This is a genomic window from Pseudomonas sp. 3B-A001-10F (assembly GCF_056313565.1).
On sequence record NZ_JBQYFW010000003.1, the window covers coordinates 1 to 115343 of the forward strand.

103 protein-coding genes and 1 pseudogene (1 of these 104 running past the window's edge) are annotated in these 115343 nt (G+C 58.7%); 58 read left to right on the forward strand and 46 right to left on the reverse strand.

Going from position 1 to position 115343, the window contains the following annotated elements:
* A partial coding sequence (gene acnA / locus AC0ZWN_RS04110) for an aconitate hydratase AcnA (RefSeq protein ID WP_476334129.1) occupies positions 1-2729 on the reverse strand: 2729 nt, incomplete at its 3' end.
* A gap of 222 nt (positions 2730-2951) precedes the next feature.
* Here acnA and rlmM point away from each other — a divergent pair.
* Together rlmM and tusA are read left to right on the forward strand one after the other, a co-directional pair.
* Positions 2952-4025, forward strand: coding sequence for a 23S rRNA (cytidine(2498)-2'-O)-methyltransferase RlmM (gene rlmM / locus AC0ZWN_RS04115; RefSeq protein WP_093433641.1), 1074 nt, complete (start codon positions 2952-2954; stop codon positions 4023-4025).
* A 181-nt stretch (positions 4026-4206) separates the two neighbouring features.
* A complete protein-coding gene (gene tusA / locus AC0ZWN_RS04120; protein WP_095050458.1) occupies positions 4207-4455 on the forward strand; it encodes a sulfurtransferase TusA in 249 nt (82 codons plus the stop codon).
* Between the two features lie 48 nt (positions 4456-4503).
* Here the strand turns inward: tusA and AC0ZWN_RS04125 are convergent, their stop codons facing one another.
* Positions 4504-5913: an MATE family efflux transporter gene (locus AC0ZWN_RS04125; RefSeq protein ID WP_476334130.1), complete on the reverse strand. Its 1410-nt coding sequence runs from the start codon at positions 5911-5913 to the stop codon at positions 4504-4506.
* A 159-nt stretch (positions 5914-6072) separates the two neighbouring features.
* Between AC0ZWN_RS04125 and pdxB the strand changes: the two genes are divergently transcribed.
* The gene (pdxB, locus tag AC0ZWN_RS04130) at positions 6073-7215 is read left to right on the forward strand and encodes a 4-phosphoerythronate dehydrogenase PdxB (RefSeq protein ID WP_476334131.1); all 1143 of its coding nucleotides are present in this window, start codon (positions 6073-6075) and stop codon (positions 7213-7215) included.
* A 169-nt stretch (positions 7216-7384) separates the two neighbouring features.
* Here pdxB and AC0ZWN_RS04135 read toward each other — a convergent pair whose 3' ends face one another.
* Positions 7385-7564, reverse strand: coding sequence for a PA1571 family protein (locus AC0ZWN_RS04135; protein WP_093433652.1), 180 nt, complete (start codon positions 7562-7564; stop codon positions 7385-7387).
* Between the two features lie 256 nt (positions 7565-7820).
* Here AC0ZWN_RS04135 and AC0ZWN_RS04140 point away from each other — a divergent pair, with 256 nt between their 5' ends.
* Positions 7821-9626, forward strand: a complete 1806-nt coding sequence (locus AC0ZWN_RS04140) for an ABC transporter transmembrane domain-containing protein (RefSeq protein WP_095124317.1) — start codon at positions 7821-7823, stop codon at positions 9624-9626.
* A gap of 82 nt (positions 9627-9708) precedes the next feature.
* On the opposite strand, the gene AC0ZWN_RS04145 is transcribed toward AC0ZWN_RS04140, so the two are convergent.
* On the reverse strand, positions 9709-11637 hold the full coding sequence (locus AC0ZWN_RS04145; RefSeq protein WP_093433658.1) for a transglycosylase SLT domain-containing protein: 1929 nt from the start codon (positions 11635-11637) through the stop codon (positions 9709-9711).
* Positions 11638-11851: 214 nt separating this feature from the next.
* On the opposite strand from AC0ZWN_RS04145, the gene AC0ZWN_RS04150 reads away from it, so the two are divergent.
* Positions 11852-13774, forward strand: a complete 1923-nt coding sequence (locus tag AC0ZWN_RS04150) for an ATP-binding cassette domain-containing protein (RefSeq protein WP_476334132.1) — start codon at positions 11852-11854, stop codon at positions 13772-13774.
* A 147-nt stretch (positions 13775-13921) separates the two neighbouring features.
* Here the strand turns inward: AC0ZWN_RS04150 and AC0ZWN_RS04155 are convergent, their stop codons facing one another.
* On the reverse strand, positions 13922-14359 hold the full coding sequence (locus AC0ZWN_RS04155) for a universal stress protein (protein ID WP_095050463.1): 438 nt from the start codon (positions 14357-14359) through the stop codon (positions 13922-13924).
* Between the two features lie 103 nt (positions 14360-14462).
* Between AC0ZWN_RS04155 and AC0ZWN_RS04160 the strand changes: the two genes are divergently transcribed.
* The 7 genes from AC0ZWN_RS04160 (at position 14463) to AC0ZWN_RS04190 (ending at position 22862) form a co-directional block, all read left to right on the forward strand.
* Positions 14463-14900 (forward strand): hypothetical protein, encoded by a 438-nt coding sequence (locus AC0ZWN_RS04160; protein WP_476334134.1) that lies wholly within the window; start codon positions 14463-14465, stop codon positions 14898-14900.
* 518 nt (positions 14901-15418) lie between these two features.
* Positions 15419-17566 (forward strand): fatty acid oxidation complex subunit alpha FadB, encoded by a 2148-nt coding sequence (gene fadB, locus AC0ZWN_RS04165; protein WP_122607489.1) that lies wholly within the window; start codon positions 15419-15421, stop codon positions 17564-17566.
* 29 nt (positions 17567-17595) lie between these two features.
* Complete coding sequence (gene fadA / locus AC0ZWN_RS04170) at positions 17596-18771, forward strand: acetyl-CoA C-acyltransferase FadA (RefSeq protein ID WP_007910465.1); 1176 nt, start codon at positions 17596-17598, stop codon at positions 18769-18771.
* Positions 18772-18870: 99 nt separating this feature from the next.
* Entirely contained in the window at positions 18871-19107 is a 237-nt protein-coding gene (locus tag AC0ZWN_RS04175) for a DUF1653 domain-containing protein (RefSeq protein ID WP_476334135.1), read from the forward strand.
* A gap of 114 nt (positions 19108-19221) precedes the next feature.
* A complete protein-coding gene (topA, locus tag AC0ZWN_RS04180) occupies positions 19222-21852 on the forward strand; it encodes a type I DNA topoisomerase (RefSeq protein ID WP_414926290.1) in 2631 nt (876 codons plus the stop codon).
* 145 nt (positions 21853-21997) lie between these two features.
* Entirely contained in the window at positions 21998-22522 is a 525-nt protein-coding gene (locus AC0ZWN_RS04185; RefSeq protein WP_007910470.1) for a DUF6586 family protein, read from the forward strand.
* Between the two features lie 106 nt (positions 22523-22628).
* Complete coding sequence (locus AC0ZWN_RS04190; RefSeq protein ID WP_007910471.1) at positions 22629-22862, forward strand: hypothetical protein; 234 nt, start codon at positions 22629-22631, stop codon at positions 22860-22862.
* A gap of 92 nt (positions 22863-22954) precedes the next feature.
* Here the strand turns inward: AC0ZWN_RS04190 and sulA are convergent, their stop codons facing one another.
* Positions 22955-23428 (reverse strand): SOS-induced cell division inhibitor SulA, encoded by a 474-nt coding sequence (gene sulA / locus AC0ZWN_RS04195; RefSeq protein ID WP_095050467.1) that lies wholly within the window; start codon positions 23426-23428, stop codon positions 22955-22957.
* A 10-nt stretch (positions 23429-23438) separates the two neighbouring features.
* Complete coding sequence (lexA, locus tag AC0ZWN_RS04200) at positions 23439-24047, reverse strand: transcriptional repressor LexA (protein WP_003226590.1); 609 nt, start codon at positions 24045-24047, stop codon at positions 23439-23441.
* A gap of 229 nt (positions 24048-24276) precedes the next feature.
* Here lexA and AC0ZWN_RS04205 point away from each other — a divergent pair, with 229 nt between their 5' ends.
* The 4 genes from AC0ZWN_RS04205 to AC0ZWN_RS04220 all read left to right on the forward strand — a co-directional run bounded on the left by AC0ZWN_RS04205 (position 24277) and on the right by AC0ZWN_RS04220 (position 30204).
* The gene (locus AC0ZWN_RS04205; protein WP_476334137.1) at positions 24277-24984 is read left to right on the forward strand and encodes a TetR/AcrR family transcriptional regulator; all 708 of its coding nucleotides are present in this window, start codon (positions 24277-24279) and stop codon (positions 24982-24984) included.
* Between the two features lie 158 nt (positions 24985-25142).
* Positions 25143-26153 carry a beta-N-acetylhexosaminidase gene (gene nagZ / locus AC0ZWN_RS04210; protein WP_476334138.1) on the forward strand — a complete coding sequence of 337 codons (1011 nt, stop codon included), beginning with the start codon at positions 25143-25145 and terminating at the stop codon, positions 26151-26153.
* 10 nt (positions 26154-26163) lie between these two features.
* Complete coding sequence (locus tag AC0ZWN_RS04215; protein WP_476334140.1) at positions 26164-26901, forward strand: S-methyl-5'-thioinosine phosphorylase; 738 nt, start codon at positions 26164-26166, stop codon at positions 26899-26901.
* A 9-nt stretch (positions 26902-26910) separates the two neighbouring features.
* Positions 26911-30204 (forward strand): DEAD/DEAH box helicase, encoded by a 3294-nt coding sequence (locus AC0ZWN_RS04220; protein ID WP_476334141.1) that lies wholly within the window; start codon positions 26911-26913, stop codon positions 30202-30204.
* A 79-nt stretch (positions 30205-30283) separates the two neighbouring features.
* Here the strand turns inward: AC0ZWN_RS04220 and AC0ZWN_RS04225 are convergent, their stop codons facing one another.
* Genes AC0ZWN_RS04225 through mfd form a run of 3 tightly spaced genes read right to left on the reverse strand, consistent with a single transcriptional unit; the run spans position 30284 to position 37012 of the window.
* Entirely contained in the window at positions 30284-32974 is a 2691-nt protein-coding gene (locus AC0ZWN_RS04225; RefSeq protein ID WP_476334142.1) for an SNF2-related protein, read from the reverse strand.
* 11 nt (positions 32975-32985) lie between these two features.
* Positions 32986-33552: a CsiV family protein gene (locus tag AC0ZWN_RS04230; protein WP_093433687.1), complete on the reverse strand. Its 567-nt coding sequence runs from the start codon at positions 33550-33552 to the stop codon at positions 32986-32988.
* A gap of 10 nt (positions 33553-33562) precedes the next feature.
* Positions 33563-37012 (reverse strand): transcription-repair coupling factor, encoded by a 3450-nt coding sequence (mfd, locus tag AC0ZWN_RS04235; RefSeq protein WP_476334144.1) that lies wholly within the window; start codon positions 37010-37012, stop codon positions 33563-33565.
* Positions 37013-37366: 354 nt separating this feature from the next.
* Here mfd and AC0ZWN_RS04240 point away from each other — a divergent pair, with 354 nt between their 5' ends.
* Positions 37367-38830, forward strand: coding sequence for a glyceraldehyde-3-phosphate dehydrogenase (locus tag AC0ZWN_RS04240; protein WP_093433692.1), 1464 nt, complete (start codon positions 37367-37369; stop codon positions 38828-38830).
* A 170-nt stretch (positions 38831-39000) separates the two neighbouring features.
* Here AC0ZWN_RS04240 and tcuC read toward each other — a convergent pair whose 3' ends face one another.
* Positions 39001-40302, reverse strand: a complete 1302-nt coding sequence (gene tcuC, locus AC0ZWN_RS04245; RefSeq protein ID WP_476334146.1) for a tricarballylate/proton symporter TcuC — start codon at positions 40300-40302, stop codon at positions 39001-39003.
* A gap of 90 nt (positions 40303-40392) precedes the next feature.
* Between tcuC and AC0ZWN_RS04250 the strand changes: the two genes are divergently transcribed.
* Both AC0ZWN_RS04250 and sthA read left to right on the forward strand, forming a co-directional pair.
* A complete protein-coding gene (locus tag AC0ZWN_RS04250; protein WP_476334147.1) occupies positions 40393-41409 on the forward strand; it encodes an FAD:protein FMN transferase in 1017 nt (338 codons plus the stop codon).
* Between the two features lie 197 nt (positions 41410-41606).
* Entirely contained in the window at positions 41607-43001 is a 1395-nt protein-coding gene (gene sthA / locus AC0ZWN_RS04255; RefSeq protein WP_064117858.1) for a Si-specific NAD(P)(+) transhydrogenase, read from the forward strand.
* A 42-nt stretch (positions 43002-43043) separates the two neighbouring features.
* On the opposite strand, the gene AC0ZWN_RS04260 is transcribed toward sthA, so the two are convergent.
* Both AC0ZWN_RS04260 and AC0ZWN_RS04265 read right to left on the reverse strand, forming a co-directional pair.
* On the reverse strand, positions 43044-43766 hold the full coding sequence (locus AC0ZWN_RS04260) for a glycerophosphodiester phosphodiesterase (protein ID WP_007910500.1): 723 nt from the start codon (positions 43764-43766) through the stop codon (positions 43044-43046).
* 14 nt (positions 43767-43780) lie between these two features.
* Positions 43781-44362: a PilZ domain-containing protein gene (locus AC0ZWN_RS04265; protein WP_007910502.1), complete on the reverse strand. Its 582-nt coding sequence runs from the start codon at positions 44360-44362 to the stop codon at positions 43781-43783.
* 94 nt (positions 44363-44456) lie between these two features.
* On the opposite strand from AC0ZWN_RS04265, the gene AC0ZWN_RS04270 reads away from it, so the two are divergent.
* The 3 genes from AC0ZWN_RS04270 to AC0ZWN_RS04280 all read left to right on the forward strand — a co-directional run bounded on the left by AC0ZWN_RS04270 (position 44457) and on the right by AC0ZWN_RS04280 (position 47706).
* On the forward strand, positions 44457-45707 hold the full coding sequence (locus AC0ZWN_RS04270) for a lipoprotein-releasing ABC transporter permease subunit (RefSeq protein ID WP_034156426.1): 1251 nt from the start codon (positions 44457-44459) through the stop codon (positions 45705-45707).
* Entirely contained in the window at positions 45700-46398 is a 699-nt protein-coding gene (lolD, locus tag AC0ZWN_RS04275) for a lipoprotein-releasing ABC transporter ATP-binding protein LolD (protein WP_007910506.1), read from the forward strand. Before AC0ZWN_RS04270 ends, lolD begins: the two co-directional genes overlap by 8 nt.
* A gap of 63 nt (positions 46399-46461) precedes the next feature.
* The gene (locus AC0ZWN_RS04280; protein ID WP_093433700.1) at positions 46462-47706 is read left to right on the forward strand and encodes a lipoprotein-releasing ABC transporter permease subunit; all 1245 of its coding nucleotides are present in this window, start codon (positions 46462-46464) and stop codon (positions 47704-47706) included.
* A 119-nt stretch (positions 47707-47825) separates the two neighbouring features.
* Here AC0ZWN_RS04280 and AC0ZWN_RS04285 read toward each other — a convergent pair whose 3' ends face one another.
* Both AC0ZWN_RS04285 and AC0ZWN_RS04290 read right to left on the reverse strand, forming a co-directional pair.
* Entirely contained in the window at positions 47826-49172 is a 1347-nt protein-coding gene (locus AC0ZWN_RS04285) for a heavy metal sensor histidine kinase (RefSeq protein ID WP_476334149.1), read from the reverse strand.
* Positions 49172-49852 (reverse strand): heavy metal response regulator transcription factor, encoded by a 681-nt coding sequence (locus AC0ZWN_RS04290; protein ID WP_476334150.1) that lies wholly within the window; start codon positions 49850-49852, stop codon positions 49172-49174. The genes AC0ZWN_RS04285 and AC0ZWN_RS04290 overlap by 1 nt, the downstream gene beginning before the upstream one ends.
* A gap of 154 nt (positions 49853-50006) precedes the next feature.
* On the opposite strand from AC0ZWN_RS04290, the gene copI reads away from it, so the two are divergent.
* Together copI and queF are read left to right on the forward strand one after the other, a co-directional pair.
* Positions 50007-50540 carry a copper-resistant cuproprotein CopI gene (gene copI / locus AC0ZWN_RS04295; RefSeq protein WP_186624457.1) on the forward strand — a complete coding sequence of 178 codons (534 nt, stop codon included), beginning with the start codon at positions 50007-50009 and terminating at the stop codon, positions 50538-50540.
* A gap of 61 nt (positions 50541-50601) precedes the next feature.
* Positions 50602-51432: an NADPH-dependent 7-cyano-7-deazaguanine reductase QueF gene (queF, locus tag AC0ZWN_RS04300; RefSeq protein WP_476334151.1), complete on the forward strand. Its 831-nt coding sequence runs from the start codon at positions 50602-50604 to the stop codon at positions 51430-51432.
* Positions 51433-51621: 189 nt separating this feature from the next.
* On the opposite strand, the gene AC0ZWN_RS04305 is transcribed toward queF, so the two are convergent.
* Together AC0ZWN_RS04305 and AC0ZWN_RS04310 are read right to left on the reverse strand one after the other, a co-directional pair.
* Entirely contained in the window at positions 51622-51885 is a 264-nt protein-coding gene (locus AC0ZWN_RS04305; RefSeq protein ID WP_460100939.1) for a DUF4404 family protein, read from the reverse strand.
* 108 nt (positions 51886-51993) lie between these two features.
* A complete protein-coding gene (locus tag AC0ZWN_RS04310) occupies positions 51994-52614 on the reverse strand; it encodes a phosphatase (protein WP_095050479.1) in 621 nt (206 codons plus the stop codon).
* A 198-nt stretch (positions 52615-52812) separates the two neighbouring features.
* Between AC0ZWN_RS04310 and AC0ZWN_RS04315 the strand changes: the two genes are divergently transcribed.
* On the forward strand, positions 52813-53502 hold the full coding sequence (locus AC0ZWN_RS04315) for an MlaA family lipoprotein (RefSeq protein ID WP_038362262.1): 690 nt from the start codon (positions 52813-52815) through the stop codon (positions 53500-53502).
* A 52-nt stretch (positions 53503-53554) separates the two neighbouring features.
* Here the strand turns inward: AC0ZWN_RS04315 and AC0ZWN_RS04320 are convergent, their stop codons facing one another.
* Positions 53555-53854 (reverse strand): PilZ domain-containing protein, encoded by a 300-nt coding sequence (locus tag AC0ZWN_RS04320; protein WP_186624453.1) that lies wholly within the window; start codon positions 53852-53854, stop codon positions 53555-53557.
* Between the two features lie 275 nt (positions 53855-54129).
* Here AC0ZWN_RS04320 and rssB point away from each other — a divergent pair, with 275 nt between their 5' ends.
* Complete coding sequence (gene rssB, locus AC0ZWN_RS04325) at positions 54130-55311, forward strand: two-component system response regulator RssB (protein ID WP_095050481.1); 1182 nt, start codon at positions 54130-54132, stop codon at positions 55309-55311.
* Entirely contained in the window at positions 55311-55793 is a 483-nt protein-coding gene (rssC, locus tag AC0ZWN_RS04330) for an anti-sigma factor antagonist RssC (RefSeq protein ID WP_003226553.1), read from the forward strand. Before rssB ends, rssC begins: the two co-directional genes overlap by 1 nt.
* Positions 55794-55991: 198 nt before the next feature.
* On the opposite strand, the gene tal is transcribed toward rssC, so the two are convergent.
* Both tal and AC0ZWN_RS04340 read right to left on the reverse strand, forming a co-directional pair.
* The gene (gene tal, locus AC0ZWN_RS04335) at positions 55992-56918 is read right to left on the reverse strand and encodes a transaldolase (protein ID WP_034156416.1); all 927 of its coding nucleotides are present in this window, start codon (positions 56916-56918) and stop codon (positions 55992-55994) included.
* 202 nt (positions 56919-57120) lie between these two features.
* A complete protein-coding gene (locus AC0ZWN_RS04340; RefSeq protein WP_476334152.1) occupies positions 57121-58074 on the reverse strand; it encodes a cellulase family glycosylhydrolase in 954 nt (317 codons plus the stop codon).
* Positions 58075-58367: 293 nt separating this feature from the next.
* Here AC0ZWN_RS04340 and AC0ZWN_RS04345 point away from each other — a divergent pair, with 293 nt between their 5' ends.
* The 8 genes from AC0ZWN_RS04345 to AC0ZWN_RS04380 all read left to right on the forward strand — a co-directional run bounded on the left by AC0ZWN_RS04345 (position 58368) and on the right by AC0ZWN_RS04380 (position 67926).
* Positions 58368-58808 (forward strand): low molecular weight protein-tyrosine-phosphatase, encoded by a 441-nt coding sequence (locus AC0ZWN_RS04345; RefSeq protein WP_476334153.1) that lies wholly within the window; start codon positions 58368-58370, stop codon positions 58806-58808.
* Positions 58809-58847: 39 nt separating this feature from the next.
* Positions 58848-61076: a polysaccharide biosynthesis tyrosine autokinase gene (locus AC0ZWN_RS04350; RefSeq protein WP_095124332.1), complete on the forward strand. Its 2229-nt coding sequence runs from the start codon at positions 58848-58850 to the stop codon at positions 61074-61076.
* Between the two features lie 40 nt (positions 61077-61116).
* Positions 61117-62199: a glycosyltransferase gene (locus tag AC0ZWN_RS04355; RefSeq protein WP_095050484.1), complete on the forward strand. Its 1083-nt coding sequence runs from the start codon at positions 61117-61119 to the stop codon at positions 62197-62199.
* Between the two features lie 15 nt (positions 62200-62214).
* Entirely contained in the window at positions 62215-63327 is a 1113-nt protein-coding gene (locus AC0ZWN_RS04360) for a polysaccharide pyruvyl transferase family protein (protein ID WP_095124334.1), read from the forward strand.
* Positions 63324-64556: an MATE family efflux transporter gene (locus tag AC0ZWN_RS04365; RefSeq protein WP_095050486.1), complete on the forward strand. Its 1233-nt coding sequence runs from the start codon at positions 63324-63326 to the stop codon at positions 64554-64556. The genes AC0ZWN_RS04360 and AC0ZWN_RS04365 overlap by 4 nt, the downstream gene beginning before the upstream one ends.
* Positions 64547-65650, forward strand: coding sequence for a hypothetical protein (locus tag AC0ZWN_RS04370; RefSeq protein ID WP_095050487.1), 1104 nt, complete (start codon positions 64547-64549; stop codon positions 65648-65650). Before AC0ZWN_RS04365 ends, AC0ZWN_RS04370 begins: the two co-directional genes overlap by 10 nt.
* Before the next feature lie 12 nt (positions 65651-65662).
* Complete coding sequence (locus AC0ZWN_RS04375; RefSeq protein WP_476334154.1) at positions 65663-66709, forward strand: acyltransferase family protein; 1047 nt, start codon at positions 65663-65665, stop codon at positions 66707-66709.
* 86 nt (positions 66710-66795) lie between these two features.
* Entirely contained in the window at positions 66796-67926 is a 1131-nt protein-coding gene (locus tag AC0ZWN_RS04380; protein WP_476334155.1) for an SGNH/GDSL hydrolase family protein, read from the forward strand.
* Between the two features lie 142 nt (positions 67927-68068).
* On the opposite strand, the gene AC0ZWN_RS04385 is transcribed toward AC0ZWN_RS04380, so the two are convergent.
* Together AC0ZWN_RS04385 and galU are read right to left on the reverse strand one after the other, a co-directional pair.
* Complete coding sequence (locus AC0ZWN_RS04385; RefSeq protein WP_093433750.1) at positions 68069-68473, reverse strand: phosphohexomutase domain-containing protein; 405 nt, start codon at positions 68471-68473, stop codon at positions 68069-68071.
* Positions 68474-68502: 29 nt separating this feature from the next.
* Entirely contained in the window at positions 68503-69336 is an 834-nt protein-coding gene (gene galU / locus AC0ZWN_RS04390) for a UTP--glucose-1-phosphate uridylyltransferase GalU (protein ID WP_093433753.1), read from the reverse strand.
* Positions 69337-69725: 389 nt separating this feature from the next.
* Between galU and galE the strand changes: the two genes are divergently transcribed.
* The 6 genes from galE to AC0ZWN_RS04420 all read left to right on the forward strand — a co-directional run bounded on the left by galE (position 69726) and on the right by AC0ZWN_RS04420 (position 75925).
* Positions 69726-70742, forward strand: coding sequence for a UDP-glucose 4-epimerase GalE (galE, locus tag AC0ZWN_RS04395; RefSeq protein ID WP_476334156.1), 1017 nt, complete (start codon positions 69726-69728; stop codon positions 70740-70742).
* Positions 70743-70972: 230 nt separating this feature from the next.
* Positions 70973-71209, forward strand: a complete 237-nt coding sequence (locus AC0ZWN_RS04400) for a hypothetical protein (protein ID WP_007910552.1) — start codon at positions 70973-70975, stop codon at positions 71207-71209.
* 90 nt (positions 71210-71299) lie between these two features.
* The gene (locus AC0ZWN_RS04405) at positions 71300-72415 is read left to right on the forward strand and encodes a polysaccharide biosynthesis/export family protein (protein ID WP_476334157.1); all 1116 of its coding nucleotides are present in this window, start codon (positions 71300-71302) and stop codon (positions 72413-72415) included.
* A gap of 11 nt (positions 72416-72426) precedes the next feature.
* Positions 72427-73092: a YjbF family lipoprotein gene (locus AC0ZWN_RS04410; RefSeq protein ID WP_034156404.1), complete on the forward strand. Its 666-nt coding sequence runs from the start codon at positions 72427-72429 to the stop codon at positions 73090-73092.
* Positions 73092-73850 carry a capsule biosynthesis GfcC family protein gene (locus AC0ZWN_RS04415; protein WP_476334326.1) on the forward strand — a complete coding sequence of 253 codons (759 nt, stop codon included), beginning with the start codon at positions 73092-73094 and terminating at the stop codon, positions 73848-73850. The genes AC0ZWN_RS04410 and AC0ZWN_RS04415 overlap by 1 nt, the downstream gene beginning before the upstream one ends.
* Entirely contained in the window at positions 73847-75925 is a 2079-nt protein-coding gene (locus AC0ZWN_RS04420; RefSeq protein ID WP_476334158.1) for a YjbH domain-containing protein, read from the forward strand. The genes AC0ZWN_RS04415 and AC0ZWN_RS04420 overlap by 4 nt, the downstream gene beginning before the upstream one ends.
* A gap of 886 nt (positions 75926-76811) precedes the next feature.
* On the opposite strand, the gene AC0ZWN_RS04425 is transcribed toward AC0ZWN_RS04420, so the two are convergent.
* The 3 genes from AC0ZWN_RS04425 to AC0ZWN_RS04435 form a co-directional block, all read right to left on the reverse strand.
* Positions 76812-78206: an undecaprenyl-phosphate glucose phosphotransferase gene (locus AC0ZWN_RS04425; protein WP_186624445.1), complete on the reverse strand. Its 1395-nt coding sequence runs from the start codon at positions 78204-78206 to the stop codon at positions 76812-76814.
* A gap of 389 nt (positions 78207-78595) precedes the next feature.
* Complete coding sequence (locus tag AC0ZWN_RS04430) at positions 78596-79228, reverse strand: winged helix-turn-helix domain-containing protein (RefSeq protein WP_093433774.1); 633 nt, start codon at positions 79226-79228, stop codon at positions 78596-78598.
* 279 nt (positions 79229-79507) lie between these two features.
* Entirely contained in the window at positions 79508-80248 is a 741-nt protein-coding gene (locus AC0ZWN_RS04435; RefSeq protein ID WP_476334160.1) for a winged helix-turn-helix domain-containing protein, read from the reverse strand.
* Positions 80249-80753: 505 nt separating this feature from the next.
* Between AC0ZWN_RS04435 and AC0ZWN_RS04440 the strand changes: the two genes are divergently transcribed.
* Entirely contained in the window at positions 80754-81587 is an 834-nt protein-coding gene (locus AC0ZWN_RS04440; RefSeq protein WP_476334161.1) for an undecaprenyl-diphosphate phosphatase, read from the forward strand.
* Here the strand turns inward: AC0ZWN_RS04440 and AC0ZWN_RS04445 are convergent, their stop codons facing one another.
* From AC0ZWN_RS04445 to AC0ZWN_RS04470, 6 genes are all read right to left on the reverse strand, one after another.
* Positions 81588-82007, reverse strand: coding sequence for a DUF2388 domain-containing protein (locus AC0ZWN_RS04445; protein ID WP_476334163.1), 420 nt, complete (start codon positions 82005-82007; stop codon positions 81588-81590).
* Between the two features lie 27 nt (positions 82008-82034).
* Positions 82035-83021 carry a tRNA dihydrouridine(20/20a) synthase DusA gene (gene dusA, locus AC0ZWN_RS04450; RefSeq protein ID WP_476334164.1) on the reverse strand — a complete coding sequence of 329 codons (987 nt, stop codon included), beginning with the start codon at positions 83019-83021 and terminating at the stop codon, positions 82035-82037.
* Positions 83022-83180: 159 nt separating this feature from the next.
* Positions 83181-83816 carry a hypothetical protein gene (locus AC0ZWN_RS04455; RefSeq protein WP_476334166.1) on the reverse strand — a complete coding sequence of 212 codons (636 nt, stop codon included), beginning with the start codon at positions 83814-83816 and terminating at the stop codon, positions 83181-83183.
* 68 nt (positions 83817-83884) lie between these two features.
* Positions 83885-84247, reverse strand: coding sequence for a DUF7079 family protein (locus tag AC0ZWN_RS04460; protein ID WP_476334167.1), 363 nt, complete (start codon positions 84245-84247; stop codon positions 83885-83887).
* Complete coding sequence (locus AC0ZWN_RS04465; protein ID WP_064120710.1) at positions 84232-85014, reverse strand: hypothetical protein; 783 nt, start codon at positions 85012-85014, stop codon at positions 84232-84234. The genes AC0ZWN_RS04460 and AC0ZWN_RS04465 overlap by 16 nt, the downstream gene beginning before the upstream one ends.
* Before the next feature lie 10 nt (positions 85015-85024).
* The gene (locus AC0ZWN_RS04470) at positions 85025-85570 is read right to left on the reverse strand and encodes a PAAR domain-containing protein (RefSeq protein ID WP_476334168.1); all 546 of its coding nucleotides are present in this window, start codon (positions 85568-85570) and stop codon (positions 85025-85027) included.
* 462 nt (positions 85571-86032) lie between these two features.
* Between AC0ZWN_RS04470 and AC0ZWN_RS04475 the strand changes: the two genes are divergently transcribed.
* From AC0ZWN_RS04475 to lepB, 3 genes are all read left to right on the forward strand, one after another.
* Positions 86033-86395: a DUF6124 family protein gene (locus AC0ZWN_RS04475; protein WP_414915707.1), complete on the forward strand. Its 363-nt coding sequence runs from the start codon at positions 86033-86035 to the stop codon at positions 86393-86395.
* A 201-nt stretch (positions 86396-86596) separates the two neighbouring features.
* The gene (locus AC0ZWN_RS04480) at positions 86597-86950 is read left to right on the forward strand and encodes a hypothetical protein (protein WP_476334169.1); all 354 of its coding nucleotides are present in this window, start codon (positions 86597-86599) and stop codon (positions 86948-86950) included.
* An 81-nt stretch (positions 86951-87031) separates the two neighbouring features.
* The gene (lepB, locus tag AC0ZWN_RS04485; RefSeq protein ID WP_093433792.1) at positions 87032-87829 is read left to right on the forward strand and encodes a signal peptidase I; all 798 of its coding nucleotides are present in this window, start codon (positions 87032-87034) and stop codon (positions 87827-87829) included.
* Positions 87830-87873: 44 nt separating this feature from the next.
* Here lepB and AC0ZWN_RS04490 read toward each other — a convergent pair whose 3' ends face one another.
* The 3 genes from AC0ZWN_RS04490 to AC0ZWN_RS04500 form a co-directional block, all read right to left on the reverse strand.
* Positions 87874-89289, reverse strand: coding sequence for an amino acid permease (locus AC0ZWN_RS04490; RefSeq protein ID WP_105705089.1), 1416 nt, complete (start codon positions 89287-89289; stop codon positions 87874-87876).
* A gap of 127 nt (positions 89290-89416) precedes the next feature.
* Entirely contained in the window at positions 89417-90469 is a 1053-nt protein-coding gene (locus tag AC0ZWN_RS04495; protein WP_476334170.1) for an ornithine cyclodeaminase, read from the reverse strand.
* Positions 90470-90519: 50 nt separating this feature from the next.
* Positions 90520-91554: a histone deacetylase family protein gene (locus AC0ZWN_RS04500; RefSeq protein WP_186624053.1), complete on the reverse strand. Its 1035-nt coding sequence runs from the start codon at positions 91552-91554 to the stop codon at positions 90520-90522.
* 119 nt (positions 91555-91673) lie between these two features.
* Here AC0ZWN_RS04500 and AC0ZWN_RS04505 point away from each other — a divergent pair, with 119 nt between their 5' ends.
* From AC0ZWN_RS04505 to AC0ZWN_RS04525, 5 genes and pseudogenes are all read left to right on the forward strand, one after another.
* Complete coding sequence (locus tag AC0ZWN_RS04505) at positions 91674-92174, forward strand: Lrp/AsnC family transcriptional regulator (RefSeq protein WP_476334172.1); 501 nt, start codon at positions 91674-91676, stop codon at positions 92172-92174.
* 413 nt (positions 92175-92587) lie between these two features.
* Positions 92588-93664, forward strand: a pseudogene (locus AC0ZWN_RS04510) (methyl-accepting chemotaxis protein); the annotation flags it as partial.
* Positions 93665-93742: 78 nt separating this feature from the next.
* Positions 93743-94522 carry a methyl-accepting chemotaxis protein gene (locus AC0ZWN_RS04515; RefSeq protein ID WP_371857719.1) on the forward strand — a complete coding sequence of 260 codons (780 nt, stop codon included), beginning with the start codon at positions 93743-93745 and terminating at the stop codon, positions 94520-94522.
* Positions 94523-94663: 141 nt separating this feature from the next.
* Positions 94664-95443, forward strand: a complete 780-nt coding sequence (rimA, locus tag AC0ZWN_RS04520) for a S6 modification regulatory phosphodiesterase RimA (protein ID WP_095124390.1) — start codon at positions 94664-94666, stop codon at positions 95441-95443.
* A gap of 176 nt (positions 95444-95619) precedes the next feature.
* Positions 95620-95832 (forward strand): hypothetical protein, encoded by a 213-nt coding sequence (locus AC0ZWN_RS04525; RefSeq protein WP_016984584.1) that lies wholly within the window; start codon positions 95620-95622, stop codon positions 95830-95832.
* Positions 95833-95835: 3 nt separating this feature from the next.
* On the opposite strand, the gene AC0ZWN_RS04530 is transcribed toward AC0ZWN_RS04525, so the two are convergent.
* The 7 genes from AC0ZWN_RS04530 to AC0ZWN_RS04560 form a co-directional block, all read right to left on the reverse strand.
* Positions 95836-96627 (reverse strand): transporter substrate-binding domain-containing protein, encoded by a 792-nt coding sequence (locus AC0ZWN_RS04530; RefSeq protein ID WP_476334174.1) that lies wholly within the window; start codon positions 96625-96627, stop codon positions 95836-95838.
* A gap of 59 nt (positions 96628-96686) precedes the next feature.
* The gene (gene copD, locus AC0ZWN_RS04535; protein WP_476334175.1) at positions 96687-97556 is read right to left on the reverse strand and encodes a copper homeostasis membrane protein CopD; all 870 of its coding nucleotides are present in this window, start codon (positions 97554-97556) and stop codon (positions 96687-96689) included.
* 3 nt (positions 97557-97559) lie between these two features.
* On the reverse strand, positions 97560-97934 hold the full coding sequence (copC, locus tag AC0ZWN_RS04540; protein WP_476334176.1) for a copper homeostasis periplasmic binding protein CopC: 375 nt from the start codon (positions 97932-97934) through the stop codon (positions 97560-97562).
* Between the two features lie 31 nt (positions 97935-97965).
* Positions 97966-98835: a copper resistance protein B gene (locus tag AC0ZWN_RS04545; RefSeq protein ID WP_476334178.1), complete on the reverse strand. Its 870-nt coding sequence runs from the start codon at positions 98833-98835 to the stop codon at positions 97966-97968.
* An 11-nt stretch (positions 98836-98846) separates the two neighbouring features.
* Positions 98847-100544, reverse strand: a complete 1698-nt coding sequence (locus tag AC0ZWN_RS04550) for a copper resistance system multicopper oxidase (protein ID WP_476334180.1) — start codon at positions 100542-100544, stop codon at positions 98847-98849.
* A gap of 73 nt (positions 100545-100617) precedes the next feature.
* Complete coding sequence (locus tag AC0ZWN_RS04555; protein ID WP_476334182.1) at positions 100618-101583, reverse strand: phospholipase D family protein; 966 nt, start codon at positions 101581-101583, stop codon at positions 100618-100620.
* A gap of 48 nt (positions 101584-101631) precedes the next feature.
* Entirely contained in the window at positions 101632-102102 is a 471-nt protein-coding gene (locus tag AC0ZWN_RS04560) for a hypothetical protein (RefSeq protein WP_476334183.1), read from the reverse strand.
* 165 nt (positions 102103-102267) lie between these two features.
* Here AC0ZWN_RS04560 and AC0ZWN_RS04565 point away from each other — a divergent pair, with 165 nt between their 5' ends.
* A complete protein-coding gene (locus tag AC0ZWN_RS04565) occupies positions 102268-102933 on the forward strand; it encodes a ribonuclease T2 (RefSeq protein ID WP_476334185.1) in 666 nt (221 codons plus the stop codon).
* Between the two features lie 86 nt (positions 102934-103019).
* On the opposite strand, the gene AC0ZWN_RS04570 is transcribed toward AC0ZWN_RS04565, so the two are convergent.
* Positions 103020-103877, reverse strand: coding sequence for a LysR substrate-binding domain-containing protein (locus AC0ZWN_RS04570; protein ID WP_476334186.1), 858 nt, complete (start codon positions 103875-103877; stop codon positions 103020-103022).
* A gap of 109 nt (positions 103878-103986) precedes the next feature.
* On the opposite strand from AC0ZWN_RS04570, the gene AC0ZWN_RS04575 reads away from it, so the two are divergent.
* The 3 genes from AC0ZWN_RS04575 to AC0ZWN_RS04585 all read left to right on the forward strand — a co-directional run bounded on the left by AC0ZWN_RS04575 (position 103987) and on the right by AC0ZWN_RS04585 (position 107225).
* Positions 103987-104691, forward strand: a complete 705-nt coding sequence (locus AC0ZWN_RS04575; RefSeq protein ID WP_476334187.1) for a haloacid dehalogenase type II — start codon at positions 103987-103989, stop codon at positions 104689-104691.
* Between the two features lie 12 nt (positions 104692-104703).
* Entirely contained in the window at positions 104704-105477 is a 774-nt protein-coding gene (locus AC0ZWN_RS04580) for an aldolase (protein WP_476334188.1), read from the forward strand.
* A 176-nt stretch (positions 105478-105653) separates the two neighbouring features.
* On the forward strand, positions 105654-107225 hold the full coding sequence (locus tag AC0ZWN_RS04585) for a GGDEF domain-containing protein (protein WP_476334189.1): 1572 nt from the start codon (positions 105654-105656) through the stop codon (positions 107223-107225).
* A gap of 186 nt (positions 107226-107411) precedes the next feature.
* Here AC0ZWN_RS04585 and AC0ZWN_RS04590 read toward each other — a convergent pair whose 3' ends face one another.
* Positions 107412-107711 (reverse strand): hypothetical protein, encoded by a 300-nt coding sequence (locus AC0ZWN_RS04590; RefSeq protein WP_093433811.1) that lies wholly within the window; start codon positions 107709-107711, stop codon positions 107412-107414.
* 186 nt (positions 107712-107897) lie between these two features.
* On the opposite strand from AC0ZWN_RS04590, the gene AC0ZWN_RS04595 reads away from it, so the two are divergent.
* Positions 107898-108338: a carboxymuconolactone decarboxylase family protein gene (locus AC0ZWN_RS04595; protein WP_093433813.1), complete on the forward strand. Its 441-nt coding sequence runs from the start codon at positions 107898-107900 to the stop codon at positions 108336-108338.
* A gap of 75 nt (positions 108339-108413) precedes the next feature.
* Here the strand turns inward: AC0ZWN_RS04595 and AC0ZWN_RS04600 are convergent, their stop codons facing one another.
* The 3 genes from AC0ZWN_RS04600 to AC0ZWN_RS04610 form a co-directional block, all read right to left on the reverse strand.
* Positions 108414-110006 carry a DHA2 family efflux MFS transporter permease subunit gene (locus tag AC0ZWN_RS04600; RefSeq protein ID WP_476334190.1) on the reverse strand — a complete coding sequence of 531 codons (1593 nt, stop codon included), beginning with the start codon at positions 110004-110006 and terminating at the stop codon, positions 108414-108416.
* The gene (locus AC0ZWN_RS04605) at positions 110003-111112 is read right to left on the reverse strand and encodes an HlyD family secretion protein (RefSeq protein WP_476334191.1); all 1110 of its coding nucleotides are present in this window, start codon (positions 111110-111112) and stop codon (positions 110003-110005) included. Before AC0ZWN_RS04605 ends, AC0ZWN_RS04600 begins: the two co-directional genes overlap by 4 nt.
* Before the next feature lie 96 nt (positions 111113-111208).
* The gene (locus AC0ZWN_RS04610; protein WP_476334192.1) at positions 111209-111973 is read right to left on the reverse strand and encodes an AraC family transcriptional regulator; all 765 of its coding nucleotides are present in this window, start codon (positions 111971-111973) and stop codon (positions 111209-111211) included.
* Positions 111974-112071: 98 nt separating this feature from the next.
* Here AC0ZWN_RS04610 and AC0ZWN_RS04615 point away from each other — a divergent pair, with 98 nt between their 5' ends.
* From AC0ZWN_RS04615 to AC0ZWN_RS04625, 3 genes are all read left to right on the forward strand, one after another.
* A complete protein-coding gene (locus AC0ZWN_RS04615; protein ID WP_476334193.1) occupies positions 112072-113205 on the forward strand; it encodes an MFS transporter in 1134 nt (377 codons plus the stop codon).
* Positions 113206-113313: 108 nt separating this feature from the next.
* On the forward strand, positions 113314-115041 hold the full coding sequence (locus AC0ZWN_RS04620; RefSeq protein WP_476334194.1) for a ShlB/FhaC/HecB family hemolysin secretion/activation protein: 1728 nt from the start codon (positions 113314-113316) through the stop codon (positions 115039-115041).
* 98 nt (positions 115042-115139) lie between these two features.
* Positions 115140-115343 carry the 5' end (the start) of a hemagglutinin repeat-containing protein gene (locus tag AC0ZWN_RS04625; protein ID WP_476334196.1) on the forward strand. It continues 4266 nt past the right edge of the window, so the window shows 204 of its 4470 coding nt (coding positions 1-204); its start codon is at positions 115140-115142; its stop codon lies beyond the right edge, outside the window.

The following is a 115343-nucleotide window of genomic DNA, read 5'->3' on the forward strand; positions in this document are numbered from 1 at the left end:
AATTGGCGCAGGACGTAATGCAGAATCCCGCCCGACTTGAAGTACTCCACCTCATTCAACGTATCGATCCGGCACAACACCTCGATCTTCTCCTGGCGCCCGTCCTCACGGGTGATCAGCAGCGGCAGATTCATTCGCGGTGTCAGCTCGACGTCGGTCAGACCCTGGATTTCAAAGGTTTCCTTGCCGGTCAGGTTGAGGCTCTTGCGGTTCTGATCAAGCTTGAACTGCAGCGGCAGCACACCCATGCCCACTAGATTGGAACGGTGAATTCGCTCGAAGCTTTCCGCGATCACCGCTTTGACCCCCAGCAGATTGGTGCCCTTGGCTGCCCAGTCACGGCTGGACCCGGTGCCATATTCTTGCCCGGCAACCACCACCAGCGGCGTGCCCGAAGCCTGATACTTCATCGCCGCGTCGTAGATCGCCAGTTTTTCGCCGGTCGGAATGTAGATCGTGTTGCCACCTTCTTCACCGCCGAGCATTTCGTTGCGAATACGGATGTTGGCGAAGGTGCCGCGCATCATCACTTCATGGTTGCCGCGCCGTGAACCGTAAGAATTGAAGTCCCGCGGCTCCACGCCTTTTTCGCGCAAATAACGCCCGGCCGGGCTGTCTGCCTTGATGTTGCCGGCGGGGGAGATATGGTCGGTGGTCACCGAATCACCCAGCAGGGCCAGCACCCGTGCACCTTTGACATCCTTGATTTCAGGCAACGGGCCGGAAATGTCGTCGAAAAATGGCGGATGCTGGATGTAAGTCGAATCGTCCTGCCACACATACGTCGCCGCTTGCGGCACTTCGATGGCTTGCCACTGTTCATCACCGGCGAACACTTCGGCGTATTCCTTATGGAACATTGCCGTACTGACCTGATTGACCGCGTCGGCGATCTCTTTGCTGGTCGGCCAGATATCGCGCAGGTACACCGGATTGCCTTGCTGATCTTCGCCCAGCGGTTCGCTGCTGATGTCGCTGCGCACGCTGCCGGCCAGGGCATAGGCGACCACCAGCGGCGGTGAGGCCAGCCAGTTGGTTTTCACCAATGGATGCACGCGGCCTTCGAAGTTGCGGTTGCCGGAGAGCACCGAAGCGACGGTGAGGTCAGCTTTCTGGATGGCTTTCTCGATCGGCTCCGGCAGTGGCCCGGAGTTGCCGATGCAAGTGGTGCAGCCATAGCCGACCAGGGAAAAGCCGAGCTGATCGAGGTATTGCGTCAACCCCGCAGCCTTGTAGTAGTCGGTGACCACTTTCGAACCCGGTGCCAGCGAACTCTTCACCCAAGGTTTGCGGGTCAGACCTTTTTCCACCGCTTTTTTCGCCAGCAGGCCGGCGGCCATCATCACGCTCGGGTTCGAGGTGTTGGTGCAGGACGTGATCGCGGCGATGACCACGGCGCCGTTTTTCAGGCGATAAGTGTGGCCTTCATATTCATATTCGGTTTCGCCGACCAGATCGGCATTGCCCACCGCGACACCGCCACCGCCTTCACTTTCCAGACGTCCTTCTTCTTTACTGGTGGGTTTGAATTGCAGATCCATGAAGTCGCTGAACGCTTGTGCGACATTCGGCAGCGAAACGCGATCCTGCGGGCGTTTTGGCCCTGCGAGGCTTGCTTCGACGCTGCCCATGTCCAACGCCAGGCTGTCGGTGAACACCGGCTCTTGACCGGGCAGACGCCACAGGCCTTGAGCCTTGGTGTACGCCTCGACCAGTTTCACCACTTCCGGTGGCCGCCCGGACAGGCGCAGGTATTCCAGCGTTACGTCGTCAACGGGGAAGAAACCGCACGTCGCGCCATATTCCGGGGCCATGTTGGCGATGGTCGCGCGGTCGGCCAGCGGCAGGTCGGCGAGGCCGTCACCGTAGAACTCGACGAACTTGCCGACCACACCTTTCTTGCGCAGCATTTGCGTGACGGTCAGCACCAGGTCGGTGGCCGTGATGCCTTCCTTGAGCTTGCCGGTCAGTTTGAAACCGATCACTTCCGGAATCAGCATCGACACCGGTTGCCCGAGCATCGCCGCTTCGGCTTCGATCCCGCCGACGCCCCAGCCGAGTACGCCGAGACCATTGATCATGGTGGTGTGCGAGTCGGTGCCGACCAACGTGTCGGGGAACGCGTAGGTGCGGCCGTCCTCATCCTTGGTCCACACGGTGCGGCCGAGGTATTCGAGGTTGACCTGGTGACAGATACCGGTACCCGGCGGCACCACGCTGAAATTGTCGAAAGCGCTCTGGCCCCAACGCAGGAAGGCGTAACGTTCGCCATTGCGCTGCATTTCGATGTCAACGTTCTGCTCGAACGCGCTGGCGGTGGCGAACTTGTCGACCATCACCGAGTGGTCGATCACCAGATCCACCGGCGACAACGGATTGATTCGCTGCGGATCGCCACCGGCCTTGGCCATCGCCGCACGCATGGCGGCAAGGTCGACCACGGCGGGCACGCCGGTAAAGTCCTGCATCAACACCCGGGCAGGGCGGTATTGAATCTCGCGGTCGGAGCGGCGCTCCTTGAGCCAGGCGGCAATCGCCTTGAGGTCGGCGCCGGTGACCGTTTTTTCATCTTCCCAGCGCAGCAGGTTTTCCAGCAGGACTTTCAGCGACATGGGCAGCTTGTCGAGGTCGCCCAGGCTTTTGGCGGCATCCGGCAAACTGAAATAGTGGTAGGTCTTGTCATCGATTTGCAGGGTTTTGAGCGTTTTCAGACTATCGAGGGACGGCATTACGATCACTCCTTTGAATCCGCACGGCTACGGATTGAGGGGACGAATAGAGCTTTAAACCTAGCCCTGTTTTAGGTAGCTGGCTAATAACTGGACTCTATGAGCGGAACCAAGGTTCCGACATCGGCTATCATGCGCCGGTTTTCGTGACAGGCTTTGCTTCAACGCAAGGCCTGAGCATCGCGCGGCGGCCGAATGATCGCCCGCTGCCCAGGAGTAAGAATGAACACCCTATTCATGCATTGCCGGCCAGGCTTCGAAGGCGAAGTCTGTTCGGAGATTTCCGACCTCGCCGCGCAACTCAACGTGGCCGGCTACGCCAAGGCCAAAGCGGCTACCGCCTGCGCCGAGTTTGTCTGCACCGAAGAAGACGGCGCCGAGCGCCTGATGCGCGGTCAGCGTTTCGCTGAATTGATCTTCCCGCGCCAGTGGGCGCGCGGGGTTTTCATCGATTTGCCGGAAACCGACCGCATCAGCGTGATCCTCGCGCACATGGCCGGATTCCCGGTGTGCGGCAGCCTGTGGCTGGAAGTCGTCGACACCAACGACGGCAAGGAACTGTCGAATTTCTGCAAGAAATTCGAAGGCCCGCTGCGCAAGGCCCTGACCGGCGCCGGCAAACTGGTGGATGACGCCAGCAAACCGCGTCTGCTGCTGACCTTCAAGAGCGGTCGTGAAGTGTTTCTCGGCATGGCCGATGCCGGCAATTCGGCGATGTGGCCGATGGGCATTCCGCGGCTGAAGTTCCCGCGTGAAGCACCGAGCCGTTCGACGCTGAAGCTGGAGGAGGCATGGCACCACTTTATCCCGCGTGATCAGTGGGAGGATCGTCTGCACAGCGACATGACCGGCGTTGACCTCGGCGCCGCGCCGGGCGGCTGGACCTGGCAACTGGTCAATCGCGGCATGCTGGTGACCGCGATCGACAACGGCCCGATGGCTGAAAGTCTGATGGATACCGGACTGGTTCAGCATTTGATGGCAGACGGTTTCACCTTCAAGCCCAAGCAACCGGTGGACTGGATGGTCTGCGACATCGTCGAGAAACCGGCGCGCAATGCCGCCATGCTGGAAGAGTGGATCGGCGAAGGGCATTGCCGCGAGGCGGTGGTCAACCTGAAGTTGCCGATGAAGCAGCGTTACGCCGAAGTGAAGCGCTTGCTCGAACGCATTGCCGATGGTTTCAAGGCACGCGGGATCAAGGTCGATATCGGCTGCAAACAGCTGTATCACGACCGCGAAGAAGTGACCTGCCATTTGCGCCGTCACGACACCAAGAAAGCCAAATCCCGCTGACACAACACATAACCCTGTAGGAGTGAGCCTGCTCGCGAAAGCGCTGGGTCATTCAGCATTGATGTTGGCTGACACTACGCCATCGCGAGCAGGCTCACTCCTACAGGGGTGTGGCGTAACGCCACAGATGACCGAATACCCGGCAATGCGCGACAATGCCGGCCAGTTTCAGGAGTGAATCATGAGTGAAATGATCGATACCCCGGTCGATGGCACCCTCGACGCCACCGGTCTCAATTGCCCGGAGCCGGTGATGATGCTGCACCAGCACATCCGTGACCTGGTGCCCGGCGGCCTGCTCAAAGTGATCGCCACCGACCCGTCGACCAAGCGCGATATTCCCAAGTTCTGCGTGTTTCTCGACCATGAACTGGTGAGCCAGCACGAAGACGCCGGTACATATCTGTACTGGATCCGCAAAAAGTCCTGATCAAAGGCAAAAAAAAGACCTGCATCTGCAGGTCTTTTTTATGGGCGATCAACCCGCCGAGCGACTGATCCGAATACGCTTGCGCGCACTGCGCGTCAGGCGAATCGACAGCATCAACGCCGCACAGCTCAAGCCCACGATCAAACCCTGCCACAAACCACTCGGGCCGCGTGGCTCGCCGAGCCAGTCGGTCAGACCAAGGGCGTAACCCACCGGCAAACCAATGCCCCAGTAGGCGAACAGGGTCAGGATCATGGTCACGCGCGTGTCCTGATAGCCACGCAGCGCGCCGGCGGCGGTGACCTGGATCGCGTCGGAAAACTGGAACAGCGCCGAATACACAATCAGCATCGCCGCGATGTGAATCACCGTCGGGTCAGCGGTGTAGATTGCCGCAATCGGCTCGCGCAGCAACAGCATCATGCTCGCCGACAGGCAGGCGTAGGCCAGCGCGGTGCCCATGCCGACGCCAGCGGCAAAGCGTGCTTCACGTGGTTCTTCGCGGCCCAATGCCTGACCGACGCGCACGGTCACCGCCATGCCCAACGAGTAGGGAATCATGAACACCAGCGAACTGACGTTGAGGGCAATCTGGTGCCCGGCCACCACGGTGGCGCCAAGACTGCCGATCAGCAGGGCGATCACGGCAAAAATGCTCGACTCGGCAAACACGGCGATACCGATTGGCAGACCAATCGCCAGCAGACGCTTGATCACTGTCCATTGTGGCCAGTCGAAACGGCTGAAGATTTCGCTCGAACGATAGGCCGGTGCCCAGCGCTCATAACCGGCCAGCCCCAGCGCCATCACCCACATCACGATGGCCGTGGCCCAACCGCAACCGACGCCGCCCATCGCCGGCACACCGAAATGGCCATAGATGAAGATGTAGTTCAGCGGAATGTTCAGCGCCAGACCGCACAGGCCCAACACCATTGCCGGGCGGGTACGGCCGATGCCGTCACTGGTGCAGCGCAGTACGTGATAGAAAGCCACCGCCGGCAGACCACTGGCGATGCCGTGCAGGTATTGCATGCACGGGCCGATCAACTCGGGATCGACCTTCATCAGGTGCAGCACCGGCTCGGCGGCTACCAGCATGGCGGTGGCGATCAGTCCGACCACCAGCGCCAGCCACAACGCCTGACGGACGATAGGGCCGATTTCGCTGTGGGTACCGGCGCCGAAGCGCTGAGCGACTTTCGGCGTGGTTGCCAGCAGGGTGCCGGTCATCAGCAGGAACACCGGCACCCAGATCGAGTTGCCCAGCGCCACCGCTGCCAGATCCTTTGGCCCGACGCGGCCAGCCATCACCGCGTCGACGAAGCCCATGGCCGTAGTCGCCAGTTGCGCGATGATGATCGGCAATGCCAGGGCGAGCAGGTTCTTGAACTCCTGGCGAATCCGCGCGGGGCGAGTGAGGGAGACGGCGACAGGTTGATCAGTTACAGAATTCACGGGAAAAACGTCCACAGCTGTTGATGCGCAAGGCGCCGCATTCTACGCCGCTGACGCCTTGGTCAGGAAAAATCCTCTGTTGCGGATTTGTAAGCGCAAAGCCCGCTGGCCCGGCGACCGATCTGCACCTAAACTGCCGATCCGCCTAAGGAGCCCGCCATGCTGATTGTTGCCGACGAAAATATCCCGCTGCTCGATGCCTTTTTTGCCGGTTTCGGCGAGATCCGCCGGGTGCCGGGCCGTTCCATCGACCGTGCGACGGTCGCGCAGGCCGACGTGTTACTCGTGCGCTCGGTGACCAACGTCAACCGCACGTTGCTTGAGGGCAGCAAGGTGCGCTTTGTCGGTACCTGCACGATCGGCACCGATCATCTGGATCTCGACTACTTCAATGAGGCCGGCATCACCTGGTCGAGTGCACCCGGCTGCAATGCCCGAGGCGTGGTCGATTATGTGCTGGGCAGTCTGATGACCCTCGCCGAAATCGAAGGTGTCGATCTCACTCAGCGGACTTATGGTGTCGTCGGCGCCGGTGAGGTGGGAGGGCGCCTGATCAAGGTTCTGAAAGAGTTGGGCTGGAATGTCAAAGTCTGCGATCCGCCGCGTCAGGCTGCCGGGGGCGGCGATTACGTGAGCCTTGAGCAAATCATTGAGCAGTGTGACGTAATCAGTCTGCACACACCGCTGACACGCAGCGGCGTTGGTGCGACCTGGCATCTGTTCGATCAGCAGCGTCTGCAGCAGCTCAAGCCCGGTGCATGGCTGATCAACGCGGCGCGTGGTCCGGTGGTGGATAACGCCGCGCTGCGCGAAGTGCTGCTGGAGCGTGAAGACCTGCAAGCCGTTCTCGATGTCTGGGAGGCCGAGCCTGAGGTTGATGTTGCATTGGCCGAACTTTGCGTACTGGCCACTCCGCACATTGCCGGTTACAGCCTTGATGGCAAACAGCGCGGAACGGCGCAGATCTATCAGGCTTACTGCCAATTCATCGGCCAGCCAGCAAGCATTCAACTCAGTGAGCTGCTACCGGCGCCGTGGTTGTCGCAAGTGACCTTGCATGGCGACAGCGATCCGGCTTGGGCGCTGGCGATGTTGTGCCGAGGCGTGTACGACCCGCGCCGTGATGATGCGGATTTTCGCCGCAGCCTCGTAGGTAATGTCGGCGAGCAGCGGGCGGCGTTCGACGTGCTACGCAAGCAGTATCCGGTGCGGCGCGAGATTGAAGGGCTGAAGGTGCGGATTGAAGGGGATTCGCCGGTGTTGGCGAAGATAGTCGCGGCGCTGGGGGCGGTGACGGTCTAGAAACCGGGTCGGCCGTTTCGCAAGCAGGCTCGCTCCCACATGGATCTCGCTCTCACTGACGATCTCCTATGGGAGCGAGCCTGCTCGCGAAGGTCGCGCCAAAAGTCCCCGGATCTGCAGGCAGAAAAAACCCGGCCAAAGGGGCCGGGTCAGGAAGACGGTGGCTATATCACTTTTGTTTGGCAGGCTTGACCAATCGCTTGTCCAGTTCGCGGCACGCGTCCTGGATCATGTCTTCGGTGATCGGTACTTCACGCCCATCCTTATCGATAATCGAGCAACCCAGAGGTTGGCCGGGCTTGGTGCGGATCACTTCAATCTTGTCATCGCTGCTGTGTTGCAAGGACATGGCCTGTCTCCTCATCAGGTTGTATACCCAGATTAAAACCGCCACGTGACCAGGCTGTGACAGCGCCTTTCGATCCGTCATGAGCGGCCATTCCAGTCCAACAGAAATGACCGTTCGTCTCAACCTTGACGTTAGACCGATAGCAACTATGGCCTAGTCTTTGGGGGCATATTTAACCTGACTCATTGTGATTTACAGAGTTCCACCCCAAAGAAGGTTTACGCTAGCCCTTTCATCAACACGGATGTACACCTGAATGACCCCGAAGCTTTCTTCACGACACCGTCGCGCGCTGCGTCTGACCAGTCGATTTCTGGCCCCTTACCGCTGGCAGGTCATCGCTGCGCTGCTGGCGTTGATCGTTACGGCCGCCGTCACGTTGTCGATGGGGCAGGGGATCAAACTGTTGGTCGACCGTGGCTTCATGACCCAGTCGCCGCATCAGCTCAACCAGAGCATCGGCATCTTCATGTTGATGGTGCTAGGTCTGGCGGTCGGTACGTTTGCCCGGTTCTACTGGGTGTCGTGGATCGGCGAGCGCTGCGTGGCCGACATCCGCCGGGAGGTGTTCAACCATCTGGTCTATCTCCATCCGGGCTTTTACGAGAACAACCGCAGTTCCGAGATCCAGTCGCGGCTGACGGCCGACACGACGCTGTTGCAATCGGTGATCGGCTCGTCGTTGTCGATGTTCCTGCGCAACCTGTTGATGGTTATCGGTGGCGTCATCCTGCTGTTCGTGACCAATGCGAAACTCACCAGCATTGTGGTGATTGCCTTGCCGTTCGTGGTTGCGCCAATCCTGATTTTCGGCCGGCGCGTGCGCAATCTGTCGCGGCTGAGCCAGGACCGGGTCGCCGATATCGGCAGCTATGTATCGGAAACCCTCGGCCAGATCAAAACCGTACAGGCCTACAACCACCAGGTTCAGGATGAGCGGCGTTTCGCGACGACGGTCGAGGACGCATTCGACACCGCGCGCAAACGCATCTTTCAGCGTTCGTGGATGATCACCATGGTGATCGTGCTGGTGCTCGGCGCCGTGGCAGTGATGTTGTGGGTCGGAGGCATGGACGTGATCGCCGGGCGCATCACCGGGGGCGAACTGGCGGCGTTTGTCTTTTACAGCCTGATCGTCGGCAGTGCGATTGGCACGTTGAGTGAGGTGATCGGCGAACTGCAGCGCGCGGCGGGGGCCGCCGAACGTATCGCTGAACTGCTGGGTTCGGAAAACATCATCCAGCCGCCCGTCACTGGGCTGGTGACCTTGCCGGAGCGCGTGCGGGGTGAATTGCAATTGCAAGACGTGCGTTTTTCCTACCCTTCGCGTCCGGAAAGCTACGCCGTCAACGGTTTGAATCTGACCATTCGCGCTGGCGAGACGCTGGCGCTGGTGGGGCCGTCCGGCGCTGGCAAGTCCACCGTGTACGACTTGCTGTTGCGTTTTTATGATCCGCTGGAAGGGCAGATCCTGATTGATGGCGTGCCGTTGACCAGCCTCGATCCGCTGGACCTGCGCCGTCACTTCGCCCTGGTATCACAATCGCCGGCGCTGTTTTTCGGCAGTGTTGAAGAGAATATTCGTTACGGCAATCCCGGGGCGACGCTGGAGCAGGTCAAGGACGCTGCGAAAATTGCTCATGCCCACGACTTCATCGAGAAAATGCCCAACGGTTACCAGACCCATCTCGGCGATGGAGGCCTCGGTCTTTCCGGTGGCCAGCGTCAGCGTCTGGCCATTGCCCGGGCGTTGCTGGTCGACGCACCGATCCTGCTGCTGGACGAAGCCACCAGCGCCCTTGATGCGCAGAGCGAACACCTGATTCAGGAAGCCCTGCCGAGCCTGATGCAAAACCGCACCACGCTGGTGATCGCGCATCGACTGGCCACGGTGAAAAACGCTGACCGGATTGCGGTAATGGATCAGGGCAAGCTTGTGGCCATTGGCACCCATCAGGAACTGATTGCCAGCAATCCGCTGTATGCGCGGTTGGCAGCGTTGCAGTTCAATGATGGCAAGAGCGCGTCAACGAATCCTGTCACCGATCCTGCCATTCACTAAATAGCCGCTCAGGTTGTGCCCATAAAAAATGCCCGTATCTCGCGATACGGGCATTTTTCGTTAGTTGGCGTCAGTCAGGTGATCACTGATCGTCGAAGTAGCGCTCATGCCAGTCCACCAGCGGCTGCGGCGAGTTGAGCTTCTGGCCGTAGATCACCGAGTACGACAGCACGTTCTGCACATACTGACGGGTTTCGTCGAACGGAATGCTTTCGACCCACACGTCGAAGCTCAGGTGATCGGCGCCGCGCAGCCATTGGCGCACGCGACCAGGACCTGCGTTGTAGGCGGCGGAGGCGAGGACGCGGTTGCCGTTGAACTGGCTGTGCACCTGGCTCAGATACGCGGCGCCGAGCTGGATGTTCTTGTCCGGGTCCAGCACTTGCTGCGGCGAGGCCAGCGGAATGCTGAATTTGCGCGCGGTTTCCTTGGCGGTGCCGGGCATCAATTGCATCAGGCCACTGGCCCCGACACCGGAGCGTGCGTCGTCCATGAACGCGCTTTCCTGGCGGGTAATGGCAAACACCCAGCTCGAATGCAGGCCACGTACCTTGGCTTCACGCACGAGCGTTTCGCGGTGGGCCATCGGGAAGCGGATATCCAGATCGTCCCAGTACTGCGCCTGACTGATGGTGCGGATCGCCGGGAAATACCATTTCAAGTCGTAAGCGAGTTTCGCCTGGGCAACCATTTCATCGCGATTGAAATGGCGGCTGACGTGATACCACTCGCGACGACCGTCGACGATTTGCCCACGGGCATGGAATTCCAGCGCGCGGCGTACCCCCGGCGTGTTGCGCACCTTGTTGATCAGCGCTTGGCTGAGGACCAATGGCTTGTTGTTCAGCGAGTACGGCGATTGCGAGCGGTCGGCGGCAAGGAAACCGTAGAAATCACGTTCGCGCGCAAGGTTTTTGTAAAGGGTCTGCGCTTCCGGGTTTTGCGGCTGGGCCAGTTCCAGACTACGCGCCTGCCAGTAGCGCCAGCGGTTGGTGGTGGCCAGATCCTGCGGCAGACGGCGGGTCAACTGATAGGCGTCGTCCCAGCGGGCCAGACGCAGCAACAGGCGCAAGCGCCATTCCGAGACGGTGTTGTCGCGCAGCTCCGGGTCGTATTTGGTCATCACGTCCAGCGCGCGGCTGTCGAAACGACGGGCGAGCGTCAGGCCGATCTCCCGGGCGATCGCGACTTTTTCATCGCGGGAGAAATGCATGCTGCTGGCGTAACCGTCGAGCAACGCCATGGCCTTGTCCGGGTCCTGACGGGCCAAACGGCGCAGGCCGAGGCTGACCACGTCGGACATCGGTTCATCGGCCGGGGTGAAGCGCGAAGGCTGATTGAGCAGCTCGGGTTTCTGCGCAACATCGACCAGCAAACGACCGCGCGGGGCGAGGGTGGTCAAGCCGTTGACCAGGCTGTTGGCCAATGGATAGTTGCGGGCCTGAGCGGCAAGCTTGGTGCGCTCCCAGCGTTTCTGTTCAGTGAGCTGGCCATCGGCTGCCCAGATGCCGAATAGAGCGTCACACGCGGCGGGTTGGGATTTGCCGGTCAGCCAGAGCTTGTCGGCGTTGGCGTAACCTTCGGCCTTATGGTTGCTGCTGATCTGGTACTGCGCATTCAGGCAGTCCAGTTCAGTGAAGTTGAGTTTCGGGTCGTAATACTTGACGAAGGTCGCCCAGTCGCCACGGTCGGCGAGCCAGCGCAACCAGCGCAGTTTCATCCAGTTGGCCTGGGGCAGGTCACCGTGTTCGGCGAGGAACTTCTCGATTTCCGCGTTGCTCGCGGTTTTCAGCCGCGCGGTCAGTTCGTCGTAGGCCAGATACGGTTCCAGCGGGTAATCGGCCAGCGCCTGGCTGTAACGGAAATACGGGCCGGTATCACCCTTGGCCAGGGCGCGCTTGGCTTCATCGTAATACTGGCGTTGGGTGGACAGGTCCACCGCCTGGGCGGATTGAGCGGCAGCGGCGGTAAGTAGCAAACAGGACAAGACACTGAAAAGGCGACTGCGCATGAGACATCCGGGCAGAGAAATCATGACAAGTGCCGACCTCGGTCAGCACTGAATTGTCTGTAGCTTAGCCTTTTGCCAGCAAGCGGCGAAAGCTTTGCCGGCCTCGCAGCACAAGTTCGCAACAAATGTTGTGCAGAGTGCTTCGACAGACAAATTGCCGGCCTGCTGAAGCCCTAACTCAGGTAGAATGCGCGCCCGGTTTTTGGAGAAGCTCATGACCCTGCTCAAATTCAGCGATGTGTCCCTTGCGTTCGGCGCTATGCCGTTGTTGGACAAGGTGTCCTGGCAGATCGCCCGTGGTGAGCGGGTGTGCATCATCGGCCGCAACGGCACTGGCAAGTCCAGCATGATGAAACTGGTCAAGGGCGACCAGAAGCCCGATGAAGGCTCGGTGTGGCGTGCCCCCGGTCTGAAAATCGGCGAATTGCCGCAAGAATTGCCAGTGGCCGACGATCGGACGGTGTTCGACGTGGTCGCTGAAGGCCTTGATGGCGTGGGCGCGTTGCTCGCCGAGTACCATCACCTTGCGCAGAACTGCGTTACTGAAGATGACCTGAACAAGCTGATGCACGTTCAGCAAGACCTCGAAGCCCGTGATGGCTGGCGCTTGCAGACTCTGGTCGAAAGCACTTTGAGCCGTCTGCAACTGCCGGCCGACAAGACCCTCGCCCAGTTGTCCGGCGGCTGGCGTCGTCGCGTGCTGCTGGCGCAGGCGCTGGTGTCCGAGCCCGATCTGCTGCTGCTCGACGAACCGACCAACCACCTGGACATCGGTGCGATTGCCTGGCTCGAAGAAGCCCTGAAAGATTTCCAGGGCGCCGTGCTGTTCATCACGCACGACCGTTCCTTCCTGCAAAACCTTGCTACACGCATCCTCGAACTGGATCGCGGTGGCCTGATCGACTGGAACGGCGACTACGCCAGCTTCCTCGTGCACAAAGAAGCCGCGCTGGCCGCTGAAGAAACCGCCAACGCGCTGTTCGACAAGAAACTGGCCCAGGAAGAGGTCTGGATCCGTCAGGGCATCAAGGCGCGCCGCACCCGCAACGAAGGCCGCGTCCGCGCCCTGAAAGCGTTGCGCGTCGAGCGCAGCGAACGTCGTGAGCGCACCGGCAAGGCCAACATTCAGCTGGACACTGCCGACAAGTCCGGCAAGCAGGTGATGGTCCTCGAGAACGTGAGTTTCGCTCACCCGGGCGGCCCGTTCCTGATCAAGGACTTCTCGATGGTGCTGACGCGCGGCGACCGTATCGGTCTGCTTGGCGCCAACGGCACTGGCAAGACCACGTTGCTGAAACTGATGCTCAGCGGTCTGCAACCGACCAGCGGCAAAGTGGAAGAGGGCACGCGGATCGACGTGGCCTACTTCGACCAGTTGCGTCATCAACTGGATCTGGAAAAAACCGTGATCGACAACGTCGCCGAAGGTCGCGACTTCATCGATATCGACGGCCAGAGCCGTCACGTGCTGAGCTACCTCGGCGATTTCCTGTTCAGCCCACAGCGTGCCCGCACGCCGGTCAAGGCGCTGTCGGGTGGTGAGCGTGCGCGTCTGTTGCTGGCCAAGTTGTTCAGCAAGCCGGCGAACCTGCTGGTACTCGACGAACCGACCAACGACCTCGACGTGGAAACCCTCGAGCTGCTCGAAGAAGTGCTGCTGACTTTCAACGGCACCGTGCTGATGGTCAGCCACGACCGGGCATTCCTCGACAACGTGGTCACCAGTACTCTGGTCTTCGAAGGTGAAGGCAAGGTGCGTGAATACGTCGGTGGTTATCAGGACTGGATCCGTCAGGGCGGTTCGCCGCGTCTGCTGGGCGTGACTGAAAGCAAATCGGGCAAGGCTGACCTGAATTCGGCGGTAGTCACCGCTGAGCCTGCTGTGGTTGCTGCGCCTGCCGCTGCTGCCCCGGTTGCCAAGAAAAAGCTGAGCTACAAGCTGCAGCGCGAGCTGGAAGCGTTGCCGGGCGATATCGACGCCAAGGAACAGCAGATCGCCGCAGTGGAGGCCGAGATGGCTGAAGGCGGTTTCTATCAGCGTCCACCGGCTGAAACAGCCAAGGTGATTGCCTCGCTGGAGCAGTTGCAGGCTGAGCTGGACGCGTTGATGGAGCGTTGGGCCGAGCTGGATGCCTGATTGATCCGGATGTGAAAAAGCCCGGCGTTCAGTGATGAACGCCGGGCTTTTCATATGCGGGTGGAGACCCAATGTGGGAGCGAGCCTGCTCGCGAATGCGGTGTGTCAGGCTAAGCGAAGAGGATCGCTCCCACAATGATCAGTGTTTCAACGTTTGACCAGGTGGACGGCGAGGACGTCGCATGGCGCGCCGTGCAGTACGTCGTTCGCGGTCGAGCCGAGCAACAGCGCCAGACCATGACGGCCATGGCTGCCGACCACGATCAGATCGCACGTGTTTTCCTTGGCGAAATGATGGATTTCCTGGCGTGGCTGGCCATAGGTCAGGTGGCAGTTGGCGCCCTCAAGCTCTGAGTATTTGGCTTTCAGACGCTCCAGGCGCTCCTTGGCCTGATCGAACTGCTGTTGTTGCAGTTGTGACAGATCCATCGGCACGTCGCCGCCGAATGCCATCGCCATTGGTTCGACGATATGCACCAGCGACAGTTTGGCGCCATTGCTCACCGATAGCTCGCGGGCGCGGTGAATCACTGGGTCGCACTCTTCGGTCAGATCTACGGCGACCAGGATGTGGTGGTAGGGCATGAGGTGCTCCTCGTGAGGTTTCAATATTGTTAAGTATGGCTGGTTTCAAGCGCATTGGTTCCAAAGTGACACAATGCGCTCACCAAGAATTGGGAATAGAGATATGACGGTCTGGTTGGTGGTGTCAATCCTGCTGGTGGTTTTGAGTCCGTTGGCGTGGTTGCGCCCATCGCGCGCGCAAAGCGGTCGCATCGCCTTGCGCATGGAGGCGCGGCGCATGGGTCTGGCCATGCAACTGGCGCCTCAGGAATGGCCGCACTGGCTGGCGCAAGAGCCGCCGAATCCGTGTGCGCAGTATCATCGGCCGCGGCGTAGCAAGTCGCCTGCCTGCTGGACTTACTGGCAAAAATCGCCGGGTGTGTGGGTCAATCAATGGCAGGAAGTCTGCGAAGATCGGGCGCTGCTCAATCATTTCGAAAAGTTGCCCGGCAACGTTTTCAAAGTCGAAGCAGACAAGCAGATGATCGCCTTGTACTGGGGCGAGAAGGGCGAAGCGTCGGTGTTGCAGGACATCGACACCACTCTGAAAGCACTGGCGTGACGCGCGGACTTTTCCCACTGCAACGGTGGGGAACGTCCGGCAGACGCGCAATAAAAAGCCCGACATGATTCATCGGGCGGGGTTGGCCAGGCAGGCCGGAAATCTTTTTTGATGCAGGTTCTGTCAACGCATTTCCCTGTCGTCCACCCAGCGTAGCCCTTTAAACAAGGGCTGCTGCGAATTAGGGCGACTTTTCTAACTATTGATTCTATGAATGGCTTCACATGCAGACGCGTGTTGCGGGTCTTCGTCTTACAGAAATGACCGCAAAGTCGCATTTCAACCCGTATTTTGGGCGATTGACAATTGTCGGAAATTCCGTGAAGGTGACGTACCCAAATCAAACGGGCGTATGAATTGAGCGTTTGTCTTACAGACTGCTCCTACAGAATCCCGACTATCGCGTTGGCGGGTGTGCCGGGTGGATTGGCGTTAGCATCGACGAAAAAGCGTCCTGCCGAGCCATTCGCCTGCGTCCGACGTGTACTGTTCAGCTTCCATATCGTGGAGATCAGTTGATGATTTACGAAGGTAAAGCCATCACGGTTAAAGCTCTTGAAAGTGGCATCGTCGAATTGAAATTCGACCTCAAGGGTGAGTCCGTCAACAAGTTCAACCGTCTAACCCTGAACGAACTGCGTCAGGCCGTAGACACCATCAAGGCAGATGCTTCGATCAAGGGCGTGATCGTCAGCAGTGGCAAGGACGTGTTCATCGTCGGCGCCGACATCACCGAATTTGTCGATAACTTCAAGCTGCCGGATGCCGAGCTGGTTGCTGGCAATCTCGAAGCCAACAAGATCTTCAGCGATTTCGAAGACCTCAACGTCCCAACCGTAGTGGCCATCAATGGCATCGCCCTGGGCGGCGGTCTGGAAATGTGCCTGGCGGCTGACTATCGCGTCATGTCGACCAAAGCCAAGATCGGCTTGCCGGAAGTCAAGCTGGGCATCTACCCAGGCTTCGGTGGCACCGTGCGTCTGCCGCGCTTGATCGGTGTCGATAACGCCATCGAGTGGATTGCCTCCGGTAAGGAAAACCGCCCTGAAGACGCCCTGAAAGTCAGTGCCGTCGACGCCGTGGTTGCTCCTGAAAAACTGCAGGAAGCTGCCCTTGAACTGATCAAGCGCGCCATCTCCGGCGAGTTCGATTTCAAGGCCAAGCGTCAGCCGAAACTTGAAAAACTCAAGCTGAACGCTATTGAACAGATGATGGCTTTCGAAACCGCCAAAGGTTTCGTCGCCGGCCAGGCTGGCCCGAACTACCCGGCGCCGGTTGAAGCGATCAAGACTATCCAGAAAGCCGCGAACTTCGGTCGTGACAAGGCGCTGGAAGTCGAAGCTGCCGGTTTCGTCAAACTGGCCAAGACCTCTGCCGCGCAGAGCTTGATCGGTCTGTTCCTGAACGATCAGGAACTTAAGAAAAAGGCCAAGGCCTACGACGAAATCGCCAAAGACGTGAAGCAGGCCGCTGTACTCGGCGCCGGCATCATGGGTGGCGGTATCGCTTATCAGTCGGCCTCCAAAGGTACGCCGATCCTGATGAAGGACATCAACGAGCACGGCATCGAGCAGGGTCTGGCTGAAGCCGCCAAACTGCTGGTTGGCCGCGTTGATAAAGGTCGCATGACCGCTGCGAAAATGGCTGAAGTGCTCAACGCCATTCGTCCGACCCTGTCCTACGGCGACTTCGGTCACGTTGATCTGGTGGTCGAAGCTGTCGTCGAGAATCCTAAGGTCAAGCAAGCCGTGTTGGCTGAAGTGGAAGCTCAGGTTAAAGAGGACACCATCCTCGCGTCCAACACCTCGACCATTTCCATCAGCCTGCTGGCGAAAGCCCTCAAGCGTCCGGAAAACTTCGTCGGCATGCACTTCTTCAACCCGGTGCACATGATGCCGCTGGTGGAAGTAATCCGTGGCGAGAAGTCCAGCGAGCTGGCTGTTGCCACCACCGTTGCCTACGCCAAGAAAATGGGCAAGAACCCGATCGTCGTCAACGACTGCCCGGGCTTCCTCGTTAACCGCGTGCTGTTCCCATACTTCGGCGGTTTCGCCAAGCTGGTCAGCGCCGGTGTCGACTTCGTCCGTATCGACAAGGTCATGGAAAAATTCGGCTGGCCGATGGGCCCGGCTTACCTGATGGACGTGGTCGGCATCGACACCGGTCACCATGGTCGTGACGTCATGGCTGAAGGTTTCCCGGATCGCATGAAGGATGACCGCCGTTCGGCCATCGACGTGCTGTACGAAGCCAAGCGTCTGGGCCAGAAGAACGGCAAGGGCTTCTACGCCTACGAGGCCGACAAGAAAGGCAAGCAGAAGAAAGTCGCCGACCCTTCGGTGCTGGAAGTGCTCAAGCCGATCGTTTACGAGCAGCGCGAAGTCACTGACGAAGACATCATCAACTGGATGATGATCCCGCTGTGCCTGGAAACCGTGCGTTGCCTGGAAGACGGCATCGTTGAAACTGCCGCCGAAGCCGACATGGGTCTGGTCTACGGTATCGGTTTCCCTCCATTCCGTGGCGGTGCGCTGCGCTACATCGATTCGATCGGTGTTGCCGAGTTCGTTGCCCTGGCTGACCAGTACGCTGATTTGGGCGCGCTGTACCACCCGACCGCGAAGCTGCGCGAGATGGCCAAAAACGGCCAGAGCTTCTTCGGTTAAGCGCCCCCAACTAGAGTGAGAGTGAACTTATGAGCTTGAATCCTAGAGACGTCGTGATTGTCGACTTCGGTCGTACTCCGATGGGCCGCTCCAAGGGCGGCATGCATCGCAACACCCGTGCCGAAGACATGTCGGCGCACTTGATCAGCAAGTTGCTGGAACGCAACGCCAAGGTCGATCCTGCAGAAGTCGAGGACGTGATCTGGGGCTGCGTCAACCAGACCCTGGAGCAGGGCTGGAACATCGCGCGCATGGCTTCGCTGATGACCCAGATCCCGCACACCTCGGCCGGTCAGACTGTCAGCCGTCTGTGCGGCTCGTCGATGAGTGCGCTGCACACCGCTGCGCAAGCAATCATGACCGGCAACGGTGACGTGTTCGTGGTTGGCGGCGTCGAGCATATGGGCCACGTGAGCATGATGCACGGTGTCGATCCGAACCCGCACATGTCGCTGTACGCGGCGAAAGCCTCGGGCATGATGGGTCTGACCGCGGAAATGCTCGGCAAAATGCACGGCATCACTCGCGAACAGCAAGACGCTTTTGGCGTGCGTTCCCACCAGTTGGCCCACAAAGCCACCGTGGAAGGCAAGTTCAAAGACGAAATCATCCCGATGCAGGGCTACGACGAGAACGGTTTCCTGAAACTGTTCGACTACGACGAAACCATTCGTCCGGAAACCACCCTGGAAAGTCTGGCGGCCCTCAAGCCTGCCTTCAATCCAAAGGGCGGCACCGTGACTGCCGGTACTTCGTCGCAGATCACCGATGGTGCTTCGTGCATGATCGTGATGTCGGCGCAGCGTGCACAGGACCTGGGTATCCAGCCAATGGCGGTGATCCGTTCGATGGCAGTGGCGGGTGTGGATCCGGCAATCATGGGCTATGGTCCAGTTCCGGCGACACAAAAAGCCCTGAAGCGTGCGGGCCTTGGCATCAACGATATCGACTTCTTCGAGCTCAACGAAGCTTTCGCCGCACAGGCCCTGCCAGTGCTGAAAGATCTGAAAGTACTCGACAAGATGAACGAGAAGGTTAACCTGCACGGCGGCGCGATCGCCCTGGGTCACCCGTTCGGTTGCTCCGGTGCCCGTATTTCCGGCACTTTGCTGAACGTGATGAAGCAGAATAGCGGTACCTTCGGGGTGGCCACTATGTGCATTGGTCTCGGCCAAGGCATCTCCACCGTCTTCGAACGCGTTTAAGCGTCTCGTCGATGGAAGCCGGGGCCAAGTGCCCCGGTTTTTGTTTTTGTGGATTTATTTTGTTTTTATTTTTGAAAAAATTTGAGTGAGGGCCGAAGCATGCCGATACAACCTGGGCTCTACCAACATTACAAAGGTCCGCAGTACCGCGTATTCAGTGTTGCGCGGCATTCCGAGACCGAAGAAGAAGTGGTCTTTTACCAAGCCCTGTATGGCGATTACGGCTTTTGGGTACGCCCTCTGAGCATGTTTCTCGAGTCAGTCGAGGTTGACGGCGAGCAGGTGCCACGCTTTGCTTTGGTGCAAGCCGAACCGAGCCTTTTTTCCGAGGCATAAGGCGAGGGCGCACAGAACCCTGTGCTTGACCTCACCTTGTATCAACTATATATAGCGGTGCCGCGTCAGGCGCCAACCGCCTTTCACTTCTAGAATTCAGGAATTTTCTGATCCATGGGCAAATCGCTGGTCATTGTGGAATCCCCGGCTAAGGCCAAGACCATCAACAAGTATCTGGGTAACCAATACGTGGTGAAGTCGAGTATCGGCCATATCCGAGACCTGCCCACCAGCGGTTCGGCTAGCGCCAGCAAAGAGCCAGCCGCCAAGCGCGGCAAGGCTGCTGCGGGCGAAGGTCCGGTGCTCTCGCCGAAAGAGAAAGCGCGCAAGCAGCTGGTCTCGCGTATGGGTGTCGATCCCGATCATGGCTGGAAAGCCCAGTACGAGATCCTTCCGGGTAAAGAGAAGGTCATCGAAGAGCTGCGCCGGCTCGCCAAAGATGCTGACACCATCTATCTCGCAACCGACTTGGATCGCGAGGGGGAAGCCATTGCCTGGCACCTGCGCGAAGCCATCGGTGGTGACGACAGCCGCTACAAGCGTGTGGTGTTCAACGAAATCACCAAGAAAGCGATTCAGGAAGCTTTCTCGGAACCGGGTGAGCTGGACATCGATCGTGTCAACGCTCAACAGGCGCGTCGCTTCCTCGACCGCGTTGTCGGTTACATGGTCTCGCCGCTGCTGTGGGCGAAGATCGCTCGTGGCTTGTCCGCCGGTCGCGTGCAATCGGTTGCCGTGAAGCTGGTGGTTGAGCGTGAACGTGAAATTCGCGCGTTCAACCCGGAAGAGTACTGGGAAGTGCATGCCGATCTCGGCACCACCAAAGGCTCCACCGTGCGTTTCGAAGTGGCTCGCGAAAAAGGCGAAGCGTTCAAGCCGCTCAACGAAGCTCAGGCCATGGCCGCGCTGGAGAAACTCAAATCTTCCAGCTACAGCATCGTCAAGCGCGAAGACAAACCGACCAGCAGCAAGCCGTCGGCGCCGTTCATCACATCGACCCTGCAGCAGGCTGCGAGCAACCGCCTGGGCTTCGGCGTGAAGAAAACCATGATGATGGCCCAGCGTCTTTACGAAGCCGGCTACATCACTTATATGCGTACCGACTCGACCAACCTCTCGGCTGATGCCGTGGCGATGGCGCGTACTTACATCGAAGACGAGTTCGGCAAGAAGTACCTGCCGGAAACGCCGAACGTCTACAGCAGCAAGGAAGGCGCACAAGAGGCTCACGAAGCGATTCGTCCTTCTGACGCCAACACCACGCCAAGCAAGCTGGCGGGTATGGAGCGTGACGCTGAGCGTCTCTACGAGCTGATCTGGCGCCAGTTCCTCGCTTGCCAGATGCTGCCGGCGCAATACCTGTCGACCACCGTCAGCGTAGGCGCTGGTGACTTCGAGCTGCGCGCCAAGGGCCGTATCCTCAAGTTTGACGGTTACACCCGTGTCATGCCGCAGATTGCCAAACCGGGTGATGACGACGTTCTGCCTGATATGGCGCAGGGCGACGTGATGAAGCTGATCAAGCTCGATCCATCGCAGCACTTCACCAAACCGCCGGCCCGCTACTCGGAAGCCAGTCTGGTGAAAGAAATGGAAAAGCGCGGTATCGGTCGTCCTTCGACTTACGCTGCGATCATTTCGACCATTCAGGATCGCGGTTACGTGACCCTGCACAACCGTCGTTTCTATTCGGAAAAGATGGGTGACATCGTCACCGAGCGTCTGTCGGAAAGCTTCTCGAACCTCATGGACTACGGCTTCACCGCAGGCATGGAAGAGAACCTCGATGACGTGGCGCAGGGCGAGCGCGACTGGAAAAACGTACTGGACGAGTTCTACGGCGACTTCAAAAAGAAACTCGAAGTAGCCGAAAACCCGGACAGCGGCATGCGTGCCAACCAGCCGGTCATGACCGATATTCCGTGCACGACTTGTGGTCGTCCGATGCAGATTCGTACCGCGTCGACCGGCGTTTTCCTCGGTTGTTCAGGCTACAGCTTGCCGCCGAAAGAACGCTGCAAGGCCACCGTCAACCTGGTGCCGGGCGATGAAATCGCCGCGGACGACGAGGGTGAGTCGGAATCGCTGGTACTGCGTGGCAAGCACCGCTGCCCGATCTGCAGCACGGCGATGGACGCGTACCTGCTCGACGAAAAACGCAAGCTGCACATCTGTGGTAACAACCCGGATTGCGCAGGCTACGAAATCGAAGAGGGCAGCTATCGCATCAAGGGCTACGAAGGTCCGAGCCTGGAATGCGACAAGTGCGGCAGCGAGATGCAACTCAAGACCGGGCGTTTCGGCAAGTTCTTCGGTTGCACCAACCCGACCTGCAAGAACACCCGCAAACTGCTTAAGAGCGGTGATGCGGCGCCGCCGAAGATGGACCCGGTGAAGATGCCTGAGCTGAAATGCGAAAAGGTCAACGACACCTACATCCTGCGTGACGGTGCGTCCGGTCTGTTCCTGGCTGCCAGTCAGTTCCCGAAAAACCGTGAGACCCGTGCTCCGCTGGTGATCGAGATTCTGCCGCACAAGGACGAGATCGATCCGAAGTACCACTTCCTCTGCGACGCTCCACAGAAAGATCCTGATGGTCTGCCGGCGGTGATTCGCTACAGCCGCAAGACCAAGGAGCAATACGTACAGACCGAAGTCGATGGCAAGCCTACCGGTTGGAAGGCGTACTTCGACGGCGGCAAGTGGACGGTTGAAGACAAGCGTACGAAGGCCAAAGCTGAGTAAGCGTTAGCCTGATACTGAAAGGCCGCATGATGACCCCTCCGGGTTTTCATGCGGCCTTTTTGTTTTGTGCTTGCGGTGGGATCGGCTGATCCACGACACTGTCCGGCCTGTGTGAAGCAAATATTTCGTTGTGGAGAGCGCCGTCATGGCTCACGAACTCTATACCCGCACCAACCAGAAGATCTATTTCGCCGGACTGTCGCTCGAAGCTCTGGCTCGCGCCGAAGAGGGGCGAGCGATGAATTCGCTGGCGTTGATTCAGGCGGGGCGTGAATCGGCGTTGTTTCACCTTTACGGCGCTTTGCTCGGTCTTTGTCACGAGATCGCTGGTTTCTATCGTCTGCCGCAGGCCAATGCTCCACGCGCCGAGATGCTGCTGACACGTGAGGTCCTGGAGTCGATCGCGATTCCCGAGTTGGCCGAGATGGTTGAGTTGGCGGGCAATTCGGAAACCTGGTTGGCAAAACTGCTGGCAGCGCATTCGGCGCTGTTTCAACCGCCACGGGTGCCACACAAGCCCAAAGGGGACGTGACTCAGCCGCTGATTCAGGCGATTAATCTGGATGAAGAAGAAGCGCCAGAAGAGTTGAGTCGAGAGGAGCTGGAGAGCTGGCGGCAAAATCTGAAAGGCTTGGCGATTCGCTTTCGCGAAGGCTTGAACGAGTGCTGAGGGTGATTGACACGGTGGCAATCTGAAACATGCTGCTGGTCAAGATCCCGAGCGAAGCCTGAATGATGTCTATATAATCCCTGCCTTTCGTGGAGAACAGACCTATATGCCAACGTCCTTTCTAGAAATTGTCGAGTTACCAGACGGCCGAATCGAACTGCGCAGGGCTGAGGACGAGGGTTCTCTGGTGACGCTGGATTTCTCCGACGATGCCAAGGCGTTCCTTCAAGGTCAGCATGTAGAAATCGCCAAGGCGATGCTAAGCGTCGGCGTGCAGATGGCCGGTCGTATGGTCGAAGGCGAGTTTGATAAGGAAGAGGGGCCGCGGGTTCTTCATTGATCCGCGCCTTTGCTTTTTAACGTTACCGCTTCAGATCGGCTTCTCTGTCCCTGGAGAAGCCCTGCGCTTCACACAGCGCGTAGTCGCAACCCTCAACCCAAGCGAATATTCAAGCTCTGAGCTTCGCCCGTGCGTGCGGCGCTGATCAGTTGTTGCCGCGAGTGGGTGTTTAGCGGGTTGAGCCAAGTGACCACAGTGTGGCTGCGCCCCAACCGCAGAGCTTCGCACGCCAGTTGCTGGGCGCTTTGAGCACCCCGTGGTTGCAGTAGCAGAATACGTTCGCGGTTCAGGCCGGCATCCCGCAGCCAGGTTTGAGTCAGGCTGGCAGGTGGTGCGATCAACGTAAGCCAGCGTGCATCCTGATCTTCGCTGAGTTCGCGAAGAATCGGGGCGAGCAGGTTCAGGCAGTTCCCGGCCGCACCACGCAGTGACAGCTCACTGAATACTTCGGGTTCGGCATTCCAGGGGCGTTCGACCACGTCTTTCAGGATCGGCGCCATCGGTTGCGCCAGAAACGCTTCGAATAAAGGCAGTTGTGTTTGCTGAGGGGTGTGTGGGAACTGCATAAAGCCTCCTTTAGCGGCGGATTACGCCGACACTCAAGCCTTCGATCACCAGTTCCTGATCTTTCAGGTCGACTTCGATAGGGGCGAACTCGGGGTTTTCGGCAATCAGCCAGACCTTGCTACCTTCACGCTTGAAACGTTTGACCGTCACTTCGTCGCCGATACGGGCAACGACGACCTGGCCATTACGTGCTTCGCGGGTGGTGTGCACGGCAAGAAGGTCGCCGTCGAAAATACCGATGTCCTTCATGCTCATGCCGTGTACGCGCAGCAGATAGTCGGCGCGCGGATGAAAGAAGGCCGGGTTGATGTTGCAGGATTCTTCGATGTGCTGTTGGGCGAGGATCGGCGCGCCGGCAGCGACCCGGCCTATGATTGGCAGGGTAGAGTCGTCGGCTTTGGCTTCAAAGCCGGGTATGCGAATACCGCGAGAAGCGCCCGGTGTCATCTCGATGGCGCCTTTTCGGGCCAGTGCCTTGAGATGTTCTTCAGCCGCGTTTGGCGATTTGAAGCCTAGTTCCTGAGCGATTTCCGCACGGGTTGGCGGGTAGCCGTTGTCTTCAAGGCAGCGTTTGATAAAGGCCAGAATCTCGGCTTGGCGTGGCGTCAGCTTTAGCATATTGAGCGCTCTGTCTTTTTATACAGTGACTGGGATTATATACAGTGAAGCGTCCTTGGCAATGCCCGTTTTTTTGCAGGCCGCCAGACGGTCGGCATTCGTGCTTATTAATGAGTTGGGCTTGTGTGGTTAAATAGCTGACCGACCATTCCCAAAACGAACCGGCAGGCTTGACAAGGCACAGGCTGAAACGTATGTTTCAAACAAGTGTTTGTCAGGCGGAGTAGCCATGGCCCAGTCGGAAACCGTTGAACGCATTCTTGATGCTGCCGAGCAGTTGTTCGCGGAGAAAGGTTTCGCCGAAACCTCATTGCGTTTGATCACCAGCAAGGCCGGCGTCAACCTGGCAGCGGTGAACTATCACTTCGGCTCGAAAAAAGCGCTGATTCAAGCGGTTTTCTCGCGCTTCCTCGGGCCGTTCTGCATCAGCCTCGATAAAGAACTGGAGCGCCGTCAGGCCAAGCCTGAAAACAAGCCGACGCTTGAAGAGTTGCTCGAAATCCTCGTCGAGCAGGCCCTTGTGGTGCAACCACGCAGCGGCAATGACCTGTCGATCTTCATGCGCCTGCTCGGCCTCGCGTTCAGCCAGAGCCAGGGCCACTTGCGCCGTTATCTGGAAGACATGTACGGCAAGGTATTCCGTCGCTACATGTTGCTGGTCAACGAAGCCGCACCACGCATTCCGCCGATCGAGCTGTTCTGGCGCGTGCACTTCATGCTCGGCGCCGCCGCGTTCAGCATGTCTGGCATCAAGGCGTTGCGCGCAATTGCCGAGACCGATTTCGGCGTCAACACCTCCATTGAGCAAGTGATGCGTCTGATGGTGCCGTTCCTCGCTGCGGGCATGCGTGCCGAAACCGGCGTCACTGACGCCGCGATGGCCACCGCGCAACTGCGTCCGCGCAGTAAATCAACGCCGATCGCCGCCAAGGTTTAACCGCGCACGGGTGGGCGCGGCAGCTTGTATCCGCTAAGCTAGCCGCCCATGCCGACTCTCGTTCTGAACCCGAAATCCATAGAAATTGCCGACCTGCCGAGCATTGCTCAGGGTAGCGATTTGCTGCGGATCGGGTTTTTCGTTTTCAAGGAATCTCTATGACTGCTGGCCTGCAAGGCTCGTTGATGGTGGACGTCGCCGGTACCTGGCTGACGGCCGAAGATCGCCAATTGTTGCGTCAGCCCGAAGTGGGCGGCCTGATCATTTTCGCGCGCAACATCGAGCATCCGCGTCAGGTGCGTGAGCTCAGCGCGGCGATTCGGGCGATGCGTCCGGATCTGCTGCTGGCAGTGGATCAAGAGGGCGGTCGCGTGCAGCGCCTGCGTCAGGGCTTCGTGCGCCTGCCGGCCATGCGTGCCATCGCCGACAATCCGAACGCCGAATACCTCGCCGAGCAATGCGGCTGGATCATGGCCACTGAAGTGCTGGCGGTCGGTCTCGACCTGAGTTTCGCCCCGGTGCTGGATCTGGATTACCAGCGCAGCGCTGTTGTCGGCACCCGTTCATTTGAGGGCGATCCGGAGCGCGCCGCAGTGCTTGCCGGAGCGTTCATTCGCGGCATGAAAAGCGCGGGCATGGCGGCCACCGGCAAGCACTTCCCCGGCCACGGCTGGGCCGAAGCCGATTCCCACGTGGCGATCCCGAACGACGAGCGCAGCCTGGACGAGATCCGCGCCAACGATCTCGTGCCCTTCGCCAGACTCAGCAAACAACTGGCCGCTGTGATGCCGGCCCACGTTATCTACCCGCAAGTCGACTCGCAGCCTGCCGGCTTCTCCCGGCGCTGGTTGCAGGACATCCTGCGCGGCGAATTGCAGTTCGACGGTGTGATCTTCAGCGACGACCTGTCGATGGCCGGCGCCCACGTGGTTGGCGATGCCGCCAGTCGTATTGAGGCCGCACTCACGGCCGGTTGCGACATGGGCCTGGTGTGCAACGATCGCGCCGCTGCCGAACTGGCCCTCAGCGCGGCGCAACGCATGAAGGTCAAGCCGTCCGCGCGCATCGCGCGCATGCGCGGTCAGGCATTCGCCAGCACCGATTACCGTCAGGATCCGCGCTGGCTCACCGCCATTGGCGCCCTCAAAGATGCTCAACTGATCGATTAAGGATTTTGCTATGACGGTTTACGCAATCATCGGTGGCACCGGCCTGACCCAGCTCGAAGGCTTGACCATTCGCCAGTCACTGGCGGTGGACACTCCCTACGGCGCGCCATCGGCCGACGTGCAGATCGGTGAATACGCCGGCAAGGAGGTGCTTTTCCTCGCCCGTCACGGCCATCCGCATCGATTCCCGCCGCACAAGGTCAACTACCGCGCCAACCTGTGGGCCCTGAAGCAGGCCGGTGCCGAAGCAATCATTGCCGTTAACGCGGTGGGCGGTATTCATCCAGCGATGGGCACCGGTCATTTCTGCGTGCCGCACCAGATCGTCGACTACACCAGTGGGCGCGAGCACACTTTCTTCGCCGATGATCTGGAGCACGTCACCCATATCGACTTCAGCTTCCCCTACAGCGAGCCGCTGCGTCAGCAGTTGATTGCGGCGGTGGCTGCCGAAGGCTGCGAATACAGCGATCAAGGCGTGTATGCCTGCACTCAGGGCCCGCGTCTGGAAACCGTGGCGGAGATCGTGCGTCTTGAGCGCGATGGCTGCGACATCGTTGGCATGACCGGCATGCCGGAAGCGGCGCTGGCGCGTGAGCTGGATCTGGATTACGCCTGTCTGGCGCTGGTAGTGAACCCAGCCGCGGGCAAGACCACCGAAGTAATTACCATGGCTGAGATCGAGCAGGCCTTGCATGACGGCATGGGCAAGGTGAAGGCGACGTTGGCGCGGGTGTTGGCCGGCTAAGGACTGCCCATGAGCATTATCATCGAACAGCTTAAGTCGTTGGCCTGGGCCCGGGCATTCACTAGCAACGCGCTGGCCAAGGCTCGGGCTTATGCCGCCGATGATCGGGTAGAGATCATCGAGATCGATGACAGAAAGATCGAGGCGTTCTGCGTCGGTTCGGAAGATCAGGCGTATGAACAAACCATTTACCTGTCCGAAGATCGGCTGGGTTCCGTCAACTTGCGTTGCCTGTGCACCTGTCCTGTCTCAATCGACTGCAAACACTGCGCTGCGGTGCTCTATCACCTGCAGGGCAGTGATCATGAAGCGTCCGAAAGTAACGCACAGACCCAGTTGGGTCGGGCGCTGGAACATTGGCTTTCGACCATCCCCGTGCCGGCCAAGCCCGCCGAAGAAGGCGCGCAAACTGCAGGCACGCGCCTGTTTTACAAGCTCAAGCCAACGTCAGTGAGCGGCAAGTGGCTGCTCGATATTTTCAAGGTCTCCCAGCTCAAGAGCGGCGAGTTGCGCGAAGTCAAACCGATGTATTCGCTGGCGGAAATGCTCATGCGTCAGCCCGGCTACCTGTCCGAGCTGGATCTGCGCGTCGCCAGACTGCTGGTTGCCATGCACTCCCATCACGCCTATTACAGCGGCTATCCGCTGGAAGGCAGCAGCGGCGCCGAACTGCTGGAAATGCTCCTGCGCACCTCGCGGCTGTTCCTCGATTTCGAGGATCTGCAACCGTTGATGTCTGGCGCGAAACGCATCGGCCAGTTCGCCTGGGCCGAGCAGGCCGACGGCGGGTTCCGTGCGCAGTGGAGCAGTGCCGAGGCTGCGCAGGAAACCGTGCTGGCGCTGGAGCCGCTTTATTACCTGGATCGTGAACAGCGGCAGATTGGCCCTCTGTTCAATGAACTGGAAGAAAAACTGGCCAGCCATTTGACTCTGGCGCCGGACATTCCGGCGCGTCAGGCCATGCAGTTCAGCCATCGCATGAGCGCGGCAACGAGAATCCCGCCGCCCCACCAACTGACCGAACGAATCATCGACGACGTACTACCGCAGCCGCAACTCACCCTCGTCAGCGGTCGGGAGCGCTCGCGCTGGGAATACGTTCTTGAGCACCGCGCCGCCCTGGTGTTTACCTACAACGGCCAGCCGACGGTGGATCGCAACCCGGAAGTAATGATCCTCAACGGCACCGAAACCCAGCGCATTCAGCGACAGCCTGCGGTGGAAAAGAAACTGCGTCAGATCCTGCAAAAGTTCGGCTTCAAGAAAACCACGCGCAAGAGCTCGCTGGATCGTTCCGGCGAGATGTTCACGTTGCCGGATGATTCCGCCTGGCTCGGGTTTATGCACGAAGGGCTTGCCACGTTGCGCGCCTCGAACTGGGAAGTCGAGATGAGTCCCGGCTTTCATTTCAATGTGCAGCCAGTCGAGCATTGGTACGCGGAGGTCGAGGAAGAGGCCGGGCATCAGTGGTTTGATTTGCAGTTGGGTATTGTCGTCAATGGCCAGCGCTACAGTTTGCTACCGATCCTTCTGCACTTGTTGCGCACCCAGCCGCGCTTGCTTGACCCGGTCAATCTTGCACAACGCAGCGATGACGAAAAACTCCTGATCGAACTGAAACCCAGCGGTTTTGGCGACCCATCGGGCGCCAAGGTCGCGCTGCCGCTGAGTCGGATCAAACCGCTGATGGCCACGCTGGGCGAGTTGTACCTGGGCGGTCATCAGGGCGATGCACTGCGCTTGAGTGTCCCGGATGCCGCGCGCTTGAGTATGCTCGATGGCGTGCCGCTGGATTGGCAGGGTGGCGAGCGGCTGCGCACCTTCGCCAAGCGCTTGCAGAATTCCAGTCACACCCAGGTCGCTGCGCCGACCGGCCTTAACGCGCAACTGCGCCCCTATCAGCTCGAAGGCCTGAACTGGATGCAAACCCTGCGCGAGCTTGAAGTAGGCGGCATTCTGGGCGATGACATGGGGCTGGGCAAAACGCTGCAAACCTTGGCGCATCTGCTCACGGAAAAACACGCCGGACGCCTCGATTGCCCGGCTCTGGCGGTGATGCCGACCAGCCTGATTCCCAACTGGCTCGACGAGGCCGAGCGCTTCACCCCCCAGTTGAAAGTGTTGGCGCTGCACGGCTCGGGGCGGCAAAAGGATTTCGCTGATCTGGCTGGATACGATCTGGTACTGACCACTTACGCTTTGCTGCCGAGGGATCTTGAGGTTCTACAGCCGCAGTTGTGGAGCGTGCTGATTCTCGACGAAGCGCAGAACATCAAGAACCCGCTCAGCAAAGCCGCGCAGGCCGCACGCGATTTGCAGGCCCGCCAGCGCTTGTGCCTGAGCGGCACGCCATTGGAAAACCACTTGGGCGAGCTTTGGTCGCAGTTTCATTTCCTCATGCCCGGTTGGCTCGGCGACAGCAAGTCCTTCAATCGCGATTACCGCACGCCAATCGAGAAGCACGGCAATGTTCAGCGCATGCAGCACCTGACAGCGCGCATCAAGCCGTTTTTGTTGCGCCGCAAAAAGGATCAGGTGGCCACCGAACTGCCGCCGAAAACCGAAATTGTCCATTGGGTCGATCTCAGCGACGGCCAACGGGATGTCTATGAAACGGTTCGCGTGGCGATGGACAAAAAAGTCCGCGACGAAATCGCCCGCAGTGGCGTGGCGCGCAGTCAGATCATCATTCTGGATGCCTTGCTCAAGCTGCGGCAGGTCTGTTGCGACCTGCGCCTGATCAACATGCCGCTGACAGCGAAGGCGCTGCGCTCCGGCAGTGGCAAGCTGGTCAGCCTGTTGGAGATGCTCGAAGAGTTGCTCGGCGAAGGTCGAAGAATCCTGCTGTTTTCGCAGTTCACCTCGATGCTCGCCTTGATCGAGGAAGAATTGCAGCAACGTGACATTGCCTATTCGCTGCTGACCGGGGACACCACGGATCGACGCACACCGGTGAAGGATTTTCAGGGCGGCAAGGTGCCGCTGTTTCTCATCAGTCTCAAAGCGGGCGGTACCGGTTTGAACCTGACCGCTGCGGACACGGTGATTCACTTCGACCCTTGGTGGAACCCGGCGGTGGAGAATCAGGCCACCGATCGTGCGTATCGAATCGGGCAAAACAACCCGGTGTTCGTTTACAAGCTGATTGCTCGTGGCACGGTAGAGGAAAAAATACAGGCGCTGCAGCAGGAGAAAGCGGCGTTGGCCGGAGCGGTGCTTGAGGGCGGGACGACAGGTGGCTGGAAGCTGGAGCAGAGTGACATTGAGGCGCTGTTTGCACCGTTGCCGGTTTCCAAGGATTGAGCCTGGGTTTTAAACGTTATACCGAGGTGAGCCATTCGCGAGCCTGCTCGCGAAAGCTATCTAACAGGCGACGCAGATATCAACGCTTGTCGGGCTTATCCGGCAACGGCGCAAACAACGCCTCGATATCATCACTCTGCAACTTCCAGTCCCCGGCCTTGCGCCCATCCAGCACGCCCGCTGCCAAGTCAGATTTTTCCTTTTGCAGGTGCTGAATCTTCTCCTCCACGGTGCCCCGGGCAATCATCTTGTAGACGAACACCGGTTTCTCCTGGCCGATCCGATAGGCGCGATCCGTCGCCTGATTCTCGGTGGCCGGGTTCCACCACGGGTCGTAATGAATCACCGTGTCGGCCTCGGTCAGGTTCAAACCGACGCCGCCGGCCTTCAGGCTGATCAGAAAGATCTGACGCTTGCCACTCTGGAATTCCTTCACCGGCGTGCGCCGATCCCGGGTCTGGCCGGTCAGTAGCGCGTAGGACACGTTACGTTTTTTCAGCTCTTCCTCGATCAACGACAGCATCGAAGTGAACTGCGAAAACAGCAGAATCCGCCGGCCTTCCTCGAACAACTCCTCGAGCATTTCCATCAAACTGTCGAGCTTGCCTGACGTGCTGCCGCGAGCGGGCAGGGTGGCGTCATTGACCAGGCGCAGATCGCAGCAAACCTGACGCAACTTGAGCAGCGCCTCAAGAATGATGATCTGGCTGCGCGCCACGCCTTTGCGGGTGATCTCGTCGCGGACCTTCTTGTCCATCGCCAGGCGCATGGTTTCATATACATCGCGCTGCGCTTCGTTGAGATCGACCCAATGGATGATCTCGGTTTTCGGCGGCAACTCGGTCGCCACTTGTTCCTTGGTGCGGCGCAGCAGGAACGGTTTTATCCGACCGTTGAGGTGCTGAAGCCTGACTTCACTGCCGCGCTTTTCAATCGGTACACGGTAATCGGCGTTGAAGCTTTTTACGTCGCCGAGCCAGCCCGGCAACAGGAAGTGAAACAGCGACCACAGCTCGCCCAAGTGGTTTTCCAGCGGCGTGCCGCTGAGGCACAAGCGCTGACGCGCATTCAGCTCGCGCGCGGCTTGAGCGGCTTTGCTGTTCGGATTCTTGATGTACTGCGCTTCATCCAGCACCAGCACATGCAGCGGCTGTTTGGCCAGACGTTCGACGTCTTTCGGCAGCAGGGCGTAGGTGGTGAGGATCAGGTCGAAGTCGGCCAGGTTATCGAAATGCTTTTTGCGAGTGGCGCCATACAGGGCAACCACTTTCAGTTGCGGGGTAAAGTGCGCCGCCTCATCGAGCCAGTTCGGAATCAGGCTGGTCGGCATCACCACCATGCACGGACGATCGAGACGTCCGGCGTTTTTCTCGCTGAGAATATGCGCCAGGGTCTGTAGGGTTTTACCCAGCCCCATGTCATCCGCAAGAATCCCGCCGACTTCCAGTTGCCGCAGCGATTGCATCCAGCTCAAGCCTTCGAGCTGATAAGGGCGCAACGTCGCATTCAAACCTTCCGGTGCTTCTGCGCTGAAATCACGAATATCACGCAGACGTTGGGCAAACGTGCGGATCTGTTCGCCGCCCTCCCACAGCAGCGGAAGGCCTTCCAGCGAATTGAGACGAGTGGCATCGGCCTTGCTCAGGCGCAGGGTGGTTTCGCCCGGCTCTTGTAAGTAAAACTCCCCGAGCGTCATCAGCACCGGCTTCAGCCGGCCCAGGGGTAAGGCCACCTGCAACGGCCCGTGCTCGCTGTTGCGCTGCGGAATATTCACCAGAATCAGCTCGTCATCGCGGCGGCGCGCCAGGCGTTCCGGGTTGAGGATTTCCGCGTGCGAGCGCATCAGATTGAGCAAGATAGGCAACAGACTCAGGCGCTCACCATTGACGATGATCCCCAGTTCCAGATCAAACCAATCGCGTTCCGGCACCTGCTCGACGGTGGCGTACCAGTCATCAACGGCGGTCAGGTCAAAACCGAATTCCTCGTCGATCTGCAGTTCCCAGCCTTGGCTGCGCAGTTTCGGCAGGTCGTTGAGGGTGAACGTCAGCCAAGCGCTGTCATTGACCATTTCGTACAGCTCGCCAGCGCTCTCCGGCAGGGCTTTGCTCTGGCGGGTGGCGATGCGAAAGCCGAGGATGCGCAACTGTTCGCGGTACGACTGCTCGACATCCGGATGGCGTTTGACGCGCAGCGTCTGGCTTTCCTGGCGAATCAGGATGTCGCTGTTCTTTTGTCCGCTGACGTATTCATCCAGATAGCTGAACGACAACGCCGCGCGATGCTGAATGTAGCGCTGCATCTTGCCGTTGCGCGGTTCGAAGGCGCTGAACTCGACGCTGGCCAGCCATAGGCGCGGCATTGGCTGCACATTGTCGACCAGCACTTGCGGTGGCGCCTTCGGGCTGCGGTTTTCCAGCACGGCTTGCAGCTTTTCCAAGAGTTCGGCGTCTTTGGCGGCGGCAGGGTAATCGAGGGTTTCCTGCACTTTCAGGAGCACCGCTGCGCAGTGTTTGCAGTTGCTGCGAACCGGGCAGGTGCAGCTTGCATCGACCAGGAGCAAGGTGCTTTTGGCGGATTCGCGCAGCTGGATGGTCTGGCGGTAAACGTTACCGCCAGAGCCTTCGCAACTGGCGGTGATGGTCGCATCGCCGACCTGGGCGATGCGTACCCGGTTTTCCAGGGCATAGCGGCGGCCACGCTCCAGGCTCTGTTCCTTGAATCGGCTGACCCAGGAGGGTGCCAGCGGTTTACTCAGGGGCGGGGACATAAGGACTTCGATCAGTCCGGAATCGCTTCAGGCGCTTCCCGTGGCGCTGGCGCGGTCAGGGAAGTGATCTTGATCAGCAAGGCCAGATGGCCGTTGTCCAGGTAGTTGAGTTGGCCGTTCTTGGTGTGACTGTCCTGTTTCAGGCGCTCGCTGGCGGTGACCAGGCCATTGGCGTCGATCTGATTGACCCAGAAATCGGCGTTCACATCGGTGAAACGCCCCAGTTTCATTTCCAGCGTGCCCTCGATCGGGAATTGACCGAACTGCTCCTGACCGTCGCTGACTGCCACTTTTGCCGGTGCTTCGCCAAGGGTTTGCTGCCAGGCTTTGTGCATCAGCACGCTGTAGTCGCCGCTGGCCGTGAGTTTGCTGACGACGTCATTCAACGCCGGTGTGCGTTTGCTGTCGTCGCTCAAACGCTGGGCGCCAGCGGCCCAGTCTTCCGGCGCGGCGCGGCTGACGATTGCCGGCACGGCGTTCTGGCGCACCAGAATCATTTCGACCTGATACAGGTCATCGGCGAAAGCCGAAGGGGCTACCAAAGCAAGTAGCAAAGTCACTGAGCGGAACAGGCGCATTGGGCGTCCTTCAAACAGATTTCGGGAGGAGGCGCTCAAACAGCGCCTCTACAGTATTAAAGCGCTCTTCCGGACGTTCCATCGGTACCTGGAATTTGAACATCGTCGCGCCTTCGAATTTATAGCGTTTTGGCTGGCTCTGGATCAGCTTTATCAGCGTCATCGGGTCGACCGGGGTTTGCGCGGCGAACTCAATACGCCCACCTTGCGGGCCACCATCGACCTTCTTGATGCCCAATTGCTCGGCCTGCAACTTCAGCGCTGTGATGCGCACCAGATTCTTCGTCGGTTCCGGTAGCAGGCCGAAGCGGTCGATCATCTCGACTTGCAGATCTTTCAGGCCTTCCTCGTCGGTGGCCGAAGCGATGCGTTTGTACAAAATCAGACGCGCGTGAACGTCCGGCAGGTAGTCTTCCGGAATCAGCGCCGGCACTCGCAGATTGACTTCCGGGCCACCGCCCAGCGGTTGATCAAGGTTCGGTTGCTCGCCCTTGCGGATCGATTTCACCGCGCGTTCGAGCATCTCCATGTACAGCGTGAAGCCCACGGCCTGAATCTGCCCGCTCTGGCCATCGCCGAGCAGTTCGCCGGCACCACGGATTTCCAGGTCGTTGGTCGCGAGCACGAAACCGGCGCCGAGATCCTGAGTATTGGCAATCGCTTCCAGACGCTTTTCCGCGTCCGAAGTGATTTGCTGGCGCGGCGGCGTCAGCAGGTAGGCGTAAGCCTGGTGGTGACTGCGGCCGACACGACCACGCAACTGGTGCAGTTGTGCCAGGCCGAACTTGTCGGCGCGCTCGATGATGATGGTATTGGCGCTCGGCACGTCGATGCCGGTCTCGATGATGGTCGAGGCGATCAGCACGTTGAAGCGTTTGTGATAGAAGTCGCTCATCACCTGTTCGAGTTCGCGCTCGCGCATCTGTCCGTGACCGATGCCGATGCGGGCTTCCGGCACCAGTTCGGCGAGATCGGCGGCGCACTTCTCGATGGTTTTCACATCGTTGTGCAGGTAGTAAACCTGGCCGCCGCGCAGCAGTTCACGGAGCAGGGCCTCTTTGACCGTGCTCTTGTTCTGCTCCATGACGAAAGTGCGCACCGACAGGCGTCGCGCTGGCGGTGTGGCGATGATCGACAAGTCGCGCATGCCCGACACCGCCATGTTCAGCGTGCGCGGAATCGGTGTGGCGGTCAGCGTAAGAATGTCGACTTCGCTGCGCAGGGCCTTGAGCTGTTCTTTCTGACGCACACCGAAACGGTGTTCTTCGTCGATGATCACCAGCCCGAGGTTTTTGATTTTCACATCGTCGGACAGCAGCTTGTGCGTACCAATGACGATGTCGATTTTGCCTTCGGCCAGATCAGCGATAGCCGCGTTCACTTCCTTGGCCGACTTGAAGCGGCTCATCACTTCCACGGTTACCGGCCAGTCGGCGAAGCGGTCGCGGAAGCTGTTGTAATGCTGCTGGGCGAGCAGGGTGGTCGGCACCAGAATCGCCACCTGACGACCGCCGTGCACGGCGATGAATGCCGCACGCATGGCCACTTCGGTCTTGCCGAAACCGACATCGCCGCAGACCAGGCGATCCATTGGTTTCGGCGCGAGCATGTCTTCGCGCACGGCTTCAATGGTCGATTGCTGGTCCGGGGTTTCTTCGAACGGGAAACCGGCGCTGAACGTCGCGTAATCGGCTTTCGGGTCGGCGAATGCATAACCTTCGCGAGCGGCACGCCGGGCATAGATGTCGAGCAGTTCAGCGGCAACATCGCGCACCTGTTCGGCGGCTTTGCGCTTGGCCTTCTGCCAGGTTTCCGAGCCGAGGCGGTGCAGCGGGGCCAGCGCATCGTCGCTGCCGGTGTAGCGCGCAATCAAATGCAGGTTAGCTACGGGCACGTAAAGCTTGGCGTTCTCGGCGTATTCGAGGGTGAGGAATTCGGCGGGCTGATTGTCGATTTCGAGAATCGTCAGACCCAGATAGCGACCGACACCATGATCAATGTGCACCACCGGCGCGCCTTCGCGCAGCTCGGTGAGGTTTTTGATCACCGCATCGTTATTGCCGTCGGCACGCTTCTCGCGGCGGCGGCGTTGCATCACGCGTTGGCCGAACAGCGGACTTTCCGCGACCAGGGCCAGCGCCGGGTCATCGAGCATCAGGCCTTCATCGAGCGGGGCAATGGTGATCGCCAGACGATCCTTGCTCGCGACGAAGTCCGGCCAGCTGTCGACGGTTTTCGGTCGCAGCTTCAGGCGTTCAAGCAACTCCAGCAGGACTTCGCGACGGCCGGCGGATTCGGCGGTGAACAGCACGCGTCCGGGGAATTCATCGAGAAATGCCGACAGTGCCGCCAGCGGTTGCGTGGCTTTGGCCTCGATTGCCAGATTCGGCAGGGCTTGCGCGGGGAAGCGCTCGCGGCCGACGCCGGTTTCCACGTCTTGTTGACTGGCGACCACACGTGGCCAGCTCTTCAAACGGGCGAAACAGTCTTCCACCGGCAGGAACAACTCTGCCGGCGGCAATAAAGGACGCGAAGGGTCGACGCGACGCTCTTCATAACGATTGCGCACGTCGTTCCAGAAGTTTTCCGCCGCTTGCTCGATGCCCGGCAGAGAGAACACCTGGGTGTCTTGCGGCAGGTAATCGAACAGGGTCGAGGTTTCGTCGAAGAACAGCGGCAGGTAGTACTCGATACCGGCCGGAGTGATGCCGCTGCTCAGATCCTGAAAGATCGGGCAGCGACGGAAGTCGACGTCGAAACGCTCGCGAAAGCGTGCCTTGAAACGGGTGACCGCGTCTTTCTGTAGCGGGAACTCACGGGCCGGCAGCAGCTTGACCGATTCGACCTTGTCGATGGAGCGCTGGTTTTCCGGGTCGAAGGTGCGCAGGGTTTCGATTTCGTCATCGAACAGGTCGATGCGATACGGCAACTTGCTGCCCATCGGAAACAGGTCGATCAACGCACCGCGCACGGTGAACTCGCCGTGCTCATAAACCGTATCGACGTAGCGATAGCCACTGGCTTCGAGTCGCGAACGCATCTGTTCAACATCGAGCTTCTGCCCGACATCCAGCACCAGGCTGCTGCCGAGCAGGAATTTCGTCGGCGCCAAACGGTGCAACGCTGTGGTGATCGGCACCACCAGCACGCCATGCGCCAGTTCCGGCAGCCTATATAAGCTGGCGATGCGCTGGGAAATGATGTCCTGGTGGGGCGAGAACAGGTCGTACGGCAGGGTTTCCCAGTCAGGGAAATGCAGAACGGGCAAATCCGGGGCGAAGAAACTCAGCTCCTGTTCCAGTCGTTCAGCACTCTGGCTGTCGGCGGTCAGTAGCAGGGTGAAGCGCGTGGCAGCGCTGGCAGCCTCGGCAATCGCCAGGCTGAGGGCAGCACCGGGCAGATTGCCCCAATGCTGTTTACCTGCCTCGGCAGGGAGTAGCGGTAGACGCAGAACGGGCACGGAAGGTTGAGCTCCAGGCTTTGCGACAAAGTCGGTAATTGTAGCGGCGTCCGGTGCCGCCTGTCAGTTGCAGACTACGTCTATCTTCGCTGTTTGGACGAAATGTAGTGGTAACCATAAAAACCAGCCGTTTTTTTGTGGTTATGTAGTGCCGAAAGTGGCTGGTGTTACGGAGGGTTACAGACATCGTCTAACAGTCGTCGAAAAATTGACTGCGCTGAAAGCCCCGGTTTTACTGGGCTTGAGAGAGGCGTAATTTTTTTGAACGGAATTTTGTTACCGATTTCGCGACAAGCGCACATTGCTACAAGAGGTTGTCGGCGGCATAATGTAGCCCCTTTTTTCTGCCCCTACATGTGGAAGGTTACCGTGACTCAGAAGCCCGACCAGTGTCTTGGTGAATGGATCGACCGTGAAGCACTCGCAGAAGCGATGATTCCGCTTATCGGTCAGCTCTACCGCAATAACAACGTGGTGAGCTCGATCTATGGCCGCAGCCTGATCAACCAGTCTGTCATCGCGATTCTCAAAGCTCACCGCTTTGCGCGCCACCGTTCTTCCGACGACAGCGAACTCTCCGTCCACGAAACATTCCCACTGCTCAAAGCCATGAGCGAGCTCAAGCTCGGCGCGGCTTCGGTAGACCTGGGCAAGTTGGCGTTCAAATTCCGTAACGAAGGCAATGGCCGCAGCGCCGAGCAATTCGTTCGTGAAGAAATGGCTGACGTGGTTGGCCAGCAAAACGCTTCCGCACGTAAAGGCACTGACGTTGTGCTGTACGGCTTCGGTCGTATCGGCCGTCTGCTGGCGCGCATCCTGATCGAAAAAACCGGTGGTGGCGACGGCCTGCGTTTGCGTGCCATCGTTGTGCGCAAAGGCGCCGACAACGACCTGACCAAACGCGCCAGCCTGCTGCGTCGCGATTCGGTCCATGGTTCGTTCAACGGCACCATTACCATCGACGAAGAAAACAACACCATCACCGCCAACGGTAACCTGATCCAGGTGATCTACGCGAAGAACCCGACCGAGGTGGATTACACCCAGTACGGCATCAAAGATGCGCTGCTGGTGGACAACACCGGGGTATGGCGTGACGCCGATGGTCTGGGCCAGCACCTGCAATGCCCGGGTGTCGCCCGCGTTGTTCTCACCGCGCCTGGCAAAGGCAAGCTGAAGAACATCGTTCACGGCATCAACCACAACGAAATCACCGCTGACGACAAGATCGTGTCCGCCGCTTCCTGCACCACCAACGCCATCGTGCCGGTGCTGAAAGCTGTGAATGACAAGTTCGGCATCATCAACGGTCACGTCGAAACCGTTCACTCGTACACCAACGACCAGAACCTGATCGACAACTTCCACAAGGGCGATCGCCGTGGCCGTAGCGCCGCGCTGAACATGGTCATCACCGAGACCGGTGCTGCCACCGCTGCTGCCAAGGCCCTGCCTGAGCTGGCCGGCAAGCTGACCGGTAACGCGATCCGCGTTCCGACGCCAAACGTGTCGATGGCCATTCTCAACCTCAACCTTGAGAAAGCTGCCACCCGTGAAGAGATGAACGAGTACCTGCGCTACATGGCGCTGCACTCCGATCTGCACAAGCAAATCGACTTCGTCAACTCGCAGGAAGTGGTTTCGACTGACTTCGTGGGCTCGCGCCACGCCGGTGTGGTCGACGCTGAAGCGACCATCGTTCAGGACAACCGCGTTGTTCTGTACGTCTGGTACGACAACGAGTTCGGCTACAGCTGCCAGGTGGTTCGCGTGATGGAAGACATGGCCGGTGTAAACCCGCCAGCGTTCCCGCGCTAAGCACTCGTTGCAAATGAAAACGCCCCGACTTAGGTCGGGGCGTTTTTGTTTGTGTGCCGTTTAGAGCTGTGTTGTCAGTGCTGGCCTCTTCGCGAGCAGGCTCGCTCCCACAGGGGATTGTCTGAGCGACACAGATCCAGTGTGGGAGCGAGCCTGCTCGCGAAAGCGTTCTATCGAGTGCCGCCGGGTATGGCTGCTTGCGCGGTGCGCAGTTCATGCTTATTGCCGCGGAACAACACCAGCGTTGCAATCAATCCCAACACCGCCGCACCACTGAGCCAGATCCCCGGCGCAGCCTTGTTGTCCAGCACATGAATCAGGTAAGTACACGCCGCCGGGGTAAACCCGCCGAACGTCGCGGTTGCCAGGCTGTAAGTCAGCGAGAAGCCGGTCGTGCGCACCTCCACTGGCATGATCTCGGTCAGCGCCACCACCATCGCGCCGTTGTACGAACCGTAGAGGAACGACAGCCACAACTCGACAATCAGCAAATGGCTGAAGCTCGGGTTCGCCACCAGCCACGACAGCGCCGGGTAGGCGGTCAGGATCGCCAGAATCGTCGCCGCCAGCAGTAAGGGTTTACGGCCGATCTTGTCAGACACCGAGCCCATCACCGGCAACCAGAAGAAGTTCGACAGGCCGATGCATACCGTCACCAGCAACGCGTCGAAATCCGACAGGTGCAGCTCAGCCTTGCCGAACGTCGGGGTGTACGCGGTGATCAGGTAGAACGACACCGTGGTCATCACCACCAACGCCATGCCGGCGATGACGATGCCAAAGTTCTGACCGATCGAACGGACGATTTCCCGCAGGGTAGGGCGGTGTTTTCTGGCCTGGAACTCCGGCGTCTCCTCCAGCGAGCGGCGAATGACGAAGATTACCGGCACAATCATGCAGCCGATCAGGAACGGCACGCGCCAGCCCCAATCGCCCATTTGTTCCGGGCTCAGCCAGTGATTGAGGCCGACCCCGAGCAGGCCGGCGAAAACCACTGCCGCTTGCTGACTGGCGGATTGCCAACTGACAAAGAAGCCCTTGCGGCCCGGGGTGGCGATCTCTGCCAGATAGACAGATACGCCGCCCAGTTCTACGCCAGCGGAAAAGCCTTGCAGCAAGCGACCGAACAGCACGATCAGTGGCGCGGCAACGCCGAGGGTCGCGTAGCCTGGCACACAGGCAATCAGCACCGTACCGGCAGCCATCAACGCCAGCGTGATGATCAGCCCTTGGCGACGGCCATGGCGGTCGATATAGGCGCCGAGGAAAATCGCCCCGAGCGGTCGCATCAGGAAGCCGGCACCAAAGGTTGCCAGTGAAAGCATCAGCGAAGCGAAGGCGCTGTCGGTAGGGAAGAAGGTCTTGGCAATGGCTGTGGCGTAAAAGCCGTAGACCATGAAGTCGAACATTTCGAGGAAGTTGCCGCTGACAACGCGAAAAATCGCTTTGCCTTTGCCCGTGGTGGAGGACATGTTCAGGTACTCACTATTGGATTTTGTATAAAGATGTTGCAGATCCTTTAATTCATAATGGCCGTCGCGGTTTTACGGAGAGATGAATAATTGTTCACTGGACGGTTGCTGGGGCGTGTGATTCTGGCTGGCTTATTGGCTGGCTGCGGCAATGGCGACTCCATGGAAAGCTTTGGTGGGCCGACCATGGGCAGCACGTATTCAATCAAGTATGTGCGCCGCGCCGGCTTGCCCGAGCCGAAGCAAGTTCGCGGTGAAGTGGAGAGGATCCTCGGCGAAGTCGATCGGCAGCTATCCACCTATCGCAACGATTCGGACATCGAGCGCTTCAACGCTTTGCCCGCCAACAGCTGTCAGAAAATGCCTGCAGCGGTACTTGAACTGGTCCGCACAGGCGAACAACTGTCAGCGCAAAGCGAAGGCTCCTACGACCTGACTGTCGAACCGCTGATGAATCTCTGGGGGTTCGGCCCGCAGGGGCGCGAAGAGAAAGTCCCTGGCGCCGCCGCACTCGCCGAGGTGATGTCGCGCGTCGGTTATCAGCACTTGCGCATCAAAGGCGAGCAGTTGTGCAAGGACGCCGCCGTCGAAGTCGATTTCAACAGCATCGCCGCCGGTTATGCCGTCGACACCATCGCGGCACGGCTCGATGCCATGGACATCCACGATTACCTCGCTGAAGCCACGGGTGAGTTAAAAGCCAGAGGCAGAAAACTCGACGGCTCACCTTGGCGCATTGCTCTGGAAGAACCCCGTGATGATCAGCAGGTCGCCGAGCGCATCATCGATGTCGACGGCTACGGGGTTTCTACTTCCGGCGACTACCGCAACTATTTCCTGCAGAACGGCCGGCGTTATTCCCACACCTTCGATGCGCGCACCGGTGCACCGGTCCTACACGACCTGGCGTCCGTCACGGTGATTCATCCTTCAGCGCTGATGGCCGATGGACTATCGACGCTGTTGCTGATTCTTGGCCCGGAAAGGGCCTGGGACTATGCGGAAAAACATGACATTGGTGCATTCTTTGTGATTCGTGCCGATACAGGTTTTGTCGTTCGTACCAATACGGCTTTCGAGCGCCTCAGTGGCAAGAAAACTGACTGAGAACAATACGAAAGCTGGCGTTGTAGTGCAGGCAAAAGTAGCCTACGACGCGACCAAGGGTTAATGTGCGCGGCGTTGACGCTTCTATAGACTGTGTCCGGGTTCTTGATTGACCCCCAATTGTTCCTTCGCGCCGCCGTTCGGCGTGATTTAGCCGCCGGTGCTGCTGGCACCGCGGCCTGTTCTGAGGAGTACGCATGGCTGTCTACAACTACGACGTGGTGGTGCTGGGTTCCGGCCCGGCGGGAGAAGGCGCGGCAATGAACGCCGCCAAAGCAGGGCGCAAGGTCGCGATGGTCGACAGCCGTCGCCAGGTCGGCGGCAACTGCACCCACCTCGGCACCATCCCGTCCAAGGCACTGCGTCACTCGGTGCGGCAGATCATGCAGTTCAACACTAACCCGATGTTCCGGGCGATCGGCGAACCACGCTGGTTCTCCTTCCCGGACGTGTTGAAAAGCGCCGAGAAAGTCATTTCCAAACAAGTCGCTTCACGCACCGGCTACTACGCCCGTAACCGCGTCGACGTGTTCTTCGGCACCGGCAGCTTCGCCGATGAGCAAACCATCGAAGTGGTCTGCGCCAACGGCGTGGTCGAGAAACTGGTGGCCAAGCACATCATCATCGCCACCGGTTCGCGCCCGTATCGCCCGGCGGATATCGATTTCCACCACCCGCGTATCTACGATAGCGACACCATCCTCAGCCTCGGCCACACCCCGCGCAAACTGATCGTTTACGGCGCCGGCGTGATCGGTTGCGAATACGCGTCGATCTTCAGCGGTCTGGGTGTGTTGGTTGAACTGGTCGATAACCGTGGTCAGTTGCTGAGCTTCCTCGACTCGGAAATCTCCCAGGCGTTGAGCTATCACTTCAGCAACAACAACATCACCGTGCGCCACAACGAAGATTACGATCGCGTTGAAGGCGTCGACAACGGCGTGATCCTGCACCTCAAGTCCGGCAAGAAGATCAAGGCTGATGCCTTGCTCTGGTGCAACGGCCGGACCGGTAACACCGACCAGTTGGGCCTGGAAAACATCGGCGTCAAGGTCAATAGCCGTGGCCAGATCGAGGTCGACGAGGCTTACCGCACCTGCGTGCCGAACATCTACGGTGCCGGTGACGTGATCGGCTGGCCGAGCCTGGCCAGTGCCGCCCACGACCAGGGCCGTTCGGCCGCTGGCAGCATCGTTGATAACGGTAGCTGGCGCTTTGTGAATGACGTGCCGACCGGCATTTACACCATTCCGGAGATCAGCTCGATCGGCAAGAACGAACAGGAACTGACCCAGGCCAAAGTGCCGTACGAAGTCGGCAAGGCGTTCTTCAAGAGCATGGCGCGTGCGCAGATCGCCGGCGAGCCGCAAGGCATGCTGAAGATCCTGTTCCACCGTGAAACCCTGGAAGTGCTGGGCGTTCACTGCTTCGGTTATCAGGCGTCGGAGATCGTTCACATCGGCCAGGCGATCATGAGCCAGCCGGGCGAGCTGAACACCCTGAAGTACTTCGTCAACACCACGTTCAACTACCCGACCATGGCCGAAGCCTATCGGGTAGCGGCGTACGATGGCCTCAACCGGCTTTTTTGACGGGCTCCGGCCGGTGGCCTGAGCCGGCCGGGGAGACCGATTTCAGCAATTCTCGAGGGTGGCAGTGGCCAAACCGGGAAAGTCTGTAATCAGGCTGTCAACGCCGAAGTCGGCGAGTCTGCGCATCAGCGCAGGCTCGTTGACGGTCCACACCGACACATGCAGCCCCTGACGCTGCGCCTTCTGCAGGCGTTCCGGCGTACACAGCGTCCAGTTCAACGCGAGAATCTCACAGCCATAGCTGGCCGCGACTTTCAATGGGTCGAGCCAGGCGTATTCGGCCACCAATCCGCGTGACACATCCGGCACCAGATCCAGCGCCGCTTTCAGCACTTCCCGCGAACTCGAGGTGATCGTCACCTTGTCGAGCAGGCCATGCCGTTGCGCCATTTCACGAATCGCCAGCACCGTGGTTGCGGCGCGAGTACGTGAAGCGCTTTTGACTTCCAGTTGCCAATGCTCGAAATCACACTTCTCGAACAACTCTTCCAGCGTCGGAATCGGGCACGGCTTGATCCAGCCCGGGCCACCCTTGCGCGCGTCGTAAGTGACCAGCTCGGCGGCGGTGTGTTCGACGACTTTGCCGCGCCGCTCCGTAGTGCGTTTGAGGGTCGGGTCGTGGATGACCATCAACTCGCCGTCCTTGGACAGGTGCAGATCGAGTTCGCAACGGCGCACGCCGTGCTTGAGACATTCCTGAAAGCTGCTCAGGGTGTTTTCCGGTGCTTCGCCCTTGGCGCCGCGGTGGCCGTAGATGAGGGTCACGGTGCTTCCTTAAATTAAATGCCTGATTCGTTCTGTTCGCGGGCCAGACGTCGTTCCTGGGCCTGCTTCTGCAAGATATAGCGGGCGAGCAACTGGCGCTGGGCATCGGTCAGGTGTTCGAACTCGGTACCGATGTCATAACCTTCGCCCTTGCGGTCGCAATGGGTGACGCGGGCACGCAGCAACAGGCCCAGCGCTTGCGGCATCAGCACCAGTTTCACTGACAGGTGAGCGCCGGTGGCAATCGGTGTCGGGTGCTGAAAGTCGATCCCGCCTTCGGAGATGATCACCGGTTGCGGCTCGCCGATATGGCCGAGCACGGTCAGGGCGACCACCTGGCTGAGCAGGTCGATGCGTTTGTTCTGGGATTTCAGGAACGCGGCAATGGCCCGGTCACGCTCGCTGATCTGGCGCAACAGGTGTTGCGACTCGAATTCACTCAGGTGCAGTTCGCTGAGCAGGTTGAACAGTGGGGAAGCATCCTGCAACACTTCCTGGCCTGCGGCTTCGGGAGCAGACAGGGGCCGAATTTCCAGTGCGATCGTGTCCTCGATACGGTAGTATTCGCGGCGATCTTCTTCATCTAATGTCGACATGGCGAACCCATGGTAGCGGCGGTGGTCTGAGTGTAAAGCTGGTTATCGACCCCCGCCACAAGGACGTTCCTTTTCCCTCCGAACAAGCCCCGACATGTTCAGACCTCTCTTCGTATTTATCGGCACGCGTTATACCCGTGCAAAGCGTCGCAATCATTTTGTGTCATTCATTTCCCTGACTTCGATGATCGGGCTCGCCCTTGGCGTGGTCGTGATGATCGTCGTGTTGTCGGTGATGAATGGCTTTGATCATGAGATGCGCACCCGCGTGCTGGGCATGGTGCCCCACGCGACCATTGAATCCACCGAGCCGATCAACGATTGGCAAAGCCTGGCCACCCAGGTCAAACAGAACCCGCAGGTGACGGCGGTAGCGCCGTTTACGCAGATGCAGGGCCTGCTGACCAATAACGGTCAGGTGTCCAAGGTGTTGCTCAACGCCATCGACCCTGCGCTCGAGCGCAATGTGTCGATCATCGACAACTTCATGAAACAGGGCAAACTCGACGATCTGACGCCGGGCAGTTTCGGCATCGTCATCGGCGACAAGGCTGCGACCAAGCTCGGCGTCGGCATCGGTGACAAGGTCACCTTTGTCGCGCCGGAGGTCAGCGTGACCCCGGCCGGGATGTTCCCGCGCATGAAGCGTTTCACCGTTGTCGGCATTTTCCATGTCGGCGCCGGCGAGCTCGATGGCTATCTGGGCGTGACCAACCTGCAGGATCTGGCGAAGATGCACCGCTGGAAACCGGATCAGGTGCAGGGCATCCGCCTGAAGTTCGACGACCTGTTCCAGGCGCCGCGTGTGGCATGGAACATCGCCCAGCAGCTTGGCGAAGACCATTACTACGCCCGTGACTGGACCCGCACCCACGGCAATCTGTATCAGGCGATCCGCATGGAAAAAGCCATGATCGGCCTGCTGTTGTTGCTGATCGTTGCCGTGGCTGCGTTCAACATCATTTCCACGCTGGTGATGGTGGTCAACGACAAGAAGGGCGACATCGCCATTCTGCGTACGTTGGGCGCGACGCCGGGCACGATCATGCGCACGTTCATGGTGCAGGGCACGGTGATCGGTGTGGTCGGCACGGCGATTGGCGCGGTGGTGGGTATTTTCGCCGCGCTTAATGTCAGCGCCGCGATCTCGGCACTGGAAGGCCTGATCGGCCACAAATTCCTTAATGCTGACGTGTATTTCATTGATTATCTTCCGTCGCAGGTGCAGAGCCAGGATGTGGTCATGGTCTGCGCCGCTGCGTTGGTCCTGAGTTTCCTCGCCACCCTGTATCCAGCCTGGCGTGCCGCGCGCACCCAGCCGGCGGAGGCGCTACGTTATGAGTGAGTCGGGCATGAGTGAACAAGCAATCCTGAGCTGCCGCAACCTGGGCAAATCTTACGAGGAAGGCCCGGAATCGGTAGAAGTACTGGCCGGCCTGCAACTGGAGTTACACCCGGGCGAGCGCGTCGCGATCGTCGGCACCTCGGGTTCGGGCAAAAGTACCTTGCTCAACCTGCTTGGCGGCCTCGATACGCCGACCAAGGGCAGCGTCTGGCTCGACGGTGAAGAGTTGTCGGCGCTGAGCGAGAAGAAGCGTGGCCTGCTGCGTAACCGTGCGCTCGGTTTCGTTTACCAGTTCCACCACTTGCTGCCGGAATTCACCGCACTGGAAAACGTCTGCATGCCGCTGCTGATCGGCAAGACGCCGATCCCGGAAGCCCGTCAGCGCGCCACGGCGTTGCTGGAACGCGTCGGCCTCGGTCATCGCCTGGAGCACAAACCGGCGGAACTGTCCGGCGGTGAACGTCAGCGTGTGGCCATCGCCCGTGCCTTGGTGAACAAGCCGGGCCTGGTGATGCTCGACGAGCCAACCGGCAACCTCGACTCGCACACCGCCCAAGGCATTCAGGATTTGATGCTGGAACTCAGCACCTCCATGCGCACGGCGTTCCTGGTGGTGACTCACGACATGAACCTGGCCCGCCAGATGGATCGCGTACTGCACCTGCAAGAAGGTTGCCTCACGCCTATCTGACTGGCTGAAACCCGACGTCTGTAAAGGCGTTGGGTCTTTTATTTTTATACGGTGCCCCAGCGAATGTTCAGACCGTTATCGATCTTTATCGGCACGCGCTATACCCGCGCCAAGCGCCGCAATCGCTTTGTTTCGTTCATTTCGATGACCTCGATGATCGGCCTCGCCCTCGGCGTGCTGGCGATGATCGTGGTGTTGTCGGTGATGAATGGCTTCCAGCGCGAAATGAGCTCGCGCATCCTCGGCATGGTGCCCCACGCGACCATCGTTGGCGTCAAGCCGATCGATGACTGGCAGCCGGTGGCCGCCGCCGCGATGAAAAATCCTGAAGTGACTGCCGCCGTGCCGTTCACTGAGATGGAAGGCATGCTCTCCTACAAGGGCTTGATGCAGCCGATCCAGATCAGCGGCGTCGATCCTGCGCAGGAAGGCAAGGTGTCGATTGTTGCCCAGCACATCGTCCAGGGGCGTCTGGATGCCTTGAAGCCCGGCGAGTTCGGCGTGGTGATTGGCGAAATCACCGCCCGCCGTTTCCGTCTCAATGTTGGCGACAAGATCACCCTGATCGTCCCGGAAGTCAGCACTGCGCCGGGTGGCATCACCCCGCGCATGCAGCGTTTGAACGTTGTTGGCGTGTTCAAGGTTGGCGCCGAACTGGACGGCTCGATGGGCCTGATCCATGTGGCTGACGCCGCGACCATGCAGCATTGGCAGCCGAATCAGGTGCAGAGCGTGCGTCTGGCGGTGAAAGACCTGTACGCCGCGCCGAAAGTCTCCTCGGACATCGCCGCCGGGTTGGGCGCCGAGTTCAAGGCTGATGACTGGACTCACACCCAGGGCAGCCTGTTCAGCGCGATGAAAATGGAAAAAACCATGATCGGCCTACTGTTGCTGATGATCGTCGCGGTGGCGGCGTTCAACATCATCGCAACGCTGATCATGGTGGTGAACGACAAAGGCGCGGACATCGCGATCCTGCGTACCATCGGCGCCACGCCCCGCCAGATCATGGCGATCTTCATGGTGCAGGGCACGGTGATCGGCATTGTCGGCACCATTATTGGCGGTGTGCTGGGCGTGATCGCCGCGCTGAATGTCAGTCAGATCGTGGGCTGGATCGAGCGAGTCAGCGGGCAGCACATCTTCAGTTCTGATGTGTATTTCGTCAGCAATTTGCCGTCGGAATTGCAGGGTGGGGATGTGCTGTTGATCTGCTCGGCGGGCTTTATTCTGAGCTTCCTGGCTACGGTGTATCCGGCCTGGCGGGCGGCGAAGATCGAGCCGGCTCACGCCCTGAGATATTCGTAAGCGACTCCATGCTCGTTCCCACGCTCTGCGTGGGAACGCCTCAACGGACGCTCCGCGTTCGGCTCTGGAAGGGACGCGGAGCGTCCCTGGCTGCATTCCCACGCAGAGCGTGGGAACGATCAGGTTCGAGGTAGCTCAATCACAAACCGCGTCCATCCTGCTTCAGATTCGCAATGAATCTGCCCACCATGGGCGCGGACGATCGACTGAGTAATCGCCAGCCCCAATCCCGCATGCTCACTGCTGCCTTCCTGCCGCGCCGGATCGGCCCGATAAAACCGGTCGAACAAACGTGGCAGCAGCTCCGCAGAAATCCCCTCGCCACTGTTCTCTATTGAAACGCGCACAGCGTTCGGTTGCTCAACGATTCGCAAGCTCACATAGCCCTCAGCCGGGGTAAACCGCAGTGCGTTATCCAGCAAATTCGACAGCGCCCGGCGTAACATGCTGCGATCACCCTCGATCCGCGCACGGCCCTCGCGCGTCAGCTTGACCCCGGCGTCCTCCGCCAGCGGCGCAAAAAACTCCAAAAGCACATCCGTTTCATCCGCCAGTTCCAGCGCTTCGCGCTTGGGCATCAGCAAACCGTGGTCAGCCTTGGCCAGGTACAACATGTCGTTGACCAGTTGCGCCATCCATTGCAGCTCTTCGAGGTTGCTGTGCAGCGCTTCGCGGTAATCCTCGATCGGCCGAGGGCGGGTGAGGGTGACTTGAGTGTGGGTTAGCAGGTTCGACAATGGCGTGCGCAACTCATGAGCGATGTCGGCGGAAAACGCCGAAAGCCGCTGAAACGAGTCGTCGAGGCGTGCGAGCATGGCGTTGAAGCTGTGGGCCATTTCCGCAAGCTCGGGCGGCATTTGCGCTTCCGGCAGTCGGGCATTCAGCGATTGGGCGGAAATCCCACGGGCGACCGCGCTCATGCGCCGCAATGGACGCAAGCCACTGCGGGCCGCCCAGGCGCCGAGCAAGGCAGTGGCCAGCGCCGAGAGACCGACGGTCAGCCAGATCAGGTGCTGCATGCGTTGCAGGAAGTGTTGGTGATGGGTGATGTCCAGCAACAAGGACAATTGCGGTGAATCGGCTTTGTCCGGGTAGAGCGGGGCGTTGAGTACGCGATAGTCGCTGCCGTCGTTGCTAACTGTCGACAGGCCGGATTGTTGCGGTAAATCCTTGGGGATTAGCGTCGAACTGTCGTACCAGCGTTGGCCGTCTCCGCCAGTGATGCGCAGCGACAGATCGGCCTGACGACTCAGCTCATCCGCCAGCCGTGCTTCACGTTGGCCGGGTTGAAGATCCTGCAAGGCGCGGCGCAGGCCGATCAGCTTGCCGTCCAGTTGTTGCTGGTCGAGTTCGATGAAGTGCGCTTCGCTGGCACGGTTGAACAACACCCCGGCGAACAGCGAAACCACCGCGGTGCAGGCGGCAAACAACAAGGCCAGGCGTGAACTCAGGGACAAACGACGCATCAGGCGCTACGCTCTTCGAGCACATAACCCATGCCGCGCACGGTGTGGATCAATTTGTTGGGAAACTCGTCGTCGATTTTCAGGCGTAAACGGCGGATCGCGACTTCGATGACATTGGTGTCGCTGTCGAAATTCATGTCCCAGACCTGTGAGGCGATCAGCGATTTCGGCAGCACCTCACCCTGACGGCGCAGGAGCATCTCCAATAACGCGAATTCTTTGGCGGTCAGGTCGATGCGCTGACCGCTGCGTTCAACCCGGCGGCGGATCAGATCCAGCCGCAGGTCGGCCAGTTGCAGACTGGTTTCCTGGGTTGTAGCGCTGCCGCGACGCAACAGGCTGCGCACCCGCGCCAGCAGTTCGGAGAAAGCGAAGGGCTTGACCAGATAGTCGTCGGCGCCCAGTTCGAGGCCATGCACCCTGTCCTCCACCGCGTCTTTGGCCGTGAGAAAAAGTACCGGCGTATCCAGTCCGGCGCTGCGCACCGCTTGCAGAATCTGCCAGCCACTGCGCCCCGGTAGCATCACGTCAAGGATCAGCAGCGCGTAATCGCCGCTCAGTGCCAGTTGCTGACCGCTGTTGCCATCGGCCACCAGCTCCGTATTGAACCCGGCCTCTGTCAGGCCCTGGCGCAGGTATTGGCCGGTTTTCGCTTGGTCTTCGACGATCAACAGTTTCATGGGCAACTCGGGTTGTAGTAACTAAGGCTTTATATCGTGAGCGCGTGCGGTAAGCGCCAACCTGACAAAGTTGTAATCTGCCTGTCAGGTAGATGCCAGCGCAGGCCGGCTAGAGTTTCCCACAGGCTGAACCTTATCTTGTTGGAGAACGACCATGTTTTTACGCCAATCCCTGACGTTGGCTGCCTGTCTGTTGGCGCTGAGTTCGCCAGTGTGGGCCGCGCCAGCTCATACCTACGATTTTGGCCAGCCAGCACCTGCCGCCAACGCCACGCGCAGCATTGAAGTGGTGTTGAACGACATGTCGTTCGACCCCAAGGCGATTCAGATCAAGGCCGGTGAGACCGTTCGTTTTGTGCTGGTGAATAAAGGCCAGTTGTTGCACGAATTCAACCTCGGTGACGCAGCGATGCACGCCAAACACCAGCAGGAAATGTTGCAGATGCAGCAAAGCGGCATGCTTACGCCTACCGGTATGAAGGAAATGTCCCACGACATGGCCGGCATGGATCATGCGGCGATGGGGCACGGCATGAAACATGACGACCCGAACAGTGTGCTGGTCGAACCGGGCAAGACTGCCGAACTGACCTGGACCTTCAGCAAGGCCACGAGCCTTGAGTTTGCCTGCAATATTCCCGGGCATTATCAGGCTGGCATGGTCGGCAAACTGACGGTCAGTCAGTAAGCACTCAAAGGCGCGGGCAAAGGCTGGTAGAATCCGCTGATTCTTCAGTCAGGTTTCCGCCATGCATCCCGCAGCCGAACATTCGCCGCTGGGCAAATCCAGCGAATACATCGCCACATACACGCCGTCCCTGCTGTTCCCGATTCCGCGCACCGCGAAATGGGCCGAGCTGGGCCTGACCGCCGAAACCCTGCCGTATAAAGGTGTGGATTTCTGGAACTGCTTCGAGCTGTCGTGGCTGCTGCCGTCGGGCAAGCCGGTGGTGGCGATCGGCGAATTCAGCATCCCGGCGGATTCGCCGAACATCATCGAATCGAAGTCGTTCAAGTTGTATTTGAACTCGCTGAACCAGACGGCGTTTGCCGACGTCACTTCTTTGGAAGCAACGCTGGTCCAGGACCTTTCTGCCGCTGCCGGCAAATCGGTGGGCGTGCGGGTTCGCAGCCTGAAGGACGTGGAAGCGGAAGGCGTTGTGGCGTTGCCGGGCGTGTGCATCGACGATCTGGATATCAGCGTCAGCAACTACGAGCATCCGCGCCCGGAATTGCTGCGTTGCGATGAATCGCGGATTGTTGAAGAGACGGTGTACAGCCATCTGCTCAAATCCAACTGCCCGGTGACCAGTCAGCCGGACTGGGGCAGTGTGGTGGTGGAATATCGCGGCTCGGCGCTGGATCATGCGAGTCTGCTCGAATACATCGTCAGCTTCCGCCAGCACTCGGACTTCCATGAGCAGTGTGTTGAGCGGATTTTCCTCGACTTGCAGCGCTTGTTGAAACCAGAAAAGCTCACCGTATTTGCACGTTACGTGCGTCGCGGCGGTCTGGATATCAACCCGTATCGCAGCACCGAAAGCGTACAGCTGCCGAACCACCGGCTCGTGCGTCAATAAAGATCCGGAATGTGCGATATCCAATGTGGGAGCGAGCTTGCTCGCGAAGGCGGTGTGTCATTAAACGATGATGTCGACTGACACGACGCATTCGCGAGCAAGCTCGCTCCCACAGGGGACTGCATTGCAAATCGTAGACATGAAAAAGCCCTGCCAGTGATGGCAGGGCTTTTTGCGTTTCGGGGGGAATCAGATCCCCATGCTGCCCAGCGCGTTGACGATATTGCGCAAGGTGCCAGCTATGGTTGGATGGTCAACTTCAAAGCGTTCAACGGCGAGGTTCACGCCGTCGGCAATGTTCGAATCGTTGGTCTTGGTTTCGAGTTCAAGTTCCAGTTCAATCTGCTTCATCAGCGCATGCAAATCCTCACGCTCAACTTCCGACAGCGGCGGATTCTGCTCCAGCTGCTCGCGCAGGGTCTCGAGCTGTTTTTGCAGTTCTTGGGCGGGCATGGTGTTTTCCTTTTATCAATAGGCACTGGCATTGACCGCAGCCGCGCGCCAAAGGTCTATGGCTGACCTTTAGATTAATCCACTCCCGGCAAACCTGCATGATCCCGATCAGGGCTTTTCGCCTTTGAGGCGGCGCAGGCTGATGTCTGCCAAACAAGTGTCGAGTTCGCCCAAATGATCGATCACCGAATGCACGCCCAGCCCGAATAACTGCACGGTCGCCTTGCCGCGCAAGTGTTCGCGTTCTTTCTGGCTCAAGGCTTGCCATTCGTGGGGTGCCAGGCCACACAGCGAGCCGCAGGAGGCGAGGCCGATGGTCCATAGCCCGGCGTTCAGGCCGGCCTGCAACAGGCGCGGCTCACCGCTGACCAATACGCAGCCGTCCAGACTGGCGACGTTCAAGTCCATCAAGGCTTGCCAGCAGGCGTTCGGCGCAGGCCACGGATTGATTGTTGCCGAATGTTGCGCAGGTTTGATTGACGCCGGGAGTAAGGCCGACAACGATTGGGCGAGCGCAGGGGGCAGTTCATCCAGCCAAGCGCAGGGAATCTGCTGGCGCTGCAAATTGTGCAGGCTGTCGAGCGCACCCGGTGTTGCCTCGGCATGCTCGGGCAGGGCGATCGTCTGTTGCCGGGCACGAGCACCGAAATCCACCAGACAGCCGCTGAGTCCGAACAGTACGGCTGTCAGGCCCGGCGCGGCGAGGGGCAAGGTTTCGGCATGTGACATGGCAACGTCCCTGAAATAGCGATAAGGCTAGTCATTCCAGGTGACAGTTGCGTGACGGCTATGTGAAGCGCGACGCGGGAAGCGTCCTACAACTTTGCACAATTGGCCGACTGTCCAAACCGGCGTTTACGCTTATACTAGCGACCTTAATGCCCGGGCTCCGATGTCCGCGACAGTACAAATCCAAGGAGTTTTTCTATGCGCTGGAGCTATCCGCTCGCTCAGCTAAGTGTATGTGCCGGCCTGTTGCTGGCGCCGTTCGCCACTCAGGCGGCAACGGAAGAAGACCCTTGGGAAAGCGTCAACCGCCCGATTTTCCAGTTCAACGACTTCGTTGACACTTACGCGCTGAAGCCATTGGCCCAAGGCTATGAGTTTGTCACGCCGCAGTTCCTCGAAGACGGCATTCACAACATGTTCCGCAACGTCGGTGACGTCACCAACCTTGCCAACAACATCCTGCAGGCCAAACCGGCTGCCGCTGGCGTCGACACGGCGCGCTTGATCTTCAACACCACGTTCGGTCTGCTCGGCTTCTTCGATGTCGGCACCAAAATGGGCCTGAACCGCAGCGACGAAGACTTCGGCCAGACCCTCGGTTACTGGGGCGTGGGTAGCGGTCCGTACGTGATGCTGCCGCTGATGGGGCCGAGCACGTTGCGCGATGCGCCTTCCAAGTACGTCGACAGCTATACCGGTATGTACCGCTACATCGACCACGTGCCTACGCGTAACTCGATCTTCGGTCTGAACATCGTCGACACCCGCGCCAGCCTGCTGTCGAGCGAGAAGCTGATCAGCGGCGACAAGTACACCTTCATCCGCAACGCTTACTTGCAGAACCGCGAGTTCAAAGTGAAGGATGGCCAGGTCGAAGACGATTTTTAATCTCGACCGGTAAAAAGAAAGGCGACCTTAGGGTCGCCTTTTTTGTGTGTAGCTATTTCATCTTCAGGATGGTCAGACCGAGTTTCTGGCCGCCGTCATCCTGTGCTCGAATCCAGACCACTTCGGTCTCGGCCTCAAGGCCAGTGAGTGCCGCGTGGTCGGAGTCGATGCGTACGCTCAAACGGTCGCCGACGGCGAACTGGCGCGGCGCTTCGACCTGCATGCCACTGCTGGAGAGGTCGATGCACACCCCTGAAACCTCATCCCCTTCATGAATCAACACGACATCGGCATCGACCCGCATGCGGATGAAATCGCGCTTTTCGCTGTAGTCCCGACTGGTTTGACTCATAGGTTCGTCCTTCCATTGGGTTACGGTTTGAGCTGTTCTTATAACTCTCGGTGATTTGACAAGTAAAGTCGTCAAGCGACCATCGGCGCATGCTTGAAACGCTCTGCGGATGGGAGTACCGTCTGCGCCTTAGAAGGGCACCTCTGGTGCAACCGCGTTTGCAGTCAATGCTCGAAAGCGGTGCAGCAGAGAGGCTAGAAAGCGAATCCAGTAGTCTGCGCAGGGCCAGATGCCCCGCGAACTACGCCAACCTAATTCTGGCGCCGTTTGCCCACATGCCAAAAACCAGTGCCACGCTGCTGATAATCGATGATGACGAAGTAGTGCGCGCGAGCCTCGCGGCCTATTTGGAAGACAGTGGTTTCAGCGTCCTGCAGGCCAGCAACGGCCAACAGGGTCTTCAGGTATTCGAGCAAGACACGCCCGACCTGGTCATCTGCGATCTGCGCATGCCGCAGATGGGCGGTCTCGAACTGATCCGTCAGGTCACCGAGCGATCGCCGCAAACGCCGGTGATCGTGGTGTCGGGTGCCGGCGTGATGAACGACGCGGTCGAGGCTTTGCGCCTGGGCGCGGCGGATTACCTGATCAAGCCTCTCGAAGATCTGGCTGTGCTCGAGCACTCTGTGCGCCGGGCCCTTGATCGTGCGCGCCTGCTGGTGGAGAACCAGCGCTACCGCGAGAAGCTGGAAAAGGCCAACCGCGAGCTCGAGGCCAGCCTGAACCTGCTCCAGGAAGACCAGAACGCCGGTCGCCAGGTGCAGATGAACATGCTGCCGGAAAGCCCGTGGAGCATCGACGAGTTCAAGTTTGCGCACCAGATCATCCCGTCGTTGTACCTATCGGGTGATTTTGTCGACTATTTCCGTGTCGACGAGCGCCGGGTCGCCTTTTACCTGGCGGATGTCTCCGGTCATGGCGCCTCTTCAGCCTTCGTCACCGTGCTGCTGAAGTTCATGACCACGCGCTTGCTGTTCGAATCCAAGCGCAACGGCACATTGCCGGAATTCAAACCTTCTGAAGTCCTTGGTCATATCAACCGGGGGCTGATCAGTTGTAAGCTGGGTAAACACGTCACAATGGTCGGTGGAGTCATCGACGAGGAGACCGGTTTGTTGACCTATAGCATCGGCGGCCATCTGCCGTTGCCTGTGTTGTACACGCCTGACAGTGTTCGTTATCTCGAAGGGCGTGGTCTGCCGGTGGGCCTCTTCAATGAAGCCACCTACGAAGATCACGTGCTTGAGCTGCCGCCGACGTTCAGCCTGACGCTGATGTCCGATGGCATTCTGGATCTTTTGCCAGAACCTACGCTCAAAGAAAAAGAAGCCGCTTTGCCTCAACGGGTGAAGTCGGCGGGCGGCAGCCTGGATGGTCTGCGGCAAGTGTTTGGATTGGCCACGCTAGGGGAGATGCCGGATGATATCGCCCTGTTGGTGTTGAGCAGGAATCTTTAATGAGTACCGGTAGAATCCAGTTCGCCGAGCAGGACGGCACCTTTGTCCTGAAGTTCGTCGGTGAAGTTCGCCTGACCCTGTGTTCGGCGTTGGATGCGACTATTGAGAAAATCTTCACCGCGCTGAATTTCAACGCGATCGTGATCGATTTGACCGAAACCCGCAGCATCGACAGCACAACGTTGGGCCTGCTGGCCAAACTGTCGATCCTGTCGCGGCAGAAGGTCGGCCTGCTGCCGACCGTCGTCACCACCCACGAAGACATCACCCGTCTGCTGCAATCGATGGGTTTCGAGCAGGTGTTCAACATCGTCAACCACCCGGTGCCATGTCCCGAGTGTCTGGACGACCTGCCTGATCAGGACCAGTCGGAAGAAGTGGTGCGGATCAAGGTGCTCGAAGCGCACAAGATCCTCATGGGCCTGAACGATTCCAATCGTGAAGCGTTTCATGACCTGGTGAATGCCCTCGAGCGGCATTGATCTCATGACGTGATGTTGTCTGGGCCGGCCTCTTCGCGAGCAAGCTCGCTCCCACACTGGATCAGTGTCGATCACCAATCCCCTTGTGGGAGCGAGCTTGCTCGCGAAGGCTTAAGTTCAGTCAACGCGGCTCCCAATGCAGAATAAAAAAGGGCGAACCTGTGAAAGTTCGCCCTTTTTGCATTTCACCGACTCAAATCACAGCTTGGCCTGCAACAGCGCCTCAAGCTTCTCCTGGTCGCGAGCAAACTGACGGATGCCCTCAGCCAGTTTCTCGGTGGCCATTGCGTCTTCGTTGGACAACCAGCGGAACTGCGCTTCATTGAGGCTCAGACGGGCTTCACCGGCGTTGCCCGGTGCCAGTTTGCGCTCCAGCTTGCCGGTATCGGCCGCCAGCTTGTCGATCAGGTCCGGGCTGATGGTCAGGCGGTCGCAGCCGGCCAGTTGCTCGATCTGGTTGAGGTTACGGAAGCTCGCGCCCATGACCACGGTCTTGTAGTCATTGGCCTTGTAGTAGTTGTAGATGCGGGTGACCGACTGCACGCCCGGATCATCAGCACCGGTGTAGTCGTTGCCGTTGGCCTTCTTGTACCAGTCGTAGATGCGGCCCACGAATGGCGAAATCAGGAACACGCCAGCGTCAGCGCAAGCGGCGGCCTGAGCGAAGGAGAACAGCAGGGTCAGGTTGGTCTGGATGCCTTCCTTCTCCAGCACTTCAGCGGCGCGAATGCCTTCCCAGGTCGAGGCGATCTTGATCAGTACGCGATCACGGCCAACGCCGGCCTTGTCGTATAGCTCGATCAGACGGTGCGCGCGTTTCAGCACGGCGTCCTTGTCGAACGACAGGCGCGCATCCACTTCGGTGGAGATACGGCCCGGGATCACTTTGAGAATTTCCTGGCCGACCGCGACGCCGAAACGGTCGCTGGCCAGACCGACATCGCCCTTGCAGTCGCTGACGCAAGCATTCAGCAGTTCGGCGTAGGCCGGAATGGCTGCCGCTTTGAGCAGCAGGGAAGGGTTGGTGGTGGCGTCGACCGGTTTGACTCGGGCGATCGCTTCGAAGTCGCCGGTGTCGGCAACAACGGTGGTGAATTGTTTGAGTTGTTCCAGCTTGGAAGTCATGGGCGTGCTCTGTCCTATGGGTCTGATGACATTACCCGAGCGCTGACGGCCACTCAAGGGTAGGTGCGTGTATCGATGGCCCCTGCAGCAACAACCTGAAAACGATTGTTTGAAAGGCGGGGCGCGGTATCGATGAATACGATGCCAAAACAGCCAACAGGTTCAAAGCAACCGACCTGCGAACAGGCCGGTTGTGCATGCGCTACTGGGCGTTCAACAGGGCTTCGACGGACATACGCGCCGGTTTCGGCTGCCCGTCAGAGGTCAGCAGGCCGAAGTTCTTCTCGCGGTCGTTACTGCCCGAATCACTGTTCTTCCATTCATAAATGGACGTCAGCGGAATATTGAGCTTTTTAACATCGCCAATAAACGTGTTGATCTTGCTCGCTTGTCCTTCAGGCCCACCATTGGAGGCGAGCGCCGAGATGCCCCATTCACTGATGACTCCCGGCAGATGGAAGTTTTGCTGAATGAAGTTTTGCGCGTTGCTGATCTGCGTGGCGGTCATGCCGTAGGGGTGGTAGGACACGGCGCTCAGGCATTTGGGGTATTCGCTGACGATGCGGTTCAGCGCCACGGTTGCAGCCGAGCCTGCGCTAGGCGGGCGAGCGAAGCCGTAACCGATCACGGGTGTCGATGGAGGCTGCTCCTGCAGCGCCTTGCACACGCCGCTCATGAACGGCACAAACGTGGTGTCGAAATTGCGCGTCGGCCAGTAGGTTTCCAGGTCCGGCTCATTCCATAACTCGATCGCCACCAGTTGCGCGCTGTACGACTGTTGCAGCCCCGTCACGGCTTTGGCGAAGCCTTCACCGGCAGTGCTCAGCTCGGCGCTCGAGGTGGCGGGCAACGCCTTGATCGCGCGGACCGTCAGCAACACCGGCAGGCCCGCAGACTGTGCTGCGGCAAAGGCATCGCTGACCTGTTTCTGATAAGCCTTGGCTGTCAGGCTGTCGCTCCACACACCGAAGCGGACAAAACCGAAGCCTGCCGATTTGATCTGCGCGGCGTCGGCGGCCGTGAAGTTCTGGATCTTCACCTGCACACCGATGTTCTTGGCTGGAAGGTTGGGAAACAGGGTGCTGGCGTGAACCTGAGTTGCACCCAGCGCCATCAACGCCAAAGCGCCGAGTCTTTTGAGATGTGTTGGTTTCATGTCTGCTCTCCCGAAGAGAAGTGACAACTGCGAATAAATGATCTCGTTTCTCAATTTTCGAGTGAGGTGATGGCACTTAGTGCGCGAATGTTAGTTTTTGTCGGAAAACAATCATCTGAAAATCACAGTTATTTTTAGTCCGTTAATAGTGGTTGGGGAGCTTTTAAACGCTGTGGTACTTAATGCTTCGGTACTAACAGGGCGAATCTATTTCTGAGTGCAGGAAGATCTTGAGGGTTCATTCAATTGCTCTCGGATGTTGGCCGTTTGACATTACACAGGAAAGTAAAACCTTGTTCAGAAAGATCCTTGTCGTTTGCGTGGGCAATATATGCCGTAGTCCGACGGCAGAACTGATGCTGCGTAGCGCGCTCGCCCCCTCAGCGATCACCGTTTCCTCCGCAGGCCTGTCGGCGCGGGTGGGCGAGGGTGTAGAAGCGTCCGCCCGGCAAGTGCTCGAAGACCATGGCCATAACGCCGAAGGCTTCATGGCACGGCAACTGACCGCAGACATCGTCAATGAATCAGACCTGATTCTGGTCATGGAAAAACAGCATGTTAATCAAGTACTGAAGATTGCCTCTCACGCCAGAGGCAAAGTGTTTCTGCTCGGCAAGTGGCAGAGCGAGCGCGAAATACAGGACCCGTATCGTCAAGGCAAGGCCGCTTTTATTCATGCCCATGCATTGATTGAAGATGCTGTTAGCTCATGGGCACAACGTCTCGCGCGTTGATGAATATTCTTCAGATCAATGAATGGTAAGAACAGACTTATGCAGTTACCGTCCGTCATCGGCACCCGCGACAATGATCAAGACAGTATTGATCTTCTCGGCATATTCGGCAGTTTGATCGACCAGAAATGGTTGATCGGCGCGCTCACCGGCGCCTTCATGGTCACCGGTGTCGCGTACGCGGTTTTGGCCACGCCCGTATACCTGGCCAATGCGCTGGTGCAGGTCGAGCCGAAAAAGAACGACATGCTCGGGTTTTCCGACCTCAACAGCATGCTCGGTGGGCAATCGCCGTCGGTGACCGAAATCGGCATCATCAAATCCCGCGCGGTGATCGGCAAAACCGTCGACGACCTGCGGCTGGACATCGATGTCACCCCCAACACCTTCCCGATGATTGGTGGCTTTCTCGCCCGGCGTTATCGCGGCGAGACTGAAACCAGTGTCGCGGCGCCGCGTTTCGGTCTGAACAGTTACGCCTGGGGCGGTGAGCGTCTGGAGTTCGCCCGGCTCAATCTGCCCAAAGAGTTGTTGGGCAAGAAACTCACCCTGATCGCCGGGGAACAGAAGCACTTCCAGTTACTCGATGACAACGACAACCTGCTGGTGGAAGGCGTCGCCGGTGAAGCCTTCGCGCAGGATGGCGTAGAAGGGCAAATCACCCAGTTGTTGGCGAATCCCGGTACGCGTTTCGAAGTGGTGCGCAATCCGCGAATCGTGACCATTCAGGGCTATCAGGACGCACTGGATATCTCCGAACAGGGCAAGGAATCGGGGATTATCAAACTGGCGCTGGCCAGCAGCGACGCCGCCGAAGCGGTGAAGATCCTCAACAAGATCGCCGCGCTGTACGTCGATCAGAACGTGCGCCGCACCTCGGCGGAAGCAGCGCAGAGTCTGGCTTTCCTGCAAAGCCAGTTGCCGCAGGTCAAGCGTGATCTGGCCAAGGCCAGCGATGCGCTGAACGCCTATCAGACCCACGGCAAGACCGTGAACATCTCGCTGGAAACCCAGTCGGTGCTCGGTCAGTCGGTAGCGCTGGAAACGCGGATCTCCGAGCTGAAAATGCAGCAGGCGGAGATGGATCGCAAGTTCACCAAACAGCACCCGGCCTATCGCGCGTTGATGAGCCAGATCGGTGAATTGACCCAGCAACAGAAGTCGCTGGAAGGCAAAGTCGGCGATCTGCCTGCCACGCAACAAGAGCTGCTCAACCTGACCCGCGATGTCGAAGTGGCCTCGCAGATCTACACGCAGTTGCTGAACAAATCCCAAGAGCTGGACATCGTCCGCGCCGGTGCCGTGGGTAACGTGCGTCTGGTCGACGCAGCGGATGTCGACCTGACCAGTCCGGTCAAACCGAAAAAAGCCCTGATCGTGCTGATCGCCACCTTCCTCGGCGCTTTTGTCGGCGTGGCGCTGGTGCTGCTGCGCAAATCCCTGAGCCGTGGTCTGGAAGGCCCGGAAGCTATCGAGCAACTCGGTTTGCCGGTGTACGCGTCGATTCCGTACAGCGCCTTGCAGGATGAAGAAGACAACAAAAAAGGCCGCGCCCGCGACGGCGTCGACAAACCGGCATACCTGTTGGCCCTGCGTAACCCGACCGACCTGTCGATCGAATCGATCCGCAGCCTGCGCACCTGCCTGCACTTTGCCGGGCTCGATTCGACCAACAACCGCATCATGATTTCCGGGCCGAGCCCGCAGGTCGGCAAGACCTTCGTCTCGTCCAACCTCGCCGCGGTCATGGCTTTGAGCGGTCAGCGCGTGGTGCTGATCGATGCCGACATGCGCAAAGGTCACCTGCACAAAACCCTCAACACGCCGATCACCAACGGCTTGTCCGACCTGCTGGTCAAGCGCTGCAGCATCGATCAGGCAATCAACAAGGTCGAAATCGACAACCTGCACTTCATCAGCCGTGGCCAGGTGCCGCCGAATCCTTCCGAGCTGTTGATGCACGCCAACTTCCGCGAGCTGTTGGCGGAACTGAGCGAGCGCTACGACCTGGTGATCATCGATACGCCGCCGCTGCTGGCGGTGACCGATGCCGCGATTGTCGGACGTGAAGCCGGGATCAGCCTGATCGTCACGCGCTTCGGGGTGAACCCGGCCAAAGAGATCGAACTGACCATTCGCCGCTTCGCGCAGAACGGCATCGAGTTGAAAGGCGCGGTGTTCAACGGCGTCGAGAAGCGTGCGGCCAGCTACTACGGCAACGGCGGTTACGGCTATTACAACTACGAATACGCGTCCGACAAATCCTGACTGTCAGCGACTGTTTTTTCCTGTTTGAAGTGGGTGATTTGTGAAGAAAATACTGCACGTGGCAGAGACGATCAAAGGTGGCGTCGCGACGGTGATCCGGACGATTTCGGCTTCGCCTGAAGGTGATGCGGCGAACTACGAGCTGGTGTACCTGGTGCCGGATGATCAGGCCAAAGAGTTGCACGGCATCGGCGCGCAGCAGATCCGCACCTTTCCCCGCACTGGACGCAATGTGCCGTCGTTGCTGCGTTTCGCCTGGCGTTTGACCCAGGTGATGCTCAAGGAAAAACCCGACGTGGTGCATTTGCACAGCACCTTTTCCGGGGTGATCGGGCGATGCGTATGTGTGCTTCTGCGACCGTGGCGCAAGCCGAAAATCGTCTACTGCCCGCACGCGTTTTCGTTCTTGATGGAAAGCTCGCCGACCAAGCAGAAAGTCTATGCGTGGATCGAGCGGGTGCTGCAGAAAGTCACCGATGTGATCATTTGCGTCAGCCAGTACGAACTCGACAAAGCCGCGCGTTTCGGCATCGAGCGCAAGCGCATGAAGCTGATCTACAACGGCATTCACCACAAGGATGACGCGCCGAAAGCGGCGAGTCCCGAGCCGATTCATCTGCTCTTCGTCGGTCGCCTCGATTATCAGAAAGGCTTCGACGTGTTGCTCAAGGCCTTCGCCAACGTGCAGCGCAAAGACTTGAAGCTGACCGTGGTCGGCAGCGCGGTGAACGAGGACGCGGTGGAGTGCCCGCCGATGGACTCTGTTGAATACCTGCCATGGGTCACGCCGAGCGAAGTGCAGGCGCTGTACCAGAAAGCCGATGCGCTGATCGTGCCGAGTCGCTGGGAAGGTTTCGCCATGGTGCCGCTGGAGGGCATGGCCATGGGTTTGCCGGTAATCGCCAGCAACTGCACCTCGCTACCGGAACTGGTCACCAATGAAGTCTCCGGTTATGTCTTCCCGTCCGGTGATCACCAGGCATTGGCCGACGTGCTGACGATTATCCAGAAGCCACGCTTGCTCGACCTCGGCAACGAAGGCCGGAGCATTGTCCGCGAGCGTTTCAGCGCCGCGTTGATGATTCGCCAGACCTACGACCTGTATCGCGCTCCCACTTTTTAAGTAGAACTCAAGCATATGAACGTAACGATTTTGCATGGCTACAGTGCGTCCAACTCCGGTGACGGCTTGCTCGTCGATCTGGCCATTGCGCTGGTGCAGCGCAACTTTGGCGAAGACACCGCGATCAGCGTGGTCGCTTCCGATCCGGATTCTTTCAGCTACTTGCCGCACCCGCGTTTCGACGCGCCGGTGATGGCGGCCAAGGGTTTGGGCCGGGTCAAGCAAGCGGTGTTCCTCAATCAGTCCTACGCCGGGCTGGCGGATCTGTTGAAGAAAACCGACCTGATCGTCGGCGTCGGCGGCGGCTACATGCGCTCGAAAAGTGCTTTCGAACATATCAAGCTGAAACTCGGCCACGCCAAGCAACTGGAAACCGCGATCCTCAGCAAAGTGCCGTCGGTGTACCTGCCGCAAAGCATCGGCCCGTTCCATGGCGAAAGCAGCAAGATCGTCGAGCATTACGCCAGCGCCGACGCGGTATTCGTCCGTGACAACCGCTCTTCGGCCATTTTCGATGCCTGCGCCAACGTCTACCGTGCGCCGGATCTGGCCGTGCAGTCGCTGGCGAGCAAAATCCTCCAGCAAGCGAAATTCACCCGTTGCGCGTCGTCGCCAGCCACGGTCTGCGTGGTGCTGCGCAAGCCGCCGGAGTGGAGCAAGGAAAAGAAAGTCGCTTACGTCGCCAATCTGAAATTGCTGCTGCAGCGCTTGAAGAACAAAAGCAAAGTGGTTTGCGCCGTACAGAGCGCGGTGCGTGGCAACGATGACGGTGCGTTCTATCGCGAGCTGGGCATTAGCGAAGACTTGCTGTCGTTGAAGGCGACGATTGCCAAGTATCAGCCGGACCTGGTGATTTCCGTACGCCTGCACGGCGCTATCGAATCGCTGCTTTCCGGCGTGCCGGCGTACCACATCAGCTACGAACGCAAAGGCTTCGGCGCCTATCAGGACATGGGCGTGGAAGACTGGGTGATCAACGGCGGCGACATCAACGTCGACACCATCATCGACACGGTTTACGCGCCGAATGCGTTGTCGAATTTCGGCAAGCGCCTGACCGATACTTGCCGTGAAATCGAGGCAAAAACCGTGGCCATGGACGAGATCATCAAAGGTGTCGTTCGATGATATTTCGGCTACTGCTTCGCGGCGGTGCATTGGGCGCGAAGTTTTTGCTGGTGTTGGCGATCACCCATTACCTCGGGTATGAAGCGCTGGGTTTTTACGGTGTGGTGGTCGCGGCGTCGCTGATTGCGTCGAAGTTCTACAGTGTCGGGTTCAGTTCCGAGATCAATCGCTTGATCAGTGTCGGCGGCAGTTCGCGCCGCGTGGTCGACAAGGTGCTGCTGCTGTATCTGGCGGTGGGGCTGGTGCTGTCGGTGGTGACGGTGCTGATTTATTCACTGTTCCAGACAGTTGAAGCGAGCGCCGCGCTGATTCTCTGCGTGACGCTGGTGTTGCTCACTGAGCACCTGTCGTTCGAGATCAACTCGTTCGTGTTTTCCGCGCAGAAAGCCACGGCCGGTGCGCTGTTGTTTTTCATCAAGACCGGCCTATGGGCGGTGTTGGCCGTTGGCGGGATGATGCTCGGTTGGGTCTCGGGAATCGCCAGTGTGTTGTGGCTGTGGGTGGTCGCCAACGTGCTGGTGATCATCGCCGGTTACCTGATCGTGGTGAACGTTCATCACGGCCGAGAAGCCGGGACGCTGGCCACTGCTACTGTGTGGAAAGCGGGATTACCGTTTTATCTCGGCACCGGGTTGATCGCGTTGAGTCAGTACGCCGAGCGGTTTCTGATCGCCGACCTCGAACCGTACGCCAAACTGGGTCAATACGTGTACGCGTGGTCAGCGGCCAACACCTTGCAGGCGCTGTCGTATGCGGTAGTGGCGGTGGTCGGGATTCCGCTGTTGGCCAAGCGTTTTCAGGCTGATCAGCAGGCGTTCACGGTCAAGCAGTTGTTTGTCAACAAGTGGGTCATGCGCTCGCTGGTGGTGTCGGCGGCGGTGGCGGTGGCGATCTATGTGTTTTTCAACGTGGTGCTCGATTACGTCGCCACCAGCGTGCCGCGTCCGGACAATGCGATCCTCGGCGTGCTGATTTTTTCCTTCGCTTTGCGCGCGATTGGCGACATCGTCTGGGGCGGTCTGATTGCTTCGAAAAACAGCCGGGTGTCACTGGCCAGCGCTGCCATTTGTTTGTTGATTTCGGTGCCGGTCAGCTATGTGTTGATCAAGCACTATTCGATCTACGGCGCGGCGTGGGGCAACGTCTTCGCGATCATCGTGCAACTGCTGGTGATTGCCGTGCTGACCCGCGCAACGGCCGGGAAAAAGGCTGCGTTGTCATGGGCCTGAAGCTGCCGTGCATCGAGTTTCGTGGCAAGCGACTCGATTCGTCGATCTCATTCCTGATCCTCTTCACCGGGCTGTTTCTCTCGGTGGCGATGCCGCTGTTGATCCCCCGTGATCCGGGGCCGGATGCGATGACCTTGTGGTCGTCCTACGCGCGTGCCGACAACTGCAATTTCTGGAACCCGTTCTCGCCGGATCGCTCGTCCTACGAGTGTTCGGCATTCCTGCTGCGGCCCACCGGGATCAACCTGACCAATGCCTGGGCCTACGGCATGTTCTGCAATTTTTTCCTCACGGCGATCCCGGTGGTGGTGTTCCGGCGCATGCCGTTGGCGATCTTCGGCACCCTGTGCCTGTGGGGCATCGTGCGCTCGTTCTTCCTCGAGAACCTGACCAAGGAAATCATTGTGTCGGTGGCGGTGTTGAGCATTTTGCTCAGCTCGCTGACGCGAAAATATCGCGGCGGATTTTTCCTCTCGGCAGTGATCTACGGCGTGCTGATTCGGCCCTACTGGATTCTGTTTTCGCTGTCGTGGGTCGGCGTCTGTGTGATGAAAAAGTACGTGTCGCGCACGACGTTCTTTCTGATGCTGTTCCTGTTTTATCTGGCGGTGGCTATGTCGATCCAGCTCGCCCTGGGCTTTCCGGTGTCGTCGATCCGCGCCAGTAACAACGAGTTGCGCACGGCGGGCGAGGAGGGCTCGAAATCGTTGATCGTGTCGTGGCTCAGCGGTAGCGACTTCGTTTCGCAGGCGCTGGACTCGATGATCATCTTCTTCCGCCTGTCGTTCCCGGTGGAGCTGATTCTGCTGTCGGGGCCGGGGCAGGTGATCTTCGTGGCACTGATGATCATGACCGCGTTGCTGCTGTTCAAAGTCATCACCTCGACCGATTACAAAGGCGCGCCGATCCAGACCAAACCCAAGGAACTGATCGCGATTCCGCTGGCGTTTCTGCTGGTGCAAGGCCTGTTCGAGCCGGACTTCGGCTCCTTCGCCCGGCACTTCTCGATGGTGGTGCCGGTGTTGTTCGTGGGGCTGGGCTTGATGCTGCGGGCGAACAAACCGGTGCAGGTTGAATCAAGAATTCTGAATTGAGGCAGGTGCTTTATGTCGAGCAAGAAAAAGTCCCTGGAGATTGAAACCCTGCGTGGCCTGGCGTGCCTGTTGCTGGTGCTCTATCACGTCATCGGCCCGCTGGGCGGCGGGTTGAAGATCGATGTCGGCTCGCCGTTCCGGGTGCTCGCCGATTCGATGGTGTATGTGCGCATGCCGTTGTTCACCTTCATCTCCGGGTACATCTATTCGATTTACAAAATCCGCGGCAATGACTTTTCCGCGTTTTTCAGCGGCAAAGTGCGCCGCTTGATCGTGCCGCTGTTTTGCGTCGGTGTGCCGTTCTCGGTGTTGCAGGCAGTCGGGCCGGGGGTGAACAAGGATGTCGGGGTGATCGACGCGCTGTTGTCGTTCTGGGTGCCGATCAACCACTTCTGGTTCCTGCAGGCGGTGTTCATCATTTTCATGTTCGTCGGGCTGCTGGAGTGGCGCGGGATGCTGCGCTCGGCGACGCGCTTGTATGGGCTGTTCGCGTTTGCAGCGCTGTTGTTTTTGTTGCCGCCGTTCAAGTTCGATGCGTTCGGGATCAACGGTGCGATTTATCTGCTGCCGTTTTTTGTCGCGGGGATGATTGGCCAGGAGAACGTCGATGCGCTGAAGCAACGCTTCAAGGTGATCGGGCCGTTGGTGTTTGTGTTGATCTCGCTGACGTTGTTGTATGTGGCTGCGATTGATCGTGAGTTGATTGTTGATCGCCGCAGCCTGATCGGTTTGACCGTGGGTTGCGTGTCCTGTATTGCGCTGCTGTCGAGTGATATGCGCTCGAAGGCGCTGACCTGGCTGGGTGGCTATTCCTATGCGATCTTCCTGTTCCATGTGCTGTTCGCGGCGACGTCGCGGTTGGTGCTGGGGCGGTTGGGGGTGAAGGATGAGAGCCTGCTGGTGCTCGGTGGTTTGACCTTTGGTTTGCTCGGGCCGGTGCTGTTGTCGATGATTTTCAGCCGGTTCAATTTCACCTCGGTGTTGTTCCTTGGGGAGCGGGCGGCGAAGAAGAAAGCGGCGGCGCCTGTCACCCCAGTGGTGCAAGCACAACGCAGCTAAGAGCTTCGCGAGCAGGCTCACTCCTACAGTTGATCAGTGTACATCCCGGCATTCAGTGGGCCATTTCAGACTGAAGGAAATTTTGCATGTTGGCAGTAGATGACGCGCAACCCGTGGCAGCGTCGGTGGTTCAGGTAGGCGATGCCCGCGAGCGTTTCGCGCAGTGGCGTGAAGGTAAGGCCGGCAAGGTTTTGTCGGTCTCGGTGATCGGCGACAGCTACAGCGCCGGGCAGGATTTCTACCTGAACAAACTGGTGCAGCGCGTCGCCGGTGAGGTGGGTTTTGCCGGGCCGGGTTACGTCGGTTTCAACCACGGCGCGGCGCTGGGCGGCACCCATTTCAAATACACCCGCAGCAGTGACAAGTACTTTGGCGGCGACTGGAAGGTTTCAGAGTTGGGGCAAGCAAGCCCGGACAGCCGCACAGTGACGGGCCGGTCCGGTGCGTGGTTGCAGGTGGATGCCAATCCTTCGCCGCGCATCGATACGGCGGTCACTCAGGCGAAACTGCTTTATCTGGGTAACGGCGAATCCAGCGAGATCCGCTACCGCTGGACGCCCACGCAAGACTGGCAACCCTTGAAGCTCGAAGGTGCTGGTGTTCAGGAAGTCCCGCTCACAGGACTCTCGGCGGCGAAAGACTGGTCCTTCAAACTGGAAGTGGTGAAAGGCGCCCCGACGTTGTTCGGCCTGTGGATGAGCAACGATCAGAATGGCGTGCGGGTTTCGAAACTGGCAGCCTCCGGTGCGGCCTCGGCGGATTTCTATCACAAGGATCCGCAATGGCAGGTGCAGTGGAAAGCCGCAGTGTCGAAGATCCCGGCCGACGTTTACCTGATCATGCTCGGCGGCAATGACCAGGGTTTCGGCGTGAAGCCTGCGCAGTATCTGCAGAACGTTCAAGGTCTGGTCGGGATGTTGCGTGAGATTCAACCGCAGGCGAGCATCAACCTGATCATGCGGCAGGACACCACGCGCTCCAGCGCTTACCCGATGTCGGCGTATGCGCAGGTGCTTGAGCCGTGGGCGCGAGAGCAACGTCTGGGCTACGCCAATCTGCAATGCGCGTTCGGCCCCGACGTCAAACGCTACGCGGCGGCGATGATTGGCCCGGACAAGATTCATCCGGTGCCGGCCACGGGCGGGAAGGTGATTGCTGATTACTTCTATGGCTGGATCACCGGCGCCAAGGATCGTTGCGACGCCTCCCCTAAATAACACGCAAACCCCAGAGCGGTGATCGTTCCCACGCTCTGCGTGGGAATGCCGCCCGGGACGCTCCGCGTCCCTTCGCTGGGTGACGCAGAGCGTCACTGGATGCATTCCCACGCAGAGCGTGGGAACGATCAGGTGAGGGGAGTTATTCGAAGGCGTCTACTTGCTCGAGCAACTCCGCAATCTTCTGCGGCATCAACCGCGTATCGCACCGTGTCTCAACGTTGATGATGATCGCCGGGTCGTTGCAGCAAATCCGCACGCGAAAGCGCCAGTCGCTGAAGATCACTTTCAGGCCATCCTGGTCATCCATCTCCAATGCCTGCTCGCCATACAGCTTTTTCAGATGAGCGAGCAGGGGATACGGATCACGCAGCGGCCGGCGGATATCACCGGACGCCGGAAACACGCCAATCCGCTCCACCAGCAGAATCGTGCCCAGCCAGGACTCGTTGGCGCTGGGCAACGGCTGATGGCGCGACAGCCAGCTCATCACCCCGAGGTTACCCACCTCGCGTTCAATCTCTACGGAATGTTGTGCAATGTTCATGGTGGCCTCGTTGGGTGAAGGGAGCCGTCTCAGCGGCCCTTGAGATAGACGTTTTCGTAGCAGAAATTGGTCGCCTGCAAGTAACCCTCGGCGTCACCGCAGTCAAAGCGCAGGCCTTTGAATTGGTAGGCCAGCACGCAACCGTTCTGCGCCTGTTTCATCAGTGCGTCGGTGATCTGGATTTCACCGCCCTTGCCCGGTTGGGTGTCGGCGATCAGATCGAAAATGTCCGGCGTGAGGATGTAGCGGCCGATGATCGCCAGGTTCGACGGCGCGTCTTGCGGGGCCGGTTTTTCCACCATGTTGTTGACGCGGTAGATGCCGTCGGACATCAGCTCGCCGGCGATCACCCCGTACTTGTGGGTCTGGTCGGCCGGGACTTCCTGGATGGCGACGATCGAGCAGCGGAATTTCTTGTACAGCTCAATCATCTGCGTAAGCACGCCGTCACCTTCCAGGTTCAGGCACAGGTCATCGGCCAGCACCACGGCAAACGGCTCATCGCCGATCAGCGGACGACCGCTGAGAATCGCGTGGCCCAGACCTTTCATTTCCACCTGCCGGGTGTAGGAGAAGGTGCAGGTGTCGATCAGTTCTCGGGTACCGGCGAGGAATTTCTCTTTCTCGGTGCCGCGAATCTGGTGTTCGAGTTCGTAGCTGATGTCGAAATGGTCTTCCAGCGCACGCTTGCCGCGACCGGTGACGATGGCCATGTGTTGCAGGCCGGCGTCCCGCGCTTCTTCAACGGCGTACTCGATCAACGGCTTGTTGACGATCGGCAGCATCTCTTTCGGCATGGCTTTGGTGGCCGGCAAGAAACGCGTGCCATAGCCGGCAGCGGGGAACAAACATTTACGAATCATAAAAGTATCCTGGACAGTCATGGAACACAGGCGACGGATGCGGGCCATAAACAATGGCTGCAAGTTTCAATATTGATTGAAGGCCTACTTTAATACCTGAGTCAGGTTGTTAATGGCAATTAGTTGGGCCGGTAAAACATGACAATGTTATGAGATGTCGGCGAATGCTTTATTAGTTATTTTTAGTCGGTATCGGTTGATAGTGATGAGCGCACAGGGAGTGCTAATAAGTAGCGGGCAATACAGTGTGACCTGCAAAAATATTTATTGCCAGTCATTGAACTAGTTTTGTTTTCGGTTGTTGTCGCCTGTTTGTGTGAGTTGTGACACATCTTCAATAAAACAGGCTTGACACGCTACTTGTCACTCATCCAAAGACGGATAGCACTATGAAGATTCTGGTAACGGGTGGCGCCGGCTATATCGGCTCGCACACCACACTTGCTCTACTTGAAGCAGGTTATGAAGTTGTCGTACTGGATAACCTTTGTAACAGCAGCGAAGCCGCGTTGCACGCCGTTGAGGGCATTTGCGGCAAGAGTGCCTGGATGATCCGCGGCGATGTCTGTGACCGGGCATTGCTTGACCGGATTTTCCGCGAGCACAACATCGAAGCGGTGCTGCATTTTGCCGGCCTGAAAGCGGTCGGCGAGAGCGTGCGCAAACCGCTCGAGTACTACGAGACCAACGTCAGCGGCAGCATCAATCTGTGTCAGGCGATGGCGGCGGCAGGGGTGTTCCGGCTGGTGTTCAGCTCGTCGGCCACGGTGTATGGCGAGCCTGAGCAGATGCCGATTCGCGAGGATTTTCCCACCGGCAATCCGACCAATCCCTACGGCCAGTCCAAGCTGATCGTCGAGAATGTCCTGCGTGACTTGAGCCTGGCCGAGCCGCGCTGGAGCATCGCCTTGCTGCGCTACTTCAACCCGATCGGCGCCCACGCCAGCGGGCAAATGGGCGAAGACCCCAACGGCATCCCGAATAATCTGGTGCCGTACATCAGTCAGGTGGCGGTCGGCAGCCTGCAAGAGCTGTCGATCTTCGGCAACGATTACCCGACAATCGATGGCACTGGCGTGCGCGATTACATCCACGTCGTCGATCTGGCGGACGGCCACTTGAAGGCGTTGCAGTCGATCTCCGAACGCAGCGGCATTCATACCTGGAACCTCGGCACCGGCGATGGCTACAGCGTGCTGCAGGTGCTCCACGCTTTCGAGCAGGCCTGCGGGCAACCGGTGCCGTACCGAATGATGCCGCGCCGCTCCGGGGATATCGCCGAGAGTTGGGCCGACGCCTCCAAGGCGGCAAAAGAGCTGGGCTGGAAAGCTACGCGCAACTTGCAGGACATGGTCACTGATACTTGGCGCTGGCAATCGAACCATCCCCAAGGCTATTCGCGATGATGGCCATTTAGTCCAATGTTATTTTCAGTCAGGTTGTTAGATAACGTCGGGAAATTACACTGGCAATGCCTTTTGCAAATCCGTAGATATAAACCTGCCGTTCGACTTTTATCAGTTGGGTAAGACTGTGAAAGAACGACGGATCATGTTCGCGCTTTTTGCGGACTTGAACTCACCACCGCTAACTCAGGCCGGTTTTTTAACAGGTCGAATGTTAGAAAGGAGTTGATATGAAAAAAGTGATGGCAGTTGCCCTGTTGACGATGTTGAGCAACTGGGCTGCCGCCGCTGAAGCACCGTTGACAGCGGTAACCAATGTAGGTGGCAACGTGGCGGCTTCTCAAGCGCCCGCAGCCAGTACTGCAATGGTTGCCAGTGCTGTAGCGGCGTCTAACAGCGGTGGCAGTGCCAACGGCGGTACCACCGGTACGACGGGTACCACCGGTACAACCGGCACGCATAACTAACAGGAAGTTCTGTTAGTGCAGTACAGGGTCGCCCGACGCAAGTCGGGTGACTTTGTTTTTGGATTCGCCCTTGAATAGCGTAGTGCCATTATGACTCGTAGTGTTTATCTTTTAATGTTGGCAAGTCTCGCTTTGCAAGGTTGCATGTTTTCCCCCGGTCAATACCTCAGCACCAGTGACATCACCCGCCAGGGTGCCAGCGAAAGCAGCCGGGTCGAGCTGATTCCGATCACGCCGAAGCTGATTGCCATGAACCGCGCCACGCAAAAGCGTGAGTCGCTGCCGCCGGAGCTGCTGGCGACGCCGGCCGAATACCGCATCGGCAACAATGATGTTCTGTACATCACCGTGTGGGATCACCCTGAGCTGACGGCCCCGTCCGGCGCGCAACAACAGATCGATGCCAACGGCCGTCTGGTGCGCTCCGATGGCACGCTCTATTACCCGTTCATCAAGGAAGTCCAGGCCGCCGGCCGGACCATCCAGCAACTGCGCTCGGACATTGAACAGCGGCTGTCGGCATTCATCGCCGAGCCGCAGGTAGATGTCGCGGTGTTGCGTTTCGCCAGTCAGAAGGTCGTGGTCACCGGCGCGGTGGCCAAGGCCGGCCCGCAAGCGATTTCCACCAATCCGCTGAGCGTGGTCGAAGCCCTCGGCTCGGCCGGCATCGACACCAACAACGCTGATCTGTCCGGGTTGTTGCTGACGCGCAAGGGGCGTACTTATCCGCTCAATCTCGACTCGCTCAATCAGGCGGATTCCGAGTTGCAGAACGTTTACCTCAAGGGCGGCGATCAGCTGTATCTACCGTACAACGACAACAAGCGCATCTACGTGATGGGCGAGGTCAACCAGCCGCGTGCGCTGAGTTTCAAGACCGCGACGATGAACCTCACCGACGTGCTCGGTTCGGTCGGCGGCCTGGCCCAGACCACCTCCAATGGCAACGCGGTCTATGTCATTCGTGGCGTGGAAAACCTTGATGTCGAACCGGCCAAGATCTACCAGCTAGAAGCCGAATCGCCGACCGCCATGGCGCTCGCTTCGCACTTCGAAGTTCGCCCGCAGGACGTGGTGTATGTCGGGCCTGCGAACGTGACTCGCTGGAACCGTCTGATCAGCCAATTGGTGCCGTCGGCATCGATTGTCGGCACTGGCGCTTCCGCTGCGAAGAACTGGAGCGAATACAGTAACAACAGCAAATAAGGTCGCCGACTTTGAACATTTTGAAAGTTGGCCTGTGCCTGATGGCGGCCTCGTTGCTGTGCGGCTGTAACCCGCTGATGAGCGCTTCGTTAAATAACCTTAAAGCGGCGGTCGTCGGCCCGGATGAGGTCGATGTGTCGGCGGCCGAAGTGGCGGGGGTCAACTATCCGCAAATGAAACTGACCACGCCTTCCGGCTCCGGGGTGCTGGCGCTGGTGCGCGAGCGTGAAGACCTGCAGTTCTGGGTCGCCTCGGGCAAACAGGTTCTGCTGCTGCGCAATGGCCTTGCCGTGCGTTCCATTGGCCTGGGTCTGGAAGGCGATCTCGATGGCACGCGGCTGGCCGATGACTCGCCGTTCAAACAGGGCCTGCATCACGTCGCTGATGGTTTCACCACGCGGCGCTGGATCGACCTCTACAAAGGTCAGGAAGTCGGGGTGATCGTCAACAGCCGCTTCTCCCGCCGCTCGGAACAGACCCTGAAGATTCTCGACAAGGAATACACCGTGCTGCGTGTCGATGAACACATTGACGCCCCGGCCATCGGCCTGAGCGCGACCAATCGTTACTGGGTCGATCCGCGTGACGGTTTCATCTTGCAGAGCGAGCAGCAGCTGACGTCGCAGTTGCGCGTCAAGGTCGTGCAACTGACCCCTGATCGCAGGCACCTGCCGTGATGCGCCTGAAAATGTTGTCGGCGGGCCTGATGCTGGTCGCGAGTGTGAGTCAGGCGGCCGTCACGGTGTCGGGTGATGTCGCCAATCCCGGGCCAGTCCCGTTGCCACCGGGCGGACGCTTGCTCGATGTGATCAGCGAAGCCGTGCCGAATGCCGAAGGCTATTGGCTGGCGGGCGGCTTGCTGCGGCAGTCGCTGATAGAAGAGCAGACACGGCTCAAGGTCGGTGTGCTGTTTGATCTGGATGTGCTGCAACGCATGTCGATGCTGTTCGACCGGCCGAGTCGGGCGGCACTGGCGCAGCGCATTGCCGAAGAAGTGCGGCAGATGCCGGTAACGGGGCGGCAGATCGCCGATCTTGATCCGGTTGCATTGGAAGTCGGCTTCGCGCGCAACATTCGCCTCGATGACGGTGATCGTCTGATCTACCCGAAACGCGTCGACGAAGTGCAAGTGCTCGGTGCCGTCGCCGAGCCGTGCCACTTGCCGTATCAGCCGTTGCAGGAGGCCCGTGAATACCTGCAAGGCTGTTCGATTCTGGCCGATGCCGAAGCCGATTACCTGTGGCTGATCCAGCCCAATGGCGCTTCGCAACGTGTCGGTATCGCCCATTGGAATCGAGAGTCCGGACACTTTCCCGTGGCCGGCAGCAAGATTCTGGTGCCGTTGAAAAATGATGATCTTGATCCGCCTCTTCCTGAACTGAATCAGCAGTTGGCCGAATTCATTGCCACGCAGCTGGCCGAGGTGGTTCGTTGAAGTTACGTTTTGCAGCTGTGTTGTTATTGCCCTGCGGTCTGGCTCATGCCGAGCCGCGTATTACCCAGAATGACTTCGGTGGCACCGGTCTGTTGCAGACGCCGACCGCGCGCATGGCGCCCGCCGGCGAGTTGAGCGTCAACGCCAACCGCACCGACCCGTACAGCCGCTACAGCGTGTCGTTGCAGCCGCTTGACTGGCTCGAAGGCTCGTTTCGCTACACCGCGATCACCAACCGACCGTACGGCTCGGAGGCCCTCAGCGGTAGTCAAAGCTATAAGGATAAGGCGGTCGACGTCAAAGTCCGGCTGTGGCAGGAAAGTCACTGGCTGCCCGACGTGGCGCTGGGCTTCCGAGATATCGGTGGTACCGGTTTGTTCTCCAGTGAATTTTTCGTCGCCAACAAACGCTACGACAACTTCGATTTCAGCGCCGGTATTGCCTGGGGTTACCTGGGTAATCGCGGCGATATCGACAACCCGTTGGGCTACGTCAGCGATCGCTTCGATACCCGGCCGGCGCTTGAAGGGACCGGTGACGTCAACTCGGGTTCGTACTTTCGTGGGCGGCCGTCGTTCTTCGGTGGCGTGAGCTATCAGACGCCGTGGGATCGTCTCAGCCTGAAACTCGAATACGAAGGCAACGACTACAAGCATGAGCCGAAGGACAACGAGATCAAACAGGACTCGCCGATCAACCTTGGCGCGGTATTCAAGGTGACCGATTCGGTCGATGTCAGTGCGGCGTGGGAGCGCGGTAATACGGCGATGTTCGGCGTGACCTTTCACACCAATTTCGTCAGCCGCAAGGCTCCGGCGAAGACCTACGATCCGACTCCGGAACCGCTGCCGGCGAAGGCACCGACCACGGCGATGGATCAGGTCAACTGGGCCAACGTCTCGCAGCGTTTGCAGCAGAATGCCGGTTACAAGGTCGAGCGCATTACGCAGCGTGATTCCGAGCTGATCGTGTATGGCGAGCAGCAGCGTTACTTCCATTCGTCCAAGGCTGTGGGCCGGGCGAGCCGGATTCTCGACAACAGCGTTAACGACGACATTGACTGGTTCACCGTGGTCAACAAGCGCTACGACTTGCCGCTGGAAGAAACCAGTTTGCCGCGCCAGACCTTCCGTGAGGTGATCAACAACGAAGAGCCACTTGAATCGCTGCACCGCACCACCGAGATCAACCCGGCGATGCCGCACAACGAGAAGACCCTCTACACCGAAGCGCCGCAGCATTTCAGCTATGGCGTGGGTTTGGGCTTCAAGCAGAACGTTGGCGGTCCGGATGGCTTGCTCTATCAATTGAGTGCCGATGCCGACGCTGAATACCGCTTCAACCGCAACACCTGGTGGAGCGGGTTGCTCAGTGCCAATCTGGCCAACAACTTCGACAAGTTCACCTACGACGCGCCGAGCGGCTTGCCGCGTGTGCGCACGGATTTGCGTCAGTACCTGACCACGTCTAACACGACCATGCCGTTATTCCAGGTCAGCCACGCCGAGCAACTGGATAAAGACTGGTATGGGATGGTCTATGGCGGTTATCTGGAGTCGATGTTTGCTGGTGTCGGCGGTGAGGTGTTGTTCCGCCCGACCGGTGAGCGCTGGTCGGTGGGCGCGGATCTGAACTGGGTGCGTCAGCGCGATTTCGATCAGGGTTTTGCTTTGCGTGATTACTCGGTGGTGACCGGGCATGTCACGGCGTATACCGATTTGCCGTTCGATACGTTGGCGGCGGTTAGCGTCGGGCGTTATCTGGCCGGGGACTGGGGCGGCACGCTGGACATCTCGCGCGAATTCTTCAATGGCGTGCGCTTTGGTGCGTGGGCGACGATCACCACGGCGGGCAGTGCCGAGTATGGCGAAGGTAGTTTCGACAAAGGCATCTACCTGTCGATCCCGTTCGACGAAATGATGAGCATGTCGACCATGCGCCGCGCCAACCTGGTCTGGGCCCCGCTGACCCGTGACGGTGGTGCGCGACTGAGCCGCAGCTACCAATTGCACTCGATGACCGATAGCCGGGAAGGGGACATGTTTTATCGGAATTTCGAGAAGATCACGGAGTAAGCGCGGATATCCGAAGCACCTCTGAAACCTGTGGGAGCTGGCTTGCCAGCGATGAGGTCGACACATTCAATATTGATATTGGCTGACCCGCCGCCATCGCTGGCAAGCCAGCTCCCACAGGTTATGTGTCTAGTCACAAGGCTTGAGCCAACCACAAATCCCCTGTAGGCCTTCGCCTGCTCGCGATAGCGTCAAACCAGTCGACAATCCCTGTTGCCTGACCCACCGTCATCGCGAGCAGGCTCACTCCTACATTGGTTATTTGTCACGCCACAAATCCCGAGCCAATCCCGAATCCCTGTGGGAGCTGGCTTGCCAGCGATGAGGTCGGCATATTCAATATTGATATTGGCTGACACACCGTCATCGCGAGCAGGCTCACTCCTACATTGGTTATTTGTCACGCCACAAATCCCGAGCCAATCTCGAATCCCTGTGGGAGCTGGCTTGCCAGCGATGAGGTCGGCACATTCAATATTGATATTGGCTGACCCACCGTCATCGCGAGCAGGCTCACTCCTACATTGGTTATTTGTCACGCCACAAATCCCGAGCCAATCCCGAATCCCTGTGGGAGCTGGCTTGCCAGCGATGAGGTCGGCATATTCAATATTGATATTGGCTGACACACCGTCATCGCGAGCAGGCTCACTCCTACATTGGTTATTTGTCACGCCACAAATCCCGAGCCAATCCCGAATCCCTGTGGGAGCAAGCTTGCTCGCGAAGGCGTCAGCACAGTCAGTATCATCATTGCCTGACCCGCCGCTTTCGCGAGCAGGCTCGCTCCCACAGTTTTTGCATCCATCCAAGACCCGATTCCACCCTCAAATCCCAGGCACAAAAAAGGGGACTTTCGTCCCCTTGCGGTACACAGCTTCGAACCTCAGTAAATATCCTTCGACAGCAACGTAAACGGTGTCTTCACCAGGATCTTCAGATCCAGCCACAACGACCAGCTATTGATGTACTGCAGGTCAATCTCGACACGCCTCTGCATCTTGTCGATGGTGTCTGTCTCACCCCGGCAGCCGCTGATCTGGGCCAGCCCGGTGATCCCCGGTTTAATCCGGTGACGCGCCATGTACGCGAGGATTTTCCCCGAGTAGTAGTTGTTGTGCGCGACGGCGTGCGGGCGTGGGCCGACCAGGGCCATGTGCCCCTGCAACACGTTGAACAGTTGCGGCAGTTCGTCCAGCGAAGTGCGGCGAATAAAGCGGCCGACTGCGGTAATGCGCGAGTCATTACGGCTGGCCTGCTTCACGTCACGGTCATCGTGAACACGCATCGAGCGGAACTTCCAGACTTTGATCACCTTGCCGTTCCAGCCATGGCGATCCTGTTTGAAAAACACCGGACCTGGCGAGTTGATCTTCACCGCCAGCGCAATGATCAGCAGGATCGGGCTCAGCGCGATGATCGCCAGAAACGCCACGGTTTTTTCTACCAGACTCTTGCTCAAGGCAGCGGTAGGGCGACTGGTCAGCGGGCTTTCGTTCAAGTAGATCGCCGGCAGGCCGTCCACGACCTTCACCGAGTGATTGAGCAGGGTCAGACTGTTCAAGTCCGGCACCCACACCACGTCGACGTTGGCACCCAGCAAGTCACCATAAATCGCTTCGATTTTCGCGGCTTCGCACAGCGGCAGGGTGATGTACAAGCGGCGGATATCATGGGTTTCGATCAGCTCCAGCAACTGTTCCTGATCACCCACTACACGCGGAGCATCCGAACCCAGTGCAGACACATCACCATTGCTGACCAAACCTACCAGCGGCAGGTTTTCCAGTTGGCTGAGCTTCTTCGCCAGACCCAACGCCAGTTCGCCGGTGCCGACGATCAGCGTCTTGTGTTCGCTTTTACGCGACCGTTGGTAGTACTTGGAAAACGCATGCAGCGGCGCGTAGAGAAACGCCTGACCGAGGAAGCCATACACCGCCCAGCTCAGAATCACCTGCCGCGAAAACAGCTCATCGGCCTGGCAGACAAAAGCGATGCACGCCAGCGCCGCCATGGTCATCGACCAACCCATGAACAGGCGACCGAGACCGGTCAGGTAGTTGTCGCGCTTGCGATAAACACCGCTAAACGTATACGCCGGCACCGACGCCAGTACCGCCAGGGTTGCACACATCCGGTAGTAGAACGCGACCGTCCCGGTGTGCTGCTCGGCGAGTATGAACAGCAGCGTCACCACAAAGCCTTGTGCCAGCGCCCATTGGCCCCAAAAGGTCAGTCCCTTGAGGCCTGTGCTTCGATTGATACTTAAAGAAAGATCCATACGGTATCCCCAAAAGACGTCCATTCAGGTTTCAACAGTTGAAAACCGAGTTGTTATGCAGACTTATTGTTTTTGTTGTAGCGAGTGTCCTGAGGTAACAACATCGATATGCCGAACTGTCGTCAGTCAATAGACTAAGTTATTGGCTGGAATGGTGTCTGACGAGTTCTAACAAGATGGCACAGTGCCAACTTTTTAATAATTAAATAAAAGGGTGTTAGAAAAGGTCGTGGAGCGAGGGGTGAATAAAGTGTGTTGTATTTGTTACTGTTGGAGGGTGGAGGCAGGGAATATTTACTTCAGGGAGGAAGACCAAGCCAAACAGAGTGCTCTTGTTGTTTTTGTAATCGCACTTTTTCTGTTTGTTCTGTTCGTGGAGGTTTTGCGGGTTACGCGACGACTTCCTGAATCAGGCAATAACCGCGGTTTCTGACGGCACGAAACAGTCGCTCACCATTACTGGCGCTTTTGAATTTGTCTTGCAGGCGACTCAGGCACATTTCCAGGCCGCGATATTGTTCCGGTTCTCGACCGATGCTGAGAATCAGCTCGTCACGACTGACAACACGCTCTTCATGGCTGAGCATTTTTCTGACCAGTGCTGTTTCCAGGCCAGTCAGGCTGATTTCGACATCTTCTTTGACCAGTGCACCCTGAGCCGGGTCGAGATGCCAGGTTTCATTGCCGGGCATATCACCTTCAACGGCAGGTGGCATGTTGCGGGACTCCCCGGTAATGACCGGGACATTCTGGAAAGGATTAGCCGATTGCGCGGCGCGCCATTCGGACTCGAGCGTGGCCACTATTCGCTGAGTATCGTGTTCGATACTGCGCGGGATATTTTTTCGACTGATGCCTGGATATGTGAACTCCATCACCATTGGAGCGGAAGAGGGCGAATCAACCCCTTCAAACGAATTGAAACGTTCACTGGACAGCATGCTCTCCAGTTCTCGTTGCGACGTTGTACTGTGAGTCACGACAACAAAATATTTCCTTGGGAGGGTTGTACTAGTTTCCATGTCTCTCTCCTGAATACATACCAAAATTGGCTAAAAGATAAATCGGCAGGCGAGCAATGACTTCCTCGGAAGTAATCGATAGGCAGGGTCTGGGCCCAAGATTGGCCCTCGATAAATTCCACTCGATCTGCTGCTATGTTATGGAGTTTTATTGTTATGGGGCGTGTTGTCGCGCTCATTCAATTGCTTGATTTCAAACAGGCGTGAAGCAGAACGGAAGCTATATGGTTGCATTAGACGATCCTTCGTACGTATGCAAATGGGATGGCTGCCCGAGAGTCAGGCAGTCGATATCAGACCCCGCAGCAGGCGATAGCCATAGCCGCGAATGCTCTGAATCGCGTTTGTACCATACATGTCCTTGATTTTTCCACGCAAGCGACTGATTGACTTCTCCAGCGCTCGAGGGTCGTAGAAATTGGTGTTGAGGCCCATGATGCTGGCGATTTCATCATGGCTCAGAATGTGATTACTGGTTTGCGCGAAGGCTTCGAGGATCTTCATTTCGGCAAACGAGATATCGAGTTTCTTGCTGGTGCCCATCAGGCAGATACGCGTCGGATCAAGCGTTAGATCGATATCGCGTTGCCATTCTTCGCTGTTGAAGAACTCGCCCAGCAACTCGGCGCCATCGTCGGAAAGGGTATTGAGCTTGATACAAACATCCGCGCCAGCCAGATAATATTTGATCTTGTTGAAGGCGCCGCGACCGGTGATGACCGCGCAAATGATCGGTTTCAAGTTGTCGCTGCGCAGGTTCTCGACCAGGGCAAGATTTTCTTCGAGCGCCTGAGGGCTGTCGATAACCAGGAAGATCGCTCGATACGAACCAGACTGTTCATTCAACTGATATGAACTAGTGTACGCGCTGGCTTCGAGCGCCATATCGGTACGTATATGCTGGGCGACTAGCGCTTTGAAATGTTCAGCCACGCCACGGGTACGACCCAGAGTAAGAACACCAGGTTCGTCGTTTGTCGGGCGCGGGCTTCTAGTCGCTAAGTTCGCTGAGAGCATCATGCATTGACTCGAATTAAGTGCTGACATCGGGATGTTAAAGCACCGGTTCTCATCTGTGACTGACAATTGGTAACATTCACGCGATTTTTAGACGTGGCTCGCGAGTTTTCTAACAATAATTAAGCTTTTCAAGCTTTTAGTTGATTTTCTCGGAGGGGTGAACTACTGCTTAGATGGTGGCGATATGCAATGGTGCCACTATTTTGAGCTTATTGCGATAGCCTTATCCGTGTCCAATTGCCACTGTCTGGCCATCCTAGAATAATGTGATATTGATCACACTTTTTTGTCAGAGCAACTTTTTTCTGCAAAAAGGCCTAAATATTTTCTGCGTAGTTCGTCGGCCGACGATTACTAACATGGCTTGAGTGTGTCTTTTAATAAGACGTAATCTTTGTGGCTGATGAACTTTTGCGTTTATGTATGTCAATGGTCTCACTGCAGATACTCAACCCCTGAGTGTTATTACCCGGTCGCTCATCAAGAGCGCTCTGACGGAGGATTAATGGATTTCTGGACCCTTTTCCAGGTGTTGATATTAGGTGCGGTAGAAGGCCTGACCGAGTTCTTGCCGATCTCGAGTACCGGCCACCAGATCATCGTCGCCGACTTGCTGGAATTCGGCGGCGAACGCGCCATGGCCTTCAACATCATTATTCAACTGGGTGCCATTCTTGCCGTCGTCTGGGAGTTTCGACCGAAGATCTTCCACATCATCAAAGGCCTGCCTACCGAACGTAATGCGCAACGCTTCACCCTCAACTTGCTGATCGCTTTTCTGCCCGCCGTGGTCTTGGGCGTGTTGTTCGCCGACGCGATCCACGAATACCTGTTTAACCCGATCACCGTCGCCGTGGCACTGGTCGTCGGCGGCATCATCATGTTGTGGGCCGAACAGCGCAGCCATGTGATCAGCGTCGAACACGTCGACGACATGCGCTGGTCCCACGCACTGAAAGTCGGTTTCGTACAATGCCTGGCGATGATTCCAGGCACCTCGCGCTCCGGCTCCACCATCATCGGCGGTCTGCTCTTCGGCCTGTCACGCAAAGCCGCCACCGAGTTCTCGTTCTTCCTCGCCATGCCCACCATGGTCGGCGCCGCCGTGTACTCCGGCTACAAATACCGCGACCTGTTCCAGCCCAACGACCTGCCAGTCTTCGCCCTCGGCTTCGTCACCGCATTCATCTTCGCCATGATCGCCGTGCGCGGCTTGCTCAAGTTTATTGCCAACCACAGCTACGCCGCGTTCGCCTGGTATCGGATCGCGTTTGGTTTGTTGATTCTGGCAACGTGGCTGTTTGGCTGGGTCAACTGGACCGCCGCCGCAGCCGCCTGATCACTGGCTGCTGATCAACGCCGCAACGGCGAGATCGTTTAATGTCGAATCCGCCGACTCCTGGCGAAAGCGCTGCAGGGCCGAGGTGAAATAAGCGGCCTGCAGCATGCCGTCGCTGGCCAGATAGAGTCGCGCATCTTCCTGTTCTTCAGCAGAGTAAACACGTTTATGGCTGTCGGTCGTTTCCTGGCTAGACGAAATAGGCGCGAGGAATAAAGACACCAGGGTGAAGCCGGAAAACTGTGTCACCTCCCACGGCGTATCGGTACGGCCCATACAAAAGCCATCGCAGTGCGCATAAACGTCGGAAGTGAAACTGAACAAGGCGAGGAGGGTGAAGCGCTTGAAAGCAGAAAAAGTAAACGCGGGCATAAACAAAAGACATCCTGTCAGTACAACAAAACAGCGGGCAACGCTCATGCGTCGCCCGCACACTCAAACCATCAATCAACGACCTTCAAGCAACTCAGCCGCCTGATCCAGCAACGCCAGCGGATCCTTGGCCTTGTGAATATCCACCGACAACAACTGACGGAATTTCCGCGCCCCCGGGAACCCCGTGCCCAAGCCCAGCACATGGCGCGTGATGTGATGCATCGCCCCACCGGCCAGCAAATGCTCGGCTATATAAGGACGCAACTGCGCCAACGCCTCAGCCCGACTGATCACCGGCGCCGAACTGCCAAACAACTGCTGATCCACCTCCGCCAGCAAATACGGATTGTGATAAGCCTCACGCCCCAACATCACACCGTCGAACGTCTGCAAATGCTCCTGGCAAGCCTCCATCGTCTTGATCCCGCCATTCAGCACAATCTCCAACTCCGGAAAATCCGCCTTCAGCTGCGCCGCCACGTCATAGCGCAACGGCGGAATGTCACGATTCTCCTTCGGCGACAACCCCTCCAGAATCGCAATCCGCGCATGCACGGTAAAACTGGTGCACCCGGCATCGCGAACAGTGCCGACGAAATCGCACAGCTCCGCGTAACTGTCCCGACCGTTGATGCCGATGCGGTGCTTTACCGTTACTGGAATCGACACCGCGTCTTGCATCGCCTTCACACAATCCGCCACCAGTTGCGGATGACCCATCAGGCAGGCACCGATCATGTTGTTCTGCACACGATCGCTTGGGCAGCCGACGTTAAGGTTCACCTCGTCGTAGCCGTGTTCCTGGGCCATGCGGGCGCAGGCAGCCAAATCCAACGGAACGCTACCGCCCAACTGCAACGCGAGAGGGTGCTCGGCTTCGTTGTGACGGAGGAAGCGCTCGTGATCGCCGTTGAGCAGCGCACCGGTGGTGACCATTTCGGTGTAGAGGAGGGCGTTCTTCGATAGGAGGCGTAGGAAGAAACGGCAATGGCGGTCAGTCCAATCCATCATCGGTGCGACGGAGAAGCGGCGGGAGAGTGGGGCGGGTTGTAGAGGCATTGGGGGAATCTGGATCAGAGGGGCGAAGGCGAGGGAGTTTATCAGAAATGGGGTTGGGCAAAATCTCAAGTGTTGCAATTGTGTAGTTACATTCGCTGATGGGGCTGACACTGAATGTCTGAGTATGGTGGTCTGCCCCATTTTTTTATAACTGTGTAGTTAAGGGAGGCTAATCCAGTTTTTACTGGCAATGGAGTTGATTATTGGAAAGCTGTAGGTTTTCATGTTGGGGTATTTCTGTTTTGCATCTGTAATAAGTTCGTTAAGTGGTTTCTTAAAGGATGAGAGTACTTTGATGAAGTCCCATACGACTTTTTCGTCGACAGCTTGATGTGGTGTGTTATGTATGGTTAGTAATATTCGCTGCAGAGCGTATTTCGGAATTGTGTTTTGTAAAATGGCAAATAAGTTAATGGCGGTGTAAAGCTCTTGGTTTATCGCGGGTGTCGGAGTGCTTGTCTGGCATGAGGTGGATGTAGTGGTATTGCTGGAAATTGTTCTGGTTGTGGGTATTGAGAGGTGTTGAATCGGGTCGATGAGCGCAGGAAGCTCTTGTTTTATTATTTTTAGAAAGCTTTGTGCGCAGCTTTTTCCTACTGAAAAAAATCCTTCGTCTTTTGCGACTGTTTTGCTCTGGTAGTGAAAAATAGTGTGCTCGCCCTCAAGCTCCCTGCAGCACCCTTGAATTGTTTTGCCAGGCATTAACGCAATTCTCGAGATGACATTTATAGTGTATGTGCTGCAGATTTTGTTCTTTTTTGCGTCGCCTGTGCAGTTGTCTGTCAGATGAGTCATTTATTAATCCTTTCGCTTGTTGTAGGTGAGTCTGAAATATCTGGATTTTGCGCTTTGTGCGAGGCCATTTACTTTTGATATTGTTTGCTGATTTCCTTCCAGATGTAGCCGTATCTAAATTCCAGCCAGCGAATTAGTAGTTTGTCTCTTTGTCGTCGAAAATAGCTGCTTTCTCGAGCTTTTAATGTTTTTTCTATATCGGATTTGAGGTTTTCTAAATTGAAGGCAGACCATATTATTGGAATGACAGTTTCAAGATTGGTATGACAGACTGGCGCAACCTCATGATAAAGAATTCGTTTTATTTCTTCTGGGTCGTATTCTTCGGTTTGACGTGCAATAGCTTCGTAATCAACCTCTGTATCAACAAAAGCGTCGGATAGCGCCCAATAAACGTAAGCGAGTTCCTCATCCGTCATTGAACGTTCCATGTCAAAAACTCCTCCAGTTCCTCATCAAAACTATCTGCCACATAGTCGCCGAGGATGCCTCCGGCTACGCTTCCCGCAATCACAACAGCGATTGCGCAAACTGGGGCGGCGGGACCGCACAGCATTGAGATACTCAGTCCGGCCAACGCGCCACCGGCGGCACCGCCACCTAGAATAATCCCTTGGCGACCGGCTTCTTTAGTTTTGTTGTCAGCTTTGTAGATTTCTGAGGCTGCGAAGGCAGCGGTGATGATCCAGGCGACTTTTCCCGTAACCTTCATCATCTTTGTGCCACGAGTCACTTTTGCGTTGTCTACCCCCGATTTTTTCAGGATCAGATAATGGACTTTAGATTTTTCTAAATCTGTCAAAAGGTCAAATTTTTTCTTGAATAATGAGTGGGCGTACTTATCTAGAGTGGTTTGCAATGTTGGGCCGTTGAGCTTGATGTATTCAGCAACAGCAACGCCTTGAGCGGAAGTGAATTTTCGATGTTCGCTCATGATGTTGTTACGCATTTCTTGGCAATATGCGACGCCATCCTTTGCGGAAACATTTCCTGCCAAGACTTCGCTCTCAACAAGTCGAGACATTTCCTTGATCTTGCTCTGATATTTCAATCGAGTGTCGGCGTCCTTGATAGCGTCAGTGGCAAAGCGTGCTGCTGCACCTTCCATCCCAGCAATCGCCATTTCTAGAGGCGAGCTATGTAGGTCGTGCTCTCTTTTCAAGACGTAACTGCCCGTGATGAGCATGGGTTCTGTCATGAGATGTTCCTTATCTCTGAATTTTGCCGAGAATAGTTTCTAGAAGGGACGGGCCGTTTTGGAGCTCATCAGTTCCGTAATCGATCGCGGTACAGGCTTTACCCGTCGGGTTGGAAAATTTCACGGTGTTTTTAGCGTCGAACACGCCTTGCATCTTCGACCCATCTTCAAAATGAGCTACGCAAGAAAGTCCTTCGTAACTTTCGGCAGCCGAGATCTTGAAGCCAATCCAGTTTCCATGAACGATCATCGGGATAGGCGGGATAAAGGACGCAGGTGTATGCGAGTTACCAATGATCACTGTACCTGAGCCGCCAATGACAACGTCGCCATGACTTCCGGTAGTGCCAACAAGCGCAGCATTCTTGCCATTGATAAATACCGTGCCAGACACAGCTGAGGATAGTGCACTGCCACAGGTGCAAGTGTCGTCCTTTCGAGCAGATGCCAGCCCATCAAAAAATACATCGGGGGACCCGGAGGCGATGGCTTTCGCGCCGTGCCCGGGCATGGGGCAACTGGTGGGATCGGTAATGCGTGCGGCTGGCTTTGCCATGTTTGACTTCCTGTCATCGAATTAACCGTTGCGACTGTATCAGACTTACTTTGCTCGATGTCTGACGGCGAGGCGCTCGGATTTTCGTGAATTTATACAGCAAAGGCGGCGCTTGTTTAAGTAAGTTGAGGCGGTGTCGTCCAAGACCTACAACACCTTGCGCCACCCCCTACACGTAAGACAGAATCCCCCGGCTTGTGCGTCTAGCCCGCAGGTTCTATCGTCCCCACATCACTGAAAACCAGTGATCGGGTTTGGTAGCCCGCTTCGTGTCTAGATGCATTGCATCACCAATTTCAGTCGCTTCCTCAGGACTCGGATTTCATGGTGGTCATGCGTGGGGCCCATTCGTGGGCGCCGGGTTCTAGTGCGACCGGTCTACCAACCCGCGTATGGCCGCCACCCATCGTTTGGTAGCGTGGGTGATGGCTCCTTTTAGTAATCGCGCTAGAGGTTCCATCTATGTTCAAAGTAACGCCCAACCCACCAGAAACCGATCCGGCATCCCCGTACCAATCTCCCAATTCCAAAAAACTCCACGAAGCCGCCGAGCGCGCGCTCGATCACTACCTCCTTCCCGCCGGCCACATCATGGCCAGCGTCAACGAGCCCGAGCGCATGTACCTCGCCAACCCCAAATACGACTCGGAATCCCTGCTGGCCAATGCCAGTGAAACTCTCAGTTCCGCCTCGGAAATGCTCAACAACTTCGCCGCAGCACTTGACCCCTCGCACCGCAAAACCGCGCTGGGTATTGCGCAGGTAGTGATGTTGGGCGAGTTGGCGGTGAATCAGGCGTTGGATAACGTTGAGGTGAAAGCGTAAATCAGCCCCCTTTGTGGTGAACGGCTCAGCCGTTGCCACGGAGGGGCTGTTCGCGCTGGGCAAAGCAGCCGGGAGGAGGGCGTGGAAATGGACAGGGTGATGGCCATTTAGTAGCATTCCGCGCCTTTACTCAGGAGTCGCCGCACCATGGAAGCTACATCGTCCCGAGCTTGGTACAACACACGTCCCGCCGTTGTCTTCATGACCGTTTTTTATTGCTTTGTCGTGTTGATTCAGGCCGGCCTGTGGGTGGCTCATGACGGGTTTCAACAAGCGCGGGAAGGGGATATTTCGTTTCTGATGCTGCTGAACGTCTGCGTGGTGGCATTGTTGATGTTTGTCGGCGGCTTGCTGTTGCTGGCGAGAAAGAAGATCAGTTCTCTGTGCTTTGTTCTGGCGTTGATCCTGGGAATTGCCTTCTCTCTGTCGCAAATGAACAGCGGTTCGGTTGTGCATCTGCTGACTCTGCCGATGTTCAAGGAATATGCACTGGTGTTTGGTATCTGGGTGTACAGCCTGCAATTGCGTACGACCGGTTATTTTTCTGCTAAATAACCCCCTCTGCATTGCCCGTAGCGCCCTATTGGCTCAATAGGCCGGGCGCTTGATTGTCAGCTATTTACGTGAAGAGAATTTATGTCTGCTCCTGATAAGCCGAAGCTGCCGCTGCAAGCATTCGTGATGTCGTGCCTGGTGGCCGGCTGGGGTCTGGTGTACGCCGGTCAGGTGAAGTGGGCGGTGCGTGTTGCCGCTTTGCTTTATCTGGGTGTGATTTTACTCGGTGTCTGCGGGGTGCCTGCCACGCCAGTGGGCCTGTATGTCTTCGCTACGTTTATCGTCCTGGTGAAGCTCGGCTCGGCCACGGCAGCTGCGATATCGGTGCGTAGAAACGACCATCCGGTGAACAGCCCCAGCACCCGTTTCCATGTGCTTTACGTGGTGGCGCTGGTCATTCTCACGCTGATTCTTTTGGGGCCATTGAGAGGTCCGACGCTGGGCTTCAAGACTTACTTCATCCCCTCTGGCTCGATGGTTCCGACCCTTTCGATCGGTGACTATATCGTCACCAAAATGCGCATCGACGCGCCGCAGGTGGGCGACATTGTGACTTATCGCTACAACGGCACGGAGGCGGTCAAACGTGTGGCGGCAGTGGGTGGCGATACCTTGTCGATTGTTGATGGTAAGGTCATTCGCAACGGCGAAAACATGGGGCTGTTCTTTGCACCGCCAGAGCGCGTGAAGAATCCTCGTTATCTGCAAACGCCGCCGACGGTGGTCGAGAAAGATCATGTTTATCTGCTCGGTGATAACCGCGACAGCAGTAACGACAGCCGCTTCATGGGCCAGGTCGCACTCGAAGACATTACCGGTAAAGTCACCGGAATCTGGTACTCATCCGATCGGTCGAGGATTGGCACAGCCTTTCAGTGAAAACAAAAGCCGTCACCTTAAGGTGACGGCTTTCGCTTGCAGATCTAGCCAAACTGACTCGCCGACTCAACCGCAGATTTCGGCTTCCTCAACCGCGTCAACTGGTAAGCAATCCCCAGCCAGACAAACCACCCCGGCATCACCATCAGCGCAATCCGCGTATCAGGCCTCAACGCCAGCAACCCCAGCACAAACCCCAAAAACGCCAACGAAAACCAAGCCATCGGCACGCCGCCGGGCATCTTGTAAGCCGATTTCGCATGCAGATCCGGACGTTTTTTGCGGTAGGCGATGTAAGACGCAAGGATGGTCGACCAGGTGAAGATCACCAGAATCGCCGACACGGTGGAGACGATGGTGAATGCGGTCATGACTTCCGGCACGATGAACAGCACCAGCACGCCGACCAGCATCAATAGCGTGGTAAACGCCAGACTCAGCAGCGGCACGCTGTTGCTCGACAGTCGGCGGAATAGGCCGGGCGCGTTGTCTTGATTGGCCAGCCCGAACAGCATGCGGCTTGATGAGAACACGCCGCTGTTGGCCGAGGATGCCGCTGAGGTCAGGACCACGAAGTTGACGATACCGGCCGCTGCGGGAAATCCGGCGACGAGGAACAGTTCGACGAAGGGGCTTTTGACCGGGGAGACTTGCTGCCACGAGGTCACGGCGATAATGCAGGTCAGTGCCAGCACGTAGAACAGGATGATCCGTAGCGGAATCGAGTTGATCGCTTTCGGCAGGGTCTTCTCCGGCGAGCGGGTTTCGGCGGCGGCGGTGCCGATCAGTTCGGTGCCGGCGAAGGAGAAGATCGCCATTTGAAATCCGGCGAAGAAGCCGAACAAGCCGTTGGGGAACGCCGCTTGTTTGTCCACCAAGTGACTCAGGGACGCGGTGACGCCACTGGGCGAGACGAAGGAGCTGGCGATCAGCACGGTGCTGACGCCGATCAGGGTCACGACGGCAATGATCTTGATGATCGCGAACCAGAACTCCACCTCACCGAACAGCCTGACGGTCAGCACGTTTAGCGCGAACAGGGTCGCCAGCATGCCGACGGCGGGTATCCACGCCGGTACGTCGGGGAACCAGTACTGGAAGAATCCGCCGACCACGACGGCATCGCCGATCACCGCCACGCTCCAGCTCAGCCAGTACGACCAGCCGAGAAAGAACGCTGCGCGTGGGCCGAGGTAGGCGCCGGCGAAGTCGGCGAAGGTTTTGAAGTTGAGGTTGGACAGGAGCATTTCGCCCATGGCGCGCATGACGAAAAACACGAACAGGCCGATGATCATGTAGATGAGGATGATCGACGTCCCGGAGAGGGCGATGATTTTCCCGGAGCCCATGAACAGGCCGGTCCCGATGGCACCGCCCATGGCCATTAACTGGATGTGACGATTGCTGAGCGTGCGCTGCAGCGCGGGCTGTTCAGGCAGCCCGGAAGGGGTCGATTTCATTGCAAAACCTCTTGATTTTATGTTTTTGAGTTTTGGCAGAAAGTAGGTGTCGAGCGTTCTTGTTAGAGGTGCAGCGGCTGATCACAAGGTGAGTCGCCCCCTGTGGCTTGGGGGCTGTCATGACCGATCAACTGACGGTGCGCAGACGCGAGGTTTTGGCCGGTTGCGGATCCAGCAGTTGGAAGAGGTTTTTGATGTTGGCCGGCGTCGGCACCAGGTGGATGCGCTGGCCGATTTGCTGTGCCTGAGCCAGGTCATTCAGGTAGCGCAGAGAGGAAAAGTCTTCCAGGGCAAAACCCACCGAATCGAAGACCGTCACCTGCGCATCGTTTTCGCGTCCGGCGACTTCGCCCTGCACAATGCGGAAAAACTCGATCACCGGGGAGTCGGCTGCCAGTTGCTGAATGTCGCCTTCAATGCGCGTCTGCGGCTCGAATTCGACGATGACCCGGGCGTTGCGCAGGATGTCGGCGTGCAGTTCGGTTTTACCCGGGCAGTCACCGCCGACCGCGTTGATGTGCATGCCGGGCTCGATCATTTCGGGGGTCAGAATCGTTGCGTAGGCTTTATCGGCGGTGACCGTGGTGACGATGTCGGCGCCCTTGACCGCGTCCTTCACCGAGCTGGCCAGAATCACGTCGATGTCCGGGTACGCCGCGAGGTTGTGCTTCAACTTGAGTGAAGCGTCGTGATCGATATCGAAGATGCGGATTTCAGTGATGCCCAACATTTCATGAAAGGCCAGTGCCTGGAATTCACTTTGCGCACCGTTACCGATCAAGGCCATCGAGGTCGCACCCGGGCGAGCCAGCGATTGCGCGACCAGCGCCGAGGTAGCGGCGGTGCGCACGGCGGTGGTCAAGGTCAGTTCGCTGAGCAGCGTGGGATAGCCACTCTGCACATCAGCCAGAAGACCGAAGGCCATGACCGTGAGCAAGTTCTGCTGGCCGTTGTTCGGGTGGCCATTCACGTATTTGAATGAGTACTGCTGGCCGTCGTCGGTGGGCATCAACTCGATCACGCCGTCTGCCGAGTGATTGGCCGTGCGCGGCGATTTATCAAACTGTGCCCAGCGTGCGTAGTCCGCTTCGATGTAGCCGGCCATTTCGCGGATGGCGCGGCGGATACCGATTTGAGTGAACAGGCGTGCAGCATCATCGACATCTATAAAAAGCGTCATGTTTTTATTCTCCGATCCAGTCATTGAAAGGTTGTAGAGCGGCGGGCGGCTCAGCTGCGTTTGCTCTCGAAACCGTGCAGCACGTTGACGGCATTGATGCCGATCTCATCGACCATGTAGCCGCCCTCCATGACGAACAGGGTCGGGCAGCCGACGCTGGCGATCAGTTCGCCGATGCCGATGAAGTCATCGCTTTCCAGCAGAAAGTGACTGATGGGGTCGTCCTTGAAGGTGTCGACACCGAGGGAAATCACCAGCACTTCAGGGGCGAACTGCTGGAGTTTTTTGCAGGCGTGGAGCAGGGCGTTGCGGTAGCTCTCCCAGGTGGTGTTTTTCGGCAGGGGATAGTTGAGGTTGTAACCCTCGCCGACACCCGCGCCGACTTCGTGGCTGTACCCCGAGAAGTACGGATAGGACACCGCCGGTTCGCCGTGCAACGAGACGAACATGACGTCGCTGCGCTGGTAAAAAATGTTCTGCGTGCCGTTGCCGTGATGGAAGTCGACGTCGAGCACTGCGACGCGTTTGGCGCCTTGGGTGATGGCTTGTTGCGCGGCAATGGCGGCGTTGTTGAGGTAGCAATAACCGCCCATGTATTCGCGCGCGGCGTGATGGCCGGGCGGACGGCACAGGGCGAAGGCACTGTCGTGGCCTTCATCGATCAGGGCCAGGCCGGTGAGGGCGATGTCGGCGCTGGTTTTCACCGCTTGCCAAGTCGTCGCGGTAATCGGCGAACCGGCGTCCATGGCATAGAAGCCGAGCTTGCCATCGATGAAGGTCGGCACCTCTTCTCCGGCCAGATCGCGCACCGGCCATACCAGCGGCAAGGCATCGTGAGTGCGACCGGTTGCGCGCCATTCGCTCCAGGCACTTTCGAGAAAACTGACGTAGCGCTCGCTGTGCGCGTTGACGTAGCACGAGCGATCAAACGCGCGCGGTTCGACGATCTGCCCGAGGCCGACCTGTTTGACGCGGTTATGCACGGTGTCGGCGCGACTCGGTTGCTCGAACGAAGGTTTGAGCACGCCGTCTTTCAATTCGGTGCCGTGGTGCAAACGGTGGGAATCACTGAAAACTGTAAACATTCTGCGCATCCGTTATTGTTGGCCAGTGCAAATATTCTGTTCCGGCTTGGCTGCGCTTTCTTTGCTTTGTTTTCGTGGTTTGGTCGATTATTCGGGCGTTTTTACTCAGGAATGGCGGCATGCAGAAAAAAATATCCAAATGCATCAGCCTCGACGAGACCGACCTGGCAATTCTTGAGTTATTGCAGGAAGACGCCAGCATTTCCAACGCTGAACTCAGTGAGCGGCTGTCGCTGAGCCTTACGCCGTGCTGGCGGCGGCGCAAGCGCATGGAGGAGGCGGGGGTCATCAAGGGCTATCAGGCCAACCTTGATCGGCGAATGCTCGGGCTGGATATCATGGCGTTCGTGCACATTCGTTTTTCCACCCACGCCGACCACGCGCCGGACGCCTTCGAGGCGGTGATTGCGCAATTGCCGCAGGTGGTGGCCTGTCACAAAATTACTGGCGATGCCGATTATGTGTTGCAGGTGTTGGCCGAGGATCTTGATAGCTACAGCGACTTCATTGAGCAGGTGCTCAGGCGTCAGGTGGGGATTGCCTCGATTCAGTCGAGTCTGGCGTTGCGCGAGGTCAAGACTGGGAGCCGGATTGCGATTCCCAAGCCAGCAAGGGACTGAGTCGGCAGGCGCCTGAATCAGCATTTTCAGCCTGGTTTTGCGCCAGTAGCGATGTGCCATAAATCATGATGGCAGTGCGCCATCACGCGGCTCAAAAAGTTCAACGATTGTACAAAAATATAAAGTTGTACAAGTTTTCGCAAAATTACTAGCATCCCTCCAGATACCTTTGCTGAAACGATAAATCCAGCGTGCAGACCCTCTGTTTGCGACGTGACGGGTTTGTCTGCCGATGCTCGCGTCGGGTTTCTTCTCGACGCCTCAACAGCATCCGCATTTTGCATTTCCGGGACAGCTGGAGCGTCCCGTATTACGCCTTGGATGACGACCCCCGAATGTCTGGACGGTGACTGTGGTTACCGGAGATCAATTTTTTGTGCCTGGCGTTTCGCGTCAGGGCGTTGAGGCTGAATATGGCAGTTGCATCGAATTTCCTGGGTGACATCAAGGTTTCCCGCAAGCTGGGGACCGGCTTCGGCATTCTTCTGCTGGCCGTTTTGGCGGTTGCCTTCATTGGCTATAACAGCAACAGCGTGCTGGTTGATCGTTTGAGTACGACGCGTCTGATCGGCACGTTGAATGACGCGACGCAAGATATGCGTCTGTCTGAGAAACAGTACGAAGCCGCGGCTGACGCAGTGTTCGCCGAGTCCTATAACGCGCAGTTGAATGTCTTGCAGGGCCTGGTGAGCAAGGCGCTGGACACCTTGACCCGCGCTGAGAACCAGCAAGCCCTGAAGGCTTTGCAAGCCACGATTGTTGCCTACGACCAGAAGGTCAAACGGCTGATCGCTGCTGATCAGTCGACCACTGATGCTCTGAAACCGCTGACTGCGCTGTCGGACAAGTACGCGCAAACTTTTGCCGGCATGCTTGAAACCACCACGACCAATGCGCTGGCGTCTGCCGATGGCGAACGCGTTCGGGATCTGCGCACGCTGGCCGACTTGCGCAATGGCATGACCACGTTTCGCCTGATGTTGCGTCGTTACATTGCGGTGCCTAACGACGCGAACAAAAAACTGATGATGGAAACCATCGATACCTTCTTGAGTGATATCACCAAGGCGCGTAGCAACTTGCCGGCGACCCTGTCGAGTCAACTGGAAGATGCGCATGCCGGGATGCGTCGTTATCGCGAAGTATTGGTGGAAGTGGCCGGGCTGTTCGAGCAGAAACAGAACATGCGCGACCAGGTCGACCAGGAAAGCAAGGCGATGGACAAGATCATGAATGGCCTGATGGACACCCAGCAGCGCCTGGCGCGTGAAGATCAGCACTCAGCCTTTGTTCAGATCGCCGTATTGACCGTGTTGGCGCTGGTGATCGGGCTGTTTGCTTCGGTGGTCATCTCGCGCCAGATCACTGCACCGCTGGCGCTGACGGTTGAACTGGCTCGACGGATTGCCAAGGGCGATCTGACGGTACAGGCCAAATCAAACCGCAAAGACGAGTTGGGCGATCTGCAAAATGCGATGCAGGACATGGCGCAAAACCTGAACACACTGGTGCAAGGTATCGGCAATGGCGTGACGCATATTTCCACTTCTGCGGAAAAGCTCTCGGCCATGAGCGAGCAGACCAGCGCTGGCGTGCGTCAGCAAAAAAGCGAAGTGGATCAAGTCGCAACGGCGATGCACGAAATGGCCTCGACCGTGCAGGAAGTTGCGCGTAACACCACCGATGCCTCCGCTGCCGCGACCCTGGCCGATCAACAGGCGCGCCACGGCAGTACGGTGGTGAAGCAGGCGACGTTGCAGATCAGTGAACTCGCGGTGGCCATTGAAGAGTTGGGCGGCGCGATGAACGTGCTGTCTCAGGACAGTGAGCAGATCGGCAAAGTGATCGATGTCATCAAAGCCGTCGCCGAGCAGACCAATCTGCTCGCGTTGAACGCCGCAATCGAAGCCGCGCGGGCGGGAGAACAGGGGCGTGGGTTCGCCGTGGTGGCAGACGAAGTGCGCTCGCTGGCTCAACGCACGCAGGACTCGACCAAGGAAATCGAAGCGCTGATCGTCACCCTGCAACAAGGCGCGCAAGCGGCCTCGACACTGATGGCCTCCAGCCGCGAGCGCACCCTCGATACGGTGGTGTTGGCGCAGAAGGCCGAGCTGGCAATCACCGAGATCAACCAGTCCATCGGTACGATCCAGGAGATGAGCCTGCAAATCTCGGCCGCTGCCGAGCAGCAAAGTGCCGTGGCCGACGAAATCAATCGCAGCATCGTCAGCGTACGGGATGTGGCTGACCAGTCGGCGGTTGCCAGTGAGGAGAGTGCGGCTGCGACGGTCGAGTTGGCGTCACTGGGGCAGGACCTGCAGCGAATGACCGCGCATTTCCGCACCTGATCATTTGTATGTAGAGCACGCGGCGCCTTCAAATATTCAGGCGCCGTCGGGCTGCAGTTGTCGCCTGGTTTGCAGATGAGTCAGTCCTGCGGCTGTTTATTAACCGCCATGGAAGGTTACAACCCGTTATCAGAGGGTGTCATGACCGACTTTCCAAAATCATTCGCGTCTGCCGGAGGCTGCCAGGGCTGTAAGAGCAACGGCATGCCGGACATGGATTTTGCCTTCGCCTTTCAGCCCATTGTGGATCTGCGCGATCAAACGACGTTTGCCCACGAAGCGTTGGTTCGAGGCGTGAAGGGTGAAGGTGCCTTGTCTGTCCTGGAGCAGGTGGACGATCAAAACCGTTATCGATTCGATCAACTGTGTCGTGTGCGGGCGATCTCCACGGCGGCTGAGTTAGGGATGACGCAGTACCTGTCGATCAATTTTTTGCCGAATGCCGTTTACCGTCCAGAGATGTGTATTCGCAGCACGCTGGAAGCGGCGCGCACTTACGGCTTTCCGCTGGAGCGGCTGATCTTCGAAGCAGTAGAAGGCGAGCACGTTGAAAGCAACAAGCATTTGATGACTATCTTGCGTGAGTATCGCGAGTTTGGTTTCAAGACGGCGATCGACGACTTTGGCGCAGGCTATTCCGGCCTTAACTTGTTGGCGGATTTTCAACCGGACTTGATCAAGCTGGATATGGCGCTGATCCGCAATATTCACCGTGACCGAGTGCGCCAGATCATCGTGCGTAACGTGGTGAACATGTGCAGAGAGTTGGGCGTGGAGGTGATCGCCGAAGGCATAGAAGATGCCGAGGAACGAGATTTTCTCGCCGATTGCGGTATTTACTTGATGCAGGGTTACTGGTTCGCCAGGCCTGCCTTCAAATCATTGGCGCAGATCCCGACGAGTGCGTGGCTGAAGAGCTGATCGCTTTCAGCTCGCACTGATCCGCTCGATAACTTGGCTCAGCGCCGGACGTTTGTTGAGCCATTCAGCGTTGGTAATCTCCCTGGCGATGAGCAAAGTTTCATCTTGCCGGGTGCGGCGCAGGCCTAGGATGTTCAGACAAGATCGTCGCTGTTCATCCCGAGGGGAATCGTGCCATGCGCCTTAATGTCGTCAAAGTGCTGTTGATCGCTGCTGCAGTATCGGTGTTGAGTGCCTGTTCCGGCGCGGGTGGTTTGACCACCACCAGTTGCTTCTCCAGCGACTGTCAGTCGCCGGAGGGGCGCAACGCCAATACCTTGAAGTTCGGCGGCAACAGTATCGGCAGCAGTCTCAATCAGTACAGCTCCGGCATGTTGCATGACGATTGAGGATTACTGCGCGGCCGGTACGGCAATCCATTCACTCAGGGTTTGCTGATACTTGCCGGTGACTTTACTCAAGTGCAGCCACTGATCGACATACAGTTTCCAACTGATGTCATCGCGGGGCAGCAAGTAAGCCTTCTCGCCATATTGCATGTACTGATGTGGATTCACCGCGCACAAGCCCGGTTTGAGTTTCTGCTGATACAGCGCTTCCGAGGCGTCGGTGATCATCACGTCGGCCTTGTTATCGAGCAGTTGCTGGAAGATCGTCACGTTGTCGTGCAGGGCCAGTTGCGCCTTGGGCAGGAAGGCGTGGACGAAGGCTTCGTTGGTGCCACCGGCAGGTTCGACCAGACGCACATTGGGCTGGTTGATCTGTTCCACCGTCTGGTACTTGCTGACATCGACGCAGCGCACCAGCGGGATCTTGCCGTCGGTGTCGAGGGTGTTGCTGAAGTAAGCTTTTTTCTGCCGCTCCAGGGTCACAGAAATGCCGCCCATACCGATGTCGCACTTGCCGGCCTGCATGTCCGGCATCAGGGTTTTCCAGGTGGTTTGCACCCATTGCACTTTGACGCCGAGGCTGTCGGCCAGCGAGCGTGCCATGGCGATGTCGATGCCTTCGAAATCGCCGTCGGGGCGTTTGAAGGTGTAGGGCTTGTAGTCGCCGGTGGTGCAGACGCGCAACTGGCCTTGTTGCTGGATGCTGTCGAGGTGCGAAGGGGTCTGCTCGGCATGCGCGCCGGCGGCCACGGTCAGCAGGCCGCAGAGGATCATCGTGCTTTTTAGGGTTGTCATTGCGATCGGGGCTTCTGAGAAGGACGGTGGCCCAGTGTAGTGAAAGGCTTTCCCGGGTGTCACCCTGCTTCCGGGCTTAACGTGCCTAGCCACGCCACCAGCGCCACGATCAGCAATGCGATTGCCAGTTCAACGACAACGCTGCGTTTTAGCGCATTTGCCGCGACGGCATAGTGTCCATTGCGCAACGCTTGCGCCAACGCCGGACCAAGATGAAAGCGGTTCAACGCCGCCAACACCAACATCCCGGCAAACAGTAAAACCTTGATCGCGAGCAGCATCCCGTAAGTGCCGAGCAAGATTTCGTCCAGTCTCGCACCGACGATGAACAGGTAGTTCACCACGCCGGTAATCGACAGCGTCAGCACAATCACTGCACCGATCCACTCAAAACGCCGAACCGCAAACGCCAGCGAACGAATGCGAGCTTCATCGACCGACCCGCGCGCCATCAACACCAGCGCCAGCATCGCCCCCAGCCACGCGCCCGCCGCGAGCAGGTGCAGAATGTCGCTGAGAAAATGCCAGAACCGCAGTGTTCCTTCGGCCATCGCCCCGTGCCCGCTCCAGGCCAAAGAGGCGAGGGCGATGGCGCCAGCCACCGATGCGAGCCACGCGCCCGGCCTGATCAACACCACGATCAGCGCGATCATCCGCAATGCCCACGCCAGCCCGACATCGGTTTCCAGCAGCATCATTTGCAGGTGCGGCCACAACGCCGCAAGCGCTGTTTCGCCACTCATGGCGCGGGTCATCAGCACCAATCCTGCCACTGACAACAACGCCCCGATCAATGCCATCCCGCGCAGCATCGGCCGAAAGCGCAGCAGCGTCCCTGCGCTGTACAGCGCAAACAACGCCAGCCCGAACAACAGCAGCAAATCCACATACAACGCAAACCGCAGGACGATGTTGATCAGCTCAGCCATCGCTTACTTCACTTTGAAGGTGACGTTGCCGGTGATCGGGTGCGTGTCGGAAGACACCGCGCGCCATTGGACTTGATAGGTGCCGGCGGGCAGCGGCGCGAGCGGGGTGATCAGCATGCTTTTTGGGTCGCTGCCGGCGCTGACTTTGGCTTTCATCGGCATCGGCGAATGGGCCATGCCGGGCATTTCGGTCATGACCAGTTTGGCGCCGGAGAATTTTGTCAGCAGGTTCTCGGAAAAATGCAGTTCGATCTTGCCGGGCGCGGCGCCGTCGGCACCTTCGGCCGGGGTCGACGAGAGCAGTTTCGGGTGGGCTTGGGCGAGGCTGCTCATGAGCAAGCCGCTGGCGAGTACAAGGGTGATTTTCAAGGTGCGCATGCAAGAGCTCCGGGTTGTTTTTTTAGGGGATTCAGAACCACAGCCGCACGCCGAGGACGAGGCGCGCTTCGCTGCGATCCTCGCCTTCTTCGCGGGCGTAATCGGCGGTGTTGCCGTAGGTGCGGTTCCACGTCACGCCGATGTACGGCGCAAATTCGCGGCGGATTTCATAGCGCAGACGCAGGCCCGCCTCGGTGTTGGAAAACCCGGAACCGATACCCCGTTGCGCATCGTTTTTGCCGTAGACGTTGAGTTCGGCGGTGGGCTGCAGGATCAGGCGATTGGTCAGCAGGATGTCGTAGTCACCCTCCAATCGCAGCGCGCTCTGGCCACCCTCACCGATAAACGCCGTGGCCTCGGCTTCGAAGTTGTACAGCGCCATGCCCTGCAGGCCGAACGCGGCCCAAGTCTGCGGCGCGCCGGGTTTGAAGTCCTGACGCACGCCGCTGACCACGTCCCACCACGGCGAAATCGCATGGCCCCAGAGTGCTTGAATCTCTGCGTCTTCGGTCTTGCCGTTGCTGCGCTCGCCTTCGGAGCGCAGCCACAGACGATCAATGTCGCCACCGATCCAGCCGGACAGATCCCAGGCCAACGCGCTGCCGTCATCGGCGTCCTGCCATTCGAGTTTGTCGGCGAGGAAGTACGTGTTGATCGCGCTGTCGTGGACTTTATGGCCGCCGGGGCTGGTAAATACGGCGGCGCGGTCGGCGTCGGTCAACTGCGGGATCGGCGTGCGACTTTCCGTCGGGGCGGCGGGCTGCATCCTGCCGTCGTCCATGCTTTGCATCGCGGAATGATCCATGCCGGACATCTGGCTGTGATCCATGCCCGGCATGTCGCCGGCGGCCATCGCCGAGCTGCCGACCAGCAGCAAAGAAAACGCGGTGAGTCGAGTCATCAGCGGCCCCTTCATGCTTCCACCCGCACTTCGCGGAACATGCCCGTTTCCATGTGGTACAGGAGATGGCAGTGATAGGCCCAGCGACCGAGTGCGTCGGCGGTGACGCGGTAGGTGCGGCGCGTGCCGGGCGGCATGTCGATGGTGTGTTTGCGCACCTGGAAGTCGCCGTTTTCGTCTTCCAGATCGCTCCACATGCCGTGCAGGTGAATCGGGTGGGTCATCATCGTGTCGTTGACCAGCACCAGGCGGATGCGCTCGCCGTACTTCAGCCGCAAGGGCTTGGCGTCGGAGAACTTGATGCCGTTGAACGACCAGGCGAATTTCTCCATGTGCCCGGTCAGGTGCAGTTCGATTGTGCGGCTCGGGTCGCGGCCATCCGGGTCTTCGAAGGTGCTGCGCAGGTCGGCGTAGGTGAGCACGCGACGGCCGTTGTTGCGCAGGCCGAGGCCGGGGTCGTTGAGTTTGGGCGCGGTGGTCATGGCTTGCATGTCGACCAGCGGATTGTTTTTTTCGCTGTCAGGATGGGATTGCATCGGGCCCATCGCCGAGTGATCCATGGTGCTCATGTCCATCGAGCCGTGATCCATGCCGCCCATGCCCATGTCGTCCATGGTCACCAGTGGGCGCGGGTCCAGACCCGGTACGGGCGCAGATAACCCGGCGCGAGTGGCGAGCGTGCCACGGGCATAACCGCTGCGATCCATGGCCTGGGCAAACAGGGTGTATGCCTCGGCGTCCGGCTCGACGATGACGTCGTAAGTCTCGGCCACGGCGATGCGCAGTTCATCGACGCTGATCGGTTTGACGTGCAAGCCGTCCGCCGCGACTACGGTCATTTTCAGTCCGGGAATGCGCACGTCGAAGTAGGTCATGGCCGAGCCATTGATCAGGCGCAGACGCAGTTTTTCCCCGGGGCGAAACAGGCCGGTCCAGTTGTTATCTGGCGCGTGGCCATTCATGAGGAAGGTGTAGGTGGCGCCACTGACGTCGGCAATGTCGGTGGGATTCATGTTCATTTCTGCCCACATCTTGCGATCGGCCACGGTGGCGCCCCAGCCTTTTTCGCTGACGTCCTCGATGAAATCGCCGACGGTGCGCTTGTGGAAGTTGTAGTAGTCGGATTGTTTTTTCAGGGTTTTCAGCAGACTGGCCGGATCTTCGTCGGTCCAGTCGCTAAGCATCAGCACGAACTCGCGGTCGTAGTGGAACGGCTCAGGGTCTTTGGCGTCGATCACCAGCGGGCCGTAGACGCCGGCCTGTTCCTGCAACCCGGAATGGCTGTGATACCAGTAGGTGCCGTTCTGCCGCACCTTGAATTGATAGACGTACACGCCACCCGGTTCGATGCCGTGAAAGCTCAGGCCCGGCACGCCGTCCATGTTCGCCGGCAGCAGAATGCCGTGCCAGTGAATCGAGGTGCTGGCGCTGAGCCGGTTGCGCACCCGCAGCGTCACGGTGTCGCCTTCGCGCCAGCGCAGCAAAGGGCCGGGCAGGCTGCCGTTGATGGTCATCGCCGTGCGTGGGCTGCCAGTGAAGTTGACCGGGGTTTCGCCGATGAACAGCTCGAAGTTGCTGCCGCTCAGTTCATGCAGTTGACCGGGCGCATTGAGCGCCCAGACCGGCGTGCGCCACAGGCCCAGGCCACCGAGCAGGCTGCTGGCGGCGAGGCCTTTGACGAAGGTGCGTCGTGATGGGTTGGAAGGCATGCGCTGGAAATCCCCGTTTAACTCATGACGGGGAGGCTAACCAGCGCCAGCTTTCAGTTGGCTGAGGCGGGGATTACAGTTTTGACAGGTTTAACGCGGCAAACGTCCCGAGATCCATGCACATTCCACCCTCGGACTTCCAGTTGGCAGTGCTCGCTTTGGCTTTGTGTAACAGCGGTAGCCATTCGTGCAGCGCTCCCAGGTTGTTTTTGTAGCCTGGGATATGACTGGCGCTCACATACTGCATGAACTCGGCTTGCCCGGTAGCCGAGTAGAAGACTGGCTCATTGGCGCCGTCCTCTTCTGCAAAGCAGAACTGCTCACCATCGTGATAGAAGCTGATGAAGTGTGCATGCTGCGGGATATCGCTCCAGCTCTCCCAGCCAAATGCCGGTTGCCCTTGTTCCGTCGACTTCTGCGCCAGAGCCTTTTTGCCTTTGGTGGACATATCGTGAATGTCGACAGTGACAAACCAGCGTTCCGAGCCGAAAGCTTCAGGGTTTTTCACGGCCGCCGCGATCAGCGAGTCTGGCTGTGTGTCTTGCGCCTGCCGGAATTTTTGCCGGGCTGTCCAGGCCGCTTCGATTTGTTTGAAGTAGGCACTGTCGACATCGATGGCATCCGACTCAGACCAGCGTTCAGCGAACCAGCGTTTTGCGTCCTGTATCGCTACGGTATCGTCCGTCAGGATGCCGAGTTCAATCCAGTGATTGGCTGCCTGACCTTCAATGCCCAAGCCATTGGCCGACGCGTTGGCGCTTCCTGCGATCATTTCGTTTTCGCCAATGTAAGTCTTGGCATGGAGTCGAGGGAGGCTGCGAATGTTCGCTGGATGCAGTTGGAGCAGTTGCCTGACCACTGCGGGGTTGGTCGCCCCTGCAGACAAGTCGAGGAGAATGCGGACGTCTCCACGGCGTTGATCCAGACCCAGTTCCGTTATGGCGCGTTCGCCCCAAAAGGCGACGGCAATGTCCAATGAACCTTTGACTTCGCGCGCCCATTGAGCGAGTTGTTGCTGGTTTTGAATCAGACGTGTCATCAGTACAACTCTAAGAGGTTAATAGAAGATCTGCCGGGGCTGTCGATCCTAGAGGCCAAGCCCTTCCTGCACGACCTGCAGCAAGTTGTTTTCGGTCAGGGCGATGGCATCCAATTCCTGCCCGGTTTCGACGGTTTGCAACCACCAGTGGCTTTCGTGGTGTTCATCGACGGTTCGCAACAGATAAGTGTTTCTTTCCGGCAGGGTAATCTGCAGCCGCCCGGCGCCATCCTCGGTAAACCGCGCAATGGGATCGAATGTCAGGCTTCGATCATTGGCCTCGATCACCAGTTGATCAATTGCGTAGTCATGCGCCTCACCATCCGGTGAAGTTTCGCAAACATGCGTAGGATTTCGCCGAATCTTCAGTCCTACTTCGGTGACGGGCTGCAACCACGCCTCAATGCGGTGGTACAAGTCATACACCTGAGCAGGCCAGCAATCGATTTCCAGTGCCGCATCCGCGTGGGTATGCCGGGTTTGTTTGAGTTTGGCGGCGAGTTCGTCTGCTTTACTCATTTTGGTTCCCTTGGTTTGGTGGCTGCCTGTTAATCGTAGACCTTTCAACGGCGTACGGCTTTGCCTTGCGTCATGCGCTTGCAACACAAGCGTGTCGAAATCAGCGCTGGCCAAGTCGGTCAGGATCAAAAACCATGGACGCAGGCGTCCCAAAGGAGTGGGTACATGAAAAAGCTGTTTACAATTTTGGCGGTGATTGCGCTGACGGCCGGTAGCATCGGTTTGAGTTCGGCGCGCCAATCACAGTCCAGCAAGGCCCAGGCGGAATCGGTGGCGGGGGTGTTCGATTACTACCTGCTGGCGCTGTCCTGGTCGCCGACCTTTTGTTTGACGCACAAAGATGACTCGCAGTGCACTGGCAAGGGCTACGGCTTCGTGCTTCACGGTTTGTGGCCGCAATACGCCAAGGGTGGCTGGCCGGAGTCCTGTCCACCGCTGACCACGCTCTCGGCGGCGGAAACCAGCCAGGGCCTGACGCTGTTCCCGACCAAAAAACTGCTCGACCACGAATGGTCCAAGCACGGCACCTGCAGCGGCCTCGGCGCGATGGGCTATCTGGATGAAGCGGACAAAGCGGTGGCGGCGGTGAAAATCCCGCAGGAACTGCAACCGTTCAGCTCCTCGTATTACTTCCAGGCCCAGGAAATTGCCGACCTGTTCCGCAAGGCCAACCCGGGCATTCCGGCCGATGGCATCGCGGTCATTTGCAGCGGCCCGGAACTGTCGGAGGTGCGTGTGTGCATGGGCAAGGATCTGCAGTTCGGCGCGTGCGGCAAGGGTGTGAAAACCCAGTGCCGGGCGGGGGATATTCGCGTGCCGCCGTCGCGTTGATCTGATTCAAGGTCGAGAGAACCACACTGACCCTGTGGCGAGGGAGCAAGCTCCCGCGCCACAGGGTTTTCGACAAGCCTGAGCTATCAGGCAAATCCCCCGGCATCCACCCCCAACTCCCCACGCAAAAACTCCACCAATCCACGCTGCAACCCACTCAAAACCCCATCACGACTGACCAGCGCCAATTCCGTCGGCGCCAGTTCCGGCAAATCTGTACACACCTGATGCTCAGGCAATACCGCCGACACTGGCAGCACCGACACCCCCAGCCCCGAAGCCACCGCCGCTTGAATCCCGGTCAGGCTGTGACTGCCGAACGCCACCCGCCACGGGCGCTGAGCAACATCGAGCAAACGAATGGCGCGCTGCCGATACAGGCAGCCTTGCGGAAACAACGCCAACGGCAGCACGCCAGCGGATGAATCAAACTCCGCGCCTTTGACCCACACCAGTCGTTCCGGCCAGGTCGCCCACGCCGGGCCGCTGTCGGGTTCGCGTTTGATCAGGGCGATGTCGATGTCGCCGGCATCCAGACGCTGGCGCAAATCGAGGCTCATGCCGCTGAGGGTTTCCAGCCGTGCTTGCGGATGGCTGCGGGTGAAGCCGGCGAGGATCAGCGCCATGCGCCGGGCGTCGAAGTCTTCCGGCATGCCGATACGCAGGATTTCCAGGTCGAGGTCACTGGCCAGCGCTTCAGTGGCTTCTGCCGAAAGCGCCAGCAAACGCCGCGCATAGTGGATCAGCAGTTCGCCGTGCTCGGTGACGGTGACATTCAGCCCGGTACGGTCGCGCAGCAACAGGGCGTGGCCGACCAGCTCTTCGAGTTTGCGCACCTGCTGACTGACCGTCGATTGGGTGCGGTGCACGCGCTCGGCGGCGCGGGTGAAGCTGCCTTCGTCGACCACGCAGACAAAGGTTTTCAGCAATTCCAGGTCCAGCATGGCGGCGCTCTCGATAGTGATTATTCAACTGACGATTGGCTATTTATTTAATTTCACACTATCACCGAGCGCTCTTAAGCTGAAGTCCTCACTACGGAGGATTCGACCAATGACACTCATCCACACACCGCGCCCGCAGTGGCTGACCTTCGATTGCTACGGCACTTTGATCCAATGGGACGAAGGCCTCAAAGCAGTAGTCGGCGAAATTCTCAGTGAGAAGGGCGAGCATCAGGTCGATGTCGCTCATCTGATTGAAGTCTATGACCGTCATGAACACCGCCTCGAACAAACCCCGCCGCACCGTTCGTTCCGTGAACTCAGCACCCTTGGCCTGCAAATGGCCCTGGAAGAATCGGGCCTGCCGAGCCTGCCCGAAGACAGCCAGCGTCTGGCAGCCGCGATCCCGAAAATGCCGCCGTTTGCCGAGGTGATCGAGACCCTGCGTGAATTGAAAACCATGGGTTTCAAACTGTGCATCGTCTCCAACACCGACGACGACATCATTGCCGGCAACGTCGCGCAACTCGGCGGCTACATCGACCGGGTGATCACCGCGCAACAGGCCGGTGCCTACAAACCGGCGCCACGGCTGTTCGACTACGCTCATGAACAGTTGGGCGTCGGTCGCGCAGAGGTGGTGCACATCTGCGCGAGCCCCATGCTCGACCACACGGCGGCGCGGGACATGGGTTTTCGTTGTGTATGGATCGATCGCGGCACCGGTCGCCAATTGCTGCCGGACTATCGCCCCGACGCCATCCTCAACCGCCTCGATCAAGTGTTGCCGCTGTTCAAATCCCTCGGTTGGTAACGGAGAATCGTCATGGCTCACACCCTGGCCGCCAGTGTGCAGGCTGCACGTTTGACAGCGCTGAACCTCGACACAGAAGCGATCATCACCGCACGCAGCGAGCTGGCGGCATGCTTTCAACTGGCCGCGCTGCATGGGTTGGAGGAGGGCATCTGCAATCACTTTTCGGCGATGGTGCCGGGGCATGACGATCTGTTTCTGGTCAATCCCTACGGCTATGCCTTCGCCGAAGTGACCGCGCAGAATCTGCTGGTCTGCGACTTCGAGGGCAACGTGGTGGAGGGTGAAGGCCTGCCGGAAGCCACGGCGTTTTACATTCACGCGCGTCTGCATAAACAACTGCCGCGAGTGAAAGTCGCGTTCCACACCCACATGCCTCACGCCACGGCGTTGTGCCTGCTACAAGGGCCGCCACTGTTGTGGCTGGGGCAGACCGCGCTGAAGTTCTATGGGCGCACGGCGGTAGACGAGGATTACAACGGTCTGGCGCTGGACGCGTCAGAAGGCGACCGCATCGCCAGTGTCATGGGCGATGCTGACATTCTGTTCCTGAAAAACCACGGTGTGATCGTTGCCGCGCCGACCATCGCCGAAGCCTGGGACGACCTCTATTACCTGGAGCGCGCCGCGCAGGTGCAACTGCTGGCGATGGCCACGCAACGGGAGCTGAAACCGGTGCCCCACGCCATTGCGCAACGGGCCTATGAGCAGATGCGTGAGGGCGATGCGCAAAGTGCGCGGGCGCATCTGCACAGTGCGATGCGGCGTCTGGCCCTTCATAACTGACTAACCCTAAAGAGGCATCGAAAATAAATCTGCGAACAGCGATCATCCAAATTCGCTGCGCGCCGATATACCTGGGCGGGAGCGGGGCGTTTGCCCCGTAGATTCCGGTGGGCTACGCTCACAAACATAAGGGTTTCCCTGCTGGCGCCCTTGTCGTACCTGCCCAGGACTTGCTTTTGCCTATCCCCATTCACGACCCACATCAGGCCCCCGGAGGCACCCTTAAACGCCTGCCGCTACGCAAAGCGGCTGTGCTGTTTATCGTTGCGGTGGGGTTGTGCCTGTCCGGTTTGCTGTACCTGCAACTGGAGCAGTCGCGACGCCAGGATCTGGCGGTGGCAAAAGTCGCGTCGAGCAACCTGACCCGGGCGATGGCCCAGCAGGCTGAGGACACCTTCCTGGCTGCCGATCTGGTGATGACCAGCCTGGTCGACTGGATTCAGGAGGACGGTTACGGCGCCGCGCAGAAGCCGCGTCTGCAGAGAACCTTCGCCCGGCGCGTGCAGCAACTCGATCAGTTGCACGGCATGTTCCTGTTCGATCGTGATGGGCAGTGGGTGATCACCTCATTTACTGATCTGCCCCGTGGCAATGGCGTGGCGGACCGCGAGTATTTCAAATTCCACCAGCAGAATGCCTCGACAGTGGCGCACATCGGCCCGGCAATCCGCAGCCGCGAGAACGGCGAGTGGATCATCCCGATTTCCAAACGCGTCAATGATCACGCCGGCAATTTTCAGGGTGTGTTGCTGGCCGGGATCAGGATGTCGTACTTCGACCGCTTCTTCGAAAGCTTCAGCCTCGATGACCAAGGCATCATGTTTCTTGGCTTGAGCGACGGCACTTTGCTTGCCCGCCGTCCGTTTGATGAGAGCCTGATCGGCACGTCGCTGGCGCAAGGACGGATTTATCGCACGTTGCTGCCCGAGGCGGCAGCTGGCACGGCGATGATCAATTCGGTGGTCGATGGTGTTGTGCGTTTGTACGGTTATCGACGCTTGTCGGCGTATCCGTTGGTGGTGTCGTCTGCGACCTCGCGCGACACGATTCTCAAGGGCTGGTACGAGCGTGCGTTCCAGTCGAGTGTGATTGTCGCGCTGGTGATTCTCGGCGTCGGCCTGTTTGGCTGGGTGTTCATTCATCAGGTGCGCGACGGCGAACGGATCGAGAAAAACCTGCGCAAGGCCCAGCGCGCACTGGAGCAGATTGCGACCCACGACAGCCTGACCGGATTGGCCAACCGACGTTTGTTCGAGCGTTCGCTGGAGATCGAATTTGCCCGGGGCGCGCGGCAGGTCAGTCCGGTCAGCTTGATCATGCTCGATATCGATTTCTTCAAACGCTACAACGACGCCTATGGTCATGTCGCCGGCGATCATTGTCTGACTCAGGTCGCCCAAGTGCTGCAGACGTGCTGCCAACGCAAATCCGATCTGGCGGTACGCTACGGTGGTGAAGAGTTTGCGGTGTTGTTGCCGGACACTGACATCAACGGCGCGCTGGCGATTGCCGGACAGATCCGCCGCAGTGTGATCGACAAGCACATCACCCATAGCGGCTCGCCGACCGGGTATCTGACGGTGAGTCTGGGCTGCTATTCATTTATCCCGAGCGGCAATGACAGCCTGGAAGTGTTTATCCAACGCGCCGATGCGGCGCTGTATCAGGCGAAAAATGCCGGGCGCAATCGTGCGGCAGTGTTGTCGCTGGACAGCGGCCTGGCCGAATTGATGCGCTCGGACCGCTGATCCAAAACCTGGCACAAACCCTGTGGGAGCGAGCTTGCTCGCGAAAGCGCAGTGTCAGGCGATGAAAATGTTGGCTGATCTACCGCCTTCGCGAGCAAGCTCGCTCCCACAGGGATTTTCATCAGGCCAAGGTTATGTGAATACCCAAACAATCAAGGGTTTTCACCACGGATGGCTCTTGTTCGTTCAGCCGCCAGTGCCACCGCCCGCACCGCCAGTGCCGCCGCCGGCCGAACCTGTGCCGCCGCCAGCCCCCGAACCCGAGCCGCTCGCGCCACCATTGGTGCCAGTCCCGGAACCCATCCCCGAAGACCCGCTGCCACCGGAAGGCGCCCCCGGCGTGTTATCTGGCGGCGTGGTGGTGCTGGTCGGTCCGCCGGATTTGGTGCCGGTAGCGTCAGCGCCGTCGTTGACGGCGAAGCTCGCGGTCGATGCCGTGGCCAGCAGCCCGGCGAGTAATAGCGAAGTGAGTTTGCGCGTGATCATGATCCGTCTCCACAAGGGGTCTGTACCTGATATTGGTCTGACGCGCAGAACCCTTGGTGCCGGGTGGCTGACGAGCGGTCAGCAGCGAAACCGAGTGGCCTCCTGATCTTCGGCAATATTGGCTATTTGCCGGACCGGGTGTGAGGGCTAACGTAACCACACATTCACTTGCTACCCGGAGCTACCATGCAACCTCGTGCCGATTTCTACACCGCTTCCCCAGACGCCTTGAAAGCGATGATGGCTTTGGAAACGGCGGTGTCCAAACTGCCGCTGGAAAAGACCCTGATCGAACTGGTCAAACTGCGCGCTTCGCAAATCAACGGCTGCGCGTTCTGCATCGACATGCACACCACCGATGCGATCAAGGGCGGCGAAACCCCGCGCCGTTTGTTCGCGGTCACCGCTTGGCGGGAAGCGCCGTTCTTCAGCGACCGCGAACGCGCCGCGTTGCTGTGGACCGAATCGCTGACCCAACTGAGCCTGACCCACGCACCGGACGAAGATTACGACGTGGTTGCGGCGCAATTCACGCCGAAAGAAATGGTCGATTTGACCGTGGCGATCAGCACCATCAATAGCTGGAACCGTTTGGCGGTGGGCTTCCGCAAAACCCCACAAGCTTAAGCCTCAACGCATAACCCCTGTGGGAGCGAGCAAGTTCGCTCCCACAGGGGGCGGTGGATAGTTTCAGAATAGGCATCAATGCCCATCCGCACTCGGCGCCGCCGGTGGTTGCACCTTGCGCATCAAGGGCACCATCGCCGTGGCGATGACGAAGCACACCCCGATCATCAGAAAGGTGTCGCCGTAGGTTTGCGTCTGCGCCTCGCGGTAGGTCAGTAGCCACAACTGGCGCAGGCTGGCGGTGACACCGACGTCGCCACTCTGGCCCAGATTCGCCAGGTTGCCGCCGACCTGCGACAGCCACTGATTCATCGCTTCATTGCTGCTGTTCAAGTGTTCGGCCAACCGTGTGAAGTGCAGGTTGGTGCGGTCATTGAGAATGGTCGCGCACGCCGCAATACCAATCGCCCCGCCCAGATTGCGCATCAGGTTGAACAGACCCGAAGCATGCTTCAAACGTGCGGGCGCCAACCCACCCAAAGTCAACGTCACCGCTGGCGGCACCGCCAGTTGCTGGGCAATCCCGCGCAACGCTTGCGGCAGCATCAATTGCCCCGCACCCCAGTCGTGGGTGATCGGGCTGAACTCCCACATCGACACCGCGAACAACCCCAGACCGATCATCATGATCCAGCGCAGGTCCATGCGATTGGCCAAAAAGGCATACAGCGGAATCGCCATGATCTGGAACACGCCAGTGGAGAAAACCGCTAGACCAATGTCCAGCGCGCTGTAGCCGCGTACCCGGCCGAGGAACAGCGGCGTCAGGTAAATCGTCGCGAACAGGCCGATGCCGGTGACAAACGAAAAGAAGCAGCCGAGAGCGAAATTGCGATCCTTTAAGGCGCGCAGATCAACGATCGGATTGGCCACGTGCAAGGTCCGGCCGATGAAGGCCAATCCCGCGAGGACGCTGATCCACGCCGTGGTCAGAATGGTCTGGTCGCTGAACCAGTTCCAGCGCGGGCCTTCTTCGAGGGTGTATTCCAGGCAGCCGAGAAACAGCGCGAGGAACACCATGCTCAGGTAGTCCGCGCCCTTGAGCAGGGACAATTCCGGCTGGTCGATTTTCACCAGCATCGGTACCGCTACAGCGACGAAAATCCCCGGCACCAGGTTGATGTAGAACAACCAGTGCCACGAAGAAATATCAGTGATCCAGCCGCCGATCACCGGTCCCAAGGTCGGTGCCAATGACGCAACGGCGCCGATGGTTGCCGCAGCGATCACCCGCTGTTTGCCGGTGAAGAAAAAGAACGCCGTGGTGAACACCAGCGGAATCATCGAGCCGCCGAGAAAACCTTGCAGCGCCCGAAAAGCAATCATGCTCTGGATGTTCCAGGCGATGCCGCAGAGCAGGCTGGCGAGGGTGAAGCCGACCGCCGAAGCACAGAACAACCAGCGCGTGGAGAACACGCGCGACAGCCAGCCCGACAGCGGAATCACGATGATTTCGGCGATCAGGTAACTGGTCTGCACCCACGCGGTTTCATCGGTACCGGCGGACAGCCCACCGCCGATATCGCGCAGCGACGCCGAGACGATCTGGATATCCAGCAGCGCAATGAACATGCCGATGCACATGGTCGCGAAGGCGAACACCTTGGTCGCGGTCGCCATGTCCGCCGCGTTGAATGGCTGCGCCGGGGCGGCGAGGGTGGTGCTCATGGCGCGACGGCCACGGCGCTGGTTTCCGGTTGCGCACGGGTGTCGACTTCTGCCGTCACCGAGAGGCCCGGACGCAAGTGACCGAGTACGCCGTCAGCCGGGTCAAGAAGGATGCGTACCGGCACCCGCTGGACGATTTTGGTGAAGTTGCCGGTGGCGTTTTCCGGCGGCAGCACGCTGAACTGCGAGCCGGTCGCGGGGGCGAGGCTGTCGAGGCGACCGTGGAATTCCTGGCCGGAGAGCACGTCGGCACGGATGCTTACGCGCTGCCCGGGTTTCATCCGCGCCAATTGGTCTTCCTTGAAGTTGGCATCGACCCACAAGCCGCTGGCCGGCACCACGGACAACTGTTGTGAACCGGCCTGAGCGTAGGCGCCAACCCGCGCGCGACGGTTGCCAATGACGCCGTCGACCGGCGCGCGCAGTTCCGTGTAGCCGAGGTTCAGTTGCGCCAGATCACGTTCGGCGCGGGCTTGTTGAAGGGCGGCGCGGGCCTGTTGTTTTTGCGTATCGATCACCGCCAGTTGGCGTTGCGCGGCGAGCAGTTCGGCCTGGGCGCGGGCACTGAGGGCTTGCGCTGTTTTGAAGGTCGCGTCGGCGCGTTGTGCGCTTTCCACCGACACCGCATTGGTCGTCACCAGGCGTTTGTAGCGGGCGTTGTCATCCCGCGAGCGTGCGGTTTCTGCGCCAGCGGCGTCGATGCCGGCGCGGGCCTGACCGATCACCGCTTGTTGCAGTTGTTCGGTGGCGTCGAGGTTGGCCAGCAGGGCTTCTTCGGCGGCAACGGCGCCTTCGGCTTTGGCGAGGTTGGCGCGATAGTCGCGGGCGTCGAGGCGGATCAGCACATCGCCGGCCTTCACGTGCTGGTTGTCGGTGACCAGCACTTCGTCGATGTAACCGGCGACTTTCGGCCCGATCACCGTGACGTCGCCACCAATATAGGCATCGTCGGTTTCTTCAAGAAAACGCCCGGCACCCCACCAATGCACGGCGTACACACCGGCGAAGATCAGCGCGAGCAATCCGACGCCCGGAAGCAAAACGCGTTTAAGCAGGGACGGCTTGGTCTTTACCACAACAGGTTCGAGGGTGGGCATGCTGGTCATGGCGGATTACCTGCGTAAACGGATCGTTATTACGGCTGTAATATGAAGCAGGTAATATTTAGTGGCAAATTATTTCTGGTGCCAGTCGTCAGTTGTTCACTTGAGCCAGTGGCCCGGTGTGCTGCCGGTCATGGTTTTGAAGAAGGCGATGAAAGCGCTGTCGCTGGCAAAACCCGATTCGAACGCGCAGTAACTCAGGCTGCGTCCGGTGGCGAGCAATTCCATTGCGCGCATCAAGCGCCACTGCTGGCGCCATTGCTGATAACTCATGCCGGTTTCGCGCTGGAAGATTCGCCCGATGGTGCGGCTGCTGGCGCCGACCTGCTGCTCCAGTACTTGCAACTCTGGAGGCAGACGTTCAGGCGTTTTCAACAGTGGTGCCAGGCGCTTGTCCTGAGGTAACGGCAGCAGCATCGGTTGCTGCGCCGCTTCAGCGATTTCGCTCAGACACAGGCCGAGCAGGTGGGAGAGTTTGCCCTGCTGCCAATCGCTGGCGAAATCCGCCAGCGCCATCGGTTCCAGCACCGCACGCAACAACGGGCTGACTTCGATCACGCAGACCTGCTGCGGCAGTGCAGCGCACAGTTCGGGAATCAAGTAGATGGAGCGGTAGTCGACGCTCTGTTGCATCACCGCGCGATGGCTAACACCCGGTGGAATCCACGCCGCCCGCGACGGCGGCAGCAGACACAATTGCTGCGCCAGGGTAATTCGCGTGCAGCCTTGTCGCGTGTACAGCAATTGCCCGCGTTGATGGCGGTGCAGACCGGAATCGTGATCGCCCAAGGTCGAGGCGATACCGATCACGGGTGCGTCATAGCGATCTGCATCAAACGTTGCGTGGGCTTCGAGCCAAGCCATGGGTTGTCCGGTTTCAGCGATAAATTGGCAGGATCTGGATAATACGCCAGTCAGCGATTCTTAAACTCCTCGGCGGTTTATGAGAGGAGTTATGAAGCATGCACAACAGACATTTCTTGTGGCTGGCGATTGCGCTGCTGATGTTTCCGCAGATCGCGCAAACCCTTTACAGCCCGGCGCTCGGTGATATCGGGCGGGTGTTTAACGTTGGCCCGCAAGCCGCCGCGCAGACGTTGTCGGTGTATTTCCTCGCGTTTGCCGTCGGGGTGGTGGTGTGGGGGCGTTTGTGCGATCGCATCGGTCGACGCCCGACGATGCTCGCGGGCCTGGCAATCTATGCGATTGCCACGCTTTCAGGCCTGCGGGTCAGCAGTTTCAACGGCTTGTTACTGACGCAGATGTTGGCGGCCTTCGGTGCGGCGGTGGGTTCGGTGGTTACGCAGACCGTGTTGCGCGACCGCTTCAAAGGCGCCGAACTGGCGCAGGTGTTTTCGTTGGTGGGCATCGCGTTGGCGGCCAGCCCGGCGCTTGGCTTGTTCACGGGGGCTAGTCTGGTTCAGGCCTTCGGTTATCGCGGTGTGCTTGGCGCGTTGCTGTTGTTGGCAACGCTGTTGTGGCTGTGGAGTTGGTACACCTTGGCGGAAACCCGGTCCCAGCCAACGTGCCATGTCGGTCTGTTCGAAACCCTCGGGCGCATGCTGCGTGACCTGGGTATCTGGCGTTCGGCGCTGTGGATCGCCTCATTCAACGTGGCGCTGCTCGGCTATTACAGCCTCGCTCCGTTCATGTTTCAGCGGCTGGGCGTGGAAGCCAGCGGGTTCGGCTACAGCGGTGTGATCCTCGCGCTGGGCTCAGGTTTTGGAGCATGGCTGAACCGGCGTTTATTGACGGCCGGGTTCAAGGCATTGCAGTTGATTCGCCTCGCGGCTGGCATCGCCTTGCTCGGTGGTGTGGGCGTGTGGTCGCTGCAGAACAGTGTCGCGTTCGTCCTGCCGATGCTGTTGGTGGTATTGGCGTTCGGCTTGGCGATCCCGAACATTCTCGGTTCGGCCCTCGCCGATTACGCTGATCGGTTGGGCACCGCCGGGGCGTTGCTGGGCTTGATGTATTACCTGCTGATCGGCGCCGGGCTGATGCTCGCCGGCTGGTTTCAGGCCCTCGGGGAAACCCTGATAACGTGCAGCGTTGTGGCCTTGCTGCTGACAATAAAGGCAGGCAAAGCAATTGTTTAAGAAATGTAAGCGCTGTAGGAAGCGTCTTGCTTTTGTGTGGGATGGCTCCGACTATCACGATCATTGATGACATGGCATTACGCCATTTTATGATCGCAAGGAAGTTGCGTGCCGTTTCCGTTTCGCGCTGTTTTTCGTCGTTGTTCCACGCGCTGCCCGCTGTTGTCGGCCTTTGTGTTGAGTGTCTGTGCCTCCTCGATTGAAGCTGCCGAACCTGTCGCGCCGGGCCAGGAAGTGCTGCGCCAGCAGCAACAGCAGCAGCGCGATCTGCAACAACTGCAACTTGAGCAAAGAAAGCGGCAACTGGAACGCGGCGCGTTCGGCCCGGCGCCGGTCACCCCGGCCATCCCGCCAACCGTCACCGCCGATGAACGTTGCTGGCCGTTGAGCGGTGCGCGCATCGGCGGCGTAACGCTGATCGACAGCGACCAGCTCAACGCGCAGATCAAACCGCTGCTGGCGCCGTGCATGGGCGTCGGCCAGATCAATCATCTGCTGGCGACCATCACCGCGATCTACGTCGACAAGGGCTATATCGCCAGTCGCCCGTATTTGGTCAGTGCACCGGCAGCGGGGCAGTCGCTGGATATCCGCATTGACGAAGGTTACATCGAGTCCATCGAACTGGCCGATCAGAGCCTGCCGGTGTCGCTCGGAGGCGCGTTTCCAGACATGCTCGGCGAGCCGCTGAATCTGCGCGATCTGGAGCAGGGACTGGACCAGTTGAATCGTCTGCGCTCGATCGATCTCACCGCCGACATCGCCCCCGGCAGCCAGCCCGGTGCCTCGCGGATCATCCTGCGGTCGCGCACCTCTGCGCACTCGCGCTGGGCCTTGAACGCGGGGTTTGACAACCTCGGCAGCGCCAGCACTGGACGTGATCGCGACACCGTCAGCCTGAGCCTCGACAGCCCACTGCAACTCAACGACTTGTTGAGTCTCAGCGCCAGCGACACCCTCAATCAGGGTGACCGCTACAGCCGCAATGCCAGCCTGTATTACGCGATCCCTTACGGCTACTGGACCTACAGCGTGTTCGCCAGCCACGCCGAATATCGTGCGCCGTTCAAACTGCCGAGCGTGACCTTTCACAGCACGGGCATCACCGATCAGGTCAGCCTGCGCGCCGACCGTGTGTTGTGGCGCGACCAGAGCCGTCAGCTCAGCGCCAACCTGCAACTGGCGCACAAGGATGTCGACAGCTACTTGCAAGACGTTCGCCTTGGCATTCAAAGCCCGACCCTGACCGTGGCCGAGGCCGGGCTCAATCTGTTCTGGCTCGACCGCGCGGTGTGGAACCTTGACGTCAATTACGCCCAAGGCTTGCGCTGGTTTGGCGCCGACGATGACTCACAACATCAGATCAACAACCTGCCCAAGGCGCAGTTCCGCAAGTACCGCGCCGGCCTCAGCCAATGGCGTAACGGTCAGTTCGGCGCGCAGGCCTGGCAATGGCAGAGCCAACTCAATGTGCAATACAGCCCGGACCCGTTGCCGGCCATCGAACAGTTGCTCGGCACCGACGACTCGGCGGTGCGCGGCTATCGGGTCAGCAGTGCCTCCGGCGCCAGCGGCGCGATCTGGCGCAACACCTTGCGCCTGCCGCTGCGCAGCGAGTGGCCGCTGCAGATCACCCCGCGGGTGGGCCTCGACCACGGCTGGATCAAGGCAGATCACGGTGCGCAGGGGCAACGCCTGAGTGGCGCCAGTGTCGGTCTGAATCTGGGCTGGAAGAACCTGCAAGTGGACGTCGATTACCAGCGCGCCCTCAACACCCCGAACGGTCTGCAGCACGAGCCTGAAACCTGGCTGATGCGCGTGGGCCTGCAAATCTGAACAACGCAGTGAACAAACAGCCGTCGGATCTGAGCGCGTCAGCCACGGCCAAAGACTAAACGCGCGACGTGATGCCGTACTCACATGGAGACGTTTTTATGCCAGCACACACCTTTGCATTTCATCTTTCCCCTCGGGGTAAATTGCGCTGGGCGATTGCCAGCCTGTTCTTCGCCGTGCACTTACCGAGCGCGATGGCCGGCGGCGTCGTGGTCGCACCGGGGCCCGGCGGCACCGCGCAATTGCAGACCCAGGGCGGTGTGCCCATCGTCAACATCGTCGCGCCCAACGGTTCGGGCCTG

Coding starts and splice junctions, on each gene's coding strand:
- rlmM (WP_093433641.1), top strand. CDS start 2,952: ATGAACACCCTATTCATGCATTGCCGGCCAGGCTTCGAAGGCGAAGTC.
- tusA (WP_095050458.1), top strand. CDS start 4,207: ATGAGTGAAATGATCGATACCCCGGTCGATGGCACCCTCGACGCCACC.
- pdxB (WP_476334131.1), top strand. CDS start 6,073: ATGCTGATTGTTGCCGACGAAAATATCCCGCTGCTCGATGCCTTTTTT.
- AC0ZWN_RS04135 (WP_093433652.1), bottom strand. CDS start 7,564: ATGTCCTTGCAACACAGCAGCGATGACAAGATTGAAGTGATCCGCACC.
- AC0ZWN_RS04140 (WP_095124317.1), top strand. CDS start 7,821: ATGACCCCGAAGCTTTCTTCACGACACCGTCGCGCGCTGCGTCTGACC.
- AC0ZWN_RS04145 (WP_093433658.1), bottom strand. CDS start 11,637: ATGCGCAGTCGCCTTTTCAGTGTCTTGTCCTGTTTGCTACTTACCGCC.
- AC0ZWN_RS04150 (WP_476334132.1), top strand. CDS start 11,852: ATGACCCTGCTCAAATTCAGCGATGTGTCCCTTGCGTTCGGCGCTATG.
- AC0ZWN_RS04155 (WP_095050463.1), bottom strand. CDS start 14,359: ATGCCCTACCACCACATCCTGGTCGCCGTAGATCTGACCGAAGAGTGC.
- AC0ZWN_RS04160 (WP_476334134.1), top strand. CDS start 14,463: ATGACGGTCTGGTTGGTGGTGTCAATCCTGCTGGTGGTTTTGAGTCCG.
- fadB (WP_122607489.1), top strand. CDS start 15,419: ATGATTTACGAAGGTAAAGCCATCACGGTTAAAGCTCTTGAAAGTGGC.
- fadA (WP_007910465.1), top strand. CDS start 17,596: ATGAGCTTGAATCCTAGAGACGTCGTGATTGTCGACTTCGGTCGTACT.
- AC0ZWN_RS04175 (WP_476334135.1), top strand. CDS start 18,871: ATGCCGATACAACCTGGGCTCTACCAACATTACAAAGGTCCGCAGTAC.
- topA (WP_414926290.1), top strand. CDS start 19,222: ATGGGCAAATCGCTGGTCATTGTGGAATCCCCGGCTAAGGCCAAGACC.
- AC0ZWN_RS04185 (WP_007910470.1), top strand. CDS start 21,998: ATGGCTCACGAACTCTATACCCGCACCAACCAGAAGATCTATTTCGCC.
- AC0ZWN_RS04190 (WP_007910471.1), top strand. CDS start 22,629: ATGCCAACGTCCTTTCTAGAAATTGTCGAGTTACCAGACGGCCGAATC.
- sulA (WP_095050467.1), bottom strand. CDS start 23,428: ATGCAGTTCCCACACACCCCTCAGCAAACACAACTGCCTTTATTCGAA.
- lexA (WP_003226590.1), bottom strand. CDS start 24,047: ATGCTAAAGCTGACGCCACGCCAAGCCGAGATTCTGGCCTTTATCAAA.
- AC0ZWN_RS04205 (WP_476334137.1), top strand. CDS start 24,277: ATGGCCCAGTCGGAAACCGTTGAACGCATTCTTGATGCTGCCGAGCAG.
- nagZ (WP_476334138.1), top strand. CDS start 25,143: ATGACTGCTGGCCTGCAAGGCTCGTTGATGGTGGACGTCGCCGGTACC.
- AC0ZWN_RS04215 (WP_476334140.1), top strand. CDS start 26,164: ATGACGGTTTACGCAATCATCGGTGGCACCGGCCTGACCCAGCTCGAA.
- AC0ZWN_RS04220 (WP_476334141.1), top strand. CDS start 26,911: ATGAGCATTATCATCGAACAGCTTAAGTCGTTGGCCTGGGCCCGGGCA.
- AC0ZWN_RS04225 (WP_476334142.1), bottom strand. CDS start 32,974: ATGTCCCCGCCCCTGAGTAAACCGCTGGCACCCTCCTGGGTCAGCCGA.
- AC0ZWN_RS04230 (WP_093433687.1), bottom strand. CDS start 33,552: ATGCGCCTGTTCCGCTCAGTGACTTTGCTACTTGCTTTGGTAGCCCCT.
- AC0ZWN_RS04240 (WP_093433692.1), top strand. CDS start 37,367: ATGTGGAAGGTTACCGTGACTCAGAAGCCCGACCAGTGTCTTGGTGAA.
- tcuC (WP_476334146.1), bottom strand. CDS start 40,302: ATGTCCTCCACCACGGGCAAAGGCAAAGCGATTTTTCGCGTTGTCAGC.
- sthA (WP_064117858.1), top strand. CDS start 41,607: ATGGCTGTCTACAACTACGACGTGGTGGTGCTGGGTTCCGGCCCGGCG.
- AC0ZWN_RS04265 (WP_007910502.1), bottom strand. CDS start 44,362: ATGTCGACATTAGATGAAGAAGATCGCCGCGAATACTACCGTATCGAG.
- AC0ZWN_RS04270 (WP_034156426.1), top strand. CDS start 44,457: ATGTTCAGACCTCTCTTCGTATTTATCGGCACGCGTTATACCCGTGCA.
- lolD (WP_007910506.1), top strand. CDS start 45,700: ATGAGTGAGTCGGGCATGAGTGAACAAGCAATCCTGAGCTGCCGCAAC.
- AC0ZWN_RS04280 (WP_093433700.1), top strand. CDS start 46,462: ATGTTCAGACCGTTATCGATCTTTATCGGCACGCGCTATACCCGCGCC.
- AC0ZWN_RS04285 (WP_476334149.1), bottom strand. CDS start 49,172: ATGCGTCGTTTGTCCCTGAGTTCACGCCTGGCCTTGTTGTTTGCCGCC.
- AC0ZWN_RS04290 (WP_476334150.1), bottom strand. CDS start 49,852: ATGAAACTGTTGATCGTCGAAGACCAAGCGAAAACCGGCCAATACCTG.
- copI (WP_186624457.1), top strand. CDS start 50,007: ATGTTTTTACGCCAATCCCTGACGTTGGCTGCCTGTCTGTTGGCGCTG.
- queF (WP_476334151.1), top strand. CDS start 50,602: ATGCATCCCGCAGCCGAACATTCGCCGCTGGGCAAATCCAGCGAATAC.
- AC0ZWN_RS04305 (WP_460100939.1), bottom strand. CDS start 51,885: ATGCCCGCCCAAGAACTGCAAAAACAGCTCGAGACCCTGCGCGAGCAG.
- AC0ZWN_RS04310 (WP_095050479.1), bottom strand. CDS start 52,614: ATGTCACATGCCGAAACCTTGCCCCTCGCCGCGCCGGGCCTGACAGCC.
- AC0ZWN_RS04315 (WP_038362262.1), top strand. CDS start 52,813: ATGCGCTGGAGCTATCCGCTCGCTCAGCTAAGTGTATGTGCCGGCCTG.
- AC0ZWN_RS04320 (WP_186624453.1), bottom strand. CDS start 53,854: ATGAGTCAAACCAGTCGGGACTACAGCGAAAAGCGCGATTTCATCCGC.
- rssB (WP_095050481.1), top strand. CDS start 54,130: ATGCCAAAAACCAGTGCCACGCTGCTGATAATCGATGATGACGAAGTA.
- rssC (WP_003226553.1), top strand. CDS start 55,311: ATGAGTACCGGTAGAATCCAGTTCGCCGAGCAGGACGGCACCTTTGTC.
- tal (WP_034156416.1), bottom strand. CDS start 56,918: ATGACTTCCAAGCTGGAACAACTCAAACAATTCACCACCGTTGTTGCC.
- AC0ZWN_RS04340 (WP_476334152.1), bottom strand. CDS start 58,074: ATGAAACCAACACATCTCAAAAGACTCGGCGCTTTGGCGTTGATGGCG.
- AC0ZWN_RS04350 (WP_095124332.1), top strand. CDS start 58,848: ATGCAGTTACCGTCCGTCATCGGCACCCGCGACAATGATCAAGACAGT.
- AC0ZWN_RS04360 (WP_095124334.1), top strand. CDS start 62,215: ATGAACGTAACGATTTTGCATGGCTACAGTGCGTCCAACTCCGGTGAC.
- AC0ZWN_RS04365 (WP_095050486.1), top strand. CDS start 63,324: ATGATATTTCGGCTACTGCTTCGCGGCGGTGCATTGGGCGCGAAGTTT.
- AC0ZWN_RS04370 (WP_095050487.1), top strand. CDS start 64,547: ATGGGCCTGAAGCTGCCGTGCATCGAGTTTCGTGGCAAGCGACTCGAT.
- AC0ZWN_RS04375 (WP_476334154.1), top strand. CDS start 65,663: ATGTCGAGCAAGAAAAAGTCCCTGGAGATTGAAACCCTGCGTGGCCTG.
- AC0ZWN_RS04380 (WP_476334155.1), top strand. CDS start 66,796: ATGTTGGCAGTAGATGACGCGCAACCCGTGGCAGCGTCGGTGGTTCAG.
- AC0ZWN_RS04385 (WP_093433750.1), bottom strand. CDS start 68,473: ATGAACATTGCACAACATTCCGTAGAGATTGAACGCGAGGTGGGTAAC.
- galU (WP_093433753.1), bottom strand. CDS start 69,336: ATGATTCGTAAATGTTTGTTCCCCGCTGCCGGCTATGGCACGCGTTTC.
- galE (WP_476334156.1), top strand. CDS start 69,726: ATGAAGATTCTGGTAACGGGTGGCGCCGGCTATATCGGCTCGCACACC.
- AC0ZWN_RS04400 (WP_007910552.1), top strand. CDS start 70,973: ATGAAAAAAGTGATGGCAGTTGCCCTGTTGACGATGTTGAGCAACTGG.
- AC0ZWN_RS04405 (WP_476334157.1), top strand. CDS start 71,300: ATGACTCGTAGTGTTTATCTTTTAATGTTGGCAAGTCTCGCTTTGCAA.
- AC0ZWN_RS04415 (WP_476334326.1), top strand. CDS start 73,092: ATGCGCCTGAAAATGTTGTCGGCGGGCCTGATGCTGGTCGCGAGTGTG.
- AC0ZWN_RS04425 (WP_186624445.1), bottom strand. CDS start 78,206: ATGGATCTTTCTTTAAGTATCAATCGAAGCACAGGCCTCAAGGGACTG.
- AC0ZWN_RS04430 (WP_093433774.1), bottom strand. CDS start 79,228: ATGGAAACTAGTACAACCCTCCCAAGGAAATATTTTGTTGTCGTGACT.
- AC0ZWN_RS04435 (WP_476334160.1), bottom strand. CDS start 80,248: ATGATGCTCTCAGCGAACTTAGCGACTAGAAGCCCGCGCCCGACAAAC.
- AC0ZWN_RS04440 (WP_476334161.1), top strand. CDS start 80,754: ATGGATTTCTGGACCCTTTTCCAGGTGTTGATATTAGGTGCGGTAGAA.
- AC0ZWN_RS04445 (WP_476334163.1), bottom strand. CDS start 82,007: ATGAGCGTTGCCCGCTGTTTTGTTGTACTGACAGGATGTCTTTTGTTT.
- dusA (WP_476334164.1), bottom strand. CDS start 83,021: ATGCCTCTACAACCCGCCCCACTCTCCCGCCGCTTCTCCGTCGCACCG.
- AC0ZWN_RS04455 (WP_476334166.1), bottom strand. CDS start 83,816: ATGACTCATCTGACAGACAACTGCACAGGCGACGCAAAAAAGAACAAA.
- AC0ZWN_RS04460 (WP_476334167.1), bottom strand. CDS start 84,247: ATGGAACGTTCAATGACGGATGAGGAACTCGCTTACGTTTATTGGGCG.
- AC0ZWN_RS04465 (WP_064120710.1), bottom strand. CDS start 85,014: ATGACAGAACCCATGCTCATCACGGGCAGTTACGTCTTGAAAAGAGAG.
- AC0ZWN_RS04470 (WP_476334168.1), bottom strand. CDS start 85,570: ATGGCAAAGCCAGCCGCACGCATTACCGATCCCACCAGTTGCCCCATG.
- AC0ZWN_RS04475 (WP_414915707.1), top strand. CDS start 86,033: ATGTTCAAAGTAACGCCCAACCCACCAGAAACCGATCCGGCATCCCCG.
- AC0ZWN_RS04480 (WP_476334169.1), top strand. CDS start 86,597: ATGACCGTTTTTTATTGCTTTGTCGTGTTGATTCAGGCCGGCCTGTGG.
- lepB (WP_093433792.1), top strand. CDS start 87,032: ATGTCTGCTCCTGATAAGCCGAAGCTGCCGCTGCAAGCATTCGTGATG.
- AC0ZWN_RS04490 (WP_105705089.1), bottom strand. CDS start 89,289: ATGAAATCGACCCCTTCCGGGCTGCCTGAACAGCCCGCGCTGCAGCGC.
- AC0ZWN_RS04495 (WP_476334170.1), bottom strand. CDS start 90,469: ATGACGCTTTTTATAGATGTCGATGATGCTGCACGCCTGTTCACTCAA.
- AC0ZWN_RS04500 (WP_186624053.1), bottom strand. CDS start 91,554: ATGTTTACAGTTTTCAGTGATTCCCACCGTTTGCACCACGGCACCGAA.
- AC0ZWN_RS04505 (WP_476334172.1), top strand. CDS start 91,674: ATGCAGAAAAAAATATCCAAATGCATCAGCCTCGACGAGACCGACCTG.
- AC0ZWN_RS04515 (WP_371857719.1), top strand. CDS start 93,743: ATGAGCGAGCAGACCAGCGCTGGCGTGCGTCAGCAAAAAAGCGAAGTG.
- rimA (WP_095124390.1), top strand. CDS start 94,664: ATGACCGACTTTCCAAAATCATTCGCGTCTGCCGGAGGCTGCCAGGGC.
- AC0ZWN_RS04525 (WP_016984584.1), top strand. CDS start 95,620: ATGCGCCTTAATGTCGTCAAAGTGCTGTTGATCGCTGCTGCAGTATCG.
- AC0ZWN_RS04530 (WP_476334174.1), bottom strand. CDS start 96,627: ATGACAACCCTAAAAAGCACGATGATCCTCTGCGGCCTGCTGACCGTG.
- copD (WP_476334175.1), bottom strand. CDS start 97,556: ATGGCTGAGCTGATCAACATCGTCCTGCGGTTTGCGTTGTATGTGGAT.
- copC (WP_476334176.1), bottom strand. CDS start 97,934: ATGCGCACCTTGAAAATCACCCTTGTACTCGCCAGCGGCTTGCTCATG.
- AC0ZWN_RS04545 (WP_476334178.1), bottom strand. CDS start 98,835: ATGACTCGACTCACCGCGTTTTCTTTGCTGCTGGTCGGCAGCTCGGCG.
- AC0ZWN_RS04550 (WP_476334180.1), bottom strand. CDS start 100,544: ATGCCTTCCAACCCATCACGACGCACCTTCGTCAAAGGCCTCGCCGCC.
- AC0ZWN_RS04555 (WP_476334182.1), bottom strand. CDS start 101,583: ATGACACGTCTGATTCAAAACCAGCAACAACTCGCTCAATGGGCGCGC.
- AC0ZWN_RS04560 (WP_476334183.1), bottom strand. CDS start 102,102: ATGAGTAAAGCAGACGAACTCGCCGCCAAACTCAAACAAACCCGGCAT.
- AC0ZWN_RS04565 (WP_476334185.1), top strand. CDS start 102,268: ATGAAAAAGCTGTTTACAATTTTGGCGGTGATTGCGCTGACGGCCGGT.
- AC0ZWN_RS04570 (WP_476334186.1), bottom strand. CDS start 103,877: ATGCTGGACCTGGAATTGCTGAAAACCTTTGTCTGCGTGGTCGACGAA.
- AC0ZWN_RS04575 (WP_476334187.1), top strand. CDS start 103,987: ATGACACTCATCCACACACCGCGCCCGCAGTGGCTGACCTTCGATTGC.
- AC0ZWN_RS04580 (WP_476334188.1), top strand. CDS start 104,704: ATGGCTCACACCCTGGCCGCCAGTGTGCAGGCTGCACGTTTGACAGCG.
- AC0ZWN_RS04590 (WP_093433811.1), bottom strand. CDS start 107,711: ATGATCACGCGCAAACTCACTTCGCTATTACTCGCCGGGCTGCTGGCC.
- AC0ZWN_RS04595 (WP_093433813.1), top strand. CDS start 107,898: ATGCAACCTCGTGCCGATTTCTACACCGCTTCCCCAGACGCCTTGAAA.
- AC0ZWN_RS04600 (WP_476334190.1), bottom strand. CDS start 110,006: ATGAGCACCACCCTCGCCGCCCCGGCGCAGCCATTCAACGCGGCGGAC.
- AC0ZWN_RS04605 (WP_476334191.1), bottom strand. CDS start 111,112: ATGACCAGCATGCCCACCCTCGAACCTGTTGTGGTAAAGACCAAGCCG.
- AC0ZWN_RS04610 (WP_476334192.1), bottom strand. CDS start 111,973: ATGGCTTGGCTCGAAGCCCACGCAACGTTTGATGCAGATCGCTATGAC.
- AC0ZWN_RS04615 (WP_476334193.1), top strand. CDS start 112,072: ATGCACAACAGACATTTCTTGTGGCTGGCGATTGCGCTGCTGATGTTT.